This window comes from Prevotella phocaeensis, assembly GCF_900065875.1.
Classification (GTDB): Bacteria; Bacteroidota; Bacteroidia; order Bacteroidales; family Bacteroidaceae; genus Prevotella; species Prevotella phocaeensis.
The window spans coordinates 1-115,343 of sequence record NZ_LT160615.1 but is presented as its reverse complement, the minus strand read 5'-3'; the positions used below and the strand labels follow the sequence as shown (position 1 = coordinate 115,343).

Genomic DNA, 115,343 nt, shown 5'->3' with positions numbered 1-115,343 from the left:
AAAAATGACAGTACCGTCATAGGCAAGAGCGCCCATAACGACGGCCGGAAGAAACGCGTAAACCGCACACCGCACAACCTTACCGCCGCTCCGCCGAGGAAATACAGCGCACAGGGCAGCGAGACAATTCCGACATACCATAACAGACCGTACAACAGAGCCACCGCCACAAGACGCCCGAGCGGCCCAATATGCCCGCAATACGCTATACCATAGTAGACCGTGCTGCACAATAAAAGCGTATGCAGATACCAATACGGTCCCAAAGGATGAAGCAATACTTTATTTATATATAAAGAAAAGGTGAGCGAATCGATATGTTCACGAATGGGCAACACCGCTGCCATCACCGTATAACCGCTCTCCATCACGGCATAGGGAACAAATATCCACAGCATAGTGCGCAGGAACTTGCGCCACGGTTTGCCCACATTGAGCAAATAGCCCGATATAACGAGGAAGCCGGGCATATGAAACGTGTAGACCACTTGCTTGGCATAAGGATAGCTGTCGCCGATGAAAACCAAGTGAAAGGCAATCATCAGCACAATCAGCACACACTTCACGAAGTCTATTTCGGCCACTCTGCCGGTCTTTTCCGCCGTCTGCATCACCATCGCTTCATATAATAAAAACATTTATCCGCCATCGGCAGACTTGGTAACCATATAGGCACTCAACAATACAAGCACCGCTGCCACGGGTTTGTCCCACGTAAGAGCATCCTGACCTACGGCAAAAGCCACCACCGAAGCCACCACCGGTTGCAGATTGGTATATACGCTCACGGTTGTGGCACGCAGGTATTTCATGGCAAAAGGTATGGTGAAATAGCCCAACACCGTAGCAAATACCACGATAAAAGCCATGCCCAACACGCCCGAAAGGCCTTCTGCCCCGTAATTACCCATGTAGAGAGGCTGCAAGGGCAGCTCTTTCCACGCAAAAGGCAGCACAGCCACGGTCGATACGAGGAACACCCATTTCATTTGCGTTACGGCGCTATACTTCTGCGATACCTTGCGCGTGATGATAAGATACACCACCCACGTGAGCAAACTGAGCATGGTGAGTGCAATACCGAGCACATCGTTCCGCCCCGCACCGCCCTGCCAGCTCGCAATAACCATGATTATAGCGCCCGCAACGCCCACAAACACGCCGATTGTCTTCATACGGTTGATACCTTCATTCAAGAAGATAACCGCCATGAGCATGGTGGCTACCGGCGTTAGTGTGGCTATGAGCGAAAAGTAAACGGGCGTGGTATAGGTTAAAGCCCATGCCGTAAGCGTTTGAGAAACTACGAAACCGCACAATCCGCCAGCCATGATAACGAGCAAATCTTTACGCTCTACCCTCTCTCGAGGGCGAAACAGCCCTATCAGCCAGAATATCAATGCCGCCCCGATGCAGCGTGTAGCCATGTAAGCCATAGGCGATACCCACTGATCGAGCAGCATCTTGGTAACCGGTACGCCCAGTCCGAAGATGATGTTTGCCGAGAGTATGGCCGCATGGGCCTGTATCTTATGATTGTGCATGATATAGAAATGAAAAACCGCCTGCAAAGATAGCACTTTATTGCAATACTTGCAAACGTCGTAGGTTTATTGTACATTTCAAACAGATGTACCTGTTAACGGATATACCTATACTGCCTATCGGCGACAGACAATATATATTGCCAAGAAACACCTAACGAACGGCATTCTTACTTCTTGGGTTCGAGGGTGCGGAACACCATGTACAGGCCGTTTCCTCGGAGGGTGAAACTGTCTCCGACGGCCTCGTTAAGTGTTCCTTCCCACCAACTTTCGGGCGTAACAGGTGCCCATTTCAGGCCCGAACCGGCCATCTGTGTACATCCGAAGTTAAAGATACTTACCTGTTGTCGGCAGAACGAGCCGAACGTATGGCTGCCTTCTGCCGTTACAAAGTAACCGTAATCGGTCAAGAGCAGGGGCACAATACCCATGTCGCGATGATAATGCACCATCAGAGAGACGTTGGCCAGCGTGTGATCCTCGCGCTTACCCGTAACGCCAAGGTAGAGTATGCGGCGCATACCCAAGGCATGGCAGTGGCGCGTGGCCTTGGTAAGGTCGTTGTCGCTCTGTTCGCTGACGACATGAAGTATATCTCGGTATTTTATTTTAAGCTCCTGTGGCAGCGAGTCGCCGTCGCCTACGATGGCATGGGGCATGTATCCCTGTTCTATGGCATACGTGGCGGCGCCGTCGCAGCAGCAGATATACGGCGTATGTGCCAGCAATTGCAGGGCAAGAGCATGTTTCGGAAAGTAGCCGTTGCCGAGGATAACGGCGTCGAACGACGCATCGGGCGTAAGCAGAGGATAGTTCATTCAGCGGTTCTCCTTCATCATTTTTCGCCATTTGCAGTAACCCATCACCGCTATTACTACGTAAAGAGCGTAAAGACCGGCCTTGAAAGGGATGCCCTTATAGGCATATAACGCTGCACTTACGGCATCCACCACGATCCAGACAGCCCATTGTTCGAGGTATTTCCGTGCAAGTGCCCACAGTCCGATGAAGCTCAACGCGTTGATAAAGCTATCTGTAACGGGGACATCAGAGTTGGTGAAGTGGATCAGAATTTCGTAAATACCCAACCAAGCAGCCAAGAAAACGAGAACAGAGGGCAGGATAAGACTTCGTTTAAAGTGTGTTATGGGCAGTTGTTCGTTGGCTTTTTGGTTCTTCTTCCGCCCGAATTTCCAGACTGCATAGCCGTAAAGGGCGGCAAAGGTATAGTAAATGGCCATGCCGAAGTCGGCATAGAGCCCCACCGACCAGAACAGATAAATGTCGATGGCAGGCATAACGATACCCACAAGCCATAAGGCTATGTGGGCTTTGTACTCGAGGATAATATAGATAATGCCGAGCACTGTGCTCAACATATCGAGCCAATGCTCGGCAAGAAATGTCTGTATATCGGCCATAGACGATTAAAAGTTAATCGACAGATGCGCCATCAGATGCGTCGGGGCCTGTGCAGAATAGGTGGTCCATGCCCAACCTGCGTTATATGCAACGATCTTATTGCCGTCTTGTTTGAAGTTCATAGAGCAGCTGCCGTTACTCTCATACTCCTCGTTAAACAGGTTGTAAACGGTCAATCCCACCGTTGCGCTCTTGATACCGCGCAGCTTGAAGGTATACGAAAGGTCGAAGTTGCTCACGAAATAGCTATCTATCATGGCGCTGGTCTGGCTGCCATCTTTCTCTGCATAGCTGCGGAAGTTGGAGTTGGTCATATACTGTTCGCCCACAAACTTACTTTGCAGCGATGCCGTGAAGCCCTTGTATTCGTAACTGAACATATTGCCAAGGATGAAATCGGGTGAATATGCAAGGTGCGTAGTGCCCACATTGGCGGTCGATTCGGCCCAAGTAACCGGATCGATTGTCGTTACATCGACGTTCTTTGCACGGTTTTTGCTCCACGTAGCATTGATGTTCCAGTTAAACCCCTTAAAAGGATTGAGACCGGCCGTAAGTTCTACGCCCATCCGGTAGCTATCCTTGATGTTGCGAGATACCATTTCGCCGTTGGCATCCTGCGCGCCTGTCGGCACGAACTGATTATCGTAATCCATGTAATAGAAGTTGGCGCCGGCGCTGAAAATACTGCTTTGGTACTTATAACCAATCTCCAAATCGTTCAGTCTTTCGGCTTTAGGAGCAACAGGCTTGGTTTCTGCCAGCATATTCTCGAAGTCATTGCGTGTCGGTTCCTTATGTGCAATGGCGTAAGAGACATATAGCGTGTGGTTCGGGCTGGCGGTGTAGACCAAACCGAACTTGGGGTTGAAGAAGTTGTACGTGCGATCCAAGTCCAACGGCAGTTGCTTCTTGTTGTCGTCGAACTCCTGAGAAGAGCCTCGGAGCCTATATGTAATACGGCGATATTGCATGTCTGCATAAGCATTAAGGCCGGGCAAGAACTCGTAGTTCACCTTTCCGTAGATGTTGGCATCGGTTTTTCGGGCGTTATTATCATAGTATTTGTGGTTCGGATCGATACTTCCGTTGAAGCTACGCACCCATATCACGTTGCCGAAATGGTCGCCGTCGTACTTGTTCCAACCGCCTCCAAGGATAGCAGACAGCCCTTTACGGGCATCATAACTTACGGATGCGACGGCTCCGTAGAAGTTGTTGCGCATCTGTTTGCGACGGATGAGGTCGCTGTACTTGCCGAGCGTGCTCGATAGCAAATACTTGTAGAGCTTCACATGGCTATCTTCGCTGTCGGCTTTATACTGCTCATAATAGCCGAAACCGTGGGTATAATGTAGCGAGGCATTCAGTTTCCAAGCGTTAGACAGCCGTTGGTTCCATATCAAATAGTAGTGCTGTTGGTGGTAATTGTCGGTCTGGTTGTCGTAGAAGACCGTGTTACCGGCGGCATCCTTATATTTTCCGCTTGGATTATAGCGCCTCCCGTACTTCTTCATGTCGGCTTTAGAAGCATAATCCCATGCATGATAGGTCTTTTCTGTGCCGTTGAAGGTGATGAACTTCACCACGGTATTATCGTTGAAATAGCCTCCTTGCACGAAATAAGAGTTCAAACGTGTCGACGCTCTGTCTATATAACCGTCGCTACCGATATTGGATAGCCGGCCTTGGAAGCCCCAGTGATTGCCCAAGAGGCCCGTTCCGAAGCGGAAAGTTTCTTTGTGCGTGCCGTATGAACCGCCCGAAAGATCGATACTGCCGAAAGGTTTGATGCCGATACTTTCGGTCTGCATGTTGATCGTAGCGCCGAAAGCGCCGGCGCCGTTCGTCGATGTACCTACGCCACGTTGTATCTGTATGCTCTCTACACTGGAAACAAAGTCACCCATGTTTACCCAGAAAACGGCCGAACTCTCCGCATCATTCATCGGAATTCCGTCGGTTGTGATGTTTATACGTGTGGGATCGGTGCCACGGACATGTATTCCAGTGTAGCCAATACCCATACCTGCGTCTGACGAAACGGTAACCGACGGCGTCATTTCCAGCAACTGCGGAACGTCTTTGCCGTGGTTAACGGCCCCGATCTGCCGTTTGTTCAGGTCTGAATAGGCCATCGGCGTCTTTTTGTCGGCCCGTGTAGCCACCACCTGCACGTTCTGTAATTCATACGCCTTTAGCGTATCGATCTTTTCGGTCTTAGGATTGGCCGCGTTAGCCGTTGCAACACACGCAAGTATTGCAATCGTTAATACACTCTTGTTCATAAATACCTTAATTTAAATGAATAAATAAAAGGGGGAAAGGAGCATGAACTTGGGGTTCAATGCTTGAGGTTCGTTTTTCACACACTGTGCGCCTTCCTACGCCGGCATTACCCGGATCAGGTCATAGGGTTTGATCTCAGCCGCGAAATATCGCAGCACCCCTTAACTTACCTTTTGCAAGTCGGGTGCAAAGATAAGGCGTTTTCTTGAAGAAACAAAATAAAACTTAATTTATTTTCTTTGTGTTTTCTTGGGCTCGACGGGGTGGAAATAATCCTTAATTTCATCTTCCATCACCGTTGTATCGGCCTCCTTGGGCTTTCGTCCGGGCATATAGAGCATGATGGTGAACTGGTTATCGGCGCTCAACGGCATAACTGTTCCATCAGGAAACTGGGCATATTTGTAAGTTGCGGGCACTCTGACGATCTTGATACGATGCTTTTCCAAGCATTCCCAAGATACCGCAAAGTAATATATCCCATCATCTTGCGACACATAAAAGGCCTCTTCGTCCTCTGCATTCTGTTTTAAAGCTTTTACTTCGGCATCTGAAATCAGGAAATCTACTGCACATTTACGGTTCGGAACTATGAAAGTGCCTTTACGCTCTTGTACTTTTTGGGCGGAAACTGCTGCGGATATAAACATCATCAGTAGCAAAACGAAGAGACGAAATGCACTCTTGCGGCTACAGTTCAGCATGTTCGACATATCTTTCTCCATCGTCTTTCGATTTTATCACGAAGGTTTCGAAAACAAAGATAAAACATCTTTTTGAAACAACCACGCACTTTCGCGATTATCTTTCGATGAAATTAGAAGAATAAGTAGGTGGTTTATCCGCCTTATACAGTATATGTATCACGGATACACCCTACTTTTATCGCGCATATCCGCCATGTGTAAGTTTTCCGAACAGATAACCTACCGCTTGATTTTGAATGAGTTTTCGATGCTTTGTATCTCGTCTGAAAACAGGCGATCTATCTTCAACCGTTGTTCTACCTGCGAACAACTGTGGATAACCGTGGAATGATCGCGCCCTCCAACGAGCTTGCCGATGCGCGAGGCAGGCATTTTAGTGTACTTCTGTGCAAGATACATCGACACTTGGCGGGCCACTACGAGGTCGTGTTTGCGGCTCCTGCTGTTGACGGCCGTTGCGGATACGTTGAAATGATTGCACACCGAATCGAGAATATCGTCGATAGTAAGGGGCTTGTCGTCTATCTTTACGGCACGTTTAATCACTCTCTCGGCCAAACGCATATCGATGCTGCTGTTGTAAACCACGCTGTATGCCAGCAACGAATTAACCACTCCCTGCAAATCGCGCACGCTCCCATTAGCCGAAGAGGCTATAAATTCAACCACTTCTTTGGGGATATCCAGCCCGTCGCGGTGTATCTTATTATTCAAGATATCGATACATAGCTTTACATTAGGCTGCTCCAATTCGGCAATAAGCCCACAAGAAAAACGGGTAAGCAGTCGGTCGTTCATGCCTTCGAGGTCTACCGGAGGGCGATCACTGGCAAGAATAATACGCTTACCGTTTTTAAATAGATGATTAAAAATATGGAAGAATGTGTTCTGTGTTTTTACTGCAGTAATCCACTCCTGTATATCATCCACGATTAGAACGTCTATCGTTTGGTAGAAGTTGATAAAATCGTTTACGCTGTTTCGCAATGTAGCGTTGCTAAACTGTACTTGAAAGAGCCGCGCACTGACATATAGCACCCGTTTCCGTGGGTAATGTTCGCGGATTTTCATACCTATAGCATTGATAAGATGCGTTTTACCGCAACCAGACGGGCCGTATATGAACATCGGATTGAATTGTGCCGTGTTCGGATGCTCTGCTATAGACAGTCCGATAGACCGCGGAAGTTTGTTACTGTCGCCCTCTATATAGTTTGCAAACGTTTGATGAGGGTTGAGTTGCGAGTCTAATGGCTGCATTTTTACCGCATCCATGAGCGACGGAGATTGGTTTCCTCGGCTGATTGCCTTCGGTTTAGGATCGGTATCTCCCACAACGCCCTCTACAACAGTCGTAATGTTGTGCTCTTTATCGGCCATTATACGGTAACCAAGGTTCACGTTTTTGCTGAATACACGGCCAAGCACTTTCTTCAGTAAGTCTACATAATTCTCTTCCAAATACTCATAAACAAACGTACTCGGTACTTTTACCAGCACTGTTTTCTTCGTTTCGTCGTACGATTCGAATACAATGGGCTTGAACCATGTACTATATTGTTGTTCTGTAACGTTCTCACGAATAAGCGCAAGGGCGTTTTCCCAACAGGAATTAGGGCTTACTTTCATCTATAAAACGACTTTAGATACGTCTTCCGACATATTTTTCATTGTAACGTAAGTGCAAAATTAAAAAAGAATTTTATATAAAACAAATAAACGGATTTATAAATTTTTAATGATAAATGCATAAAGTGCTTATTTTACCGACTTTACATGTTTCTGTCAAACGGTATACAAAAAAGTAGATTTTGTATTTTGTAACATCCTGATATCGAGCTATTTAAAGCACATTTGATAAAGATATGAGAAATAACAGTGAAACATATTGAAACAAGGCGGAAAAGCAAATAAAAATAAAGGCTTCGGACAGTTTGCCCGAAGCCGTGAAACATTAGCGCCACTATTTAGACTAATTTTAATTAAGAGTACCACCTAACGATATTATCCGATAGTTCCATCGAAGATAGATATACGGCCTTTCGCCCTTAGACCTATCGCCTGTAGAAAACAGATATAAGCCCTATCGGGGACGGATTATTTGTCTTTCCTGCCAAAGAGTGAGAAGTGAACATAACGTTTAGGGTGCTGACGCAGGTTAACCATCAGAGAATCGGCATTTCGCATTACCGAATTCATATTGTTATAGAGGCTTGCATCGTTCATCAACAGGCCAAGCGAGCCTTGATTGCTGTTCAGGCGTGCCGTGAGTTCCTTCACGTTGGCGATGGTATGGTTTACCTGTTCCATCGTTCCTGCGACATCTATGGCAGCTAAGTTGGTTGTTAACCGGTCTGTGTTATCGAGTATACCGTTAGCTTTCCTCATCATTACCGGTACATTATGGTTCAGATTGGCCGTCAATATATTCAGTTGTCGTGTGGTAGTGGTAAGGTTCGAGGCTACGGTCTGCACATTATGAAGCGATTGTGCGATAGCCGGATCGGCCAAAAGCATATTGAGACTCGACATTATAGAGTCGAGTTTCGGCAGCATTTTCTCTATTGAAGGCACCATTGACGATAGCTTTCCCAAGGCTCCATTATTGATATTGCCGTTGATGGTCTCACCCGGATTAACCCTCTCTCTCGGGTTATTGGCAAGTAGAAGGTTCACCTTTACGTTACCGAGCATATCGCTAACGATCTCGGCCGAACTGCCCTTGGGTATCCGCATGCCTTTGTCTACGCCGATGATAACCCTTGTATCCTTCTTATGGCTATAGTCGTACTCTATTCCTTTAACCACTCCGACCTGATATCCATCGGCATAAATAGGACTGGACGACGATAAACCGCTGATATCTTTAAAGGCTATGTAATATATATTGTCTTCAGAGAACAAGGTAAGCCCCTTCAGAAAGTTCATACCATAGAAAAGTACGATTATTCCAACGATGGCAACGACGGCTATCTTTATCTCTTTTGTAAACTTCATTGTTATCTATTTTTTATTTAATCTGAATTCCTTGACGGCTTCGTTGATATCTACTCGCCTGCCATCTTTAAAGGCTACGATAAACGCTTGCGGGAACTTGTCGGCAATCTGCTTGCGAAGATTGTTGATTTCGTTATAATCTGTGGAAGCTCCATAGGTATATTTGTACAGGTTGCCCTCCTCGTAACTGTCGTAATCGGTAATGCCTTTTAAATGAGCATCGTCCGGACGAAGCTTACGACTGACGGCAAAAATCTGTATCTTGAATACAGGTACGCTGGCTACAGGCTGCTCAGACGGTGCCTCAACGGGCTGTTCTTCTGTGTTAGGAACAACTTTTTCGGGATCGTTTACCGGTTTGTAAGGTTGCGGAACCACGGTCGGAATATCGACAGGTTCTGCCTTTTCGGCCTTATAGGGCACCACTATCTTGCCGTCGTGCTTGCTCTTATACTGTATAAAAGCATTGTATATGCCCCTTGCAATGGCATCTACCTGACCATTGTTGTTCAGTGTACGTTCTTCATCCGGCGTGGTGATGAAGCCGAGTTCTATCAGACAACTGGGCATAGATGTTTCGCGCAACACGAGGAAACCGGCTTGGTGCACGCCTTTATCGGGCCGATTAGCAGTGCTACACACATTGCTTTGTATCATTTTAGCGAGTTCTATGCTCTTTTCCATGTTCTTCCCTTGGATGAATTCGAACATGATATAGCTCTCGGATGATCGGGGATTGAAGCCTTGATACGTCTGCTGATAGCCTTTCTCCATAGAGATAACGGAGTTTTCGCGCATGGCTACGTCGAGATTATCCTTTGCGCGGTGCATACCCAAGGTATATGTTTCGAAGCCGCGTGCCTGCTTTCCTGCCGGCAGAGCGTTCGTATGAACGGAGATAAAGAGGTCTGCTTTATTGCGATTGGCTATGTTTGCCCGCTCCATCAATGGGATAAACACGTCGTTTTTACGCGTATAAATAACTCTAACATCAGGACAATTCCGCTCTACATATCGTCCGAAAGCCAACGCAACGGTAAGGTTGATTTCTTTCTCCTTGGATATCGCACCCAATGCACCGGCATCATGCCCGCCGTGCCCGGGATCGATAACAAGGGTAAAACGCTTATTTGCAGCCATAGACATAGTTGCAAATACAATAAGAGTTATCAGAGAAATTAACGACTTTCTGCCCATATCGTTACAAAAGTAATTAAATAATGTGAGAAAACCGTTATTATCTAAAGGGTTTTATCATTTATTAAGTGTAATTCTACACCGGCACAATCGCAATCCGCACCCATCGGAGGATTGATTTTGGCAATATCTATGTCTATTTTTTCTATATTGGGGAACTGTCGGAACAGGTGCCTGCCTATTCTATATGCCACGTTTTCGAGCAGTTGAGAGACTTCCGCCATCTCTATTTTGATGATATCGCAAACACAAGCATAACTGATAGTATCGGTAAGCATATCGGATAACATCGCTACACCTATGTTATAAGCGATACAGACATTCACTCTATAGTCGTTGCCTATAACATGTTCTTGCGGCATCACGCCATGATAGGCATGACACCGCAGGTTCCGAACATAAATATAACTTGAATGTACTTTCATTCCACCCTATCCGCAACGCGATGCTCCGCAGTTTTTACAGATTAAACATCCCTCTTGATAGATAAGTGTTTCGTGCCCACAAACCGGACATTTTTGCCCTTTGGCCTCGGTACCGTCTACGATATACTTCTTCAGAGCACGTTCCACGCCGTTCTTCCAAGTATTTATACTCTCGTCTTTCAGTTGGAGCGAGCCCACAAGTTTAATCACATGGTCGATCGGCATACGGTATCTAAGCACGCCGGATATTAGCTTTGCATAGTTCCAATACTCCGGATTGAACTTCTCGCTCAGCCCTTCAACGGTGGTCTTATAGCCTCTTTTATTCTCAAATTGGAAATCATAACGGTGTGTTCCGTCCTCATTAGTCTGCTTAATGATCTTTCCTTTGGTCACAGTCTTGGGCAATACGATGCCTTCTTCATCATCCTGTAAGCCGGTGAATATCTCATAAGGATAGCCATCCAATAGGCCTACGAAAGCAACCCACTTATCTTTGTTGTTCTGGAAACGTACCACATCGCAGGCAAGTTCCTTTGGTCTCACCTCTGTTACTTGCGGATGTTGGCACGGGGGCATACCGAGTTGCTCCATATTATTATCTTTTACCGCCTCTCCATCTTCATTCTTTTTCTTATCTTTCTTCGATACGGAGATCATAACCCCTGCGCGACTTCCGTCTCGATAGATGGTGCAGCCTTTGCATCCGCTCCTCCAAGCCTCCACATACAGGCGGTTCACCAGCGCTTCATCCACTTCATTGGGCAGGTTAACGGTTACGCTGATGGAGTGATCTACCCACTTTTGGATGGCTCCTTGCATGCGAACCTTCATCAACCAGTCCACATCATTTGCCGTAGCTTTATAATATGGCGATTTTGCAACGAGCTCGTCGATCTCTTCTTGAGTATATTTTTTGGTAGAATCGATACCGTTTATCCGCATCCACTCAAGGAACTTCTTGTGATAAACGATGTATTCTTCGAACGAATCTCCTACTTCATCCACGAAATCAACGTGCACATCGGTGTCGTTGGGGTTCACTTTTCTGCGGCGTTTATATACGGGCATGAATACTGGCTCTATGCCGCTTGTGGTCTGTGTCATAAGAGAAGTGGTGCCGGTTGGTGCAATTGTCAGGCACGCAATGTTACGACGTCCGTATTGCACCATATCTCTGTAAAGTTCGGGATCGGCTTCTTTCAAGCGCAGGATAAACGGATTGCGCTCCTCTCGCTTAGCATCGTAAACCTCGAATGCACCGCGTTCTTTCGCCATCGTTACCGAAGAGCGGTAAGCACCCAACGCTAAAGCACGGTGAACACTTACGGAGAAGTCTGTCGCTTCTTGTGTCCCGTAGCGCAATCCCATGGCTGCAAGCATGTCGCCTTCCGCTGTAATGCCCACACCTGTACGCCTTCCAAGCCCACTTTTGTACTTTATCTTCTCCCAGAGATGGTATTCAGCTCCCTTCACTTCATCGCTTTGCGGATCAATAGTTATCTTCTCCATGATCTTGTCTATCTTTTCAAGCTCGAGATCCACGATGTCGTCCATAATTCGCTGTGCTATCTGTACATGCTTCTTAAAGGTATCGAAGTCGAAATAAGCATCCTTTGTAAACGGATTTACCACATAAGAATAGAGGTTGATACACAACAGACGGCAACTGTCGTACGGACATAATGGGATTTCACCACACGGATTGGTGCTTACGGTACGGAAACCAAGGTCGGCATAACAGTCGGGTATGCTCTCCCGAATAATGGTATCCCAAAACAACACCCCGGGTTCGGCGCTCTTCCATGCATTGTGTACGATCTTTTCCCAGAGCTTTTTCGCCGATATACTATTGGTACACTGGGGGTTCTTACTATCTATAGGGAATTGCTGCGTATAAGGTTTGTCGCTTATAGCGGCATTCATAAACTCGTCGTCTATCTTTACAGACACGTTAGCTCCCGTAACTTTCCCCTCTGTCATCTTAGCATCGATGAATAATTCGCTATCCGGATGCTTGATACTTACACTCAACATCAACGCTCCACGGCGACCATCTTGCGCTACTTCGCGTGTGGAATTGCTATATCTCTCCATAAAAGGCACCAATCCGGTACTTGTAAGAGCCGAGTTATTAACAGGTGAGCCTTTCGGACGTATGTGGCTCAGGTCGTGGCCCACGCCCCCACGGCGCTTCATCAGCTGAACTTGCTCTTCATCAATGCGCATAATGGCCCCGTAGGAGTCGGCATCGCCGTCGAGACCTATTACGAAACAGTTACTCAGCGAGGCCACCTGATGATCGTTTCCGATACCTGTCATTGGGCTACCTGCAGGCACTATGTACCGAAAATGGTCTAAAAGTTCGAATATTTCCTTTGCTTTAAGCGGATTGGCATACTTTTTTTCGATCCTTGCAATCTCGTCCGCGATGCGCCAATGCATATCTTCAGGCGACTTCTCGAATATGTTTCCGAAGCTATCTTTCATCGCATATTTGTTCACCCATACACGTGCAGCGAGCTCATCCCCACCAAAGTATTCCAACGAAGCGCCAAACGCCTCCTCAAAAGAGTAAGTTTTCTGATTTTCCATTATACGTATATCTTAAATATTATGTTCTTGTTTTAGTCCAGTGTGTGCAAAACTACTATTTTATTTCCACATATTAAAACTATTTCTCATATATTTTATATAAATAAAATACTAAGAAGTTCGCCAAAACAGGAAACTTTTACTAACTTTGTAAAAATAAAATGATCAAAAAATGAAATCACTATTAAGCAGACGAAGCATCCGTAAATATACTAAAGAGGATGTATCCGATGAACTTCTTCACCAACTCTTGGCCGACTCCGAGCACACTCAAACGATGGGAAACCTGCAACTTTATTCCGTTATCATTACCCGCGACCGTGAAAAGAAACGTCAACTATCGGCGGTACATTTCAATCAACCGATGGTAGAGGGTGCTCCTGTGGTGCTTACTTTCTGTGCAGACTTCCGACGTACTACCCTTTGGGCCGAGAAACGCATGGCAAATCCCGGTTACAGCAACTTCCTTTCATTCGTCAATGCGGCCTCTGATGCACTGCTATACTGCCAAACATTCTGCAACATCGCCGAAGAACAAGGGCTCGGCTTATGCTATCTCGGCACCACGGTTTATATGCCCGAAAAGATTATAGACATACTGAAGTTGCCCAAATTGGTCATGCCGATTGCAACAATTACCTTGGGATGGCCCGACGAAACGCCCGCCCAATCGGATCGGCTGCCGCTAAATGCAATCATACATAATGAAACTTATCACGATTATTCGCCCGAAATGATCGATCGGTTCTACACTCCGAAAGAAGAACTTCCCCAAAACAAGCAATTTGTAGCAATCAACCATAAGGAAACACTCGCACAAGTGTTCACCGATATTCGTTATACCAAGAAAGATAACGAGGCGCTTTCGCAAACTCTGCTTGCCGCTCTTCACCAACAAGGTTTCATGGATTGACGCCTTACACGGCGTTTCTGCAGAAAACAAGCGTGGCGTTCATATTGTATGAACGCCACGCTTATTATATATAATAAGGTGTAATTTTCGGCTAATCTTGAAAATACACCCGCTTTACACGGTTGCTGATACATGTAAGAACCTCGTACGGAATGGTGTCGAGAGCATCGCTCAGCACTGTTACAGGCAGATGGTCGCCGAATATTTCCACACTGTCGCCCTCCTTACAGTCGATACCTGTCACGTCTATCATGGCCACATCCATGCAAATATTGCCTACGTATTCTGCCCTTTTACCGCCCACCAAGCAATAGCATCTCCGGTTTCCGAGCCTGCGGTTCAGCCCGTCTGCGTAGCCTATAGGTATGGCTGCAATCACACTGTCGCGGTCGATAACGCCCTTACGCGAATAACCCACCGTGTCTCCTGCCGGCACGTGGCGCAGCTGAAGGATAGTTGTCTTCAGCGTACATACATTATTTATAATATGGTTGTTGCGCGAATCGATGCCATAAAGCCCCAATCCGAGCCGGCACATATCAAGCTGTCGCTCCGGAAAATGCTCTATGCCGGCAGAATTGTCTATATGTCTAAGTATCTTATGTGGGAATGCAGCCTTCAGTTTACGGCTTCCTTCATCGAACAGGGCGAACTGCCGTGCCGAAAACTCATCGAAACTGTCGCTGTCGGAACCTACGAAATGCGAGAATACAGAACGCGGAATTACGGCATTCTGGTGCTGCATACGGGCGATAAGTCGGCCGATATCTTTATTAGGATCGAAACCTAAGCGATGCATACCCGTATCCAACTTGACATGGACGGGGAAACCGGCGACTCCTTCTTTCTCTGCAGCCTTGATAAGCGCCTCCAACAGCCGGAACGAATATACCTCGGGTTCCAAATCATAGTCGAACATAGTCTTGAAAGCCGTCATTTCCGGGTTCATTATCATGATGTTCGAAGTTATTCCGTTCTTACGTAAAGTAACGCCTTCATCGGCAACTGCTACGGCAAGATAGTCCACTCTGTGGTCTTGCAGCGTCTTTGCTATCTCTACAGCCCCCGCACCATAGCCGTCTGCCTTTATCATACAAACGAGTTTGGTGGTCGGTTTCATGAAACTGCGATAATGGTTTAAGTTGTCTACAACGGCATTTAAGTTCACTTCAAGTATGGTTTCGTGCACCTTTTGGGCCAAAAGCTCGGTCAACAGATCGAACCCAAAGCTGCGAGAGCCTTTCAATAAGATCACTTCATCGCGCAGAGAGCGGAACACTTCGCTGCTTATAAAGCTGTCGACCGACTCGAAGAAGAACTTTTCTCTTACCTTTATCTCGTCCGACTGTGCCGATATTTCGGGGCCGATACCTATGAATTTCTCCACTCCACGGCCTTGTACAAGCGTCGAAACCTCTCTGTACAGCTCACGAGGCGACTCTCCGCTTTGGTAAATATCACTCAATATGAGCGTATGTCGGCGCCCCTTGTGGTCCGGTCTGCGGTTCATAAAGTCGAGAGCTATATCAAGTGATTTCACATCAGAGTTATAAGAATCGTTGATAAGGGTGCACCCGTGCTGACCGGTCTTCACTTCCAAGCGCATCGCTACGGGTTCCAACCGCTGCATTCTGCGGTCTAAATCGTCGGCAGACAGCCCGAGATACAGGCTCACAGCCATGCAGGTAATGGAATTTACAACCGATGCGCTGTCGATAAACGGTATGGAGTACCGCCCTTCTTTACCATTATATACATAGGTAACGGTGGTAGTGTTTTCTTTCTTTTCTATGGCTTTTACGAACAGCGGGGCGTTCCGGTCTTTCTGCGACCAGCCCATACGCCGGCCTTTATAGCCGGATTGCTCCATGCAGCGGGCAATCAGATCATCGTCGGCATTATAGATAACGGCTTCAGAGTCGTGGAATAGCTTGAGTTTTTCGCTGCATTTCTCCTCCATCGAGGCAAAGTTCTCCTGATGGGCGGTACCTATACCGGTAAGAACCCCGATGGTGGGCTGTATGATACTGCGCAGCGAGGCCATCTCGCCGGGCATACTGATGCCGGCTTCGAATACGCCTATCTGCGTCAGTTCGTTCATGAGCCACACCGAGAGGGGCACTCCAATCTGCGAATTATAGCTTCTTGGGCTTCGTGTAACGACCATTTGCGGCGATAGCAGCTGGTAGAGCCACTCTTTCACCATAGTCTTGCCGTTGCTGCCCGTGATGCCCACGACCGGAATATCGAACTCGTCGCGATGGCGTTCGGCCAGCCTTTGCAGTGCACCGAGCGGGTTTACCACTTTCAGGAAGTTGGCATCGGGGTAAAGCGTGTCGTAATTATCGGGCAAATGTTCTACCACAAAATTGAATACACCGCGACGATACAGGTCGCCGATGAAGTGTTGACCATCGTTGCGATCGGTCTTTAAAGCGAAAAACAACGTTTCTTCTGCGAAACAAAGCGAACGACTGTCGGTTAAAAGAAAGCCGATATTGGCATCTCTGTTGCCGTATCGATGCGCTCCGATCAGCGTTGCAACCCTTTCGATAGTATAAGTCATAGCCCTTATTATATTTAATTCTCTTGTCAAGACGGTGCAGCCGGCAGCCACGAAATCCGTATTTCGCGCTGCCTCATAGCCCACCGACCGAGTGCAAAGATACTCCTTTTCCCACTTACGGCAAAGAGATTGAATTATTTTTCGCCTATTATTTTTAGCATATATTATAGGTGCATCGCCGCCATGCAAGCAAGCCATCCCCTTCCCCTGTGCCATTCTCAAGAAAGAAGAGTATGCCACAACGTAAAGACTCGTATGGCCTAAGTATTTTACATAGGCATTTTAAGCATCTTAGATTGCCTGTCTATCCGCCTTACACCATAGGTATATCTTAATTGTCCTTGCGGTCTTTCTCTCTTCTCCTTCACTTTTTAAAATCACAGGTCGAACTTATAACCCACGGTGAACATAAAACCATTGTCCTTAACGTTATCCACTTTCGCGATATTTGTGATGCCCAAATTGTAACGGGCATCAAGAACAACGTTCATATATTCATAAGATATGCCCATCGGAACTGCCAGTTCCACTTTCTTGAAGTTTCCTGTAACATTGGCATCGAATACGCCTTCCCCGCTGAAAGTACGCTTCCCTTTCGCATCTACGGTATATTCTTCCCACTCATGCCTCGACTTTGCATGGAGCGGGAAGCCCACCTGCAGGCCTACATTGACCGAAAGACCTTCGGCAACATACCCATGCAGCATTAACGGAACATTCAAACAGTGCAAGTTCACTACATTCCTACGCACGCCATGAAGCAATTTAGCGTTGTCGTAATATTCTTCATGATCCTTATAACGGCACCCCTGCAGGGAATAGAATACACCTATGGAACCGCCGAGCACATCGGTAAACTGATACATCAGGTCTACTCCGCCGGTAAAACTTCCCTTCATAACGGGTTTATCCTCTATCCCTTGCTCCGACGAACTCGCCACGTAGTAATACGAATTGCCCGATAAAGTGGAAACATTTACGCCGAGACGGGGTATCAGAGAGAACGTTCCGGCGCGGCTCTGTGCAAAACTATCCAAAGAAACCAAATATAATAAGGTTGCAAAAATATACTTTTTCATGTGATACTGTTTTACTTTAAAACGGTTTTTTACGCATTTTATTATAATTCTGCTCATTTTCGAAAAGAGACGTTTATCTTATATGGAAAAAGCGCAACGGACATCAACGTCCACTGCGCTTCATTTCTACATAAACTAAAGTCGAATTGAATGATTATTAATTACTGTTTATGTTCGTCAGAAATAAGTGTCATACTGAATCTTTATATCTTCTTTGTCGATTGTAGAACGAACGGAACCACCTGCTTGAGATAATTTGTACGAGTGCCGTCTACACCTATCAGCCCTTCTACAATCTGTATACCGAGCACTTTCTTGGTAGCATTGTATACGCCATACGATGAGAAGTTGTTAACTGCAAAGGCAACCTGCACCTTATGTTTTTTACCTCCGTAGGTCAAATCGAAACTGGGTGTTACGGGATTAACCAAGAAAGTAACCGGCGAGGTCTTAATGAAACCGATACGACATGTCATGTCTTGGTCTGCTGCCTCCTCCAAAGCCTTCTTCAATTCCGCATCGGTAACGTTGAAAGCCAGTACTTTCGACGGGAATTTAGTAATCGTTAACGTGCTGTCGTTGGTAATAGTCCACTTTACGGCAACCGTATCTGTCATATCTTTAGGGTTCTTTTTGTTCTCGCTTTTATAGATCAGATTACCCTCGTAACTGCCCTTTACCGTAAGCAGGCACTGCGCAATCTCCTCTTTGGTAAGCTGCTTGTAAGAATTATCATCGCTGTTACAAGCCGTAAAAGCCATTGTTACTAAACCTAATAATGCTACTGTAAAAATCTTAAATGTTTTCATTGTCTTTGTTTTTTGAGTTATAACGATTAATTGCTTTTGTCCTATAAATGGGGTATTTCGTAAAACTTGCATCCCTATTATGTTAATAAATCATAATCGAACATAACAACTTTCAAACTTAGGCGATAAACCTTACTTTAAAATATTTTAAGAAAAAAAGGCATATTCTTGATGCAAGTTTTCGTAATATTGTAATTTAAATGGGCAAAGACAACATTTAAACCGAAGAAATTATGAAAAAATTAACGCTATGGACCTTAGCTCTTGCGCTGACAACCGGTGCTTTCGGTCTTCAATCATGCTCCGGCGATGACAACGATTACAGTCGTCTTTACCCCACAGCCCTTGTCACCGTGAAGCCCAACAGCGACAACTCGTCGTTTTACATGCAACTGAACGACTCAACAACACTACTGCCTGCCAATATGAAAGCATCGCCCTTCGGCAAAAAGGAGGTGCGTGCACTGGTAAATTACACTATGGTTGACCGTCCTACAATGCATTCTGGCCGTGCTGTTAATATCAACTGGATAGACAGTATCCTAACTAAACGAATGGCAGTTACACTGGGTGATAAGAATGCAAGTACCTACGGAGTCGATCCGGTGGAGATCGTGAACGATTGGGTGACCATTGCAGAAGACGGATACCTTACACTTCGCTTCCGTACACGTTGGAGCAACGGCAGCCGACACATAGTTAATCTGGTGGCAACCGATAGCAATAAAGAGCCTTACAAGGTTACTTTCTACCACAATGCACAAGGTGATCGCTGGGGAGCTGTAGGAGATGCCATCGTTGCATTCCGTCTCAACGACCTTCCCGATACGCATGGAAAAACGGTAGACCTTACTCTTGAGTGGAATGCATATAGCGGAAAGAAGACGGCAAAGTTCAAATACTGCACACGTAAGGCCACTAATTCATCGGCAAACATTGCTTTCGGCACGCTGATAAAATACGTCAACTAAAAACGGTGAACTTCTTTATCGGAGACAAAGAGAAGAAATTGGTAAAACAACTTCGCCATGGAAACAGCACGGCGATGCACGATTTCTATGCTCTTTATGCCGACTATCTCACCGGAATATGTGCCCGATACGTGGGAAACGGCGACTCTCTGAAAGATGTTCTGCAAGACTGTCTGGTCAATATCATTACTCATGTGGGTGAATTCGAGTATCGTGGCGCCGGTTCCCTGCAGGCATGGGCCACGAAGATCGCCGTAAACCAGTCTTTAAAGTTCCTGAAAGAGCAGAAACACGGTGAGTTCGTCACATTAGAATGGGATGTCCCCGACAGCGAGAAATACAGGGAAGACGAAGAAGAGCCGCCGATCAGCGACATTCCTCCCGACGTTATCCACCGCTTTATTACAGAACTGCCCACAGGATACCGCACGGTTTTCAACCTTTATGTATTCGAAAACAAGAGTCATCAAGAGATTGCAGCTACATTAGGCATCAAGAAAGACAGCTCGGCATCGCAGCTGCATCGGGCGAAGAGCCTGCTTGCAAAGAAAATAGAACAATACAACACCTCAAAACAAAAGGCACGATGAAAGAACAATGGAGAAAAGAAATGCAGCAAAAGCTCGCCGGTTATCGCCAACCGGCGCCCGAGGTGTCGTGGGTAGAAATCGAGAAAGCCGTTGCTAAAAGCAAGAAGTCTGCCACGCAGATACCGCTTGTATGGCGACGTATTGCCGCAGCTGCCATGATTATATTCATCTGCGGGGGCGGCTTCATCGTCTATTATCAACATGCAGACAAGCCGCACACCCCGAATACTGCTTCCCTGAACAGGGGGCAAACCGTCTCTCCTGCAACGCCAACTGCCGTCCCCATCACACCTACACTCGCATCTTCGACCGGTTCTGCAGGCACAGCATCGCCCGCAAGGCATATCGCTACAGGCAACATTACAGTAATATCGGCAACCCAGACAGCCACTACAGAAATACCACATCAGGCAAACAATACCACACAATACACAGATGCAACTGTGCAAGACTCCCCATCTGAGATGCCTGTAACCGTCGTTCCCGCTCCACATAAACAGGAAACAGAGAAGAAAGAGCAGCAACGCAGTCGGCCTCAACGGCAACAATATCCTTCTTACCCCGTACCTATGCCGGAGTACACCCCATCGACAACCGCCGACAACCGACTTATGGCAAGCGCTTTCGTATCGAATGTAGCAACAGCGCAGAACCATTCTGCCAGCAACGTACCAATGCTTGCAGCTGCCGATCCTATAGGTATGCACGGCAAAGATATGGATGGTAAAGGCGCTTATGCCGTTATGAACCGTGAGAATGATATACATACAGAGGTGCATCACCGCCAACCTGTGCGCTTCGGATTGTCATTGAGATATAATATAAACGACAGATGGAGCATCGAAGGAGGCATTTCGTACACCCTTCTTGCCTCGGATATCTCTCGAAAATCCGAGGCCTACGCCTACAAAACCAAACAGAAACTCTCGTACATGGGCATACCTGTCAATGTGAATTACCGCCTATGGGGCAATCGCCGGTTCAACCTGTACGCATCGGGAGGGGGCACTGTCGAGAAAATGGTTAAGGGAAAAGCTACTACCAACACCATTGTAGACGATAAAGTATCGACCACTACCAACGAAGATATAAGCATGAACCGCCTGCAGTTCTCTGCTACGGGGGCGATAGGTGCCGAATTCAAAGTCGATAAACGGTTCAGTATCTTCGCCGAACCGGGCCTTAGTTATTACTTCGACAATAAAAGCAACATGGCTACAATCTATCAAGATAAGCCTCTCAACTTCAACCTGAATATCGGAATTAGACTAAATATTAAATAAAAAAGATATGAATAGGATTAGAACAATCATGATGACAGCGGGTGCGGCATGCCTGCTGTTTCTCGTATTTGCATGTAACACGACAAAAAAATCCACCGCACCGGTGGCCAAGGTTCCCTACACAGTAGCCCATAACTACTTTTTCATTAACGACGAACCGCTACCCACCAACCCGAAGATCACCACGCTGAAAGAATTCGGCCGTATGTTCGGCATGGCCGCACACATGGGCGAAGACGGCATTCCCACACAGGTAAACTTCAAACACCAGTTCGTTATCGCAGTTGTTTCGCCCATCACCAACCGCAATACCGAACTCACACCGTTAGACCTTTCGGCAAATGGCGACACGCTTACGTTTATCTATCACGAGCGGGTGGGCGAAGAAATGACGTCGTCCATGCAGCCTATGCTCCTTATCGTGGTCGGCAAAAAATACGAAAGGGCGCACGTAAAGCTCGTTAAGCAATAACACGAGACGAACAGACGTATCGTCTGTCGCCGTTACGGCATACTTCTACGCCCGACAGGCATACGGCCTACCTCCCACATACAGTACCTATAATGCACAACCCCGCCGCATGTTGCACCCTTGCCATTTATCTCTGTAAGTGCAACCGCGATGGGGTTGTTTCGTTATCAATTAAAGAGAGAGATTCCGGAGCCTACTTTTTCAGCTGCTTCTGCTGTTGTCTTTTCAGGTTTTCTATACTTTTTTTCACCTTTTCCATGTGCATATTCTTGCCATAGTTCCAACCGGAAAGGTCGGTATCGGCCAACATGTCGTCGATAGAACTTAGGTCTATCTCCATCCCATCGTTCATGCTGCCCAGATTGAAATCAAAAGGAGACTTATCGCCCGTCACCGATTTGTAACGTGTAATAATCTCCAAACTCACGTATTTGTTGGGCACGTTTTTAGTTTCTACCTTGAGTATGTACGTTGTTTGTACATCTCCTTCAGAGAAAACCAAGGTGTATTTACGCATATTGCCCATTGTAAAGTCTTTACCTAACTCTCCCATCAGCGATTGAGCCGACTGGTTGAGATAACACTCGTCGGCATTTTCGCTTTCGTCCTTAAAGGCTTTTACGAGCATATTGGCATAGTTGTTCTCTTTACTGATAAACTTAAAACTCTGCGAACGCATATACATTTTCTTCGTCTGGCGGTTCCGTTTTATTACCAATGAGCCTTCAACACCCTTACTTTCGAGCTCTTTCATTATTTTTTCTATACGTTGCTGTGCCGACATGGGCATGGCAAGGGCCGCAGCAAAGAGGATTAATAACAGTTTTTTCATATTGTTGGGATATTGGTTTTATCGTTTACGGCATAGGTGCCGTTGCTCAATTCGCTACAGATGCGCTCCGCACGGTCGGCATCCCGTTGCAGTTCGGGCATTATCTCTCGCAGGTCGGTAATCTTTTTGCCGCCTCTAATAACGTAACTGCCGGCGTATATCTCGTACATTCGTTCATTCTCTATGTGCTGCCTTATGCTTAAACCGGCTCCGAAAAGCAGCAATACCGCCGCTGCAACGCCAATTACTGTAAACAGTCGGCGCCTCAACGGGCGACGTACAGGCAGCGGAGTCTGCATGCCGCCGGCATACCATGCGAACATAGGGCGCAACTTGCGCAGGTCGGCGGGCACACTGTCGCTCCTGAAAAACTCATACAACTCTTGTTCTTCGCCATTCGTGGTGGTTCCATCCATAAAACGTTCCACCAAGAACCTTACTCTATCTATATTCTTTTTATCCATCATTCGAAATATTTTAATATCCTTCGGCGGGCACGCGATAGGTTTTGCCTTACTGCCTCTTCGCTAATGCCCGTTAGTTGGGCTATTGTAGCGGTTCCAAGTCCGTCAGCATGTTTCATTCTCAATATGGTCTGCTGCTTGTCGGGTAGCGATGCAATGAGCTTTTCCACACGCTCTGCCTCTTCTCTTCCTATGAGCTGTTGTTCTGCGGAAGGCTCCGTATCGGGAACAGTCGGCGGCAAATCGAAGTCTGCACGGCGCAAACGGTTCAGACAGATACGGCGCAGCACCACCATCGACAGAGCCCCTACCGACCGATATTCGTCCAGCCGATTGCGCATGGCCCACAGTTTAAATACCGTGTCCTGCACCGCATCTTCCGCTTCGTCGGCATCCTTCAGCAGGATTTCGGCCGATCTGAGCAGCTTAAGCCGCGTCTGTAAGACGAATATCTCGAAGTCTTTTTGCTCCATCATCTACATATAAGACACTCAGAAAGCAACTGTGTGACATTTAAATGAAAGAAAAAACATGTATTTTATGGCCCGCCAATCGTTTCAGAGCTCTGCGGCAACGGCCACAGCCTGCCTGATACGGTCTGCCATTCCTATGCCTCCGCGGATGTTTCCGGCAATCCTAAGTCCGGTGTATTGCCGTTCGATACTGTCGATAGCGGCATATCGCTCGCCTGTATTGCCCTCATATTGCGGGATGGCACGGCGATGACGGAAAATACGCACGGCATCTGCTTTTACCGCATCGGGCAACTTGAGCATACGGTGCAGAGCATCATCGACGATGGCCAGCAATTCTTCGTCGCTTTTATCTACGAAATCGGGGCGACGAACACCGCCCATGAAGAACGAGAATACGGCACCCTGCTCGGGTGCACGGCCCTCGAAACAGGCCGAGGGATAAAGAATGCCGAGCACATTCTGCCGTTCGCACGAGGGTACAAGTCCGCCGAAAGCGTTGTAACCGACGCCTGCAGTATCGGCAACCCCCACCCCCACCTGCACGATGGGGGCATAGTAAAGATTGTTCACAGCCTTCATACGCTCCTTATCTACAAAAGGCAGCAGCGCCGGAAGGCTGTATGCCCCGCACGTAGTTACCACCTTGGCGCAACGTATGCAGCATGCGTTGCCGCCGGCATCGGTATATTCCACCCGCCAACGGCCGCTGTCGGGCACGAGAACAATACCTTTGGCACCGATCGTTATACGGTCTGCACCGATCGCATCGCCCAAAGCGTCCACCAAATTGCCCATTCCGCCATGCGCAGAGAACACCTTTTTCGTAGCCAAACGGTCGCGATCGCTCTTCTGTTCCTTAGCCTTAGCCACGGCACCCCGTATGAAACTGCCGTATGTTTGTTCCAGATTGTACAGCTTGGGCAACGCATAACGGGTGACAAGCCGCATGGGATCGCCCGCATAAACGCCAGACAAGAACGGATCTACGGCATACCTAAGATACGAATATCCCAATCTGCGAACGGTAAGCGCACCTACCGTCTCGTTCGGATCGGCGCCCTTCCTGCGGAAGGGCTCTCCTATAATGCGGATTTTATCATACCATGTGAATAACGGAGTGCGAAATGCAGCCGTTAGACCGGCAGGCAAAGCGTGGAATTGCGTACCTTTCCAGATGAGACGACGCTTGGACGAGTTGCGTGCAAGCTCCAACCGACAGGCTTCCCCCATGTCTGCAAAGAGTTCGGCCACCTCGGGATACGACACTACACCCGTATTCGGACCGCTCTCGAAAGTATATCCGGCTTCATGATAAGTACGAATTTGGCCGCCTATACGGTCTTCACGTTCGAGCACTTCTACATCCCTACCCTTCTTCCGCGCATAGAATGCCACCGTCAGACCGGTGAGTCCGGCCCCGATCACCACAGCTTCACGCTCTCTGAAAGATTGTTTCTCCATCGTTTTCAAATAGGTTTAGAAAATTTCTTTGTAGTGTTTAACATCAACGGATCGAGTATTGCCACCACATTTCTTACAAAAGGAGAGCCTTCGGAAGTCATACTAATAGCGTCAGGCGTATAATCTATAATGCCATCGGCAGCCATCTCGCGCAGACGTTCCTCATCGTAATTCACGGCAGCTTTTACCTCTTTCGCCGTCAGCGACAGCCTTCGGGCTATTTCGCTCCACGAAATATAATAGTTACACATCATGGCTTCGATAACTTCACGCACGATCTGTTGGCGACGGGTGAGGATATATCCGCGACAGACATTCGGTCTGCCGCTCTCGATCTCATCGATATAAGCCGGTATATCCCTGCCGTTTTGCGCATAGGCAGAACCCAATTGACTGATACCCGTTACCCCAAAGGCATATACTTGGCCCGTTGTGCGCTGTGTGCAGTAGCCCTGAAAGTTACGATGCAGGCACTTAGTATCGAGAGCTATACTCAATTCGTCGTCGGGAAGTACGAAGTGATCGAGTCCGATACTGCGATAACCTGCCCCGTGGAGCACTTCTGCCGCCCGCCGATACATCTCCTGTTTGGCATGGCTTGTAGGAAGACCGTACTTCTCTAATATAAGTTGCCGCTTATGAACCCATGGCACGTGCCCGTAACTGAACGTTACAAGGCGCTCAGGTTGCAATTCGGCAGCCCTTTCTATGGCATGTTGGAAATCCAGAGGCGTTTGATATGGTAATCCGAACAGGAAATCAAGGTTGACAGTTGCACCGGATGAGCGCAACAGATGGAGAATTTCCTCAATCGGAAGTAACGACGGACGCCGGTTAACAGCTTTCAGAACGCGCTTATCAAAGTCTTGTATGCCCAGACTATAGCGTGTAAAACCGCACTCGATGAGCTTCTGCCAGTCATAGGCAGTAAGATAACCCGTATGACACTCTATGGCTATTTCCGGCCGATCGATTACCGGAAGCAGCGAGAGCATGTGGTTGTTCAGCTCATGTATATAATGTATGGGTAACGCAGTGGGACTTCCGCCGCCATAGTGTATCTGTGAAATGCTCCTATCCGGCCGTATATGTGCGGCAACAATATCTATCTCTTTGTGTAGAGCTGCCACATATCGCTCCAACATGCCATCTTTACCCATGGAATATGAATTACAACCGCAATAATGGCACAGGTCTGAACAGAACGGGATGTGGAGGTAAAACGACACCAGATTGTTTGCAGCTGCGTTAGATGCGTCTACTGCGGCAAGATAATCGGCAGCAGAAAGGTCGTAGAAGTAGTTGGCCGGCGGATAACTGGTATATCTCGGCACAGGTATGTTGTATTTCTCGATCAGTTCTTTATTCATTTTTCGCCTCCGTTTTCTTGAACATAGCAAGTACATAGACCAAAGACAGTGCTGCTATGGCTACCTCTGCCGCAAACAATCCGTGGTAGCCGATACGGTCGGACAGTGCTCCGGCGACTGCTGCCATCAGCATTCCGCTGGTATGGGTGAGCACTATTTGCACGGTAAAATCTGTTCCTTCGCGCCCCGAACGTACGCAATTCATCGACGAAACATAGACCACAACAGAGGCAAACCCATAGCTTCCCCACAACAGAACGATACCCAAGCAGAGCAAAACGGTATTTACGGGCAGGAAAGACTGGGCAAGAAAGAACACCGTAGTGCAAAGCGTTAGCACGGCAAATAAGATACGCGCCCGATAGATGCCTATTCTACGCACGATAAACCCCGCTCCTAAAGACGACACACATGCCATGCAAGTGCCCAAGATACCACTCATAATTCCGATATCTCTCATTGTATAGCCGTTATCTACAAGATACGGGCGCAGCATCGATAGTATTCCGATAAGGCCGGCATAATATATAAGGAGGAAACCTACCTGCCGCCAGATGCTTCTTCGGGCAAAGAACCACAAGAAATCGGCCGCTCTGGCACGTTCGGTTGCAGTTTTTTCCGCAATCGTAAGCCGCTTGTTGAACAGCAAGGGGATAAGAGCAAGCAGCACGAAAATACACAGACAGGGCAACACAACGCCCCAACCGTAACGGTGGAGCACTATAAGAAGAACACCGCTACCAAGAAGCGTGCCGCCGAAACCACCCATAGACTGCATGCTGTTTACCATGCTTTTATCGCGTTTCGTAAAAGATAATACCGCCAGAGCATCGGTTGCGATGTCTTGTGTGCCCGAAGCAACAAGCGAAAGTATTACCAATGCGATGATCAGATAGATATCGGTGACAATATGAAACATGCCCATAACAAGCAGAATAACGGCATAAGCCAGTTCCGAAGAGATAATGCAACGCTTGTAATGGGCCACGGTAACGCAATTGCGGTCTATCAGCGGCGCCCATAGAAACTTCAATATCCACGGTAGTTTTACCATCTGTAACAGTCCGATGGTAGATAAAGAGAAGTTATTCTCGCGCATGAGCACCTGTAAAGCGGTAGATAAGAAGCTCGAAGGTACCGACTGTGCCACATACAAACAAAAGAAAGTGCCCAAAGTAAGCACTTCGCCGCCATTAGAGCGTACAAGTATTTTCGAAAGACCGTTCATCCGTATCAGAAATTTACTACTACAGACGTTCCGAAATGTGCCGGTCGGCCCAGCTGGACATAGTCGGCCGATGCCTTAAAGCTGTAGGTATTATACTTCGTATCGGTAAGATTTTTGCCCCACACCTCCCATGTAAAAATGCCGCTCGTTGCACTTATCTTAGCATTGAGCAACGTATAAAAGTCTTGTGCCACGGCATTGTCTTCGGCCCAATATATCTTTCCCACGCCCGTAAGGCCTGTACCGAGCATCCATTTGTCGACGATACCGCGAGCAGGCCGCCATGTATAAGCCACGTTCAGTGCCAACGTGTTGCGCGGAACCATCGGCAACTTGTTTCCGGAATAATCTACGGTTGCGCTCTTTCGATATTCAATGAACTTAGAATAGGTATATCCGTAGCTTAAATGGAGTTCTAAACCCGACAGAGGGCGTACCATGAGCGACAATTCAAACCCTTTACTGCTGGAATGCCCCGCGTTATGCAACACATTCCCTATCCCCGGCACGGTTTGGTTAACCTGCTGATGGCGCCAGTCTATATAAAAAAGCGCCGTTTCTGCCGTCAGCGTGCCTCGCAGAAGGTTGAGTTTCGCCCCTACTTCGTAGTTCCAGTTGTATTCGGGCGAGTATGTACGTTCGTCGTCTGTTCGGAACGACTGGTTGAAACCGCCTGCCTTATAGCCGCGGGTAACCGATATGTAATAGAGATTTCGCACTTCTGTAAGGTATTGAAGGCCGAATTTCGGCGTTAGTTGCCTGAAATGAAGGGAGCTCTCGTTACTTTTAACATCCATCCAATTGCCGTTTGTGCTTAGTTGATAGCTGCGCCGAAGATAACGGTGCTTGGCATATTCGTAATCGAAACGCAGCCCTGCCGTTATCGAAAGGCCGCGCCAAATGTTATAAGACGACTGATGATAGAGCGCAAAGGCATAAACGGGTATGCGATAATGCGTAGGAAACGCTTGATCCTTGGCGATATATTGCGTTTCAAGGGTATTGTTAACGTTCTGAAGCATGCCGAATACGCCGAATATCCATTGGTAACGTCTGGTATGATTCGACTTGAATGTGAGCTCTTGACTTACCATATTCTGCCGCAATTCGTTGATGACAAAATACAAATCCTTAGGGGTGAAGTCTTGATCGATGGCCTGATGATCTTTAATGAACTGGTAGGAAGTTTGACTATTGAAGCCGAACGACTGCCCTTCGTACCGCGCATTGAAGCCCGAAGTGGAGATCAGGCGGCGATAAGAGCTATACCTATTATAATTAACGGGCGATGTGGTGCCCGTGGTACGGCTATACGCTCCATACGGATAGCCGCCTTGTTCGGAATAGTCGAGCATGCTGTTAAGGCGGAACGTCCACTGTGCAGACGGTGCCCACACGAAGTTGAGCCGCCCGAAACCGTCGTTCATATCGTCGGCCTTATTGCCTGTGAACAGATTACGAAAGAAACCGTCGTTATGATGATACCCTCCGGCGGCGGAAAATCCCAATCTGTCGAAGAATTTCATATAATGCGAGAACTGTGCAACTACATCGTTCCTGCTGCCGTAACCCGCTTTAAGACGCGTACCTTGGTGATACAACGGCGACAACGTGTGCACGTTGATGATACCGCCGATGGCATTACGCCCGTAAAGCGTACCCTGCGGACCGCGTAAAACGGCCACCGACTCCACATCGAACATATCTATATCGAAGGCAGAATTCTCAAAATGAGGCACGCCATCTACATAGAAGCCCACTGCAGGGCCCTTTGTCTTGGCTCCGATGCCACGTATATAAACGGGAGTGTTCTGTCTTGAGCCGTAATCGGGTATAAAGAAATTGGGCATAACGGCCGTAAGTTCTTTCAAACTCGTTATCTCTTGATTATTCAGAAAGCGTGCATCGGCCGTCGAAACAGACGACGGAGCAAGGTTGCGCCTGTTCTGTTTGAACTCTACAACGGTCACCTCGTCGAGTCCCATAGTCCTGATAGCGGCGGTATCTGCCGTTCCGGCGCCTCCATCGAGTGCGCACGAAGCCAACAGCAAAATAGTACAAAGCATTTTACTTTAAATCTTATTCGTTATTGTTCGGGCACAAAAATACAATAATTCATCGATTTATGAAATCCTATATTATGAGGATATTTCAACCGTTCCACGCATCCGGCGGCGGTATATGGAAAACATACCGGAATAAAATGCCACCTCCTAATGGTCAACCTCCGTGGTTCATCGTGTCAACCTCCGTGGTTCACAGTGTCAACCTCCGTGCTTCACAATGTCAACCTCCGTGCTTCACAGTGTCAACCTCCGTGCTTCACAGTGTCAACCTCCGTGCTTCACAGTGTCAACCTCCGTGCTTCACAGTGTCAACCTCCGTGCTTCTTAGCGTAAAGAGACCGTCTCCTTAGTGTAAAAAGACCATCTCCTTAGCGTAAAGAGACCGTCTCCTTAGCGTAAAGAGACCGTCTCCTTAGCGTAAAGAGATGGTCTCCTTACAACATAAAGACCGTCTTTTAATGGGTTACGGATGTTTTAGAACTTCTGTAAATACGCTGACAGCAACTCTTCTGCCATGCTTTCAGTTGCTATCACATCATAACCTACTGGTACTCAAAAATATACTTATGCCATGATGAGCCGACATGAAAAACAGCATAAGAAAACAATTGAATATATTTATTCATAATAATTTTGCTCCTTGTCGGCATGCTTGCGCTCTAAATGTTCGAGGATGCTCTTGCTTACAAGGATGTTTTATCAATGATAACTTCTGCGTTTTTATATAACAAAGGTATATCGTTATAATGCATGCGAAACTTTGTACCGTGGTTATGGCCCGTACGGGCATCAAAATCAATATATATTTTGCCCTGACGAATGGCATCTATAAATTTACTTTGATTGAATTGCGAAAGTTTTAATACATAATTATAGAGAAAGTAACTTTTGCGCTTACGACCTTCGTACTCTCTTTTTTCGTCTGCACGAACATAAAAGCAATTCATTAATTTTATACCGGCTTTATGAAATAAATCATCAAATCCCCAATAAGGAACGATATCGAAATTATCGGTATGTCCTACACGTTTCTTTACTGTTCGTATCCATTCATTGTGCCGTTCTGCCGTTTTAGTGCTATCGAAAACAATTTCAACCCTTTTTTGTTCATCATTTACATTCACTTTGAAACCGCGATCAATAAAATTCTTAGCGTTAAGTGTTGCTCTAAAAGATTTCTCATCAATAGGATATTTTTTACCTGCCTCAGCAGAAGGCCAGCCATATTTTTGTAACAAGATATTCGGAACAACTTTGAATGCACGCGGTGATGGTTCCATGTGAAATAGCGTCAGCAATGATGAAGTATTCGCTCTCTGTGCTTTCAATTCCCATTCGGCTGCATTTGGAATAGGTAAATTGTTTTCTGGTATGCCAAGCAAATCCTCTAAAACATTCCCTACAGCTCCATCATTATTTCCGCGTTGATTTAATATCCAGCCTTGAGTATATATTTCATTAAACCTGTTAATTAGTTCTTCTTTAGAAATCGATTTCAATACTTTGTTCATTTTTCATGCTTTTAGAAGGTTTATATTTCTTGGCCAATGGTTTTGTAAAAAAGGTAGGCTGATGGAATTTTGCAACTTCCGAATTAATTTTATTCCTCTCAAGCCGTTGCATAGCAACCTCACAATATTTTGGTGATTTTTCTATACCGATAAAATCCCGCCCTAAACCAGCAGCAACAACAGCGGTAGTTCCCGATCCCATAAATGGATCTAAAATTATTTGTGAGGTAGTTGAAGATATGATACGATCGATAAGTTCTACAGGAAACGGAGCCGGATGATCGTTGCGTTGTTCTTGCATAATCTCCCATACATCACCATAATTATTGCTATGAGGAGCTAATTTAAAGTCTTTTTTAGCGATAAAATAGATAACTTCGTATGTTGGAAGAAAATAACCGGCATTAAAATTGATACCTCCTTTACGCTTCCAAATAATAATTTGGCGAAGCGGAACATCATAAACGATGTCGTGACGATCCTGCATAAGTCCGTTCTGTACGCGCCATTTATGGTTATAAAATATGGCTCCGTCGTCTTTGATAACACGAACAAGTTCCAATAATACTTCGTGTTGCCACTTTGCATACTCATCATTCGGCATACAGTCATCATAGCTATCGTATCCCTTTATAAGAGCTGCATTGGACCATTTACCTCCGCGCCCGTCTTTCATCCCATTTCCTGTTGAGTTCTTCAGATTATATGGCGGAGATGTTACAACAAGATCAATGCTGTTGTCGGGAAGTTTTTTCAGAACTTCCATACAATCAGCATTGATAATTTTATTAAGATATTCCTCTAACATTATCTTACATTTACTCTTTGCCGGCACGCTTACGCTCCAAATGGTCAAGGATGATCTTACGCATACGCATGTTCTTCGGCGTTACTTCTACGTATTCATCGCCCTTAATGTATTCGAGACATTCTTCAAGACTCATCACAGTTTTGGGAATAACGCGGGCTTTTTCGTCGGAACCCGATGCCCGCACGTTGGTTAGCTGCTTGGCCTTGGTTACGTTGATCACGAGGTCGTTGTCGTGAACATGCTCTCCTACCACCTGTCCGGCATACACTTCTTCGCCCGGTTCGATAAAGAATTTACCGCGATCCTGCAGTTTATCGATCGAATAAGCGTATGCAGTGCCCGTTTCCAAAGCAATCATAGAACCGTTGGTGCGGCGGGTTATCTCGCCTTTGAACGGCTGATACTCTTTGAAACGATGTGCCATGATAGCTTCGCCCTGCGAGGCTGTGAGCACATTTGTACGCAAACCGATGATGCCGCGCGAGGGTATATCGAACTCAATGTTCACACGTTCGCCTTGACTTTCCATAGAAGTCATCTCGCCTTTACGGCGTGTAACCATGTCGATCATTTTGCTTGAGAACTCTTCGGGCACGTTGATGGTGAGCTCTTCGATAGGTTCGCAGCGCACACCGCCTATCTCTTTGTAGATTACCTGCGGCTGACCTACCTGAAGTTCATAGCCTTCGCGACGCATAGTCTCGATGAGCACCGAGAGATGAAGTACGCCCCGACCACTTACTATCCACTTATCGGTGCTGTCGTCGAAGGCACGTACACGCAATGCAAGGTTCTTTTCGAGTTCTTTTTGCAAGCGTTCGTTGATATGACGGCTTGTACAGAATTTACCTTCCTTACCGAAGAAAGGGCTATCGTTAATAGTGAAAAGCATGCTCATTGTAGGCTCATCGATTGCTATAGGGGGCAACGGTTCGGGATTTTCGTAATCGCAAATGGTATCACCTATCTCGAATTTATCGAGTCCTATTACCGCACAAATGTCCCCGGAGTCCACATGATCGGTTTTCACATGGCCCATACCCTCGAAAGTGTGCAGTTCTTTAATCTTCGTTTTCTCCTGTGAGCCGTCACGGTGGCATATCGTAACGTTCATACCATCGCGCAATGTGCCTCGATGAACGCGACCTACCGCAATTCTACCTGTATAATTAGAGTAGTCGAGCGAGGTGATAAGCATTTGAGGACTGCCCTCTATCTGCTTTGGAGCAGGGATTATTTCGATGATTTTATCGAGAAGATAGTCGATATTGTCGGTAGGTTTCTTCCAATCTTCTGCCATCCATCCATTTTTGGCACTACCATAAACAACGGGAAAGTCGAGCTGTTCTTCCGTTGCATTAAGCGAGAACATCAAGTCGAAGACCATTTCGTAGACTTCTTCGGGCCGGCAATTCGGCTTATCCACCTTGTTTACCACCACAATAGGCTTCAATCCTATCTGTAAGGCTTTCTGTAAAACGAAGCGAGTTTGCGGCATTGGGCCCTCGAAAGCATCCACTAAGAGGATACAACCGTCGGCCATATTGAGCACACGCTCCACTTCACCGCCGAAATCAGAGTGCCCCGGCGTGTCTATAATATTGATCTTCGAGCCTTTCCAATTAATAGAAACGTTCTTGGAAAGAATGGTTATGCCTCGTTCGCGCTCCAAATCGTTGGAGTCTAATACCTGTGCGCTGTTATCCTGTCCTTCGCGGAAGAGCTTTCCGGCGAGCATCATCTTGTCGACTAAAGTAGTTTTACCGTGATCAACGTGTGCAATGATGGCAATGTTTCTGATGTCCTGCATTTGTTTTTACCTATAAATACCTTATGAAATTGCGTGCAAAGTTACAAATAAATATCGTAAACATTTGCCGTTTCAATAAAAAGTTGTACCTTTGCATCCGCATTTTGCAAATTAATAACACTAATTTTAAGTAACGTTCTATGTATTTAGACAAGACAAAGAAAGAAGAGATCTTTGGACAATACGGAAAGTCTAACTCTGATACCGGTTCTGCAGAGAGCCAGATAGCATTGTTTTCATACCGTATTTCCCACCTGACGGAGCACCTTAAAACGCACCGTAAAGATCATACTACCGCCCGGGCATTGACAATGCTGGTAGGAAAACGTCGGGCATTACTTGACTACTTGTACGATCGCGACGTAGAGAGATATCGTGCAATCATAAAAGCTCTCGGGCTTCGCAAGTAGTACTACTTTGTTCAAGGCATGTAAAAAGGTGAGTCGTTACGGCTCGCCTTTTTTGTTATATATACCCTATGAGTTTGCTACACATACATCCCAAGCCGGTCAGACAGGCATTCTACCGACGTCAGAGATATCGTTTTTTCAGAACTGGAAGTAGATGAACGGCTGGATGGTGCTGCTTTTAATCTGGATGACAATATAGATTACGGCTACTATCAGCAGAGCATATACCACTACATTGCAGCGTTTGAGTGCACCGATAATATCTTCTTGCCATCTATCGGGCAAGTAATGACTTACATATCCGAAGAGCATAAGAGCAAATACATATTTATATCCCGCCAATATCTGTACGAAGAGTTCGGGATGGAAAGCCGTAAACACCCTACAGAGCATACTCCATCCAACAGCAAACGTAGAGCTTCGGAAAAATATCCACGTAAAACATACGAAATGGAAAGTAAGCACGACAGCCACAAAACGCCGCCATCCATGGCTCCGATAATGCCGATCTCGGTGCAACACATCTGTTCTGAAAAATTTATGCGCCACCAATGCAAGGCCGTGCATGCCGCCCCAAGCCACGAAGTTGAGACTCGCACCATGCCAAAGTCCGCCAAGAAGCATGGTTACAAACAGATTGAAATACTGGCGTACCTTCCCCCTACGGTTGCCGCCCAGCGATATATAGATATAATCGCGTATCCATGTCGACAACGAAATGTGCCAACGTCGCCAAAAGTCGGTAATGCTCGAACTGTTGTAGGGCGCATTGAAGTTCAACGGGAAGTGGAAACCCAGCAGCAAGGCTATGCCGATAGCCATATCGCTATAGCCGCTGAAATCGCAATAAATCTGCAAAGCGTAGCCGTAGATGCCCAGCAGATTTTCTACACCGCTATAAAGTGTAGGGTTATCAAATATGCGATCTACGAAGTTCAGACTGATATAATCGCTGATAACCGCCTTCTTGAACAGTCCTATCACAATGAAATACACCCCGCGCGCGAACATGTCGTTCGTGATAACAATGGGCTTTCGTATCTGTGGAGCGAAGTCTGCCGCCCTTACAATAGGCCCTGCAACCAGTTGGGGAAAGAAAGAAACATAGAAAGCATAGTCGAGTATCGATGGCAGAGGTTTCAACGAACCGCGGTACACATCGATAGTATAGCTGAGACTCTGAAAGGTAAAGAAACTTATACCTACCGGTAAGAAGATATCCCACGGCTGGAAATTGCTGCCGATCATTTGGGATATCATGCCTGCAAAGAAGTTTGTGTACTTAAAATAGCCGAGCAAGCCGAGATCGATCAGCAGACTAAGCGCAACAAGCCATTGCCCGAGTATTCGATTTTCGCGTTTGCGATAGATAAAACCGGCTATAATATAATCGCTGCACGTTACGATTGCCAGCAACACAAAGTACATACCGCTGCTCTTGTAATAGAAATAATAAGAGAAAGCCGTAACAAACAACAGCCGTGGAGTGAGCTTCTTTTGCAGCAACATGTAGAAAAACGTGAAGAAAAGAAACAATATAAGAAAGGTACCGCTCGAAAATATCATCGGCTCTTTCGGGTTGTACGAGAGTACGGATATCAGTCTTTCTATCATTGTTGCTCTATATTTTTACGACGTTTGTAGTTCTTAAGCCCCGTAACAAACGAGGGAAACACCTTTTTAGCTATCGCTTTCCCGCCTCCGAAGCTCAAATGAGTATAATCTTTATTGGCCATATTGCGATCAACAAGCTGCTTTACGCTTTCTTCGCCGCCCATTGCTTGGAAAAAGTTATAAAAGGCAACATGCGTATCGGCAGCCAATTGTTCTTGCAGAGCTACAAGGTTCTTTACCTCGCGCAGCGTCTTAATACCGTTATCCGAACGCTGATCGCGATCCGGAACGCTCACTATCATGATACTTGCCGTAGGAAAAGCCTCTCTAAAGTGCTGTACCGCTTTCTTCATTTTATTGGTATAGCCCCGCAATACCGAGATGGGATTGCCTTTTATGGCCACGTTGAGCCCGAAATGCAGTATGATCAGGTCGTATGGGCGCATATTACGGAAATCGTGCAGCGTACTCATGGGTATCTTGGCCAGCGAGGTTCCCGACGATCCACGCATACTGAAATTATCTAATATCACACCCGTAGCCGACTCGAGAGCCATACCGAAAAGCGTTGTTCCTGCCCCTACATCTGTAAATCTGTAATCGACAGAGCTCATATTCCCCACGGTTTCAAACATTTGAACATCTGTAGAACCACCATAAACACGCGATATAGGCGTGCCGGATGAGGGAATAGCTTCGATAGACAATGAAGATAAAGTTCGAAAAAAGAGCTTTGACGAAGTCCAACTCTTGGAATGAGGATAGAAGCGCGACGCTTTAGTAAACACATGTGCCCCCTCTGTGGGTACATAATAGCGTTCTGCCAGCCTTTGACGGCTGTTGTCGAAAGGTTTCTTTACCACTGCATACTCGATAATCCCGCTGTATTTCTGCTGTATAGAGCGACGCGAACCGATTATCGGTGTGCCGCAATCTACCCACCCCACGCCATTACCGCCGAATTTCTCTTGAAACATCTCTCTCAGATCCGCCGTAAGAATGTCGCCTTCGATATACGAATCGCCGTAATAGGCAATACGTACCGGCCGTTTAAGCTGCTTCACGCTGTCGAGCATGGCATAGAAATGGCTCATACCTCCGGCCTTTCCGCCCGAATAGTCTACGATAGGTGTCACACCTTTGTCCCATTTTTCAACAAAACGTACATGCTTTCCCGCCGTTGTTACCGCCATCAACGGTTTGGGAGCCTTAGGAATAGGAACGACATCGGTCTCCTTTTCTTCGGGTTCGGGCAACAACAAGCTCAAAATGTTGACATGCCTAAGCTCGGTACCTTCGACCGACAGCGTGGGCAACTGGTGCATCATCAACAACAAAAATACGACAATGCCGATTAAAGAAAACGTCTTTGCGGGCTGATTCATTTAATTATATCACATTTTAAAGCCATATCTCACAACCGTAATCGGGCGCAAAGGTATAAAAATACATGTTAACCTGTTTACAAAAACAAAACTTTTTCAATAAATAGATGCAATACTTAACCCAAACAGGTACCGCATCTAATCATAGCAGATATATGATGTAGCAACGACAGAAATAACCTCTATTCAAGACACTCTTGCAGAGGTATCATCACGAAATCGCGCTCTTGCATCAACGGGTGCGGAATTTTCAGGTCGGGTTCGTTCAGTCTGATATCATCGTACAGCAGAATATCGATGTCTATCACACGATCCTGATACACACTGCCTACAGACTTATGCGTACGACCGAGCTCTTTTTCTATCCGTTGAGACGATACCAAGACCTGTCGCGGACTAAGAACAGTAGAACAACACACGCAGGCATTGATGAAATCATTGGGCGAATTGAAGCCCCACGGCTTAGTTTCATAAAGAGCCGATCGACATTCAACCGTGCCGATCAGTTCCTCTATGCGTTCTATAGCCTGCCGTATGGTTCGCTTGCGGTTACCTATGTTTGCCCCCAAACCAAGATATACCTTGTGCATTTAATCGTCTAAAATAAGCAAGGAATCGCCGAAACAACCGAACTTATAGCCGTTTTCTACAGCCATTTCGTAGGCCTGCATCACCAAATCGTAGCCTCCGAATGCAGCTGTCTGCATCAGCAACGTTGAAAGGGGATGGTAGAAATTGGCAATCATCGTATTGGCAAGCCCGAAATCGTATGGGGGAAAGATGAATTTATTAGTCCATCCGGAGAACTCTTTAAGCATTCCATCGGTACCGACTGCCGTTTCCGTAGCCTTTACCACACTCGTACCCACGGCACAGATGCGGTGGCCGCCTTTCTTAGTAGCATTGACTACCTCACACGCCTCGGCATCGATAATCATTTGTTCGGAGTCCATTTTATGCTTGGTCAGGTCTTCTACCTCTATCTCATGGAAGTTTCCGAGACCGCAATGCAGGGTAATAAAAGCGAAATTGATACCGCGTATCTCCATTCGCTTCATCAGTTCGCGGCTGAAGTGCAAACCTGTAGCAGGAGCAGTTACGGCACCTTCGTGCTTTGCAAAGATGCACTGGAAGTTCTCCAAATCCTCCTTGACGGCATGATGGTTCTCTCTATTGTCGATAATATATCGGGGAAGTGGCGCTTCACCCAATGCAAAGAGCTCGCGCTTGAACTCTTCGTGCGGACAATCGTACAGAAATCGCAGCGTTCTACCACGGCTCGTAGTATTGTCTATGACCTCTGCAACCATGGTACTCGTATCATCGAAAAAAAGTTTATTGCCGATACGTATCTTACGGGCAGGTTCTACAAGCACGTCCCAAAGACGCATTTCCTCATTCAGTTCGCGCAAAAGAAACACTTCTATCTTAGCATCGGTCTTTTCTTTGGTACCGTACAAGCGTGCCGGAAATACCTTCGTATCGTTGAAAATGAACGTGTCGCCTTCGTCGAAAAAGTCCAATATGTTCCGAAAATCAAGGTAATCGCCCTCGATGGGCTTACCTTTTTTATCTTTCTTGAACATCTCTATGGCCTGTGTTTTCTTATGAAGCACCATTAATCGGCTCTCATCACGACGAGTAACCCTAAACGTTTCTTTCGTTCCATCCTCGTTCTTGAACTTACGTTCGAAGCTATGAGGATACAATGCCACCTGCTCTTCGGGCAGTTTAAATTTGAATTGTGATAACTTCATATATTATGTTCTCTTTCTATTTCTTGTTTATCGAGCCATTCATCGAAGCGGTCGTAATCGATACAGTCTTCAACTCGGATGGCTCCTACTCGTGTACGGCGCAGAGAAACGAGGTACGCACCGCTATCGAGTGCCCGTCCCAAGTCCCGCGCAAGCGCCCTTATATAGGTTCCTTTGCCGCAGACAACACGAATGGTCAGCCGCATAGTAGCGGTATCGAAATCGATCAATTCTATTGCATCTATCCTTATGCGTTTCGGTTTCAGTGTTACGTTCTCGCCGGAACGCCTTAATGTATAAGCTCGTTCGCCATCTATCTTGCATGCACTGTACGAAGGCGGAACCTGTTCTATATCTCCGACGAAGCCATCAATAGCTTTCAAGACTGCTTCCCGCGTAATGTGTGCCGTCGGAAAGGACGCATTCTCCTCATGTTCGCAATCATAACTGGCCGTAGTTGCACCAAGTTGCAGCGTTGCCACATATTCCTTGGTATGCGCCTGCAGGCTTTCGATCTGCTTGGTAGCACGCCCTGTGCAAAGTATCAATACCCCCGTGGCCAGCGGATCGAGTGTTCCAGCATGCCCGACCTTTACCTTTGTCCCCCCCATACGTCGGGTGAGCAGGTAACGGATGTGTGCCAAAGCCCCGAAACTTGTTATGCCTAAAGGCTTGTCGATGGCAATAATCTCTCCTTGGAAGAAGTTCATCAGCTTACCATCGATAAGTTATGTCCCAGTAAAAGCCATAAAAGAATGAAGCCGCCCACAATAATTCGGTAGACTCCGAAGGCCTTAAATCCGTATTTGGTAAGGAAAGCAACGAACCATTTCATGGCAAGCAGCGCCACTACGAATGCCACCACGCAGCCCAAGGCGAGCATGGCAAGATTGTCAGGTGTGGCCCATGAGGTATTTGCATCGCTGCCGAAGAACACTTCCCATACATCAAGAGCGGTAGCAGCTGCCATGGTTGGCACGGCAAGAAAGAACGAGAACTCGGCTGCGGCACGCCTTGTAAGCCTCTGAGACATCCCTCCGACGATGGTAGCCATAGAGCGCGACACGCCCGGAATCATGGCAATGCACTGGAAGAGGCCGATATTAAATGCCCTCCTTTCGGTAAGTACCGTTTCTTCTTTGCCCTTATTGAACAGTTTGTCGCAGAATATCATGAAGATACCCCCTACGACTAACATTATTGCAACGACTTCTACGCTTTCCAAAAAGCGGTCGATAAGCCCCGACATCTTACCGACAAAACCGATAACCATGGCCGGTACGAAAGCTACAAGCAGCTTCCAGTAAAAATTCCACTTATGGATAAACGCCTTGAATACCGAACTATTCGGCGGTACAGGCGTATGATCGAGACGGAAAAAGCGCCTCCAATAAAGACACACCACCGAGAGAATGGCGCCAAACTGTATAATAATGGTAAACGCCTTTACAAAAGGCGTGCTTTCTATACCCAGTAATCCTTGGGTAATAATCATGTGTCCCGTCGACGAAACGGGTAAAAACTCGGTCAATCCTTCTACGATTGCCAGAATAATCGTTTGTAATACGGTCATTATATGAAATTAGATGACGTGACAGATGTTTACTGTTTATCTTTCGGTTTACGGATAATGCTGTAAATCATCGATACAAAACCGATGAAACACAGGGCAGGTGCAACCTTTATACGTACAGTACTGAAGATTTCCGGATCGAAAGTAGTCTCCGTAGAACCACTGCCGCTCATCAATATAAAGCCGAGAATGACCACACACATGCCGATTGCCAACATGATAAAGTTGACTTTATCGAATGCTAAATTCCTTTTATCCATATTCAAGTTTATCCGTCTGCCACAGGAGCACAGAGCTCCCGAAGCACTCAGGTTTTCTTACTATTAATTGTTATTCCTTTTATTTCAAAACACATAAGCACTTTCGGCCCACGCTATACAGTCACCTTTACGGCAACAGACCGTCAGATTTTGTAGAGTTTTCCTGCCGTCATCTTCAGGAACTTGTTTACTGAAATGCTGGCACATGTACCGGTTATAACCATTCCAAATACAAATACCGACGCTACAGTGACCGTCAACACCTCCCATGTGGCCACATTGAGGATATCGGGGGTATATCTATAAAGCCCATAGAAGCATCCTGACAGCACTAAAACGGCCAATACGGAAGCTATCAGTCCGAAACACACGGCACGCCTTATAAAAGGACCGCGAATAAACGACCATGATGCCCCCACAAGTTTCATAGTATGTATAGAGAACCTGCGGGCATAAACGCTGAGTCTTATGGTGTTATTAATCAATGTAAACGACACGAAAGTGAGCAATACTGCCAAAATGAGCAGCACGAAACTTACCTTACTCAGGTTTTCATTCACACTATCCATCAGGTCTTGCTGATAAGTAACTTCACCAACCTTGGGATATTTCTTAAGTTCCTTGACAATCCAGCGCAACGAATCGCTGTTGGCATAGTCGGCATTCATACGCAATTCTATAAATCCCAGATAGGGATTGCTGCCGATAAACTCCGAAGGATCGGCACCCATCAGCTTGCTTTGCGTACGAAGAACTTGTTCCTTGCTAAGATACTCTATACTGTTGATATAGGATTTCGTGCGTAATGTCTTGCATATTTGGCGAGCTTCCGGGTTCGTAATATCTTCCTGAAGCACCATGGTTACCAAAAGATTTTCCTTGATCGAGGCAGACAGATTACGTGCAGTAAGCACCGAAAACACTATCATTCCCAATAAAATGAGCACCAATGCAATACTTATACATAGAGTTACGCCCTGCAATCCGTAACGACTGCCGGTTTTCTTTCGCTTCTTTCCCATATCAAAAAGGATATAACAGTCCAATTTTGTTGCAAAGTAACAAAAAAAAATATGACCAAACGACAGTTTAACGTGTATTAACGCGTACGTATTTTAAAAATATTTACCTTTGCATGACTTAACAAACCGAAGGAGAAGCCTTTCATTATGAGTACAAGAATTTACCCCGCACCTATATACGGGCCTGTCAGGAGCCGACGGTTGGGGCTCTCGTTAGGCATTAATCTGCTGCCGGAAGACGGAAAGAGCTGCACTTTCGACTGCATCTACTGCGAATGCGGGTTCAATAAAGACCGCATACCTACACGGAAACGCCCTACAAGAGCAGAGGTATCGAAAGCATTGGAAGCACAACTGAAGAAGATGCACGAGGCCGACGAGCATCCCGATGTGCTGACCTTTGCGGGTAATGGCGAACCTACAAGCCATCCGGAGTTTGCAGAAATCATCGACGACACCGTGAGATTGCGCAACCAATACTGCCCTGAAGCCAAAATATCGGTACTGAGCAATTCTACTTTCATACACAAACAAGCCGTACACAACGCTCTTTTGAAGGTAGACAACAACATTCTAAAGCTCGATACAGTAAATACCGACTACATTAAACTGGTAGACCAGCCGGTAAACAAACACTTCGATGTACAGCAACTCATTGAGGATTTAAAGTCTTTCAACGGCAAATTGATTATACAAACCATGTTCATGAAAGGCATGAGCGGCGTGCATAACGTAGACAACACGGGCGATGAATTCGTACAACCGTGGCTGAAAGCAGTGAGATACATAGCTCCCAAGGAGGTTATGATATACACCATCGACCGCGAAACGCCCGATCACGACCTACAGAAAGCTACTCCCGCGGAACTGAACGCCATCCGCGACCGTGTTAAAGCTATGGGCATTCCCTGCACGGCATCGTATTAAAGAACCTTACCCTGCCCCTCTAAACAGAGGGCAGAAACAGGTTAGGGCGGTTAGATGTATAAGGTAACTTCGTTAGATGTATAATTTAATCAAGATAGCCACACCATCTGTAGCTGATAAACAGACAACCTAAACGGATTACAGGAATTTAGCTTGTTTAAATTCTTATACATATATTCTGAGAAAAAAGCCATTTTAGACTGCTTAAACAAGCTAAGTTTTTACGGTACTGTGTACTTTTCTGCTCTATAATGAAAGGCTGAACAGAGATTTTAAGTTGTGAACAAAAGGAATTGCCCCCTTTTCTGTCTCCCCTTTCCAAAGGGAGAAGCATAAACAAATTGGAATTACGTTTCTTTTAAAAAAGCAGGGCGAGACAGCCATTTTCTACTCCTATCACAATAAAAGAGGGACCGGCCTCACGATCAGTCCCTCTCATAACAGTATAAAACGTAATAGGTATGAATTACATTTTACTGATAATGCCTAATTTTGTGGTTTCTATAAAACTGATAATATTCCTGATTTCCGGCGAATCGGGTACCTGTTCCTTGATTTGGAGCACAGAATCGAACACGCTGTTCTGCCCATGGAATACCAACCGATAGGCATTGGCGATGTGCTTCTGCACCTTTTCGTCGACGCCGTATGCCGTCATCATCGTGGTATTAGGACCGCCATAGCTTACAGGAACACCGCCCGCAACGATATAAGGCGGTACGTCCTTCGAAAATGTCGTGCCTGCCTGTATCATCGAACCGCTCCCCACACGCGTGCGAGCATTGGCGATTACCGACGAACTGAATATCACCCCGTCGCTTATTTCGCAGTCTCCGGCAATCTTAGTTCCATAACCGAACACGCAATGGTTACCCACCTTGGTGTCGTGAGAGATATGAACTCCCTCCATCAACATATTGTCATTGCCCAGTACAGTACGCCCTCCGGCATGCGTGGCACGGTTGATAACGACGTTCTCGCGTATGGTATTGTTGTCTCCAATAACCAGTTCGCTCTCTTCTCCGCGAAAGTTAAAATCCTGAGGAATGGCAGCCAACACCGTACATTGGTGCACCTTGTTACCGTTTCCCATGCGCGTACCGTTCATGATACTCACATACGGGAATATTATACAGTTATCTCCGATAACGACATCATCCTCTATATAGACGAAAGGAAATATCTTACAGTTATCTCCGATCTTGGCCTTGGGGGATACTTCTGCCCTTGCACTTATTTCACTTGCCATATCTTTTCTTGTTAAGTTAAACGTTATGCGCTATTTGGCGCCGCCTCCTAAGGCGTAATACAGATTTACGACAGCCTGCATCTTGCTGAAATCGTCGGATACTTTAGATAGTTCAGTGTTCAATAACGACTGTTGTGCGGAGATTACTTCTAAGTAAGTACTGCCGGCACTGGCCATTAAAGCCTTGGTATCTTCCACGTTTTGCTTGAGTACCTCTATCTGTTTGGCCTCTATCTTACTCTTCTCGTCGGAGGTATTGTATAAAACAAGCGCATTACTAACCTCGCTTCCGGCGGTCAATATAGAGTTCTGCCATGTATTATATGCCTGTTCATACTGCGCTTTAGCTACCTTCAATCCGGCAATGAGCTTACCGTTCTGGAAGATAGGCTGCGTAAGCGAACCCACAGCAGAGAGCAACCATTTGCCCGGGTTGGTAATCATGCCGCCGGCACTATTGGTAAATGCGCCCGATGCACTGAGGTTCAGTGCCGGATAAAAGCGCGACCGAGCGGTTTCTACATTATAGAAACACTGGGCAAGCGACATCTCTGCAGCATGTACATCGGCACGATTGTTGAGCAATTGCACACCTACACCGGTAGAAAGATTGGTAGGTAAAGACTGACTTTCTAACTTCCCGCGCGGGATAGCCTGCACTTGTTGACCTACAAGCAGCGAGAGTGCATTCTCTGTTTCGCGCACCTGACGGTTCAAATCTGCCTTCCTCGTCAGCACGGAATAGTAGTTCGACTCGGCTGCCTGCACCGCTGTAGAACGCACGCCCCTTACCGCTTCTTTCTGTACTTTCATGATCTCCCACGTGTCTTTGGTCAATATTTCCATGTCAGACACCAGCTCCAACTGCCTATCGAGCATCAAAAGCGTGTAGTACATGTTGGCCATATTGGCAATAAGATTGGTCTGTACTGCCACCTGATAGTCGCGCGAGTGAAGCAAAGTCATCTGTGCAGCCCGCTTTTGCGATAGCAGATTGCCGAAGAGGTCTACACTCCAAGAGGCATTGATAGGCAGGCTATAGGTTTTGGTAGCCTTGTTTCCATCCCACGAAGCGATTGTTCCTTGCGGTGAGAAACTGAATGAAGGCAAGAAAGCCAGCTTGGCCGACTTGAGTTGAGCCTCTGCTATCTGCACGTTGAGCGCTGCATTAAGCAGGTTGGTATTATGGTTCAACCCTCGCTCTATAAGTACCTGTAACTGCGGATCGGTAAAAACGCTGCGCCAAGGCAGATTGCCGAAGCTCGCCGTATCTCCGACGGCAAGGGTGTCTGCGGCAGACATAGCATCGCGAACGAGACCGCTTGTCTGTACTTCGGGGCGCTCATATTTTCCGTAAAGGCTCTTGCAGCCGGTAAGAACCAGCACTGCAAGACCTGCTATAATGATATTTAATTTCTTCATTTTATTCTTTTTCTTTACATTGAATGAACTTGCCGTGGGCATATTGTTCTAACTCCGCAGCTACTTCGGGATTGTTTTCATCCTCGAACTTCAACGGTGTTATCCGCTCTTGCAGCCATTGGAATACGGCAAATAGCGACGGTACAACGAAGATTTGTATCAGTGTACCGATGAGCATACCGCCCACTGCAGCGGCTCCAAGCGTCTGGTTACCGTTCTTACCTACACCGGATGCGAACATCAAAGGCAGCAAACCGATAACCATGGCAAGCGATGTCATGAGGATAGGACGCAGACGTGCGGCGGCTCCCAATATGGCACTATAGCGAATGGCCATACCTGTACGTCGCCTCTCAAGGGCAAACTGTACTATCAAGATAGCGTTCTTGGCCAACAGACCGATCAACATAATCAGCGAAATCTGCATGTAGATATCGTTGGAATGGCCGAAGAGCTGCGTGAAGATAAATGCTCCGGCAAGACCGAACGGCAGAGACAGGATGACAGAGAGCGGCAAAATGTAACTCTCATACTGTGCAGATAAGATCAGATAAACGAACACTATACACAGCAAGAAGATAATTGCAGTGGAGTTGCTCGATTCTTGTTCCGACCGCGTAAGGCCCGAATAATCGAGTCCATAACCCTCCGGAAGCATCTGGGCAGCCACTTCTTCCACCGCTTTAATGGCCTGACCGGATGAATATCCGTCGGCTGCAGTAACATTGACATTGATAGATGTAAAGAGGTTAAAGCGGTTGATATTCGACGGACCGTACACTCTTCGCAGGTTAACGTATTCGCTTATGGGAACCATGCCCGATGAAGTGCGCACATAAATATTGGAAAGACCGTCGGGACGCATACGGCTTGCCACATCGCCCTGTACCATTACACGGTACAACTTGCCGTAGGCATTGAAGTTGGAGGCATAAAGTCCACCGTAATAACCTTGCAATGTTGTCAACACAGTAGAAGGACTAATACCGCTTTGCTTACACTTCGACACATCCACATCTACCATATACTGCGGATAGTTCGGGTTGTAAGATGTCATAGCCGTCTGAATTTCCGGACGTTTGTTTAGCTCTGCAAGATATTCTTGGGTAATATTGAAGAACCTATTCAGGTCGCCTCCCGTCTTATCCTGCATAGAGAATGTTACACCGTTGGTAGCACCGAAGCCGGGAATCATAGGTGGTTGGAAGGCTATGATCTGTGCATCTTTGATGGAGGCAGTTTGTTTGTAAATCATACCCAATACGGCCGTGCTCGACTTAGAGTTGATGAAGAAACGCTTGATACCGTCTCCTTCCCACAAACCTGCAAGGTTATGGAAGAATCCACCGGGGCGTTCTTCGAACGGTTTCAGCTTGATAATGAAAGTAGCTTGGTCGGAACCTTGTCCTGCAATGAAGTTGTAACCCACGATTTGCTCACGGGATTGAATAGCAGGATTGCTTGCCAACATCTTATCTACGATATTCGTAATTTCTTGAGTACGTGCCTGACTGGTGGCGGGCGGTGTAGATATGGTGACGAACAGCGTGCCTGTATCCTCGTCGGGCACAAGGCCTGTCTTGGTTGTCTGCATTGTTACCACGAGCACTATGATGCCTATAAGGATAATAACTCCCGTAAGAATGCGGCGATTAATGGATTTCTCTACACCTTTCTTATATTTAGCGACTGTCTTATCGAATACGATATTGAAGCCTGCATGGAACCTGCTGATGAATGTAGACTTATGTTCACCCTCTTCATCTGCATGGGGTTTTAAGAATATGGCACACAATGCGGGTGATAATGTCAATGCGTTGACGGCCGAAATGATGATACTTACTGCCATCGTAACACCGAATTCACGATAGAAAGTACCGCTGGTTCCGCCGATAAACGATACCGGCACGAACACCGCTGCCATTACCAAAGTAATAGAAATGATGGCTCCGGAAATTTCGTTCATAGCATCTATAGACGCCGTTAGTGCACTTTGGTAACCTTGATCGAGTTTGGCATGCACGGCTTCCACCACGACTATGGCATCATCCACCACTATCGCAATTGCCAACAACAATGCCGAAAGTACCAGAAGGTTGATGGAAAATCCGAATACCCACAGGAAGAAGAATGAGCCGATCAATGCTACAGGCACGGCAATCAGCGGAATTAACGTCGATCGCATGTCCTGCAAAAAGATGTAAACCACGAAGAATACCAGCACAAGTGTAATGACAAGCGTCTTGATAACCTCCTCTATAGAAGCATAAAGGAACTCTGTTACATCATAATTGATCTTGTATTCCATCCCGGGAGGGAAACTCTTGGCCTGTTTATCGAGCTCTGCCTTCACATTCTTGGCAATCTCATTGGCGTTAGAACCGGCAATTTGCTGCACCATACCCATCACAGAGGGCTGGTTGTTGTTCTTCATTGAAACGGAATACTGCAATCCTCCCAGCTCAATCTTAGCTACATCCTTTAATTTCAGTGTCTGTCCGTTCGCGTCACTGCTGATGATAATGTTCTCATATTCATCGGCTGTTTTCAAACGACCTTTATAACGCATCACGTATTCATAGGCCATATTGCTCTGTTCACCGAACTTTCCGGGAGCAGCTTCTATATTCTGTTCCGCCAATGCACCCGTCACATCCGAGGGAATCAGGCCATATTGCTTCATCTTATCCGGCTGCAACCATATTCTCATAGAGTAGGTCTTCATACCGGGAGTATTCACATCACCGACTCCATTGATACGTTTAATAGCCGGAATGATATTGATGTTATTGTAATTGGTAAGGAATTCATCGTCGTATTTGCCGTCTTCTGTAGTCAGTGTATACATCAACACTTGGGAAGACTGGCGTTTAGAAACGGTAACGCCCACCCTTGTTACTTCTGCTGGTAGCAATGCCTGCGCCTGACTCACACGGTTTTGAACGTTCACAGCCGCCATATCCGCGTTCGTTCCCTGCTTGAAATAAACGGTAATTGATGCATAACCGTCATTCGTAGTCTGCGAAGTCATGTACGTCATGTTCTCTACACCGTTGATACTTTCCTCCAATGGCGTTACAACAGAGTTCATTACCGTCTGCGCATCGGCACCGGTATAGGTCGTAGAAACCGCAATCGTCGGCGGTGCAATGTCAGGATACTGCGCGATAGGCAGCGATATAAGTCCGATTCCTCCCAATAATACGAAGAATATCGATATTACCGTAGACAGTACCGGACGCTTGATAAAATGTGTAAATGTCATAAGTTATCTGAAATTATTATCCCTATTCGTTTATCTGCACATATATAATTTCCCCGTATGAGGAATTATTTCATGGCATCGATAAACTTACTTGAACTGCTGTTGGCTTCACCTTTCTTCACTGCATCATCTAAATTCTTCTGATACTGCTCCTCTGTAATCGGCTTGATTTCCATTCCATCAGACAGTTTGGTAAGTCCTTTCGTTACTATACGGTCGCCTACGGAAAGACCACTCGTAACAATATAATTCTTTCCATCGTTCTGCGGATCGACTTTAATCTCCGTATATTTCACCTTATTATCTTTACCAACAAGATAAACAAAAACTTTATCCTGCACTTCTGAGGTAGCCTCTTGAGGAATTACGATAGCGTTACTGCTGTTAGATGATACAACGATCTGCCCTGAAGCACCGCTCTTCAGCAGTTTATCGGGATTGGGAAAACGGGCAATCATACTTGCTGCACCTGTTAAAGCATCGATAACACCGCTCATTTTCACCACTTTTCCGGGCTGATTATAAATCGTCCCGTCCGCCAATTGCAGCTTCACAGGCGGGAATTTCGCAATAGCTTCATTAATTCCGCCGGTCATCTTGGTCAGGTTCATGATGTCTTTTTCTGTCATAGAGAAGTAAACTTCTACGGTACTGATATTAGAAACCGTGGTTAAAGGCTGCGTATTCGAAGCACTTACCAAGGCTCCCCGTTTGTAAGGAAGACTACCGATAACGCCGGCAGTAGGACTTTTCACGAAACAATAAGCCAGTGTTTCTTTAGCCGAAGCCAACGAAGCCTGCGCTTGAGCAAGGGCTGCACGAGCCGTTTCATAACTATTTTGAGCCGTTGAAAGTTCATACTGCCCGATAATATTCCTATCAAATAGTTTCTTATTATTATCATACGTCAGCTTCGCAGTATTCAGTTGAGCACGCGAAGTATTTACTGCTGCACGGGCTTGACGCACTGCCGACTGATACGTTTCGTTGTCTATAACGAACAACAACTGGCCTGCCGAAACGGTTTGACCTTCATGTACACACACTTTTGTGATAAATCCGGAGACCTTAGGACGTATCTCCACATCCTGAACACCCTTGACAGCTGCGGGATAGGTGGTTTGCAAATCCGCATTAGAAGAACCGATCGTCCTAACCGGAAACTGATTATCACCCATCTTCATGGAACTCTTTCCACCACACGCCATTAGCGTTGCAGCAACCATAAAGCATAAAACACTCTTAATCTTCATACCTATTTAAATATTATAATTTATATCTCGATACTAAAAACCTGACCACAAGGCAAAACTTCTACACTTAGAAAAGTTTTACGATGCAAAAATAATCATTCCTTAGTAACTATGTTCACAAGTTACATTACTTTTAACAATTATTATAAAGAAACAAATTTAAGCAAAAAAAAGTAAAGACGTTTCTTCTTTTTCTTACATCTATCGGTCCATAAGTCCCATAGATTTTGCTTTCTTACGCAGCAATTCGAGTAACGGTTCCCGCTCATTGGGCACCTTATTATCAAGAACGGCATCCTTAAGACTCTGCTTCAGCGCCCCCACCTCGCGCGAAGGCTGCAGATGAAACATCTCCATAATTTCGTTACCATCGATGCACGGCTGCAACAAACGCTTGTAATCACGCTCTTCCAAGTTCTTCAATTTCTCGCGAACAATACGGAAATTATCCAAAAAACGCTGCTTTCGCTGCGCATTCTTGCTTGTAATATCGGCCTCGCAAAGTAACATCAAATCGTTTACATCGTCGCCTGCATCATTCATCAAACGGCGTACGGCACTGTCGGTTACCTCATCATCTGCAATCGCAATGGGCCTCATGTGCATATCCACCAATTTCTGAACGAACTTCAGTTTGGCATCCATCGGAAACTTTAACCGTCTGAAAATGCCCGGAAGCATCTTTGCACCGATAAAGTTATGGTTATGAAACGTCCATCCCACGGCAGGGTTCCACCGTTTGCTGCGAGGTTTTCCGATGTCATGGAACAAAGCAGCCCACCTCAGCCACAGGTTATCGGTATGCTTGGCGATATTATCGACGACCTCAAGCGTATGATAAAAATTATTCTTATGTGCCTTTCCGTTCCGCGTATCCACCACATCGAGGGCGCAAAGTTCGGGCAGTATGATCTCTAACAAACCCGAACGATAGAGTTCGAAGAACCCTTTACTCGGCACAGGCGTCATCATTATCTTGTGCAGTTCGTCGGCTATGCGCTCCGCACTCACGATCTTTATGCGGTCGGCATTGCGCCTAAGCGCCTCGAAAGTAGCATCTTCGATAAAGAAATTAAGTTGTGCGGCAAACCTTACGCACCTCATCATGCGCAAGGGATCATCTGAAAAGGTGGTATCCGGATCGAGTGGCGTCCGTATAATGCCGTCTTCCATATCTTCAAGCCCACCGAAAGGATCTATCAACTCACCGAAACGTTCTTTATTCAGGCATATTGCTAAAGCATTAATAGTAAAGTCGCGGCGATTTTGGTCATCTTCAAGCGTACCGTTCTCCACTGCCGGCTTGCGCGAATCGTGGCTGTAACTCTCCTTACGTGCCCCCACAAACTCGATTTCCATACTGCCGAACTTCACTTGAGCCGTACCGAAATTACGGAAAACAGAAATATGAGCACGTTTGCCAAGTAGTTTTTTCAGCGCATCGGCTACCTGTATACCGCTTCCCACCACCACTACATCGATATCGTTAGAGGGGCGCTCGAGGAATATGTCTCTCACATAACCGCCCACCACATAGCATTCCATGCCAAGAGAGTCGGCTGCCAAGGAAATTTTATGGAATATGTCTTTATCGAGAATGCGTGCCAAATCGGCATCAGAAAATAGTTTCATTACAAATATTACGCTTTAGCGGTGCAAAGATACGAATATTTTTCGGTTCATAGAACCATTATAGCAGAATTATGCCTGCACGGAAGAATGCAGAAAACCAATACAGGAGTTAAAAATAACTAAATCAAGTAAAACCACAAGAGTATGCATAATTATATCATTAATTTTGCACCTAAACGGTAATGGGATGAAATTTATAATAACTGCTCTACTCATACAATTCATCTGCTTAATCACGCTTTCGGCACAAGTACCACCCGACAGCATCCAAACACCCGATACTCTTCAGCCTATTATACAAGGCACAAGGGGTACACTTGCCACGCCCGATACACTTATCCATGCTTTCCATTCGATACAAACAGTACACCAAACACAACAGCACAGCTTTAAAAGCGACGTATCTCTGACAAGTATCCCGTGGATTACGGCCGGCATCCTACTGCGGAGAGACCGTAAAAACTTCCGTAACCTGCGCAATAAATTCGTTTATGAGTTCCACAACGAGACCGACAACTATAGCCAATACCTGCCGCTCGTGGCAGCTACCGGTCTTAAAGCAGCGGGATACGAGGGCAGAAGCAACTGGCCGCGCTATTTAGTTAGCAGTGCAGCTTCGTACGTTGTGATGGCTGCGCTCGTCAATGGTATAAAATATACCGCCAAGGAGTTACGTCCAGACGACACAAGTCACAATTCGTTTCCGTCAGGGCATACGGCTACGGCATTTGCAGCGGCCACCATCTTTCACAAGGAGTATGGTATGACACGCAGTCCTTGGTTCTCAATCGCGGGATATGCACTGGCCACCGCCACCGGATGCATGCGCGTACTCAACAACCGCCACTGGGTAAGCGATACGTTTGCCGGTGCCGGCATCGGTATATTGTCCACCGAACTGGGTTATTCCATAGGCGATTTGCTGTTCAAAGGCAAAGGTATCATAAAAAACGACCTGTTTTTACAGAACGACCTGACAAGGTACCCCTCGTTTTTCAACATTCAAACAGGCGTAGGACTGGGGCATCAGTCGCTTAAACTACCCGTAAAAGACTTGCAATTGGAAGAATATTACGACGAGTTGCCTGCTCAAGAACTGAAGTTCACGGTATCTACACAAATCGGAGTAGAGGGAGCCTACTTCTTTAACCCTTATATAGGCGTAGGAGGAAGGTTGCGCATAAGTTCAAAACGCGTAAAGAACTGGAAAGAGTTTACGCAAAATCCATTAGGAGACCTTGCCGATTTCAGCCCTACGATAGGGAGATTTATCGAGGAGTACACCCTGAAAGTAAATTCAGACCACCTGTCTGAATTCACCACAGGTGCCGGCCTTTATTTCAGTCTGCCCATATCGTCGCACTGCGCCGTGGGTACTAAGCTACTTATAGGGCGCAGCTATATGCACGGAATCGACATCAACGCGCATGCCAAAGGCGTAAAAATGGACGTAGACATGTCATACGAAAACAACAACGGTAAGAAATTCCTTACTTACGAGGTACGAATGCACCAAGGAAACGACGGTTCTGTAACAACAAACAAATACGATACCTCATGGGAATATCTGAATATGGAGGGCAACAAGTCCACTAATTTCGCCACAGGTGTATCGTTTACCTTCGCTCAAAAGTCGTTTTTCGCATGGAGATTATATCTTGATTACGACTTCTGCAGGCAGAAATATAACATCACCTACGCACCTACGCAGTTTATCAAGGCTGCAGCAGAGAACCTTACCTACGAAGGACAGCCGGCAAATGCCGACAGTTACATACACTCTTACACCAGCCGTCAACGAAAATACATGTCTACATTTTCGTTAGGAGCCGCATTTAGTGTTTCTTTCTGATACTGCAAGCTGGCAAACTCGGCAGAAGCAGGAACAGGAAAAAAGGAAAGAGAGAAAAGAGGAAACCTATCCTTCCCCCTCTACAGAAGGGGATTGGTGATGAATAATGAGGGATTGGTGAAGATCGTCTGGTGGGCGTATCGCAGGAATTAAACCTGCCTGAATTCTCATAAGCACTATCTCTTTCATGCTACACATATAGGAAATTTAGTAAAGCAAGTCTCTATGGTACAATCAGCCCATCTGTCTATCGAACATAGAGAGTATATTTATCGGGTATAGGCAGCACCTCTGTCGGTCACAGATGGCCTAACTAATAAATACGGAGCAAGAACACAGGGAAGAAAAACAAAAGATTTATGATTAATATCCGTTCCGTAGAAACATTCTCTGCCTATACTCTCAAGAAGCTCCAAATGAGGGGAAAAAGACATAATTATCCATTCGAAAAATCTTAGGTGAACTAAATTCTCACGATACGCCCACCAAACGCTCATCCCTAATCGCTCATCTCTCATCCCTATCTCCCTACATAAATTTACACAGTTTTTCACAGAAATATTTTAAGTTTAACCGCCTATCGTTGCATTATACCAAGTTTTTATTCGTAACTTTGCATTGTTATGAGATATATTTGGCTTATCATCATCGCATTAGCCTTTGCTTCGTGCGCTGAAACCGAAGACAATAAGGCTCTTGCCATGCTCTCTAAGATCGAAGAACTATACAATCAGGGAGCATACAGGCAAACTCTTGACTCTATAACATCGCTGCGCGAGAAATATCCCACGGCAATAGAAGCCCGCAAGAAGGCGCTTACCGTATGGCAGAATGCCTCTCTAAAGATGGCACAAAACGATATTGCGCATACCGATTCGGCACTGCAAGCCACTTTGGGATTAATTCCGTTAGAGAAAAACCTATATCGCGCCAACATGCTCCGTGCAAAACGAGACTCGTTGCAAGCCCGTTACGATGCCATGTGCTGTGTGGTAAGAATGATCAAGATGCGCCAAAAGCAGAAATAGCCTTACGCTCCATCCTATAAATTATTTGGCTGTTTCGGCAGAAATCAGTAAATTTGCATCCGATATAAATACGAATCAAGTGAACACGGAAGAACAGTTTAAAAGCGTAATGCACGAGTGTAGGGAACTTTTTGCAAAGAAACTTCACGACTACAGTGCCTCGTGGCGTATCTTGCGCCCATCGTCTCTTACCGATCAACTCTTCATCAAAGCCAAACGAATACGCTCTCTTGAAATCAAAGGCGAGTCTTTAGTGGGCGAAGGTATCAGGCCTGAGTTCATTGCCCTTATCAACTATGGCATCATCGGGCTGATACAATTAGAAAAAGGTTTTGTAGACGAGGTAGACATGCTGCCCGACGACGCTTTGCGGTTGTACGACACACAGGCATCGAAAGCCCTCGAACTGATGCTCAAAAAGAACCACGATTACGACGAAGCATGGCGCTCTATGCGCATTAGCAGCTATACCGACTTCATTCTCACCAAGGTTCAACGGATAAAAGAATTGGAAGATATTCATGGTAAAGCGCTCGTTTCGGAGGGTATCGATGCCAATTATATGGATATCATCAACTATGCTGTGTTCGGTGCCATTAGGCTCTCCGAGTAACAGACTTGCAGATTAAGCGTGGAATTGTTCAAGACGATAGCAGTCAATATGTGCCGATTGGCAGTTGCCCCCGTACTGATATTCTCGGGATTTGTAAAGGCTGTCGATCCGCTTGGCACTCAATATAAGATACAGGACTATTTAGAAGCGCTGTCGATGGGCGGTATTGTACCCGATTGGATAACGCTTGCCACCTCTATCAGCATATCGGCATTGGAGTTCTGTCTCGGCATATTCTTGTTATTTGCCATACGTAGGCGGTTTACATCCAAACTTATCTGCCTGTTTATCGCCGTGATGACGATAATTACAATATGGATATTCATAGCCGATCCGGTAGCCGACTGCGGATGTTTCGGCGATGCGGTAAAGCTATCCAACGGCATGACGCTCGCCAAAAACTTGGTGTTGCTTGCGTGTTCGGCTGTGGTGGCATGGTTTCCGCTCCGTATGAAGCGTGCCATATCTAAATCCAATCAATGGATAGTGATCAACTATACCATCGTGTTTATACTCTTTTCGAGTGCATACAGTCTGTATAAGCTGCCTATGTTCGACTTCCGTCCCTATCATATCGGGAGCGACATACCCAAGAGCATGGAGATACCGAAGGAAGCCCCGCAGCCTGAGTTCGAAACAACATTCATTATGGAGAAGAATGGGGTACGTAAAGAGTTCACACTCGACAATTATCCCGACTCTACATGGACATTCATCGACTCGAAAACCGTACAGACAAAAGCCGGATATGTGCCGCCCATCCATGACTTTTCGATACAAGAAATAGGCGGCAACGATAAAACAAACGAGATATTGGGCCATCGGGGCTATACATTCCTACTGATTTCACCCTATCTTGAGCATGCCGACGACAGTAACTTCGGCGATATAGACCAGATATACGAATATGCACAAGACTTCGGCTATCCGTTTTACTGTCTTACAGCGAGCTCTGAAAAGGCCATTAAGAACTGGCAAGATATAACAGGAGCAGAATATAAGTTCTTCAATACCGATGCAACGACATTGAAGACCATCATCCGAAGCAACCCGGGACTACTGTTATTGAAAGACGGAGTTGTTATCCGTAAATGGAGCCATAACGATTTACCCGATACAGGAACATTGAACAAACCACTTGCAGAAACGAAAATAGGCAAGATGCCCGATGATAGTATTCCGGGTAAAGTGGTCAAAATTTTCCTCTGGTTCATACTGCCGCTCCTGTTACTGACCATTGCCGATCGTCTTTGGGCATGGAGCCGATGGCTCAAGGGCAAAGAACATTCTAACAAAATATATAAACTTATAAAAAACAAAAAGAAGATGAGAAAGAAAATTGTTGCAGGTAATTGGAAGATGAACCTCAATTTACAAGAGGGAGTTGCATTGGCTACCGAGATTAACAATGCATTGAAAGGCGACAAGCCGAACTGCGATGTGGTTATCTGTACCCCGTTTATTCACCTTGCAAGCGTAGCAAATGTGCTCGATCAGAATGTTGTAGCGCTCGGAGCAGAGAACTGTGCCGATAAAGAAAAGGGTGCCTACACGGGAGAGGTGTCTGCAGAAATGGTGAAGAGTACCGGTGCAAAGTACGTTATCCTTGGGCACTCGGAGCGTCGCCAGTATTACAATGAGACGCCGGAAGTCCTTAAAGAGAAGGTATTGCTTGCATTGAAGAACGGTTTAAAGGTTATCTTCTGTATCGGGGAGACACTTGAAGAACGCGAAGCCAATAAACAAAACGAGGTTGTAAAGGCAGAACTCGAAGGCTCTGTATTTAACCTGAGTGCAGAAGAGTTCGAAAATATCGTCATAGCATACGAACCTATCTGGGCTATCGGTACCGGCAAAACCGCAACTTCAGACCAAGCAGAGGAGATACATGCCTTTGTTCGTTCGGCTATTGCAGAAAAATATGGCAAAGAAGTTGCCGAAGAAACGACAATACTCTACGGCGGAAGCTGCAAAGCAAGTAATGCCCCAGAGCTGTTTGCAAAGCCTGATATCGATGGAGGTCTTATCGGTGGTGCCTCTTTAAAGGCTGCCGACTTCAAAGGCATTATCGACGCATGGAAGAAATAACATCGCTATAAGAGTCGAGGTACCTGTCGATATGGCAGGTGGCCTTGCTTCTTTTTATTTATAAATATTGCAAAATGAAGAAATTCGTCACATTATTTATTATTATACTCTGTCCTGCCATCATTGCTAATGCGCAGACTTATCTTGAACATCTGCAAAAGAAAGTTCAAGGACAAGGTACTGTTATCGTAAAACAGAGTAAGGAAATAGACGAATTAGTGAACGGTAAGAACCGAACTGCCGCAGTAAAAGAACCGGCAAATACACAAACAGTAAAGAAAGAACAGAAAGATACTAAAACAATCAATAAGACAACAACGGCTGAACGTACAGCAGAAACAGCCACCGTACGTCAGCAGCAGGAGAACGATTCAGCTAAACGGAAAGACACTACGAAACACGAGGTAATCGATAAAAAGGAAAAGAGTGAAAGTAAAACAGAAACCGACAAATTCGATATACCAACGCTTGATTTGCGTAAAAAGGTACCGCGTAACATCTACAAAGTAACGGGCTATCGCGTACAGGTATTTGCCGGAGGTAACTCGAGAGCCGACAGACAACGCGCTGAAAGTATCCGCAACCAGATAAAAATGAACTTTCCGGAAGAACCGGTATATGTACATTTCTATTCTCCGAGATGGATATGTCGCATAGGAAACTACCGAAGTTTGGAGGAAGCCAATATCGTTTTAAGAAAAATACAATCGATGGGCTACAAACAGGCATGTATAGTAAAAGGGAAAATAACCGTACAATATTAAAGCAGGTAGCTTGAATGATCATGAATTCAGAAACAGATATACGCGAAGGACTCGAAGAACTCGCCGCACATTATAAAGACATATTGTCGCTGCTTGGCGAAAATCCGGACAGAGATGGGTTGCAAAAGACACCTGTACGTATGGCCAAAGCCATGCAGATACTGACCAGAGGCTACGGACAAGATCCGCACAGGGTACTTACAGATGCCCTTTTCGCCGAAACCTACAACCAGATGGTCATTGTAAAAGATATTGATTTCTTTTCTATGTGCGAGCACCATCTTCTGCCTTTCTACGGAAAAGCACACGTAGCATATATTCCTAACGGTTATATAACGGGACTTAGTAAGATTGCACGTGTGGTGGATATCTACAGTCACCGCCTTCAAGTGCAGGAAAGAATGACACAACAGATAAAAGACTGCATACAAGATACGCTGAAACCGCTCGGAGTAATGGTGGTAATCGAGGCAAAACACATGTGTATGCAGATGAGAGGAGTCGAGAAGCAGAATGCCATTACAACGACAAGCGATTTTAGCGGGGCCTTTAACCAAGCCAAAACCCGCGAAGAGTTCATGAACCTGCTGCGGGGAGAAACAAAAAGAATATAAACTAAATAAATAGCTTATTACTACAAACTTTTATAAAATACACGAATATGAAATCTATTTTTGCTAAACTTTTTGTAGGTATCAGCTGCATGATAGCGATAACCTCGTGTCTTGGAAACTCGGACAATTCAGACAATGGCCTAAATGTAGAGAACTTAAGAATTGCACTTCAGAATATGCAAGGTACCTATTCAGGCAAGATGAAGTGGATTTGCGACAAAGATTCCGGTACAGTAAATAACATCAACTGGAAGGTAGACTCCTTGATTACGGTAAAGAATTTTCCGGTATCCATGCTTGCCAAGGGAGCTACATTGATAGCTCCAAGCATCAAAACAGCATTAGAAAACACATCGGTTACAGCTGAAGTGAAGTGCTATATGCAATTCTACGCCTTAAATTCCTCAGTTTACGGCTTTAGAACAGTTAGTCCGGAATTAAAATTCAGCTTCAGCGATGGTGGAAGAACGTACAATGCCGTCGTACAGTTCGCTACACAAATGCTGGCATGCGTATTCTTACCCGCAAATAGACGCATGGGATATTTCTTTACCGCAAATTCTATGACGATAGATAATACAACGACAACTTTCACTCCTGTTTACTTCTATATAGAAAATTAAAGCATGAAACTGATATCGTGGAATGTGAATGGTCTCAGAGCATGTGTGGGCAAAGACTTCGAAACCTCTTTCAAATCGCTCGATGCCGACTTCTTTTGCCTTCAAGAAACCAAGATGCAGGCAGGGCAACTCGACTTGGCGTTCAACGGTTACCAATCATATTGGAACTACGCAGATAAGAAAGGTTACTCGGGTACGGCCATTTTTACAAGGCAAACCCCTCTAAACGTAACTTACGGTATAGGTATCGACGAGCACGATCATGAGGGCAGAGTGATAACACTTGAAACAGAGAACTTCTTTCTTGTAACGGTATATACGCCTAATTCACAGGATGAACTGCGCCGATTAGAGTATCGTATGAGATGGGAAGACGACTTCAAAGCGTATCTTCTGGCATTGGATGCACGTAAACCCGTTATTGTTTGCGGCGATATGAATGTAGCCCACGAGGAGATTGATATTAAAAATCCCAAGACAAACAGGCGCAATGCCGGATTTACAGACGAGGAACGAGAAAAAATGACAGAACTGCTTGCCGGCGGATTTATAGACACTTTCAGAACTCTTTACCCAGAACAAGTTACTTATTCGTGGTGGTCATACAGATTTCGTGCAAGAGAAAGAAACACCGGATGGCGCATAGACTATTTCCTCATATCGGAGAGATTGAAAGAAAGAATTGCCGATGCAAAGATACATACCGACATCTACGGCAGCGATCATTGCCCCATAGAATTGGATTTAAGATAAAAAACAAAAGGTACACTTCATCACGAGGTGTACCTTTTTACGTTAATTTTATGATTTTATGTTTTGTATTTATAAGAGAGATTTCAGTTCTGATATAGGAAGTTTCTGCATATTCCCGTCGGGACTCGTCACTGTATAATACTTATGCTTTGACTCTCCTTTCACAAACTCTACCACAGCGACGCTTCCATCACGCATTTGCATGGTGAAATACCCATCACGTTTTCCATTTACATAATTGCCATGCCATTTCTCTTTACCGTTTGCATAGTAGGTAGTTATCTCACCATCCAAAACAGTATTGGCATCATTGCTCAAATCAATAAAGCTGTAACCGCCCTCAGCCTTTAGTGTTCCATCAAGATAAAAGTCCTGAAACACATCCTGAGTCTTCATTCCATGTGCCGTTCTCATAAGTAAACGATAATAACTTGCATCCGCTCTATTGGCAACATTCAGCATATTACCGTTATAAAAAATAGTGTCTGCAACAACTGTTGCATTCTCAGAAACATGATTGCGACCGAAACTAAAAACGGTCATCATACATACCATTGATAAAAGAATAGCTCTTTTCATACTCTATATTTTTTAGGTTTTTATTCATTTTCTGCCGCAAAAGTAATATATTTAATTGAAACACATACAAAAAATTAACTTTATTTTATCATTATTTTTCATCAAAAATACAACTAAAACATATAGGTACATTAAAAAACCAAAACTAATAAAAACGGGCTCCAAAACTTACAATTTGCAAATACGCATACTTTGTACTGTTTAAAATTTAGCCCTTCAACTTACACTATGACACTTTTATGCACACAACAGGTATTTCCCTTGCACCTATCACACCAACACACTTTCAATTATAATGTAAAATATATTTACCACACTACCATTGTGATGACTTTAAAGAGAATATACTTACAAATCGGACATAATAAGCACACCACAAATCACAAAAAGATAACTAAAACAGCATGAAATGCTATTTAAAGACAAAGGAAAAAATAAAGAGATAAATACATAAAAAAAAGATTGTCATCTGGCTCCTCTGCCTTCCTACAATCTTAAACACACCGGTTGAATGTTCACAGCCCGTCAGTTTACGACTTGAAAACTAATCGGAATATTCATTTCGAACGGCACCGCCATATCGCCTTTTCTCGCCGGTACCCACCGTGGCATTATGCCCAACACGCGCACTGCTTCACGGTCGATGGCAGGAGATACGGGGCGAATAACACGTATATCGCAAATTTGTCCGCGCTCGTCTACAACGAAAGAAAGTAACACACTGCCTTGTATATTATTAAATCTTTCGAAATCGGGATATTTCACATGCAAAGAAAGAAAATGCTGCAAACTATCCATACCGCCTTGAAAGGCCGGCTTCGCATCAACAGTATTCGCGATAACACGCCCATCCAATGTCGTACTATCAGGCCTAAAGACAGAATGCACCACTGGCGTACGATCATTAAACAAACCTGCCGAGCCCTTCGAAAAGAAGCTCTTATTATCCTCTAATCCAATGGCCGAGGAGACCGGAATATGGAAACTTTCCTGCGTAACCACTACTGCATCGACAAGCATCCCCTTGTCATACAAACACGCATTTGTGAGATACATGGCCCCAATATCATCGGGAATATCTGCATTCGTTCCATCGACTACCCTCAAGAAAAACTCCTGTCCTCCTACATCGCCAGACACACGGTTTCCGCGCAATATGTCTTTCATCATCAACACCCTATCATGAATAACATCGTAGGTAAACAAGATGTTTACCGTATCGCTCGGTTGCGACGACAGAGAGGCCGGAGACGAAACATAAGAAAGGCGGTAAGAGATGAACCTCCCCTCGCTATGTGCAATTTGTTTCAAAGAACAGTCTACATAGCAATACTTACGGTCATCGGGAAGCGTATCGAACTTTTGCGTAACAGGCTCCCCGAACCGTTTCTTGAAAGCCGTATAAGCCTGTTTCAGATTATCGGCTTCCACCTGAAAAAGTTTCTTCGAAATAAACTGTTGCAACGGTTTTACAGCCGAATAATCTATAGCTTCCGGCCATTCTATATTTATATCGACAACATTCAACTCGTCTCCAAGATGGTAATACAGGTGCTCTTTCACATATATTGTGCTCCATTTCCGCTCCACCGATGCGCCTGTAGCAGACATACTCGCACAGCACAGCATCACAACCAATAATATCGATAGCTTTCTCATGCCTATTCTTTCGTATTTCTCTTGTCGTCCAAAACCATTTCTCCCGAAAAAGAAATGAAATCGCGTCTATCGGCCTGCACAGATAGTTGCACGTTCCCATTATCGTAAATGTCCATAGTATATCGATAACGGTCTTCCTCATTGGTTACAATAACCACGACTTGTGTAAGATGTTTCTTAGATTTATGTATCGAATAATCAGAAAAAACAGTCTTAAAATGCAAACCTTTCCCTCCTCCATATGGCACATATCCGCGAGCTATCCCAAAGTAAGGCAGATAAGAATAGATAGAATCGCCCGATATACGAACCCCATATCCGTAATCGAGAGCCTTCATCATGCCTCGCTGCGGATACATATATTTAATATCCACGGCATAGCGGCGGGTTTGCAATAATTCTCTCACCTGCCGTGCAGTCCTTATTTGCTGCTCAGCCTTCTGCTGTACAGTTTGTTGCGATACCGTACAACCAGCTAAAACCGCCGAAACAACTGTCAATAATATTATTTTCTTCATACATATCCTCCTATTTTTCTGCTAAGATACGATATTTCCAACATACAAAGAGCATTTTAGCATTTTTTAGTTCTGCATGCTCTTATCGCCCTATACACCCTTACTCCTATCCTTAAAAAGACGGTATATCTGTATTAGACAGTACTTATAATCGTTTTATACTTGCAGTTTATTACCGATACACCACATGCCTATTTCAAACTCGCCCCTCTCTTTTCCAACACATTCGGAATACTTACAAACTCTCCACGCCCGCTGCAGTCTGGACAGAAACGAAAAACCTCTGCCTATTTCCATACGGGAAATACAGGCAGAGGTTGCATTTTATCAAGAAAACCGCTACATTATTTCAACGGAATAATGCGGAATACGAAGTTATAATCCTTATAGTTAACTCGATACTCGGGTAGTGCTTCGGCCTTAGGACTCCAACTGTCTACTCCTCCGACGCCGGTTTGTACCAAATCGAGGCAAAGATTGGTATACTTAGACTTAGGAACTTGCGGCGAATGGCGTTGCTCCTTCTTGTCTCCGCCATCTAAATCAGCAATGGCATAATGCAATGCACCGGCAGAATATGCCCTATCCGACTCTATGCGGAAGCCCTTCTGAGCGCTGTTGGTCTGCTTCCACCAGCGAATATCGCTCTTGGTTCCGCTCTCTTGCGGACGGATATAGGGGTAGAACTGCTCATCGGCAGTCATAGAATAAATACCGATCGACTGTGAATGTTTGCGGTCGGAATAATTTTCTATAGGTCCTCTGCCGTAGAATTCCGAGCGATCTAAATCGTACGGAAGTTCCATCACCACACCATAACGCAGCATATTCGGCACCTTGGCAGCCTTATCTGTCGTCAGTTTCTGCTCTACCTGCATGCTTCCTCCCCTGTCGATAGTGTAAACAAGCGCAAGTGTGGCTTTTACTTCCGGCATCGTGTAAACAGTCGTCACCTGTACGGCATCGCCCTGCTTTCGAGCATCTATGTGCTGCAACTCGAATACAGGGTTCCGCCATACCTTATATTTAAGGTTGAGTTCCGCCCCCATATCGTTGTCTGTTACGGCACGCCAGAAGTTCGGTTTCAGCGTTCCGCCTTCGCCCAATATATGTTGTCCGCCTACTGTATAGTCGGTAAGGCGGCCTGTAGTCTTATTGAAAACAATGTTGCAAAGATCGTTCGACACCGTAATGGCATCTGCATTCTTCTTATTGACAAGCTTCAATTTACTGCCTTGCTCGCCTTTCAAAACCATCGGTTTACCGAACTGATAATCTTTGATCGGCATCTGATTGTACGCAACAGTTTGACCTGACTCCATCAGCGGTTCTGCCGATTTCAGGCAGAATGCCACATTCAGAAGCACTTCTCCCTGATATGAGTCGCCGAGACGATAGCCCAACGCGTATTCTTTGGTCTCATGGGGTGCGATGTCAAGATTGTCTATTTCGCCATTCTGCACTTTCTTGCCGTCTATTGTGATATTCCATACGAGCTTATAATTGCTTAAATCGCGGAAGAAATACTCATTATAGACTTTGATTTTACCCGCATTAAGGTCGACAGGCGTGGCCCAAATATTCTGATAGTAGTATCCTGTTTCATACATGTGCGGGTTAGGTACGCGGTCCGGACTTATGAGTCCGTTGCAGTTGAAGTTGTTGTCGGAAGGATCATAAGTATTGTAATCGCCACCATATTTATATATATTGCGCCCCTGTGCGTCCTTTCCGTGTAGCCCTTGATCTACGAAATCCCAAATAAAACCGCCCTGAAACTTGGGATATTTGCGCACTAAATCCCAATATTCCTTAAAGCCTCCGCCCGAATTACCCATGGCATGAGAATATTCACACTGTATTAAAGGCTTCTGATCTTCGGGGGCTGTCGAAAATGCATAGCGCTCGCATTCATCTTGCGGCAAATACATAGGACAGTAAATATCCGTATTATCGCCTTTTATAGCCCGCTCCCAATGCACCGGCCTGCTATGGTCGCGCTCTTTAACCCATTTGTATGCTGCCGCAAAGTTGGGGCCATCGGCGGTTTCGTTGCCCAAAGACCAATAGATAATACTTGGATGATTGTAGAACGATTCTACGTTATGTTGGTTACGTTCCAATATTTGTTTGGCAAAAAGAGGCGTCTTCGATACCGCTTCATCGCCGTATCCGAAGCCATGACTCTCTTGGTTAGCCTCGGCACATATATAAATTCCGTATTCATCACATAGGTCGTACCACAAAGGATCGTCGGGATAATGGCATGTACGCACGGCATTAATATTGAAACGCTTCATTATCTGAAGGTCTTGCCGCATGCGTTCCGGAGTTACATAATAGCCGAAATCGGGATCCATCTCGTGGCGGTCGGCACCCTTGATATAAATAGGTTGCCCGTTGACAAGCAACTGGGAGCCCTTGATTTCTACCTTTCGGAAACCTACTTTCTGCGGTATTGCGCTTATCTTTTTATTATTTTGCATAACCGTAGCCACAAGAGTATAGAGATAGGGCGTTTCTGCAGTCCACTTCTTTACATTCCGTAACTTGAAATGAATTGCCCCGAAATTATGCTTTTTAAAGTCTACAGTATTCTTGCCTACCACAATTCCTTTGTCATTCAGCAACAGGAACTCTACGATGGGGTGCCCTTTAACGTCGACATTGACAGCAAGCGTGCCATCCGTATAGTTATTCTCTAAGTCGGGAGTAACGCGGATATTGGTAATCTGAGTCGATGCATCGCGGGTAAAAAGATAACATGAACGTCCTACACCGCTCAAACGCCAGAAATCCTGATCCTCGCAATAGCTGCCATCGCACCAGCGAAAGGTTTGGAAAGCTATCAGGTTTTTGCCTTTCTTCAAATATGGAGTAATGTCAAATTCTGCAGCTACCTTCGAATCTTCGGCATATCCTACGAACTTCCCATTCACCCAAAGATATATATTCGATGTAACAGAACCGAAATGAGCGACAACCTGTCGGCCGTTCCAATCGTTAGGAATATCGACAACACGACGGTAGGAACCCACATGATTGTCTTTTATCGGCGCTTCAGGCGGGTTATTCTTGAAATGTCCCCGCCATGCAAAGCCTACATTTACATATACCGGATCGCCATATCCGTTAAGTTCCCATATCCCGGGAACCCTCATTGTGTGCCACGAAGCATCGTTGTACTCCGTTTTGTAGAAATCAGTAGGGCGTTTGTCGGCATCCTCTACCCAATTAAACTTCCATTCTCCATCGAGAGAGAGATAATTGGAAGATGCGGTTTTATCGCCTTTCAATGCTTTTTCTACCGATTCGTAAGTAAAGAAATTAGTATGCATAGGGAAACGATTGACCTCGTTTACCTGCATATCATGCCATTCGGAAAACGTAGGCAATTGCCCGATAACTGCACTTGATGGCAGACTCATGGCTATTAAAGCCGAAGTGATAAGTAGTTTTTTCATATAAAAAAGCAAAACATGGAAATGTAACAGTCTCTATATTATACTCTCATAGGAGACATAACTTTTAGGCCGATACATTTCCGTATTAAACAATAAGCAGATTAGAGAACCTTGTTAGGCTTCAATATATCATTCACTTTCTTGACGAAAGCCTTTTTCAAATTGTATTTGGCCTCAGCCCTAATATCTTCCACCGATGCACCGAACTTTACTACATATATTCCCTTATCGCTGATCCATTGGTCAAGAGCATCGTCAAACGACGCAAGTCCATAGTTTGAAACATCGAAACTCAGCACTTGTTTCTCGCCCGGATTCAACGTTTTAGTCTTGGCAAATGCCTTTAGTTCGTTTGCAGGTTTCTTCAAATTCCCTTTCGGAGCGGAAACATACATTTGCACCACCTCTCTTCCACTCCTATTACCGGTGTTTGAAACCACAAGAGTAGCGCGGAAACCTTCTTTTGTTTTCTTTACAACCGGTTTCGAATAAGAGAAAGATGTATAGCTCAATCCATAACCGAAAGGATAAGATACTTGTTTTTGTGCCGTGTTGAAATAACGGTATCCGACATCGATACCCTCTTCGTGAAGCGATTCACTAAGGTTACAGCCATCTTTCATCGGGAAATTTTTAGTCGATGGATGGTCCTTTACATCCTCTACCCACGTCATAGGTAATTTTCCCGATGGATTTACTTTCCCCGTTAGAACATCGGCAACCGAATATCCACATTCCTCGCCGGGCTGCCATGCAAGAAGTATGGCATCGGGTTCATCTTTCCAGTTGGCAGTCTGAATTACGCTGCCGCTATTGATCACCACGATTACTTTCTTGCCCAAAGCGTGGAACTCACGACAAACATTTTTGAGCATCCTTATTTCTAAATCGGTCAGATTAAATCCATTGTTGCCTGTAACGGGGCGATCGGAGCCTTCTGTTGCCTCACGACCGAGCGTAAATATGGCAATATCGGCTTTATTAGCTTGCGAACGGATGGCATCGTTGCCCAATTCAAATTCGGGATATTGCACACGTCCGGGCTTCCAATCATAGTCATCACCGCGTTCCATGGTATGACGAGCATCTTCAAACCGATGCATTTCCGCATACAGTTCTTGCAAATCTTTGGTACAACTGATACCTGCATCGGCCAAACCATCTACAATATTCACCACATGATCGGGATTAACTGTACCGGAACCCAAACCACACGACATGGAATAATAGGATGCACTACCAAAAAGAGCTGCCGTCTTAACATTGCTACTCAATGGCAATACCCCGTTTTCGTTCTTCAAAAGTACCATTCCTTCGGCACCTCCGATGCGAACGAGGGCAGCATGAGCTTTCAGATTAGGTTTGTTATTAAATTTATACCCATGATATTTGGGTGTTTTAAGGATAAATTCCAAAATGCGTTTTGCATTACGATTAACTTCTTCAATACTTAGTTTCCCGTTTTTTACACCATCGATAATCTGCTGTACTTGCTCCTTATGCCCGGGTTCCATCAGATCATTACCGGCATGAACTTGTGCTACTGTGTTGCGTGGATCTGTCCAATCCGTCATCACCATTCCCTTATATTTCCACTCATCGCGCAGCAACGTAGTCAACAATTCGTAGTTTTCCTGTGTGAAAGGACCGTTCAAACGGTTATAAGACGACATAACCGTCCACGGATTACTCTCTCTGATAGCTATTTCGAAACCCTTTAAATAAATCTCACGCAAGGCTCTTTGCGAAACAATCTCATTGACAGATTGACGAGCATCTTCCTGACTATTTACCACAAAGTGCTTAACACTCGCACCTACACCACTGCTTTGAATACCGTTCACAATGGCCGCTGCGATCTTTCCCGATACAACCGGATCTTCCGAAAGGTATTCGAAATTACGCCCGCACAGGGGATTACGATGGATATTCATACCGGGAGCCAGCAATACATCGCAGCCGAACTCTTTCGTTTCATTACCCATAGCCGCGCCAACCTGCCGTGCAAGGTCTACATCCCACGATGCAGCAAGACAACTACCGACAGGGAATGCCGTAGTATAATAGCTATTACGATCGCCGTCGCGTTTCCAATCAATCCGCAAACCAGCGGGACCATCCGCCAAAATAGCACTCGGAATGCCATATTGCGGAAAACCGGCAACGGCACCGGCAGCACCGTTCACAAGGTTTTGAGATACTCCAACCAGCAACTGGGCTTTCTCTTCAAGCGTCATTGCCTTAAGAATTTGATCTACATTTTTTTCATTCAGTCTAAGTTGTTGTGCACAAATAACATTGGATACCATAAAAAATACGGTTCCTAAAAATAATTTATTCATATTCAAGGTTAAAATTATAATGTTTTACAAAAGTACATCTTTTTATTGAAGTTGGCGTATCAATAACATTTTTTATTATTAACATTGCCAAAGAAGAGTCTAAAGGTTGTTCTGTTCTAAGTTTAGTTTTATTTTATCAGGTTTCCCATTTTAAATAAACAGACTTTATTAAAATATATTGCAGACATAGTTACATTTGCAAGAATATAGCATTCCTTAACATCCCTATTTCACTACATATTTACGACCATCCACAACATAAACACCCCGAGCAGGCCCGCTCAACGAATTTTCTTTCGAAATATTGCTCCGCAATTGTCGTCCATCAACGCTATAAACATTAACGTGTTCAACCCGCCCAACGTTTTCCTGCAACCGTTTTATTCCGGTAATATCCATATTATATTTTACCAGCATGGCATATTCAGAAGCGAAAGTAAACTGGAACATGCAACGTATTTCGGAAATATTTCTCCATTCGCCGCCGATTTCTGCCCCCCATCCGCCAAGTAAATTTACCGGCAACAACCCGTCTTTCAGATAATTATCGAATGCATAGTCGAGATTTGTCTGGAACTCATCGAGCACTTTTTTTGAGTAATCGCCCGAAAAATCGTGCACAGCCTGCTGGCCTCTCATATATACATCGTGGAACCAACAGTCGAAACCGTCCCAATAATAAACCGTCTTTTCATTGTTCGACCTCGTACGATACACATACTCATGATATTGCTTGCCATCGATCGTAACCGTAGAAGCGAATTTGAAATAAGATACCCTCGATAACAATCGGATATCAGAGAGATAAGAAGCATCTCCTGTTACACGATATAAATCGGCACCACCAGAGAGCATCGTGCCCGTATTATACGAAAAAGCTGTCCCCGTGGCACCTCCTACATCCACATGTTTACGGTATTTCTTGTTGCCAACAGTTACGTATTGTATCGTATTATCGGCTCCCAGCATATCTGCATACACACCATTACGCAAGAGTTTGGCTTTCTGCCAAGCATATATCTTCTTGGCAAAATCGAGATAATTATCGCGTTTTAGCGGATATTCGGTCTTTCGTGTACCATTGCCAGTAATAATTCGCTTGACCATCGTAGTGTGTACATCGTTTTTATAGATATCATACAGCCATACGAGCGGAGAAATAAACGGACCGTTACTGCAAGAATGCTTCGAATTATAGGCCGGTCCCCATGTTATTCCGCCATACTCATCGCCATTATCATCAATATAACAGTCCCATCCGTCTATGACATAAGCTGCCAAATTCTCCGCCTCATCAAGATATTTTTTATCTTTAGTGAGATTGTATGTACGAAGCATCTCTCTTATAAGCCATTCCTGATCGTCATACACATTCTCTATACCGGAGACATTTGCACCTCCTATCGAACCACTTCTGTGAACTCCGTAAACACTCCAATTGGCAATACGAGCATAAGAGTGCAAAGAAAAATTGCCTTTATAGTAGCCCAAATTGTCATGCAACTTGCCGAGCAAGGTTACATAACGCTCGTGGTTGTCTGCATAAATATCGGGATAGATGTCTTTCACACTCTCTAAAGCTTCGAGAACCGAATTTACCGACTCGATTACAGCAGTATAAGGCCACACATCCGCCGTACCTTTAGCACGATGATCGGTCACATCATAGACGTCTGCCATCCTCATATCATCACCAGAAAAGAACTTCGAAACGCCTGTATCAAGAAGCTGCATGGCCCTTCTCAAGTTTTGTTCGGCAACGAGCTTATGGTTTTCAGGTGTTTTCAATCTTGTAGCATTCACATTGGCAGTAATACCTACCGCCAATAGAATAAAGAAAAACGCTCTCATTTGTGTTGGATTTCATTTCTTAAAAAATATAATCAAACATCATCTTTGTACTTCATATTTCTCGAAAGATAATGATTAAATTACCATACGGTTTACAAATACCACTAATATCATAATGCCATTATATATCCCGACATTAAAACTTATACAAAAATAAGTGCTAAAAAGGATATACAATGGCATTGTCTTATTTTTCCATCTCTTCTTTGAACATTCTTTGTGATGGCTAAAATAAAGTTATACTTTTACGAAATAATAATGATTATTATAGCTCATTGAACAATATGAAGATTTTATTTTCGCCTATAATAAAGCCTTAAACTTCTCTTCTATCGTAGCCTTAGGTGCTGCACCTACAAATTTATCTACAAGCTGACCGCCTTTGAAAAAGAGAATAGTAGGGATATTGCGAACTCCGAACTGCATGGCAACTTCATCATTCTCCTCTACATCGCACTTTCCTACAACGATCTTACCGTCGTACTCGTTGGCAAGTTCAGAGATAATCGGCCCCACCATCCGGCATGGTCCGCACCATGTCGCCCATAAATCTACTACTAATGGCAGTTCGCCATTCTTATAACTCTCGAAATTCTCGGTTGTAATTGTAACTTCCATCTTATGATTTTTCTTTTATTAAATAATTATTTCGGTAAATCTTATCTTATTTTTAAAGATTATGCTATATTTCAATTTACATGATAGCTCATTTCCGGATTGCTTTCAATATAACTGATAAGGTCGTGTGTTAAGTTGACACTCTTAGCCATCGACCGTAATAAAATGCTATTATTGTGCTCTTTGTCCACAATTTGAATATACAGCTGTGTGGTACCCGGGTTCTGAACGACCATCGTTGCAATATCGTTCACCAGACTTTCATCTACCGCAACATCACTCATTGTAATAGTAAATTTTTCTATCCGCTCTTTCTTTATTGTCTGCATATACTGTATATCAGAAATACGGAAGTCGTAATAATCGCTGTCTCTGTATTTCTGCAGACATTTCGCAGTGATGAATACCGTACATCCTTCTGTGAGCATTCCATTCCATTTTCCCCATTCTTCGCCGAAAAACGCAAGCTCTCCACTGCCTTCATAGTCTTCAATGGTTACAAAACCACAAGGTTTACCTGTTTTAGTAAATTTAGATTTTACACCTGTTACAATTCCCCCGATCGTTATTTCGTCTTTCTTTGCAAGCTCCGCCTTGTCATCCAATTCCGAACAATGAGTATTGCACATCGAATTTAGAATGATACTGAAATCGTCGAGCGGATGCGCCGACAGATAGATACCTACAAGTTCGCGTTCACGGTTAAGTCTCTCAATCGTACTCCATTCTTCGCCTTGTGGTACTGGAGGTGTAGCAATCTCTATCGCATCGGCATCGCCAAAGAGCGAGTTTTGTGCTTCCGTCTGCCCCGCTTGGTACATTTGTCCGTATCTTACTAAGGTATCCAAAAACATATCACCTTTGGTATTTACACCAAAATATTGCTCACGACGCAGGCCAAAGTCATCAAAACCGCCGCTAACAGCCAAACTTTCGAAAGCTTTACGATTTACATAACTAAAATCTACACGCTGGGCAAAATCGAAGACATCTTTATAAATTCCATTCTTTTCTCGTTCTTTTATGATAGCTTCGGCTGCCGCATCGCCCATACCCTTTATTGCCGCCAGCCCGAAACGTATTTCTCCTTTCTTGTTTACACCGAATTCAAGATAACTTTCATTCACATCCGGACCTAAAGTTGCGATGTTCATCGATTTGCATTCATCCATCAATTTAGTAATTTCCTTGATGTCTGATCTTCTTCGTGTCATAATGGCAGCCATATACTCCGCCGGATAATGTGCCTTCATATAGGCCGTTTGATAAGCCACCCACGAATAACAAGTGGCATGCGATTTATTGAATGCATACGATGCAAACTTCTCCCAATCGGTCCAAATCTTTTCAAGTACCTTCGGATCATGCCCTTTCTTTTTCCCGCCCTCGATAAATTTAGGCTTCATAGCATCTACGATCGCTTTCTTTTTCTTTCCCATTGCCTTACGGAGCGCATCACTCTCGCCACGGGTAAAACCGGCCAGTTGCCGCGATAACAACATCACCTGTTCTTGATATACTGTAATGCCGTAGGTATCTTTCAGATACTTTTCCATACATGGAATATCATATTGCACCAACGAAGAATCATGCTTCCTTCTGATAAAGTCAGGAATATAATCCATCGGTCCCGGACGATATAACGCATTCATCGCTATCAAATCTTCAAATACTGTAGGATGAAGTTCACGTAAATGTTTCTGCATGCCGGGCGATTCAAACTGAAACGTGCCGATAGTACGTCCCTCCTGATAAAGCTTATAAGTAAGCTCATCATCCAACGGAATATGGTCCAAATCAACCTCTATACCTAATGATATTTTGACATCTTTTACGGCTTCTTTTAATTCCGACAACGTTTTCAGCCCGAGGAAATCCATCTTAATCAGTCCAGTAGACTCGATTACGTGCCCATCATACTGTGTTACTGGCACTTTCTGATCTTTGAAATCAGGATCATCTGCTGTGGAAACAGGGACCCAATTGCTGATCGGATCTCGACAGATAATAAAACCACAAGCATGTATACCCGTCCCACGAACTGTACCTTCAAGCATCTTTGCGTATTTAATGGTATTACGTTCACGAGAATCGGTAGAGGCTTCAGCCTCTCTTAATTCTGGTGTACAGTGAATGGCATTGGTAAGATTCATCTTCATTCCATCGGGAAGTCTATCCGGAATAGCCTTACATAAAGCATTCGATTTTTCTAAAGGCAATTTCTCCACACGTGCTACATCCTTAATAGAATTCTTCGTGGCCATACTACTATAGGTGATGATATGTGCACAATTCTCATGTCCGTATTTATCCATCACCCACTGGAGTACTCTTCCACGCCCATCATCATCAAAGTCTGTATCAATATCAGGCAACGATATACGGTCAGGATTAAGGAAACGTTCGAATAGCAAATCGTATTTCAAAGGATCGATTTGGGTAATACCCAGGCAATAGGCTACCACAGAACCAGCTGCAGAACCACGCCCTGGGCCTACCATAACTCCCAATTCATTACGCGCGGCATTAATAAAATCCTGCACGATAAGGAAATATCCCGGAAATCCCATCGTCTTCATTACGTGGAGTTCGAACTTTACACGCTCAATAACTTCCTGAGGCATCGGAGAACCATACACCTTTTTTGCACCGTCGTATGCGAGTTTTGCCAGATAATCAGCCTCGAACTTGATCCTGTATATCTTATCATATCCTCCCAAATGTCTGATTCGCAGTTCTCCTTCTTCCGGCGACATCATATTTTCTCCATTCTCATCGGAACAGAATTCTTTATAAAGATCTTCTTTTGTAAACTTCTGGCGCCATAAATCTTCCGTACCAAAATCTTCAGGAATTGGAAAGAATGGCATGATCGGATCGTGCCCAATGCTGTATATTTCTACTTTATCGAGTATCTCAAGTGTATTACTCAACACCTCCGGCATGTCATAGAAAACTTCATTCATCTCGGCACGCGTCTTGAACCATTCTTGCTTGGTATACCTCATTCGGTTCGGATCATCCAAATCGGCCTGTGTAGATATACAGAGTAGATGATCATGTGCTTCCGCCGTCTCTTTATCCTCAAAATGCACATCATTAGTACATATCAGTTTAATACCATACTCCTTGGCAAACTCTATCAACATTTTATTTGCCTTTTCCTGCAAGGGATATGTAGTCCGATTGGCTATCAACGATGGATCTTTTACTTCATGACGCTGCAATTCCAAATAAAAATTTTCACCAAAAACCCGTTTATACCATTCTAAGGACTTACGTGCACCTTCAATATCTCCCTTGAGTATTTTCGATGGAACCTCACCGGCAATACATGCAGAACATACAATCAAATCTTCATGATAGCGCTCCAAATCATCATGGTCGGTACGTGGACGATAATAATAGCCATCCACCCAAGAACGAGAAACGAGTTTAATCAAATTCTTATAGCCGTTATAATTTTTAGCCAATACAATTAGATGATATCCGCTCTTATCACCGCTATCTTTTTCCTTATCCTCCTTATGGCGACGAGCCACATACATCTCGCACCCAAAAATCGGTTTAAAAGGTTCCTTACCCTCGGCTTTCCGCTTCTTATTCACCCCCTCACAATAATCAGAAAACTCCTTGATACCGAACATTGCACCGTGGTCTGTCAAAGCCATACCGCGCATACCGTCGGCAATCGCTTTGTCTACAAGATAAGAAATCTTAGATTGTCCGTCAAGAATAGAATAATATGTGTGGACGTGCAAGTGTACGTAATCTTCCATAACCGTGATAAACTTTGAGCTGTAAAGTTACAGCTTAAAAACGATATAACCAAAAAAATTTGCGAAATAAATAAAAAACGATTACCTTTGCAAACAGTAAAAATCGTTCTGCCTACTATGATAAAAAAGATAAACAAACTAAAGAAAATCAGAATACATCGCGAAGGTACAGATATGATCATCAATAGCTTTATTGTCATAGCTGCCGTTGCGCTGATTCTTTGGCATAGTTTTGACAGCAAAATACCTTTTTGGAGTTTCCTTTTCATCTTCGGATTAATTTATGGTATCATATTGAATTTCTTCAGATGTCCTATCAGATATTTCGCTTCTGAAGACACCAATAAAATCGTAGTAGCCCCTGCCGATGGCAAAATCGTGGTTATCGAAGAGGTTGAAGAGAACGAATATCTTCACGAGAAGCGCCTCATGATATCCATATTCATGAGTCTATTTAACGTACATGCCAATTGGTTTCCCGTAGACGGTAAGGTGAAATTCGTTAAACACTTTAACGGAAACTACTACAAAGCATGGCTCCCCAAAGCAAGTGAAGAAAATGAACATACTGATGTGATGATTACAACACCTGAGGGGGTGGACGTGTTATGCCGGCAGATTGCAGGTGCAGTGGCAAGACGTATCGTTACCTACGCAAAAGAAGGTGAAGAATGCTATATAGACGAGCATCTCGGTTTTATTAAATTCGGTTCTCGTGTCGACGTATTCTTGCCTATTGGTACGGAAGTTTGCGTGAAGATGGGACAAAGCACTACCGGAGATCAAACCGTTATTGCTAAATTAAAATAAACATGGCTAATTTCATTACAAGAAACATTCCCAATACTCTTACGTGCTGCAATCTGATTTCGGGCTGTATCGCTACTTTTTTTGCATTTTCCGGCAATATGGTATGGGCACTGGCATGGATCATTATCGGTGCGATATTCGACTTCTTCGATGGCATGAGCGCCCGTCTGTTCCATGTATCTTCGCCGATAGGGAAAGAACTCGACTCGCTTGCCGACGATATCACTTTCGGCTTTGCTCCTTCTGCTATTATTTTTGTGGAATTAAGTGTAATGGATTATCCGTACTTTATGGAGCCCTTACGTACTTATCTACCCTATTTCGCTTTTGTTATGGCCGCATTTTCGGCACTCAGGCTGGCAAAATTTAATATCGACGAACGCCAAACAACGTCTTTCATTGGGCTGCCTACTCCAGCCAATGCGCTATTTTGGGGCTCATTGCTCATCAGCCGAGCTGCATATTTCGAACATTCTCCTTACATGGTTTTCGTGCTTCTCGCACTTGTATGTCTCAGTTCGTGGCTATTGGTATCAGAGATACCCATGTTCGCTCTAAAATTCAAGCATTGGGGATGGCATGGAAACGAAGTGAAATACGGTTTTATCTTAACTTCAGTCGTCATACTTTTCTTATTTGGAGCGCTCAACGGCTTTTGGTTAGTCATATCTCTGTACTTTGTTATTTCGTGTTATATCGCTCTTAAGACTAAGGACAAGGACGAACAGAAGCCCGACTAATCTTTCGTATATGGCCACTTTTCTCAATTTTATTCTACTTGTTTTTATCGCTATAGTGCTCATTATTGCACTATTTGCATATCGTTTATATAGCCAGATTCATCAGGCTGCCGACAATTTCAGGCGCCAAATGAATAAACACCACCACCACTCATCTCATACGCATAGTGAAGCGGGCGACGAAGAAACTATTATCGACAGACGTACACTGCAGGAAGCCAATAAAAAAATATTCTCCAAAGACGAAGGCGAATACGTGGATTATCAAGAGTAGATCATAAACATCATTGTGTTTTATTGATCTTCTTAATAATATTAATATCTTTTTTATAGCCTCATGTAGTATAAACATGTAGCATAAATAATCGTGTTTTTCATTCGATAACGTAAAAGTAATTTTTATTTTTGAGAGGTACAAGGAATGAAACAAAAGTTGTTAATGAGAGAGAAAAAGACATTTGAAAACCTCCGCCGCTTGTGTCTATATCTTTATTATATTATATAGATGGGAAACGGCGGAGGTTTTGTTGATGTATAGAGAGTTGCTCCGGTGTATTTGGCCGGCTATAGTTTACTTTTTGGAGAAAGAGTAAGGTGCAGAAGCTGCGGATGTGCCCCGCTGTTTGTTGGGCATGTCACCCATTGTATATCTAACGGTTGCACCGTTTAGAAGGTCGGTGTGTGTCAGATAATTCTTGTCGTATACGGTTCCGTTGAGGCTCATAGATTGTATATAACGGTTGGCAGGACTGTTATTATCGGCAATGATCGTTACCGTGTTTCCGTTGTCGAGATGCAAAGTTACCTTGTCGAAATACGGTGTGCCGAGTACATACTCGTTAGAACCCGGACATACCGGATAGAAACTCATGCCTGAGAATACATACCATGCCGAGGTTTGTCCGTTGTCTTCATCGCCGCAATAACCGTCGGGATTGGCATTATAAAGGCGATCCATCACTTCGCGAACCCAATATTGCGTCTTCCAAGGCTGGCCGGAATAATCGTATAGATAGATCATGTGCTGTATAGGTTGGTTGCCGTGTGCATAGTTACCCATGTTCATAATCTGCATTTCGCGTATTTCGTGTATCACGCCACCATAATAACTGTCGTCGAATACGGGCGGCAGGTTGAATACTGAATCGAGCATGGCATTGAACATACTCTTGCCGCCCATCAGGTTTATGAGTCCTTGTGGATCGTGGAACACAGACCAAGTGTAATGCCAGCTGTTGCCTTCGGTAAAAGCATCGCCCCATTTCAGCGGATTGAATGGACTTTGGAACTTGCCGTCTTTGTTTCTGCCCCGCATCAGTTTGGTCTCTTTATCGAACACATTGCGGTAATTCAGCGCGCGTTTCTTAAACGGAGCCAATTCTTTTTCCGACTTTCCGAGGGCTTTTCCCAACTGATAGATGCACCAATCATCGTAAGCATATTCCAAAGTGCGCGCTACATTTTCGTTGATTTTTACATCATAGGGCACGTACCCGAGCTTGTTATAATACTCGTATCCGAGACGTCCGGTAGAGGAAACGGAAGGATGAACAGCATTGGCGCCGTGTTTTACAGCCTCCCACAGCGTCCCGATATCGTAGCCCCGCAAACCTTTCATATAAGCATCGGCCACAACAGATGCCGAGTTATTGCCCACCATGCAGCCACGATGTCCCGGACTGGCCCATTCGGGTAAAAAGCCGCTTTCCTTATAATCGTTTACCAAGCCCTCCTGTATTTTTCGGTTCATCTCAGGATATACTAAGTTCAGCAGCGGGAAGAGACTGCGGAAAGTGTCCCAAAAGCCAGTGTCGGTAAACATATATCCGGGCAATACTTTACCATTGAACGGACTGTAATGTACGATTTTGCCATCGGCATTCTTCTCGTAAAACATACGCGGAAAGAGCACTGAGCGATACAAACAAGAGTAAAACGTGCGCAAATGATCGATGTTTCGGTCTTCTACTTCTATCTTTCCGAGCGTTTTGTTCCATGTTTCGCGCCCATCGGCACATATCCGGTCGAAACTATGTGTGCCCAACTCTTTCAGATTGAGTTCCGCCTGATCGAAGCTGATAAACGAGGATGCGACGCGTGCATGCACCTGCTCGCCGCGCTTGGTTTTAAATCCGATGATGGCACCGGCATGCTTACTTGCCGTTTCAACCTTATTTTCGCTGATTTTGCTTTCTGATACGACAGCATTGTAAACAAAAGGTTTATCGAACTTAATGACAAAGTAGTTTTTAAAATTATCAGGCACACCGCCACTATTCTTCGTAGTATAGCCAATAATCTTGTTTTCAGACGGTATGACTTTTATATAAGAACCGTTATCGAAAGCATCTACCACGACATACGCATTGTCTGTCTGTGGAAAAGTGATGCGGAAGATGGCGGCGCGTTCGGTGGGGGTAATCTCGGTTGTTACGTCATAATCGGCAAGATATACCTTATAATAATAAGGTTTAGCAATCTCTGCTTTGTGAGAGAACCACGAGGCACGCTGGTCTTGGTCGAACACAAGCTTACCCGTAACAGGCATGATTGCGAACTGTCCGTAGTCGTTGATCCACGGACTGGGCTGGTGTGTCTGCTTGAAACCCCGTATCTTGTCGGCCGAATAAACGTATGCCCATCCGTCGCCCATCTTACCTGTTTGGGGCATCCAAAAGTTCATTCCCCATGGCATAGCTATGGCGGGATAGGTGTTTCCGGTAGAAAGAGAGTGCTTAGATTCCGTACCTACCAGCGGATTAACGTAGTCTACCGGTGCCATCTTGCTGTCTGCATTGGCTGCAAGTGCTGCGAATAGCATCAGTGCAGATAAACAAATTTTCGATAAATTCATAAATATAGGTTTAGTTATAATGTTTTCTATGGCGCAAATATACGATATTTTCTTGAAATATATGGTATTTGGTAACGTATAAAAAGTAAGTGGCAAATAATATGTAAGTTCGTGAAAAAGAATACGGAAAATAAAAAGATACATAATTTACCGTCTTATAACGGTACAGACAAATGACCGGAAAAATCTATATATTTGTTTTCTTGGTTATTCAAATCATGAGTTGTTATATCATCGGGATATCATACAACAGTTATCTAACTCTTCTCGGAAATCGAAAACAGTAATGAATGATGCCTTAATTATCAAAAGCTACACTTTATACTCCAACAGAAATATTACAGAATTATTAATAGAGTATTCAAGAAGATTGTAAGAACCACTCGAATTTATACACCTTATGTCGTAAAAATCAATAAGTGGATGCAAGAGTAATAAAATTGTTTACTGAACATATTCAATAGGAAAAGTGCTATTGCAAGCACTCGATATCTTCTGAAAATCGATCATAAACTACACGTAGGATGCCGTTGTAAATACAATAGGATGCCGTTACAAGCCATATACACGGCATACCTATCTTTCTTAGAACATCTGTATATCGCTATAACACAATTCAGAAAAAGATAGTGTAAGTTGAACTGTGTCAAGGTCATTTTTCTTATTATATTAACTTCAGTTTGGAGATACGATTTACAATTGCATTTTCTAACGAGGGCCTTCCGGCTGCAAAGAGCCCCTACTCCCCCAATATTTGGGCGGCATGTTCTTTCACTTTTATCTCTTTAGGCATAAAGATGCGCTCTATTCTACCATCCGTACCGATGATAAACGTGGTACGGAACGTACCGAAATACTTGCGTCCGTACATACTCTTCTCACCCCAAACGCCGAAAGACTCATTAAGTGTTTTCTCCGTATCGGCAATCAGCGGGAACGGAAGTGCATTCTTCTCGATGAATTTCTTATGTGAACGCCCGTCCTGTACGCTTACACCTACCACCTCATAGCCTTCTTTGCGCAATTGGGCATAGTTGTCGCGCAGGTTGCAAGCCTCTGCAGTGCAACCGGATGTACTGTCTTTCGGATAAAAATACAACACCAATTTCTTACCGGCATAATCGCTAAGCCGTATTTCTTTACCGTCTTGATCGATTCCCAGCACTTGAGGGGCCTTGTCTCCTATTTGCATATTCGTTTCGTTTTTAAGATTTGACGCAGACAAAGATACGGCTTTTTTGTAATATATACAAGAAAACACTATTCTAACTAAAGCAAAACAAACATAAAAACACTTTAAACAATCATCCGATATTTGCAAGATATTACCAGTTTATTTACTTTTGAGCCGATGAAAATAATAGGCTTGGTCTTCGTATTTATCGGTTCGACACTGCCGGATGGATGCTTTGCACAGCACAAGCATGTGGTGATAGACTTGGAAACGCGCCGCCCGTTGCGCGATATCCTCGCCTATACCAACACCAATGAGAACACTAAGACCAATTATAAGGGCGAATTTACCATCTTCAAGGCATTCAGAAGGCTCGTCCTCTCCCACCCCAATTACTACACTTTGGAGCTTCCACCGGAGAAAGCACAAGCAGATACCATCTATCTTGTGCCCAAATTCAATAAATTACAAGAAGTTATCATCACAGCAAAGGCGCCGCATGTGGGCATCGATGTCAAGAAGATGGCGCAAGAGGCAGCCGCAGCAGCGCCGGCAACAAGCGGGATAAGTTTCGATTTTTTCAGTATGTTCGACCGTAGCAAGCGCCATGTATCGAAGAAAGAACGCGAAAAAATGAAACGCATCTTGGATAAATACTGATCTCGCATTCCCTTCACATTCATACGAAAACATATCATTTTCAGCCGAAGTTTTACGCATTTTTATTGTTATTCGCATCATATATCCAAGTTAAATCATTATCTTTGCATGTATGAACGCACAGAATACGGATAATATAAAATGGAGTGAAAACGTAATTATTGCCGATGCCGACTACATAGACAACGTGGCTTTCAACCTCATTGTCAATTTCGAACGCATGATAGGACGTCACATACCACAGGCAGACATGGCCCGCTGGATAGATTGCATAAGTCTCGACGGCGGACTGCGCGAAGGTGAACACCAGACACAGGTGGTGCTCATCCACCATAAAAACCGCCGGAAGATGGAAAACTTCGTGCCTTCTGCCTATGAAGAGGAGCTTAACGGAAAGGCTTTCAAGGACAATCTGGGCGAGTTTATCGTGAGTTCGTTTCCGGTAGAAGATATGGTCGGCGCCGACGGTTTCTTCATCGATGTGCTTCGCACCGTATGTGCGCAGGTCGATGTAAAACGCATTATGATTATTCCCGATACCGAAAAGGAGGGCATGCTCGACAGCATACGCAGCACGCTGCACTATCTTGATGACGACAGCAAGCGTATCACCGTGTTTTCCATGCAGCCCCTGCTGGGCGGAAACTATCGTCAGGAAATCCTTGGATACTCGCTGATGAGTGCGTTGGGCATCAGGGCAGACGAGATAAAATAACCCTTGCCAGCCCGTGTAAACAGCATATATAACAACAAAACAATAAACATTCGTATGGGAAGAGTATTGATGATCGGCGCCGGAGGCGTCGCCACGGTGGCTGCATTCAAGATTGCACAGAATGCAGATGTATTTTCTGAGTTCATGATTGCCTCTCGTCGTAAAGAGAAGTGCGATGCTATTGTCAAGGCAATAGGCAATCCTAACATCAAAACAGCACAGGTAGACGCCGACGATGTGGAGCAACTGAAAGCACTGTTCAACGACTATAAACCCGAAATGGTTATCAACTTGGCGCTGCCTTATCAAGACCTGACGATTATGGACACCTGCCTTGCCTGCGGCGTAAACTATCTCGACACGGCCAACTACGAGCCTAAAGACGAGGCACACTTCGAATATTCATGGCAATGGGCTTATAAAGATCGCTTCGAAAAGGCCGGTCTGACCGCCATACTTGGCTGTGGGTTCGATCCGGGAGTTAGTGGTGTCTACACTGCATATGCCGCCAAGCACCACTTCGATGAAATTCAATACCTCGATATTGTAGACTGTAATGCCGGTAACCACCACAAATCGTTCGCTACAAACTTCAATCCGGAGATCAATATTCGCGAAATAACGCAGAAAGGTCTTTACTATAAGGACGGCAAATGGATAGAAACCGAGCCGTTGGAAATACACAAACCGCTGACATACCCCAACATCGGCCCGCGTGAAAGCTACCTCATGCATCACGAGGAGCTCGAAAGTCTCGTAAAAAACTACCCCTCTATCAGGCAAGCACGGTTCTGGATGACCTTCGGACAGGAGTATCTAACCTACTTGCGTGTTATTCAGGGCATCGGTATGGCAAGCATCAAGCCCATCAACTACAACGGCATGGAGATCGTACCCCTACAGTTTCTCAAGGCTGTATTGCCGAATCCGCAGGATTTGGGCGCCAACTACGAAGGCGAGACCAGCATCGGATGCCGCATACGCGGTATGAAAGACGGCAAAGAACAGACTTATTACGTTTACAATAACTGCAAACATCAAGACGCATACAAAGAAACAGGCATGCAAGGTGTAAGCTACACCACGGGCGTACCGGCCATGATCGGCGCAATGATGTTCTTTAAAGGGCTATGGAAGAGGCCGGGCGTATGGAACGTAGAGGATTTCGATCCCGATCCGTTTATGGAACAACTCAACAAACAAGGGTTGCCTTGGCACGAAATATTCAACGGAGACCTCGAATTGTAAGCACAAACAGCGGCACCTAAACGGCAAAACAATCACAATAAACATACACAACGCTATTAAATTATTCACGATATGGCAAAAAAAGAATTAGAAGATAACGCTGCCAACAGCACGCAGGATGGCAAACTGAAAGCACTTCAGGCAGCAATGTCGAAGATTGAAAAGGACTTTGGAAAGGGTTCTATCATGCGTATGGGCGACGAACAGATAGAGAATGTGGAGGTTATTCCTACGGGAAGCATAGGACTCGACGCCGCTCTTGGCGTGGGCGGTTACCCGCGGGGGCGCATCATAGAGATCTATGGTCCTGAGTCTTCCGGTAAAACAACGCTCGCTCTGCACGCCATTGCAGAGGCTCAAAAGGCAGGAGGCATTGCGGCTTTCGTCGATGCGGAGCATGCCTTCGACCGTTTCTATGCGGCAAAACTCGGCGTAGATGTAGACAATCTTTGGATTTCGCAGCCCGACAACGGCGAACAGGCACTCGAAATAGCCGACCAATTGATACGCTCTTCGGCCATAGACATATTGGTTATAGACTCGGTAGCCGCACTCACTCCCAAGAAAGAAATAGAGGGAGACATGGGCGACAGTGCCGTTGGATTGCAAGCACGCCTGATGAGTCAGGCGCTTAGGAAGCTCACCGGCACCATCAGCAAGACCAATACTACGTGCATATTCATTAACCAATTGCGCGAAAAGATAGGCGTTATGTTCGGCAATCCGGAAACAACAACGGGCGGAAACGCACTGAAATTCTATGCTTCAGTGCGCTTGGATATCCGCAAGATCACATCTATAAAAGACGGAGACCAAATCGTTGGCAACCAAGTTCGCGTAAAAGTAGTGAAGAACAAGGTAGCTCCACCGTTCCGAAAGGCCGAGTTTGAAATTCCTTTCGGTGAGGGAATAAGCAAGGTGGGAGAACTTTTAGACCTCGGAGTCGAGTTCAATATCATTCAAAAGAGTGGCAGTTGGTTCTCGTACAACGGCTCTAAACTGGCGCAAGGTCGCGATGCAACAAAGACATTGCTCAAGGATAATCCCGAACTTTGCGAAGAATTGGAAGGCCAGATCAAGCAGGCAATTGCCGATAAAGCCTGATATGTACGAACGACCGATGCCATATATCCTATGACATCGGTCGTCATTGTTTCCACACAAGCTCAAAATAAAGCCGGCATATCGGGTATGAAGCCATACAAGACGTTACGGTCGGGCCCGATTTGCATCATCCGTAAAATAGTAAAACAAACATTTAAAGAACATGAAAACAAATACTTTCCGCCGTTACTCCCGTCGGTTAACGGCAACAGTCGTCCTCTTTCTCGGCATCGCTATGGGAGCCTACGCCCAGAATTATATCTCCGATTACTCGGTAAGAGGCGGTATTGCCTATTATCACGACTATCCCTTGCGCGGTGCAGATGCCCGTACATTCATGATATTAGGTTACGGTTATGCCAAAGACCGATTCAATGTTTACCTCAACGGGCAGGTTTTGGCATACGTAGATCCGGCGTCTTTCCGGCTCAAGATGCCTGCCTATCAGCCTTATCCCGACGATTATCCGCCTTACGACGAGTACTACGGCCCGATAAACTACATTATTACGAGCAACACCGTGATTTTCCGAGGCAAAAAGGTGAAGGGCGCATGGGCCGAAAACTTTAAGGATTTGGGCGACGGATATGCCCGCGACACCTTTCATGCCTACTTCATGGGCGAGCAAATCAACGTTTCTAACTCAGATTCTTTTCAAAATATAGGCGACGGATACGCCAAAGACACTTTCCATGTGTACTATCTCGGCAAGCGAATAGACGGTGCCAGCCCCGATAGCTTTAAGCTCTTAGGCAACGGTTATGCCGAAGATACTTTCCATACTTATGCGTATGGGAAACGTGTAGAGTAACAACATCATTTGTCGACGCATGGTTTCCAATTCGTCTTCCATCATTTCAACTTCTATTTAATCGTTAGACATACGTTTTAGTTGTTCCTTGATACGGTAAAGACGCACCGAAACATTCTTCACGCCGATGCCAACTATAGCGGCTATCTCTTCGCAACTCATGTTTTCGAGCCACAACAGAACGACGGTACGATCGAAAGGTTGCAGCCTTCCGATGCGCTTGTGCAACAGGTCTATCTGTCGGGTATCGGCGGCGTTATCGGCATACAGGTCTACATTCATGTCCAAAGAAACCGGCTGCATGCGCCTTTTCTTACGGTCGGACGAGATACATGTGTTCAAACTAACACGGTAAATCTACGTGCGTACATCGCTTCTGCCGCCGAAAGAGGCAAATCCTTTCCACAGTCTTACCAGCACCTCTTGGAACAAGTCGCTCACTTCGTCACGATTATTCGAGAACATATAACACACTGTATAGATGGTGCTCTTGTGCTGTTTTACCAAAAGAGTAAATCTGTCTTGCGCTTCATTCATTGCCATTCCGTATTATTTTACTCGTTATTCTGCACATTAGACGCAACTGTCTGCAATAAACTACATGGAAATAAGAATATTTTTCAAACCTCCTCCAATCAATGTTCTCCCCCTACAGGGAGGAGGTAGAGGGGGAGCATGCAACCAATTGATTATGAATTTAATATAAATACCTTTCTTACATTACCTATCTAAGGTGCTTAGACGGGTACTCTAACACACTTAAACGGTATATCTATCTCTAACGGATTATACGCCGAAAAGAAATCAACTTCGGTTCTAATCGTACTTCTCCCCTTAAAAAAGAGAGACAAAAAGGGGATGAACCGAGTTGATTTACGGTATATCATCCCCTCCCAGCCTCCCCTTTCCAAAGGGAGGAGTACTATCTTGCAACCTCCTCCAATCCATGTACTCCCCCTATAGGGGGGAGTTAGAGGGGGGCGAGTAAAAAGACAGCCTACTTAGCCGGCATCATGATCACCTCTACACGGTTGTTACTCTTAAGAATTACATCCTTTAAGAAGGCGCTAATGCTTACAGGTGTTACGGCTTCGATGGTTTTCTTGTAGTCGCTGTTCACGTCTACGCCATGCTTGGTCAGCGTACCTAATACCGAAATCCAATAGCTGTTGGTCTTGTTATCCACGTCTGCCTGCTTCAAAAGTATCTGCTTTACCTTATTCAGGTCGTCCGCATTCGGCTGCGAGACGGTCTCTTTCAAGCCTTTCATGAAGTAAGGAATGGCCGTAGATGCCTTGTCCGGATTTAATTTACCTATGCCCTTGATGATGAGGAAAGTCTGTAAACCGTCGTCATCGCACTCGCTTTCGGCCCCTGCATGATATGCCGCCGAGAGCTGTTCGCGGATGGTACGGTTGAAAGTCATATCGAGCAGGCGTGCTGCAACGTCGAGTTTCACAACATTATCGAGCGTGTAAGGCACCGCACCCGACCGCCAAATCTCGTTAGCTTGTGCTTGCGGGTTCTCCATCTTCTTGGTAAACTCATTCTTAACAGTGCCGTTAGCAAAGGTTCTCATTTCTTTTGCCTTCAACATATTCTTGCTTGAGGGCAGCGAGGCAATATACTGTTCGATGAAACCGCGTAGTTTTGCTTCGTCGAAATTGCCCACGAAAGTAAAGGTAAAGTTAGCTGCGTTACCGTAAAGCAGTTTACCTATCTGCAACACACGGTCGTAGTTAACGGCCTTGATGTCGCTCTCGGTGGGCAAACGGAATAGCTTATTGCCCCGATAGAGGGTGCTGTTAACCGAGTCCATATATACAAGATCGGGGTTCAGACCGGCATTTTTCATGCTCAATGCAAACATATCGAGCGTGCTCTTTGCCGCTTTTTCATCTTTTTTCACGGCGGTGAAATCGAGATAAACGAGCTGCATCATGGTCTCGAGGTCTTTGGGTGTGGTCTTTCCGCTAAGCGAATGTGTGGCATTCTTAATACTGAAAGCGGTAGAACACTGTTTGCCTGCGAGCGCTTTCTGCAACTCCGTATTGTTGAAGTTGCCCAGTCCGCTCTGTCCGAGCAGATAATCTGCCACCTGCAGGTTGTTGATATCGGCCTTTCCGAATACCGAGCTACCGCCCTGCGATGTGGCATTCATCAGTATTTCATCGGCGTTGTAATCGGTTTTCTTCATCATTACGGTTGCACCGTTCGACAATGTAAGCCTCTTAAAGCCCAGTTTCGTGTCGGTTGTTTCTTTTACTATCTTGCCTTTCTTGGGCATCTGTGTCATCAAGGGCTCCTGTTTAACGTTGTCGACATAGGCTGTCAGCTGCTCTGTTCGCACGCTGTTGACAGCTTGTTTCAGCTGATCGGCGGTAACGTATTGCTTTCCGTCTTTCTCCTGAAGCATGGCTAACACCACCAAATTGGTATCGTTTTCGCAGAAAAGCTGCGATTTCATGCCGTTAAGAACATCTACCGTCAGCATCGGGACCACCTGATTGAGTATCTGATAGCGGTCTTCGATTGAGGGAATAGGTTCGTTTTCAATGAAATTGTCTACGTATTCTTCGCAATATTCATTGGAAGGAGTCTTGGCACGATTATTATATTTCTTTTCAAGACCGCTCATATAATCGGCTTTGGCACGCTCGAATTCGGTCGCAGTAAAGCCGAAATCATGCGCTCTTTTTAGTTCCCGAAGCACTTCTTTCAGTCCTTCGATGTCCTTACCTTCCTTGGGTACCACCAATACAGACAGTGCATCTTTGGTACGCGAGAACAGATATTCGCCCTCTTCTACCCTGCCTTGCAGGAACGAACAGTCTGTATTTTGCGCCTTTTCGTCCAAACGTGCGTTCAACATGCGCGTTATGATATCTTTAGCAAAGTCTTCTATCAAATACCCCATGTTGTCCTTCTCGGCATCGGGCGTAGCATCGTGCTTCATAAACACTTGGAATATATCCGCTTGCATCTCCTTGTCTTTGCCGATTACATAGATGGCAGCGGCGTTATCGGGCACGGGTTCGGGTATTACCTTGGCCGCATCGGCAGGCACTTTAGTACTTCCGAACAGCTCTTTTATCTTATCTTCCGTGCGTGCAACGTCGATGTCGCCCACGATAATGATGCCTTGATTGTCGGGACGATACCACTTTCGGTAATATGCACGCAAGGTCTCGGGGCTACATCCGTCGATGATACTCATCAAACCTATAGGAAATCGCTCGCCATATTTACTGCCCGGATAGAGTTGGGGCAATACTTTTTCGAGGATTTTCTGTGCACCTATGATACGCATGCGGTATTCATTGTGCACGATATCGCGCTCCTCGTCGATGGCTTTTGCATCGAGTGTGAGCCCGTTAGACCAGTCTTTGAGCACCAAGAGACACGAGTCGAGTGCCGAAATACGCTTGGTAGGCACGTCTGTAATGTAGTAAACGGTCTTATCCATAGCCGTAAAAGCGTTCAGATTTCGGCCGTATTCCACGCCGATGCTCTGCAGATACTCCTGCATGGCATTATCTTTGAAGTGCTCGGAACCGTTAAATGCCATGTGTTCAAGTAGGTGTGCAAGCCCACGTTGGTCATCGTTTTCGTTGATAGATCCCACTTTCTGGGCGATATAAAAGCTGGCCACGTGCTCCGGATAGTCGTTGTGGCGCAGATAATAGGTAAGTCCGTTGTCGAGTTTCCCTATCCTTACGTCCTTATCCACCGGTATCGGCGGCATTTGTTGTGCCTGAGCACTTGCCGTAACAAGCAGCAGCAACGCTGCAAAAAATTGTTTTAATCTCATGTTGTTTGTATTAATTTAGTTTACGTTCATACTATTTATTCATATTGAGCCATGCCTGTGTCACCTCCGCCATGTCGATATCGAGCAGACGCATCTGCCTGAAAACATCGGGAAGCGTGGTTTCCATGAACTCTTTCTTGCGCGAAGAGAGTATCTGTTCGCGCGCTTTGGGGGCTACGAAATAGCCCAGTCCGCGCTTATTATATATAATCTGTTCGCGTGCAAGCAGCTCATAAGCCTTGACAGCCGTATTGGTATTCACCTCGAGCATTACCGAATATTCCCTCACACTGGGTATTCTGTCATCGGCTTTATAGGTGCCTTCCAATATTTCATCGCACAGTCGATCGGCCATCTGCACGTAAATAGCTTTATCGTTGCTGAAATTCATAAGACCGATTTTATCTCTTTATTATTTTTACTTTATTCATCTCTAACTGTCGGCGGCAGAACTTACGGTAGGAAAGCCACCCGAACAGCACGCACGAAACGCCGCCTATGACACCCATAACCAACACAAGCCATTGCAAGAAGGTACTTATAAAATCGGCAAGTGCCGCATCTTCCTTATCTACAGCGTCCATAAAGCCGCTTATGATCATGAAGATACCGACGCCAAAATTAAATACGACGAAGAAACCCAGCAGCCATAGCAGCGTAAAGAGCCACGCATTGCGGCGATAACAGGTACCTCCGAAGATGCCGAACATCAATACACCGAAGTTTGCCAGCAGGGAATAGCCGCTTAGTCCTACTATCTTATCGAGATGAATGGACTTCAAGACCGTATTGGTATCGATATTCCATAAGACAGAAGCAGCCTGCGCGTCGAACAACCAAGTAACCAGCACGCACAAGGCGATACCTGCATAATAGGCAAATACAGAGAGTACCACGGCCACAAGCAATACATAGAACACGCGGGCGAGCCACTTTTCGAAATTGGTTGCTGGCATCGTCAGGTATTCTATATCGCCATACCTGTGTTCCATGTTTACAAAAACGCGGGTAACCACAACGAATGATGCAATATAAACCACATAGCTTGCGTAACTCGATACCATAATGGCCCTATTCTGCAGCGTTGTCAGCGAAAATATCTTAGACATGTCTTTTCCGTCTCCGAATAATCCGCTCATGACGCACATGCCCAACAGGAAGACGATACCGGTCATCGCGAGCACTAACAGCATAATGCTACGCCTGTGAAGCAGCAGATCATTCTTCAACAACAGGCCTATTTTCTTGTAACTGACAGTATGTTTCATAACGCCTCCTCCTCGTTTTTAATTAATCCTTTGGTTACTGCATTGAAGAAAAGCTCTATGTTTACCGGCGTTTCTTCCATCTCCTTGCTGCGCTTCACAATAGTCGCATTGCCCTGAAGCGACGGCTGCGAATAAATTACATCGGCGGTCATTTCGGCTTGCGAGCGGTACTCGAACGCATATCGGCGACCTATCTGCTCGATCGAAACATCCAACATAGCGTGGTCGGAGCCTATGATCAGCACATGATCGAGCAGCGAATCGACGTCGTGCACCTGATGTGTAGAGATGATAACAGCCTGCTCTTCGGTTACCAAACCGGCCACCAACTTGCGGAATTGGGCCTTCGACGGGATATCCAAGCCATTGGTAGGCTCGTCTAACAATAGATATTTCACGCCTAAAGCGAGCGCAAAGCTGATCAATACCTTCTTTTTCTGGCCCAAAGAGAGACTTTTAAGTGCCACGTTGTCTTCAACTTCGAACGCCCGGAGGCACTCATCGAAGACCTCTCTGCGGAACTTAGGATAGAAAGGCGTGCGCATTTCGAGAAACGTCTCTATGGAAACGGCGGGCAATTCGAACTCGTCGGGCAGGATGAACATGTCGCCCAACGTTTCCGGCTGACGCTTACGTACCTCACGATCATCGGCATTAACGGTACCTTCCTGTGGAAATATCAGTCCTGCAAGCAGATAGAGCAGCGTTGATTTACCCACTCCGTTCTTGCCGAGCAGCCCATATATGCGTCCCTCTTCGATCTCCAAATTCAGATGGTCGAACAGATTACCGGTCATATCCTTGTAACCGAACGACATGTTTTCTACTTTTATCATAGCTTTTTCTTATTATATAAAGGTATTAAATTCGGGTGCTAAACCGCTTGGAGCTTACGACCTGCAAACGTATGAATACCGATGAAGTTTCGAAATTACCACATATAGGCCTGCTCACAGGCCTGTTTTCCTACGTTCCACTTCAAGGCTTCCTTAGACGCCGGACGCCTCCGGTCGTCGTAAGTGAAGCCATACTGAAGTTTCTGAGAGAGAAATATTATTTTTTTACCGGCCACCTCCACACAACAGATATTACTCTTATCGCTATCGGCATTATAACAAAACCTGCCTGCGGCAGTTGTAGACAAGTCCAAATACATAGCAGAAACTGATGTGGAGGTTATGACCGTTTCCATAATTGAGGATCTTTGAAGTTGTTATTTTAATGCTTATTTTACCTTATTCAAGTGTACTACTATAATAGTACACTGCAAATATAATACATAGAAAACATATCTACCAAACATTTTCCTAACTTTTTTCACCGGCAACTCTATATTTAACATTCGTTTACAATACAGAATGAATACGTTAAGCGGTATAACCGGCAAGGACAGACGCCTCATCTAAGTCCGTTAGAACGCCCGTTTAAGGTTCTTAGATAGGCAATGTAAGAAAGGCATTTATAATATATTCGTAATCAATTGGTCGCACGGCCCCCCTCTACTTCCCCCCCTGTAGGGGGAGAATACGGATTGGAGGAGGTTGCTATACCTTCCATCTATCCCATTTCCGCAAGGCACCCCCCTCCTTCGGAGGGGCTGGGGGAGGCCGTAATATCCCTGTTATATCCCACTTCCGCAAGGCACCCCCCTCCTTCGGAGGGGCCGGGGGAGGTCCCACCCCCCGCAACCCATAGGGATTTCTATACACATTTATAGGGGAAATCCCATGCAGACAAAGACTTTTCTACGTATCTTCGCAATAGAAAAACTTAAAAGATACGATGATGAAAACAAGGATTTTTACTTTCTTTATAGGCCTGACGATTGCCTTATCTTTCTCTTCTTGCGGAACTTCCGGCATGATGTCGGGCAAGACTCTCGACAGAATAGAACTGGGACAAACCAAGGATGAAGTGCGTGCCATTATGAAAGGATCGCCCGATAACAAGCGTTTTACGGAAACAACCGAACAATGGGAATACAAAAGATACGTAAACTTGGAATACAAAATCATCCTGATAGACTTCTATCAAGGCAGGGTTGTGAGCTTCAACATGCTCGACGACCGCCTGTTGCCGCCGCCTCCGTCAATAACAATCGGCGCAGGTTACTCAAACTAACGGTCAGGTTACCTGCACTTTAAGCCAGTTGCCGCGGAACAATCTGTACAAAAATAGGCAACCGCGCAAGGTAAGTTCTGCCGCCATAGCGAGCCATACGCCCTTTAGACCATAGCGGGGAGCGAGTGCGGCAGCCATTGTAAGGCGCACAAGCCACATGGAACCGAGATTTATCAACGCGGGTTTCAGCGTATCGCCGGCACCTACACAAACGCTGTAGGCAACGATTGAGGCAGCAAAGAAAGGCTCGGCAAAGGCTTCGATGCGCAAACTTTGCACGCCGAGCGTACGTATTTCTTCTACCGGAGTAAGCACTCCGATCATTTCGGGGGCAAAGATATACATGATAAATCCCATTACAGCCATCACAGCCATACCGAGGAACACCGTCATACGGGCAAAACTCCGGCAGAGGTCGTACCTGCCGGCACCGCAACTTTGCCCTACCAGCGTGGTTGCAGCATCGCCAATACCATAGCCGGGCATATAACAAAGGCTCTCGGCTGTAATTGCAAACGTATTCGCGGCTATGGCGTAGTTGCCCAATGGGGCCACAATAATGGTGCTGACTATCTGTGCTCCACTCATCAGCATAGACTGCAAAGCCATGGGGGTACCTATCTTAACGGCGTTGCGCACATAGTCCCACACCCATCGGAAGCGTTCCCTGTCGAGCCGAAGGGCAAGTATCTTGCTCTTACACATGGCAAACCACGCCAAAAGCAATGCTGTAAAAATGTATGAAAGGGCCGTGCCGAGAGCAGCGCCTATTACTCTCAAATCGGCTCCGGGCATCGTAAAAGAGAAGCCGAGGAGCGTTATCTCGCGCGTAGGGAATATCAACAGGAAGTTAAAAACGACATCCAGCACGCACATAAGTACGCTCACGACGCTCGGAATGCGCATGTTACCGGTGCTTTTCAGCATAGATGCCGACAGATTTTCTATCTGCAAAAACGGCATGGTAAGGGCTACGATGAGGAAATAATGTGATGCATCGCGGGCTATATCGGGTCCTCCGCCGAGCCAGAAAGGCAATGAACGGTGAATGAGTATGCCGATGAGGGCCACAACAAGGCTCAACAACAGGGAACAAACAATGCCATGACGGAACACCTGTCGCGCTTTATCGAAGTTATTTGCACCGACAAAGTGTGCTACCTGCACAGAAAAGCCCATCGAGGTAGCCATTGTAATGCTTCCGAGCAGCCATGAAGAAGACTCGACCAAGCCGATCGATGCCGATGCCTGTGCCCCCAAAGAGCCTACCATCGATGCATCGATGAAGAACATCAGCACACTTGTGACCTGTGCCAACATCGAAGGAATACTTAATCCGATAATAAGATTAAGTTTCTCTGTACCCGTCATGGACTTTCCATCGCGGATCTGTGCCAATAATCTATCGCTGCTTTTACTCGAAAACATATATTACGTTAATGGTGCAAAGTTACTGTTTTAAATTCATATAGTGTGTATACCGATTACTTTTTAGTAGCCTTCATGCCCTATTTTATAACCTATAAGAAACAAAAAAGCGGTTCCAAATCAATTGGAATCGCCACTGAATATAATCTTTCTATACCTTTTCTCTAAAAAAGCGGGGCGAACATGAACGCTCTTGCCTGTCTCCCGCCCACATTGCCAGTGCAGCTGATGCTGCAACATGGCTTTTCATCATACCTAAACCTAAAAACCTTTACCTTTAGAACTTGATTTTATCTCTCACCTATTGAACATTCTCTGTCGGTGTCTGTCGTCCTTATTACAATCTTTTCGTTTACCTTAAACCAACACCTTTATTCCTTATCCTGATCTTTTTGCCTTACTAATACCTTCAACACCCGACTATAACTCTCTTTATTTCTCTCAAACGTCTGTCTGTTATCCTAATCTTTCTGCCTTACTAATACCTTTTGTGTTATCTCTCAAATTTTTCTTTTTCCTTAAGTTCTAATATCTATCGGTGTTGTCTTTTATCTTTTCGACGATGCAAAGATACACCTGTTTGCGGACACACACAAGAATTTCGACGGAAAATATATATTATATTCTTGTTTTTTGATATAAATCAACATTATTGTGCCCGCACACAAGATAAACAAAAATACGCATCATGCAGAGTATATTCTCGTACATGATGCGTTTACACCTTATTATATATGTACTATCGCGCTTGCCCGTCTCGCTTATTCCTCAACCCATAGATTGTTCGCCTTGGCACTTACTTCCGGTACATCTACTCCCGCGCGGTAGAAACTGACGAGTGCCATGTCGAAAATAAGCGTGGAATAAGCCGGTACAGTGCCCGAAGTTCTGGTTTGATAACCCAACTGATAAGGGATATAAACCTCCCATCGGTCGCCTATCTTCATATTCTGAAGCGCTGTAGAAAACCCATCGACCACGCCTCTTACGGCCAATGTCACCGACATAGCCGTCTGCGGATTGTAAGTGCCGGTATATGTTTGGTCGAAAACATATCCGTTTGCGTAACTCGCAGAGGGTACTAATCTTCCGCGGTAGTTCACTTTTACAGAATCGGAATATAGAGGACTCCCCGATGTACTTGTACTCTCATTGAGCACATGGACAATGATATGATCGGTAGAAGATGCCTTAAAGTTGGTATTATCCTCCGGTGTAGACCAATTGCGTATAATCTTCCAGCTCGTATCTCCCGCCGCTATCTTCTGTTGAGTAGCGGTATAGAGCTTTTGGAAATACGCTTCGTTGACGTTTTGCCAGTCGGCAAACTCCTCTACTTTGTTATCGTTTTCGCTGCAAGATACCATCGATAACGCGATTACAAACAGCAACGACGCATGTAATATGACCTTATTTTTCATTTATTGTAGTTTCTTCAAAAGACTTGTAATGCTCACTCTATCCTCGATAATGCCACGAAGTTGCGAAATATCTACACGCTCCTGCTCCATTGAATCGCGAAAACGCAGCGTTACCTTATTGTCGTTCAACGTGTCATGATCCACTGTAACGCAGAAAGGCGTGCCGATTGCATCTTGTCGGCGATACCGCTTCCCGATGGAATCCTTCTCTTCATAATGCGTATTGAAATGAAATTTCAGCTCGTCTACTATCTCGCGAGCCTTTTCGGGCAGCCCATCTTTCTTCACAAGCGGCAGCACTGCGCACTTTACAGGCGCCAAGGCCTCGGGTAATTTCAGTACCACACGCGGCTCACCATTATCGAGCGTCTCCTCCGTAAAGGCATGGCACATCACACTGAGGAACATTCTATCCACCCCGATCGACGTTTCTATATCGTACGGAGTATAGCTTTCGTTGGTTTCGGGATCGAAATATTTGATTTGTCTCCCACTGAATTTCTCGTGTTGCGATAGGTCAAAGTCCGTTCGGGAGTGTATTCCTTCCACCTCTTTGAAGCCGAAAGGCATCTTAAACTCTATGTCTGTAGCTGCATTGGCATAGTGGGCCAGCTTCTCATGATCATGGAAACGGTAGTTATCAGCACCGAAACCGAGCGCCTGATGCCACTTCATACGCGTTTCTTTCCACGTCTCGAACCACTTCATCTCGGTGCCCGGCTTTACAAAGAACTGCATCTCCATCTGTTCGAACTCACGCATACGGAAGATAAACTGGCGGGCTACGATCTCATTTCGGAATGCTTTCCCGATCTGTGCGATACCGAACGGCAACTTCATGCGACCGGTCTTCTGCACGTTGAGATAGTTTACGAATATACCTTGTGCCGTCTCCGGGCGCAAATAAATCCTATTCGTACTCTCAGAAGTGGAGCCCATTTCAGTCGAAAACATAAGGTTGAACTGGCGTACATCCGTCCAATTCTTCGTACCGGAGATAGGATCGACGATGCTTTCATCGAGGATAATCTGCTTCAGTTCCTCCAAATCCGGCCCCTGCATGGCCTTAGTATAACGCTCATGCAGTGCATCGCGCTTCTGCTGATGCTCTATCACACGCGGATTGGTAGCACGGAATTTAGCCTCATCGAATGCCTCTCCGAAGCGTTTGCGTGCCTTCGACACCTCTTTTTCTATCTTTTCTTCGTATTTACCTATCTGATCTTCTATCAGATTATCGGCACGATAACGCTTCTTGGAGTCGCGATTATCGATCAAGGGATCATTAAAAGCATCGACATGACCAGAAGCTTTCCAAATCATTGGGTGCATGAAGATGGCCGAATCGATACCTACAATGTTCTCATGCAGCAATACCATGCTCTTCCACCAATACTCTTTTATATTATTTTTCAGCTCCACGCCGTTCTGTCCATAATCATAAACGGCGGCCAAACCGTCATATACGTCGCTACTTGGGAAGACAAACCCGTACTCTTTGCAGTGGGAAACGATCTTCTTAAAAACATCTTCTTGTGCCATGTCTATAACATTATTAATCTATTTACCGCGCAAAGGTACAGATATTTTTCGACAGACCGTTAATAACAAATGCAAAAACTTTATAAATAAAAGAAGACTACATGATACGAAAAAACAAAATAAATTATTTATTTGTACCTTTACACACAAAAATCAATAACACATGCAAATATTACTCGCTTGTGCCAAGGACATGAAACCCGTGAGCCACGCTACTCCTACGGTAAAAACAGTACCGCTATTTCAACAGGAAGCCGAAGCCAACGCCTTGGAAATGATGAAATACAGTGCTGAAGAACTTGCAGAAATGATGAAGATCAACCGTAAGATTGGGGCACTCAACAAAATGAGATACACCACTTTTTTGGAGCCGGAACCTAAACTTGCTGCCATACTCTCCTACACCGGCATTGCCTACAAGCACCTGCGGGCGGAGGATTTCAGCGCAGCCGACTTCGCCTTTGCGCAGGAGCATCTGTGGATTACATCGTTCCTGTACGGACTGCTGCGACCACTCGACTGTATTAAAAACTATCGATTGGAGGGATACATAAGGCTCCCAAAGCACCAAGACCAGCGTATGTTCGATTACTGGAAGCCACTTTTGACCAATATTCTTATCGACTCCGTAAAACAGGACGACGGCATACTGCTGAACTTAGCCAGCGAAGAAATGAAAGGTTTGTTCGATTGGCGCCATATAAGGCGCGAAATAAGGGTGATAGAAGTCGATTTCATGGTACTGAAAGGCGATGCACTGAAGACAGTCGTGGTGTATGCCAAGATGTGTCGTGGCGCCATGACGCGCTATGTTATAAAAAATAAATTGCAAGACATCGAAAGTATCAAGACTTTCGAGTACGAAGGTTTCTGCTATAATCCCATTGAAAGCACGGTAAACAATCTTGTTTTCTCCGTCGGATGAATACCCATACGAAGGATAAATATAAGATTGTAATCCTTAGACGTACTATCTGAGTTTGTTATATTACCCATCTAACAACCTTAGATAGGCGATGTATAAAAGATGTTTATAATGTATTCGTAATCAATAGATTGTAAGGTCCTTCTCTAACTTCCCCAAATAGGGGGAGAATACGGCTGGAAATAAGCTGCAAAATGGCAGCCTGCCCGCCCCTCCCCTATTCCGCACATCTCGTTTTTATCTCTTTTTATTTGCTTATTCCAACGTTTTATGTTAATTTTGCGACTATTGCATAAGTCACAAAAGACAAATCCGTATAACATGGACGACGAAATAAAAGACAACGAAATTATAGAAAACGACAACGAGGAGTTGCAAACAGACAGCCATTCCGACTATAAACCTGCCGACAGGTTCGATGCCTCGGCCGTACATCATTTAAGCGGAATGTATAAAAACTGGTTCCTCGACTACGCTTCATACGTAATCCTCGAGCGTGCGGTGCCGCATATAGAAGACGGACTTAAACCGGTTCAGCGACGTATATTGCACTCCATGAAGCGTATGGACGACGGACGCTACAACAAGGTGGCCAACATCGTGGGGCATACCATGCAATTTCATCCCCACGGAGACGCTTCTATCGGCGACGCACTGGTGCAGATGGGCCAGAAGGACTTGCTTGTAGACACACAGGGCAACTGGGGAAACATCTTGACAGGTGATCGTGCAGCCGCTCCCCGATATATAGAAGCCCGCTTGTCTAAGTTTGCATTAGACGTGGTTTTCAATCCGAAGACCACAGAATGGCAACTTAGTTACGACGGGCGCAACAAAGAACCCATCACGTTGCCCGTCAAATTCCCCTTACTCCTTGCACAGGGGGCAGAAGGTATTGCCGTAGGACTGACCTCGAAGATACTTCCGCACAACTTGAATGATATTTGCGATGCGGCTATCAGCTATCTGAAAGGCGAAGACTTCCGTATTTATCCCGACTTTCCCACGGGAGGCAGCATCGATGTAAGCAAATACAACGACGGACAGCGAGGCGGAACACTGAAAGTACGCGCCAAGATCGAGAAGCTCGACAACAAGACGCTCGTGATTAAGGAGATACCGTTCAGCAAGACAACTACGACACTCATCGACTCTATTCTGAAAGCCATAGACAAGGGAAAGATAAAAGCACGCAAGGTAGACGACAATACGGCGGCCGAAGTTGAGATACAAGTGCACCTTGCACCGGGTGTCTCGTCGGACAAGACAATAGATGCGCTTTACGCATTCTCCGATTGCGAAATCAACATATCGCCGAACTGCTGCGTTATAGAAGACAACAAGCCCTGCTTCCTCACCGTGAGCGACGTGCTGCGCCATAGTGTCGACAGCACGATGGGCCTGCTCCGTAAGGAACTGCTCATCCGTATGAAGGAACTGAACGAACAGCTTTTCTTCGCTTCTTTGGAAAAAATCTTCATTGAAGAGCGCATTTATAAGGATAAGAAGTTCGAGGAAGCCAAGAATATGGATGCTGCCGTTGCACATATCGACAGCCGGCTGGAACCGTTCAAGCCTACTTTTATTCGTGAAATCACGCGCGATGATATCCTCAGATTGATGGAAATCAAAATGCAGCGTATTCTTAAATTTAACAAAGACAAAGCCGACGAGCTCATTGCAAAGATACTTGCCGAGATTAAAGATATCAAACACGATCTCGACCACATGACTGAAGTAACGATAAGTTGGTTCCAGTTCATCAAAGACAAATATGGCAAAGACCATCCGAGGCTCACGGAAATTAAAAATTTCGATACAATCGAGGCGACAAAAGTGGTGGAAGCCAACGAAAAACTGTACATCAACCGTGCCGAGGGCTTCGTGGGAACTGGTTTAAAGAAAGACGAATATATCTGTAACTGCTCTGATATCGACGATATTATTATCTTCTACCGCGATGGCAAGTACAAGATTATCCGCGTGGCCGACAAGATTTTCGTAGGTAAGAACGTTATCCATGTACAGGTTTTCAAGAAGAACGACCGCCGAACTATATATAATGTAGTCTACAGAGACGGCAAACAGGGCTACTATTTCATCAAGCGCTTCAACGTAACCAGCATGACGCGCGATAAAGAATACGACCTTACGCAGGGTACACCGGGCTCTAAAGTGATGTATTTCACGGCAAATCCGAACGGAGAGGCCGAAGTTATCAAGATTACGCTCGATCCCGATCCGAAAAAGAAGAAACAGAATATATTCTTGGAGAAAGACTTTTCGGAAATCATCATCAAGGGACGTGCCTCGAAAGGTAATTTGCTAACCAAGAGAAATATTCATCGCATTGGCTTGAAGAGCCACGGGCATAGTACATTGGGAGGGCGAAAAGTGTGGTTCGATCCCGATGTCAACCGCATCAACTATGAAGATCATGGGCGCTTCCTTGGTGAGTTCAACGATGAAGACTCTATTCTCGTAGTGCTTGATAACGGCGATTTCTACATTACTAACTTCGATGCGAATAACCATTACGAGAATAATATCAAGGTTATCGAAAAATGGGATCCGGATAAGGTATGGAGTGCTGTGCTGTTCGATGCCGACAACAACAACTATCCTTATATTAAGCGTTTCTGCATGGAGGCCATTAAAAAGCATCAAAACTACATTGGCGAGAATGCCGAAAGCAAACTCTTGTTGCTTACAGACACCGTTTATCCACGCATAGAAGTTACATTCGGCGGCAACGATGCGGCACGGCAACCTATGGAGATAGATGTTGAACAGTTTGTAGGCATAAAAGGCTTCAAGGCCAAGGGCAAACGTATTACAACATGGGAAGTAGACAAAATTACGGAATTAGAGCCTATCCGCCTCCCTGAACCGGAAACAGACGACGACAATTCGAATGAAACGAACGCATCGGAAGAAAATCTCGATCCCGATGCAGGCAAGAGTCAACAACAAGTAATTGACGAAATAACAGGACAACTGAGCTTGTTCTCAGAAGACGATAATGTGCAGGAAAGTTAACATTACCCTCCTTAATCTGCTGTTCCCCGTGGTTGTGGCGGCACAATACGATACAATTCGCAGCGACAAAACCATCACCAATATGAAGATGATAGGTATCAGTACCGCAAACATCCTTGACACCTATCTCTCTCGGGAGAATTATCGCGGGCCGGAAATCAGCTATCTGTCGCACACTACCCGCGAGCGTGACGACAGCAGAATATCACGACAAATCGTACACCAAGGCAGTTTTGCTTGGCTCGATAACCGTGCCGGAAACGGCAGAGAGCTTTTTGGTATGTACACATTCCAATACGCATGGCATTACAACTGGCTCTTGCTGGAAAATAAGCTACAACTAAGGGCAGGAGGCATGATAGATACCGGCGTCGGCTTTCTCTACAATACGCGCAACTCCAATAATCCGGCACAGGCAAAAGCACAATTTGGCATTGCCGCATCGGCTTCTGCCAACTATAAATTCAGAATACGCCGCGGTTATCACAATGTGAGGTGCGAAATATGTTTTCCTCTTGCAGGCATTATGTTTTCCCCCAATTACGGACAGTCATACTACGAGATTTTCTCACAGGGCAACTACGACCATAATATCGTGCCTACATATTTGGGCAACACGCCCTCTCTGCGCCAGATGCTTACCTTCGATTTCAATTTACTCCATACTACTGTCTGCGTCGGATACCTCGGAGATTACCGACAGGCAAAGGTAAACGAATTGAAATATCATCACTATACGCACGCTCTGATGATAGGCATCGTGAAGAAATTCCAACTGATAAAAATACATCCATGAGAAGACTGCCTCTGTTTATCTATGCCCTTATAGTCATGTTCGCACTGACCAGCTGCATCGGCGAAGAAGAATATACCGACAATCCGCAAGGAAATTTCGAAGCATTATGGCACATCATCGATGAACATTATTGCTTTTTCAACTATAAGAATATCGACTGGAATGAGATACACACCCGCTATGCCAAACAAATGAACGGCAGCATGACCGAACGGCAGCAGTTTGAAGTGCTGACGAATATGCTTTCAGAGCTGAAAGACGGACATGTAAATCTCTATACAACTTTCGATTTAGGACGTTATTGGAGCTGGCGGGAGAAATTTCCGAACAACTTCAGCGACACACTGACAAGGAAATATTTAGGAACCGACTATCACATTGCCTCGGGAATTCAGTATCGTATTCTCGACGACAACATCGGATATCTCCGCTGCAGTTCTTTTGCAAACGGTATCGGTACAGGGAGTCTCGACGACATATTACTCTATCTGGCACCATGCAACGGGCTCATTATCGATATACGCAGCAATTCAGGAGGACAACTTACAAGCGCTGAAACGCTTGCATCGCGATTTACCAACAATAGAATATTGGTCGGTTACATACAGCATAAAATCGGAAAGGGACACAACGACTTTTCATCGATGAAAGAGCAATGGCTCAAGCCCGGTAACGGCCTGCGCTGGCAAAAACGAGCAGTAGTACTGACCAACCGATCGGTGTACAGCGCTGCCAACGAATTTGTAAAATACATGAAACAGTGCCCGTTCGTAACCGTGGTTGGCGATAAAACCGGCGGCGGAGCAGGACTACCTTTCTCGAGCGAATTGCCAAACGGATGGAGCGTACGCTTCTCGGCATGCCCCATGTACGACAAGAATAAAGAAAGTAGCGAGTTTGGAATAGAGCCCCATCATAACGTATCGCTCACAGCAGACGACTTCATAAAAGGCAAAGACACTATCATCGAATACGCAAGGGCCCTCCTATCGTGCAAATAACCCGGATTATAATCCGGCGATAGATAATAATTCGAAATATTCTTGGCAAATCCTATAAAAATAACTACCTTTGCAGTCACATCGCGCTTGTGGCGGAATTGGTAGACGCGCCAGACTTAGGATCTGGTGTTTTGCGACGTGTAGGTTCGAGTCCTATCAGGCGCACAGGAATAAAAACTAAATAGTTAATTTACAACTATTTAGTTTTTTGTATCTTGCTCTTGGTATGGATATTGGCATTCCATTTATCCACTAATCACTTTAGAATAAAATAAAGAGGAAACGCCATCTTGGCAATCACACCCTTCGCTGTAGCAAATGAGATATAAAGGGAAAGGAGTAAAAACCGTCAATCTATAGTAGAAATTCCGAATTATATATTCTAATAAATTCAGAGAAAGGCACTCGTTCGATATTTACTGTCATGTCATCGGCTTTCATACCATTATAAATAATTTGTAATCAATAACTTTTCCATTTTATGATACTATGAAAGAAAAAATAACAAAGGCATAGGAGTATACACAATAAAGTAGATATTTTACATTGCTCTTATTATTCAGCACCGATATATATCATTGATAAGAATAAATTTAGCGCATAAAATTTATACCAAAAATAATTTTATCATCTCTTTTATAATCCTTCATGAGGTTCTTGATCTGTATTTTGATCATTGTAATAATGAGAGCCTGTTCAGAATTACCTTTGATTAACGCTATGTATGTAACAGTTATATAATCTGTTGGATCTCCTGCAAATCCTTGATATTTTTCAGGTTTTCAATAATTATTCTTACTTCGTCACGATCGTGTACCTTTACTTCGATGACACCGTCGAAAATACCTTGATCACTTGAGATCGTTATCTTTTGGATGTTGATATTGAGCTTCCCTGAAATAATTTCAGCTACATCTTGCAGCATTCCCTTACGATCGATACCTTGTATTTCGATTGTTGCATTGAAATATAATTGTTTGTGCATGTCCCATTTAGCATCGAGAATACGGTTACCAAAACTTGATTTCAGTTTACTTGCCACGGGACAAGCACGTTTATGAATTTCTATTTGGTTCTTGTTGTCTATGTAACCTAAAGTATCATCGCCGGGTATCGGATGGCAGCAATTAGGGAAAATGAAAGTATCAATATTATCTTCAGAAATGATAACCGGCTTCTTTTTGTTAAAGTCTTTACCTACAACAAAGAGCCTTTTTCCTTCTTCTTGCTTTTTTTCGGTTTTCTTATCATGCCCGAGGAAAGGTACATAACGACGCCATCCACCTGTCATCGCTTCTTTCTTTACCTTGCCAAGTAACTCATCACGATCTTTTTCTCCTAAAACAATTGCCCTCTCACCAAGTGCAAGGAATAGGCTTTCGTGCTTCTGAATATCGTGAAAAGCACAAAGCTTATCGATAATGGATATGGTTAGCTCCATTTCATTATCTTTCAGCCATTCTGATAATATATTTTCACCTTTCTTTTGTATTTCTCGGTTATCTCTCCTTAGTATAGCTTGTATCTTGGCTTTGGCTTTGGCCGTAGAGACAAAGTTAATCCATGAAGCCTGTACGTGTTGCGACTTACTTGTAAGAATTTCCACCTGATCTCCGCTCTGAAGTTTATGACTCAGCGGTACAAGCTTATGGTTTACCTTAGCACCAATACAATGGCTACCAAGAAACGTATGTATTTGGAAAGCGAAATCCAATGCTGTACATCCTGCAGGCATGGTTTTGATTTCTCCTTTCGGTGTGAAAACGAATATCTCGGAAGCGAAGAGGTTCAATTTGATAGCATCGAGAAAATCCATAGCATCGGGCTGAGGATCATCCAAAATCTCTTTAATGGTACGTAACCAGTCATTCAGTTCACCTTCGTCTTCGGTAATTTCCCCACCTTCTTTATATTTCCAATGAGCAGCAAACCCTTGTTCGGCAATTTCATTCATACGATCGCTTCGAATCTGAACTTCAATCCATTGTCCTTGATTACTCATCAGTGTAACGTGCAAAGCCTGATAACCATTGGCTTTTGGATGATTGAGCCAGTCTCGCAAGCGATCGGGATGCGATTTATATATCTTGCTGATAGCTACATATATCTGAAAGCATTCGTTGATTTCTTCTTCACGAACTTTAGGTGTGAAGATAATTCTCACAGCAAGAATATCATAGATTTCATCAAATGTTACATGCTTAGTCTGCATCTTATTCCATATGGAATAAGGACTTTTCACACGCGCTTTGATTTCATATTCTATACCCATCTTGTCGAGGGCTTCTCGGATAGGAGCGGTAAATTGAAGAAAGAGCTTATCACGCTCTTCTTTTGTAAACGAAAGTTTATTAGTGATATTCTCGTATTCTTGCGGATGTTCGAACTTAAAGCTCAGGTTCTCAAGTTCTGTCTTGATCTTATTCAATCCAAGCCGATTGGCCAATGGAGCATAAATATATATTGTTTCGCCTGCAATCTTATATTGTTTATTTGCAGGTTGACTATCCAAAGTTCGCATATTGTGCAGACGATCGCATATTTTAATAAGGATAACTCGGATATCATCACTCATCGTAAGGAGCAACTTCTTAAAGTTTTCTGCCTGTGCCGAAGCTTTATCACCAAAAATACCTCCCGATATTTTAGTTAATCCATCAACTATTTGTGCAATTTTAGGACCAAAAATATTCTCTATATCTTCAACTGTATAATCTGTGTCTTCTACTACATCGTGTAGCAGTGCCGAACAGATACTTGTGGAACCGAGTCCCATCTCCTCACAGGCAATCTGTGCTACGGCAATAGGATGCATAATATAGGGCTCTCCCGACAATCTCCGTACTCCCTTGTGTGCCTGTTTAGCGAAATGAAAAGCTTTGGTAATAATATCTACCTTTTTACGATGGCGTGAAGCAAGGTACGTATCCAGCAAATGTTGGAACGCATCATTGATCTTTTTATCCTCAGCAGTTTCTCTTTCCTTTTCTTTCTGCATCATGTCTTCCATGCCAACGCTCCTTTTCTTTGATGTTATTTCACCTTTATCTTCTTCCCCGCACGAATGTTCGAACCGCTAATACCATTCAATTTTCTCAGCTTTTTCACCGTTGTATGGTTGCGCGCTGCTATTTCAGATAACGTATCTCCTTCACGTATAGTTATACTCTTACCGCCTTTAGCATTCCTACTGCTCTTACTATGCTTGTTGCTCTTTCGATTTTTTTTCGTACTCTTCCCTCTGTTATACGAAGAACGAACATATGTATAGGCAGGAACTTCATCATTTACTTCTACTTCTGTACGCTTAGTTTGCAAATTGTCCGGTTTGTAAGCATAGATAGAATCCTCCATATCAATGAATGAATTGATCATCATAGATGGCAATCTCAACGAAGAAGGCTTAGCATTTCCATTCACTACATTATGCCGATATTGCGGATTCAAATCTTGTAATTGGTCTGCATTAATACCGAGAACATGGGCAATCTGATCAAAATATAGATCACGATTCACCACTACAGTATCGGTTTTTACTGGTAATTCGGTTACCATCGGACATATATTATGATCACAATAATAATTCATAATATAGTTGGCAGCAATAAATGCCGGTACATACCCACGTGTCTCTTTAGGTAAATAAGGATATATCTGCCAATAATCAGTCTCACCCTTAGCCCGGTGTATGGCCTTGTTTATTTTATCAGGGCCACAATTGTAAGCGGCAATCACAAGATTCCAGTCACCGAATATCTTATAGAGATCACTCAAATAATGTGCTGCAGCATAAGAAGATTTTACAGGATCGCGACGTTCGTCTACCAAAGAATTAACATCCAAACCGTATCTCTTACCTGTTGTGAGCATAAACTGCCATAGGCCGGTAGCACCTACACGCGACACAGCCTTTGGATTCAATCCCGATTCAATGACAGGAAGATATTTAAGTTCCAAAGGCAATCCATAACTTTCAAGCGCCTGTTCGAAAATGGGTATATAAAAGTTAGTGGTTCCAAGCATAATACTAACAGAGCGACGCAATCTTCCGCTATATCGATCAATAAACTTCTGTACTACATCGTTATACGGCATTTCGATAATGGTCGGTAGCTTTCGGAGACGTTCTTTATACACCTCTTTAGCATATACCGGATTAATATCTGGCATATTACAATTACTGTCGGGCTTTAGATAAGTCCGTGTATTATATAAATGCAACAGACTATCTACCGAAGATGTCATTGCTTCCGGTAGATCAATAACCTCTTTCTGTCCATGCTGATTAGTAACAGTTATTTCTGTTTCATCATTGTCAATTTGTGCCTGTATGTTTCCGACGCCGAGTAAAAATAATGTTACTATCAGTAATTTTATTCTTTTCATTCTAATATCTTGTATTCTATATTTTTAGAAACTTATACTGCATTGCAGTCCCAACCCTGCAGAATTGAACGGATTTCGTTCGGTATTGTTGTTAATAATAGTAGGTGATACCCGAAGTGTAAGATTATCGGATATGTCAAATTCAGAAAGCGATGCATCTACATAAGCATCGATAACCGATAAGACATACACACCGATCATGGTAAATATACTTAGATCGCGCCAACGGCGATAACGGTCTTTGCGTTTTCTGAATAATTCTTTATATCTTTCTATATTTTCCGGTGTGATTTTATTTCCAAGATGTAGAAACTGATCGTAACTATGCGTTTGAGAATCATTATCTACCAAGTCCATATATGCCTGCGAATAATCATGATACATCTGATTGTTCCATCGCATAGCGTAAACACATCCCACGAAGCCCCCGTACACGATCGGCAATTTCCAATATTTACGGTTGTATATCTGTCCTGCACCGGGTAGTACAAGTGCCAACCATAGTGCACGTTTCGGTATAGGACGCCATGTATTCCAATCACGCTTGTGTTTCTTGACAATACTATCCGTACCGATCAACTGCAAACTATCCTCCGGCATTGGCATCTTTCCGATATTAATATCTGTTTTTTTGCTGTTGGTATTCATCTGCATAGTATCGCTCTGTGCCGACACATTCGATACAGTAAGCCACGATAGAACACTTATAAGCGAACAGATAAATATGTGTTTTATACAAACCGTATTCAAATCTTTCTTTTATTTCAGTTTATCGAAGATGTGCATGATACGTTCCAAATCCTCTTCATTAGCAAATGGTATACTTATTTTACCTTTTCCTTTGGACGAACAGGTTAGCTGTACTTTGACATTGAGAAATTGAGAAAGTTGTTTCTTCAGCACAATAAATTCTTCGGGCATCTTCGTCTTAGCTACGATCTTCTTGTTTCCGGCCTGAATATCTTCACCACTCTTCAACTGTTTTACAATTTCCTCGACCTTACGTACAGAGAAACCATTCTTCTGAACTTCATTAAAGACTTTTATTTGTTGCGACGGACTATCCAATGAGAGCAATGCTCTGGCGTGGCCCATATCTATTTCTTTTTTCTGTAAAGCCATTTGCACCTGTGCCGGCAGTCTCAGCAGTCTCAGGTAGTTAGCTATAGCAGTACGGCTTTTTCCAACACGTTCCGACACTTTCTCCTGTGTCATGCCTGTATCTTCCATTAAGTGTTCGTAAGCCAAGGCTATTTCTATGGCATTCAAGTCTTCACGTTGGATGTTCTCCACCAATGCCATTTCCATCACACTTTCATCATCAATAGTACGTATGTAGGCAGGGATAGCTTTCAGTCCGGCCAATTGCGAAGCACGCCAACGACGTTCGCCGGCAATGATCTGAAAACGATTACCTGCTACTTGGCGCAATGTAATAGGCTGTATGATACCGATTTCGCGAATGCTCATGGCCAATTCTCTCAATGCTTCTTCATCGAACTCACGCCGAGGTTGGTTCGGATTTGCCTCTATTTCGTCTATAGCAATCTCATTGATAGTAGAACTGCCTTGTGTACGTACTCCTTCTGTAGAGATTAGTGCATCAAGTCCGCGACCGAGCGCATTGTTTTTTGTAGAAGAACTATATTTCTTATGTACTGCCATTTTGTGTTTATGATAATGAATGGTATGTATAGTTTCTTACAGACCGACCTTGATCAGCGGTCTTTATTAATAATTTCTTTTGCTAAAGCCAAGTGATTTTTGGCACCGGCCGAATCGGTATCGTATAGAATTACAGGCAATCCGTGGCTCTGACTCTCGCTCAATTTCACATTACGCTGAATAACTGTCTTGAAAACCAGTTCCTGAAAATGGCGCTTTACCTCATCGTAAATTTGATTGGCAAGGCGCAGACGACTATCATACATAGTCAATAGAAAACCTTCTATTTCGAGTTTAGGGTTCAAACGGCTCTTGATAATCTTCACAGTATTGAGCAGTTTACTAATTCCTTCAAGTGCAAAATACTCGCATTGCACAGGGATAATGACGGAATCGGCGGCTGTTAACGAGTTTACTGTAATCAATCCGAGGGACGGACTGCAATCAATCAGGATATAATCATATTCGCCTCTGATCGGATCGAGTAGCTTTTTGACTACTTTTTCGCGGCTTTCCAAATTAAGCATCTCTATTTCAGCTCCCACAAGATCTATATGACTCGGAATTATATCCAGCCCGTTGATATCGGTAGTGTAGATGGCATCTCTCACATCGGCATGGTCTATGATACACTCGTAGAGCGAGCAATCCACCTCTTTAATATTAACACCCAAGCCACTCGATGCGTTTGCCTGCGGATCAGCGTCTACTACGAGCACTGATTTCTCTAAAGTAGCAAGCGAGGCGGCCAAGTTGATTGTAGTAGTGGTTTTGCCTACCCCTCCTTTTTGGTTTGCTAATGCGATTATTTTTCCCATTTTATCAGACTTTCAAACTATACTTAGTGTGCAAAGTTACATATTTTATGCGAGAATGTCGTAAATTAAACCTTTTTTCGTACTTTTGCAACAAAAATAATACAAACAATGTTTCACGCATGGGAAGTGTTTTTCTCTGTTAAAGATAGACATTTTAACGGAGTTTATTGGACCATTCTTTAAAATTACGGATCATGACTCAGAACAAGCCTTTTATACTTATTTCGAACGATGACGGCTACCATTCCCCCGGTATTCGTACACTTGTGGATATGGTTAGCGGAATAGGTGATGTGTTGGTATGTGCTCCGGAGTCTGCACGTTCGGGTTATTCGTGCGCTTTCTCGGCTGCCTCGCCCCTACGGCTTAAGCGCAGACGCAACATAGGTGCTGCCGATGTGTGGTCGTGCAGCGGAACACCGGTAGACTGCGTAAAGCTGGCACTCGATCAGTTTTGCCAACAACGTAAACCTGCCTTGATACTCGGAGGTATCAACCACGGCGACAATTCATCGGTAAATACCCATTATTCGGGCACTATGGGCGTAGCCATGGAGGGATGTATGAAACATATCCCATCAATAGCTTTTTCCTCTTGCTATTGCAATGAAGACGCCAATCTCGAACCTCTGCGCCCTTTTGTAAAAATGATTGTACTGCGCGTACTCGACGAAGGTCTGCCCAAAGGTGTTTGTCTGAATGTGAATTTCCCCGCACGTGAGCGGTTCGAGGGCATTAGAGTGTGCCGTATGGCGTTCGGAAGCTGGATCAATGAAGTAGTAACGGCACATCATCCTCACGGCTACGACTATTACTGGATGGTTGGAGAGTACCATAATGACGAGCCGCAAGCCACAGACACCGACCGCACAGCACTCAACCAAGGTTACGTGGCCATCACCCCTACAAGAATGGACGTTACGGCATACGATTACATGGAACACGCCAAAGCCGTATTTAATGCTGAGAAATTGTAATCGGATGAATAATAAAAAGGAACTCGGGCTTTATGAAATATTATCTTATTGCGGGCGAAGCGAGCGGCGATTTACATGCCTCGCACCTCATGCACTCGCTCAAGAAGATTGACAGTCGTGCCGAATTCCGCTTCTTCGGCGGTGATTTAATGGCTGCAGAGGGCGGAACGCGCGTGAAACATTATAAGGAACTCGCCTATATGGGGTTCGTTCCCGTGCTGTTGCACCTGCGCACAATTTTCAAAAACATGGCAATGTGCAAGCACGACATTACCGTCTGGCAGCCCGATGTCGTGATTTTGGTAGACTATCCGGGCTTCAATCTCAACATAGCCAAGTATCTTCATGCCCGTACTTCCATCCCCGTGTACTATTACATATCGCCTAAAATCTGGGCATGGAAAGAGTATCGCATCAAAAGTATCAAGAGAGACGTGAACGAACTTTTCTCCATATTACCGTTCGAAGTGGCGTTTTACGAGCAGAAACATCGTTTCCCCATACATTATGTGGGCAATCCTACAGCAGACGAGGTGCGGAGGTTTCGCTCCGGATACCATGAGACACAGGCCGATTTCGCCAAACGAATGAACGAAATCAATGCCATATCTTCGGTAAAGGCAGTGCCTATCGACGCCAAACCTATCATTGCACTGCTTGCCGGCAGTCGTAAACAGGAAATAAAAGATAACCTTCCAGCCATGATAGTGGCTGCCCGCAGATACGGCGACTATCAGATGGTACTTGCCGGTGCGCCTTCCATCGACGACGGTTATTACGCACGATTTATAGAGGGCACGGAAGTGAGATTGGTGAGAAACGAAACTTACGCTCTTCTCTCGCACGCCACGGCGGCACTGGTAACGAGCGGAACGGCAACACTCGAGACGGCCATGTTCGACGTTCCTCAGGTGGTGTGCTACGAAACACCCGTACCACATCTCATCCGCTTCGCATTCAACCACATCATCAAGGTAAAATATATATCGCTCGTCAATCTGATAGCCGACCGAGAGATTGTACCCGAGTTGCTTGCCGACCGTTTTTCTGAAACGAACATTGCATCAGAACTCGGCAAGATACTGCCGGGTAGCGTGGATAGAGACCACATGTTGCAGGCTTATCAAGAGGTATACCGCCGACTCGGAGATGAAGTGGCACCCGATAACGCCGCCCGCATCATGGTTAGCTTACTTAAAGAAAACTACAACGGATATAGTGATTAACGTAAAAACATCTTCTCTATAAATACTATACGTTTTTATTATTTTTCCTATCATGCTGTCATAATAAAAATAAATTATTGATCACAAGTAGTTTACAACCATATAAAAGCTGAAAGAATAACAATAATATCTCGCACAGACATAACTTCTTTTATTCTTATACCTATTTTTCAATTGGCATACACATGGCTTTCACTAATATCCATAGCACCAGAAACTTAAGCGGATTAGTAGACGGAGCCATCGTTTCTTTTAGAAGCATTCTCACAGTCACAAATACCTCCGTGGTTCATCGTGTCAACCTCCGTGGTTCATCGCGTCAACCTCCGTGGTTCATCGTGTAAACTTCCGTGGTTCATCGTGTCAACCTTCGTGGTTCACGATGTCAACCTCCGTGGTTCATCGCGTCAACCTCCGTGGTTCATCGTGTCAACCTCCGTGGTTCATCGTGTCAACCACTCGTATTCAGACAATAAGTATAGATAGATTGTATATAAAAAAGCGTCCGCACGGGGGTTATCCCGCACGGACGCAAAACTCAAAAAAGGCGGCCACCTACTCTCCCGCATTCAAGCGCAGTACCATCGGCGCAGGCGGGCTTAACTGCTCTGTTCGGAATGGAAAGAGGTGGAACACCGCCGCAATAACCACCTAAAAGGCATCTCGTCCCACACAAAAAAAAGGACGATATGGGTGATATATCGAAAAAGCAAAGACTGTCAGCAGAGGGAAAGCAAAGAAGCTTCCCGAAGTCACGCATGAAAAACAAATAACAGATCAAAGCATGAGGTCATGCGAAAAAAACGGTTCGGGCTATTAGTAGTGCTCGGCTTTGACGTCGCCGTCTTTACACCTGCACCCTATCAACGTCCTCGTCTGGGACGACCCTGAAAAAGGAGTTCTAATCTTGAGGAGGGCTTCGCACTTAGATGCTTTCAGCGCTTATCCCGACCGGACGCAGCTACCCGGCGGTGCACCTGGCGGCACAACCGGCAGACCGGAGGTCCGTCCGTCACGGTCCTCTCGTACTAGTGACGGATCCACGCAAAACTCCTGCGCCCACGATAGATAGAGACCGAACTGTCTCACGACGTTCTGAACCCAGCTCGCGTGCCACTTTAATGGGCGAACAGCCCAACCCTTGGGACCTTCTCCAGCCCCAGGATGTGACGAGCCGACATCGAGGTGCCAAACCACCCCGTCGATATGAGCTCTTGGGGGGGATCAGCCTGTTATCCCCGGAGTACCTTTTATCCTTTGAGCGATGCAGTTTCCATACACGTGCACCGGATCACTATGCCCCAGTTTCCTGCCTGATCGGCATGTCTGCCTCCCAGTCAAGCGCCCTTATGCCATTGCACTCTAAGTAGGCCGGTTACCAAACGGCCTGAGGGCACCTTTGGAAGCCTCCGTTACGCTTTTGGAGGCGACCACCCCAGTCAAACTACCCACCAAACAGTGTCCGCGCTAAAAGCGCGTTAGACCTCAGACAGCCAAAGGGCCGTATTTCAAGGAGGGCTCCACAAACGCTGGCGCGCCTGATTCAAAGCCTCCGGCCTATCCTACACATCGGATGACCAAGGTCAATGCTAAGCTGTAGTAAAGGTTCACGGGGTCTTTTCGTCCCATCGCGGGTAATCGGCATCTTCACCGATACTACAATTTCACTGAGATCATGGTTGAGACAGTGTCCGGATCATTACACCATTCGTGCAGGTCGGAACTTACCCGACAAGGAATTTCGCTACCTTAGGACCGTTATAGTTACGGCCGCCGTTTACCGGGGCTTCAATTCAAACCTTCCTCTTACGAGTGAGCTCTCCTCTTAACCTTCCGGCACCGGGCAGGTGTCAGGCTGTATACATCATCTTACGAGTTGGCACAGCCCTGTGTTTTTGTTAAACAGTTGCCTGGACCTATTCTCTGCGCCTCACATATGAACGTGAGGACCCCTTATCCCGAAGTTACGGAGTCAATTTGCCTAGTTCCTTAACCATGAATCTCTCAACGCCTTAGTATATTCTACCCGACTACGTGTGTCCGTTTGCGGTACGGGTACCTTCAGGAGAAAGCTTAGCGGATTTTCTCGGGAGTATGATTACCGGCACTATTGCCAAGCCACAAGGGGAATGGCATACTTTCGGAGGTCGGCTCTCGGGGTGGATTTGCCTGCCCCGATCAACACCTACGTCCTTCAACGGAGAATTCCGTTTCTCCGCGGCCGTGTCACTGCTCCGTCTCCACGTCGCACCTAAAGGTAGTAACGGAATTTTAACCGTTTCTGCCATCGCCATCGCCATTCGGCTGAGACTTAGGACCCGACTTACCCCGGGATGACCAGCATTGCCCGGGAAACCTTAGTCTTTCGGCGGAGGGGAATCTTACCCCTCTTATCGTTACTTATACCTACATTTGCTTTTCCATAAGCTCCAGCAGAAATCGTCTTGCTGCATTCTACGCCGATGGAATGCTCCCCTACCGATACTTTTAATTTTCATTGCTATCCCGCGTCTTCGGTGTCTGCCTTATACCCGATTATTATCCACGCCCAGACCCTCGACTAGTGAGCTGTTACGCACTCTTTGAATGAATGGCTGCTTCCAAGCCAACATCCTAGCTGTCACGGGGACCGGACTTCGTTAGACTAACTCAGGCAGAACTCGGGGACCTTAGACGGCGGTCCGGATTCTTCTCCTCTCGGGCACGGACCTTAGCACCCGCACCCTTACTGCACAGCTGCAGCGCATGAGCATTCGGAGTTCATCAGGACTTGATAGGCGGTGAAGCCCTCGCGTCCTATCGGTCGCTCTACCTCTCATGCGGAACACTGCACGCGGCACCTAAATGCCTTTCGGGGAGTACGAGCTATCTCCAAGTTTGATTGGCCTTTCACTCCTACACTCACCTCATCCAGAAGCTTTTCAACGCTTATTGGTGCGGGCCTCCATTCCGTGTTACCGGAACTTCACCCTGGACAAGTGTAGATCACTTGGTTTCGCGTCTACCACCAACGACTAATACGCACAGAGTGCGTCCTGTCCCGCAAAGGGGACTATATCGCCCTATTAAGGCTCGCTTTCACTACGGCTGCAGGCCTCAGGGCCCTTAACCTTGCCGGTGACGGTAACTCGTAGGTTCATTATGCAAAAGGCACGCCGTCACATCTTACGATGCTCCGACCGCTTGTAGGCGTATGGTTTCAGGAACTATTTCAACCTTCTAATGGAAGTGCTTTTCACCTTTCCCTCACGGTACTGGTTCACTATCAGTCTCACGGGAGTATTTAGCCTTGCCGGATGGGCCCGGCGGATTCGCGCAGGATTACTCGTGTCCCGCGGTACTCAGGATGACGCTATGTCTTATCATGCTTCGAATACGGGGCTATCACCCTCTATGGCACCTCTTTCCAGAGGATTCTTCTCACAATCAAAAGTACAATGTCGCGCTCCTACAACCCCATCTGCGCGTTGCCACGCAGGTGGTTTGGGCTATTCCCCGGTCGCTCGCCACTACTGGGGGAATCATTATTTTATTTTATTTTCCTCGAGGTACTAAGATGTTTCAGTTCCCTCGGTTCGCCTCGTTAATCAAACTTAACGATGACCGTCCTTCTGACGGCCGGGTTGTCCCATTCGGAAATCCGCGGATCAAAGAGCATTTGCATCTACCCGCGGCTTATCGCAGCTTATCACGTCCTTCGTCGCCTCCGTGAGCATAGGCATCCGCCATACGCCCTTATCTCGTTTCTTACGATAAATCCCATAATTCATATAAAAACACAATGCACATAAACTGAAATGCACAGTCCAAAGACTCTACAATACAAAAAAGAACATTATAATAATATATATAAGAAAAGGGATACGCTCATACTTTCAGCTGTCTTGTTGGCATGCCGACAAAATAATAAAAATATTAAACATCCGCGGCATGCAAGTTTCTCATCGAAACTGTTTCTACTTTACAGTCTTGCTTGTTTCAATATGTCAAAGAACGTA

The 115,343-nt window shown here is 45.1% G+C and carries 91 protein-coding genes, 1 tRNA gene, 2 rRNA genes, 1 pseudogene and 1 riboswitch (1 of these 96 running past the window's edge); of the genes and pseudogenes, 32 read left to right on the top strand and 63 right to left on the bottom strand.

Features of this window, described 5'->3' with window-relative positions:
- The 11 genes from BN3912_RS00470 to BN3912_RS00420 form a co-directional block, all read right to left on the bottom strand.
- Positions 1 to 638, bottom strand: partial view of an acyltransferase family protein gene (locus BN3912_RS00470; RefSeq protein ID WP_023984836.1) — the 5' portion only. 346 nt of this gene lie to the left of the window's left edge; the window shows 638 of its 984 coding nt (coding positions 1-638); its start codon is at positions 636 to 638; its stop codon lies off the left edge, out of view.
- The gene (locus tag BN3912_RS00465; RefSeq protein ID WP_195906758.1) at positions 639 to 1,544 is read right to left on the bottom strand and encodes a DMT family transporter; all 906 of its coding nucleotides are present in this window, start codon (positions 1,542 to 1,544) and stop codon (positions 639 to 641) included.
- A gap of 170 nt (positions 1,545 to 1,714) precedes the next feature.
- Positions 1,715 to 2,365: a thiamine diphosphokinase gene (locus BN3912_RS00460; protein ID WP_023984834.1), complete on the bottom strand. Its 651-nt coding sequence runs from the start codon at positions 2,363 to 2,365 to the stop codon at positions 1,715 to 1,717.
- On the bottom strand, positions 2,366 to 2,968 hold the full coding sequence (gene pnuC, locus BN3912_RS00455; RefSeq protein ID WP_023984833.1) for a nicotinamide riboside transporter PnuC: 603 nt from the start codon (positions 2,966 to 2,968) through the stop codon (positions 2,366 to 2,368).
- Positions 2,969 to 2,974: 6 nt separating this feature from the next.
- Positions 2,975 to 5,257 carry a TonB-dependent receptor gene (locus BN3912_RS00450; protein ID WP_023984832.1) on the bottom strand — a complete coding sequence of 761 codons (2,283 nt, stop codon included), beginning with the start codon at positions 5,255 to 5,257 and terminating at the stop codon, positions 2,975 to 2,977.
- Positions 5,258 to 5,332: 75 nt separating this feature from the next.
- Positions 5,333 to 5,430, bottom strand: a riboswitch (TPP riboswitch).
- Between the two features lie 58 nt (positions 5,431 to 5,488).
- On the bottom strand, positions 5,489 to 5,983 hold the full coding sequence (locus BN3912_RS00445; RefSeq protein WP_023984831.1) for a hypothetical protein: 495 nt from the start codon (positions 5,981 to 5,983) through the stop codon (positions 5,489 to 5,491).
- A 201-nt stretch (positions 5,984 to 6,184) separates the two neighbouring features.
- Positions 6,185 to 7,594 carry a chromosomal replication initiator protein DnaA gene (gene dnaA / locus BN3912_RS00440; protein ID WP_004368506.1) on the bottom strand — a complete coding sequence of 470 codons (1,410 nt, stop codon included), beginning with the start codon at positions 7,592 to 7,594 and terminating at the stop codon, positions 6,185 to 6,187.
- A 468-nt stretch (positions 7,595 to 8,062) separates the two neighbouring features.
- The gene (locus tag BN3912_RS00435) at positions 8,063 to 8,962 is read right to left on the bottom strand and encodes an MlaD family protein (RefSeq protein WP_004368505.1); all 900 of its coding nucleotides are present in this window, start codon (positions 8,960 to 8,962) and stop codon (positions 8,063 to 8,065) included.
- Between the two features lie 6 nt (positions 8,963 to 8,968).
- Positions 8,969 to 10,102 (bottom strand): N-acetylmuramoyl-L-alanine amidase family protein, encoded by a 1,134-nt coding sequence (locus BN3912_RS00430; RefSeq protein WP_317038896.1) that lies wholly within the window; start codon positions 10,100 to 10,102, stop codon positions 8,969 to 8,971.
- 101 nt (positions 10,103 to 10,203) lie between these two features.
- Entirely contained in the window at positions 10,204 to 10,584 is a 381-nt protein-coding gene (gene folB, locus BN3912_RS00425; protein ID WP_004368503.1) for a dihydroneopterin aldolase, read from the bottom strand.
- A gap of 6 nt (positions 10,585 to 10,590) precedes the next feature.
- On the bottom strand, positions 10,591 to 13,179 hold the full coding sequence (locus tag BN3912_RS00420; RefSeq protein WP_023984829.1) for an adenosylcobalamin-dependent ribonucleoside-diphosphate reductase: 2,589 nt from the start codon (positions 13,177 to 13,179) through the stop codon (positions 10,591 to 10,593).
- 172 nt (positions 13,180 to 13,351) lie between these two features.
- On the opposite strand from BN3912_RS00420, the gene BN3912_RS00415 reads away from it, so the two are divergent.
- Entirely contained in the window at positions 13,352 to 14,092 is a 741-nt protein-coding gene (locus BN3912_RS00415; protein WP_023984828.1) for a nitroreductase family protein, read from the top strand.
- Positions 14,093 to 14,183: 91 nt separating this feature from the next.
- Here the strand turns inward: BN3912_RS00415 and BN3912_RS00410 are convergent, their stop codons facing one another.
- The 3 genes from BN3912_RS00410 to BN3912_RS00400 all read right to left on the bottom strand — a co-directional run bounded on the left by BN3912_RS00410 (position 14,184) and on the right by BN3912_RS00400 (position 18,546).
- Complete coding sequence (locus BN3912_RS00410) at positions 14,184 to 16,658, bottom strand: bifunctional UDP-N-acetylmuramoyl-tripeptide:D-alanyl-D-alanine ligase/alanine racemase (protein ID WP_023984827.1); 2,475 nt, start codon at positions 16,656 to 16,658, stop codon at positions 14,184 to 14,186.
- Between the two features lie 377 nt (positions 16,659 to 17,035).
- The gene (locus BN3912_RS00405) at positions 17,036 to 17,737 is read right to left on the bottom strand and encodes a porin family protein (RefSeq protein WP_230204597.1); all 702 of its coding nucleotides are present in this window, start codon (positions 17,735 to 17,737) and stop codon (positions 17,036 to 17,038) included.
- A gap of 203 nt (positions 17,738 to 17,940) precedes the next feature.
- Positions 17,941 to 18,546, bottom strand: a complete 606-nt coding sequence (locus tag BN3912_RS00400) for a DUF4840 domain-containing protein (protein WP_023984825.1) — start codon at positions 18,544 to 18,546, stop codon at positions 17,941 to 17,943.
- Positions 18,547 to 18,779: 233 nt separating this feature from the next.
- Between BN3912_RS00400 and BN3912_RS00395 the strand changes: the two genes are divergently transcribed.
- Genes BN3912_RS00395 through BN3912_RS00380 form a run of 4 tightly spaced genes read left to right on the top strand, consistent with a single transcriptional unit; the run spans position 18,780 to position 21,862 of the window.
- Positions 18,780 to 19,517, top strand: a complete 738-nt coding sequence (locus tag BN3912_RS00395; RefSeq protein WP_023984824.1) for a NigD1/NigD2 family lipoprotein — start codon at positions 18,780 to 18,782, stop codon at positions 19,515 to 19,517.
- Positions 19,518 to 19,522: 5 nt separating this feature from the next.
- The gene (locus tag BN3912_RS00390; RefSeq protein ID WP_023984823.1) at positions 19,523 to 20,107 is read left to right on the top strand and encodes an RNA polymerase sigma factor; all 585 of its coding nucleotides are present in this window, start codon (positions 19,523 to 19,525) and stop codon (positions 20,105 to 20,107) included.
- The gene (locus BN3912_RS00385; RefSeq protein WP_023984822.1) at positions 20,104 to 21,390 is read left to right on the top strand and encodes a porin family protein; all 1,287 of its coding nucleotides are present in this window, start codon (positions 20,104 to 20,106) and stop codon (positions 21,388 to 21,390) included. Before BN3912_RS00390 ends, BN3912_RS00385 begins: the two co-directional genes overlap by 4 nt.
- 7 nt (positions 21,391 to 21,397) lie before the next feature.
- Complete coding sequence (locus BN3912_RS00380) at positions 21,398 to 21,862, top strand: hypothetical protein (protein ID WP_023984821.1); 465 nt, start codon at positions 21,398 to 21,400, stop codon at positions 21,860 to 21,862.
- Between the two features lie 193 nt (positions 21,863 to 22,055).
- Here BN3912_RS00380 and BN3912_RS00375 read toward each other — a convergent pair whose 3' ends face one another.
- From BN3912_RS00375 to typA, 10 genes are all read right to left on the bottom strand, one after another.
- A complete protein-coding gene (locus tag BN3912_RS00375; RefSeq protein ID WP_023984820.1) occupies positions 22,056 to 22,694 on the bottom strand; it encodes a DUF5024 domain-containing protein in 639 nt (212 codons plus the stop codon).
- Entirely contained in the window at positions 22,691 to 23,161 is a 471-nt protein-coding gene (locus tag BN3912_RS00370; protein WP_036859874.1) for a hypothetical protein, read from the bottom strand. The genes BN3912_RS00375 and BN3912_RS00370 overlap by 4 nt, the downstream gene beginning before the upstream one ends.
- Positions 23,158 to 23,634 (bottom strand): RNA polymerase sigma factor, encoded by a 477-nt coding sequence (locus BN3912_RS00365; protein WP_023984818.1) that lies wholly within the window; start codon positions 23,632 to 23,634, stop codon positions 23,158 to 23,160. Before BN3912_RS00365 ends, BN3912_RS00370 begins: the two co-directional genes overlap by 4 nt.
- Positions 23,635 to 23,715: 81 nt before the next feature.
- Positions 23,716 to 25,095: a protoporphyrinogen oxidase gene (hemG, locus tag BN3912_RS00360; RefSeq protein WP_023984817.1), complete on the bottom strand. Its 1,380-nt coding sequence runs from the start codon at positions 25,093 to 25,095 to the stop codon at positions 23,716 to 23,718.
- Between the two features lie 5 nt (positions 25,096 to 25,100).
- Entirely contained in the window at positions 25,101 to 26,465 is a 1,365-nt protein-coding gene (hemN, locus tag BN3912_RS00355) for an oxygen-independent coproporphyrinogen III oxidase (protein WP_023984816.1), read from the bottom strand.
- Entirely contained in the window at positions 26,458 to 27,693 is a 1,236-nt protein-coding gene (locus BN3912_RS00350) for an MFS transporter (protein ID WP_023984815.1), read from the bottom strand. Before BN3912_RS00350 ends, hemN begins: the two co-directional genes overlap by 8 nt.
- 5 nt (positions 27,694 to 27,698) lie before the next feature.
- The gene (locus tag BN3912_RS00345) at positions 27,699 to 29,759 is read right to left on the bottom strand and encodes a TonB-dependent receptor (protein WP_023984814.1); all 2,061 of its coding nucleotides are present in this window, start codon (positions 29,757 to 29,759) and stop codon (positions 27,699 to 27,701) included.
- Positions 29,760 to 30,442: 683 nt separating this feature from the next.
- Positions 30,443 to 31,270 carry an MvaI/BcnI family restriction endonuclease gene (locus BN3912_RS00340; RefSeq protein ID WP_023984812.1) on the bottom strand — a complete coding sequence of 276 codons (828 nt, stop codon included), beginning with the start codon at positions 31,268 to 31,270 and terminating at the stop codon, positions 30,443 to 30,445.
- Positions 31,242 to 32,036: a DNA-methyltransferase gene (locus tag BN3912_RS00335; protein WP_230204596.1), complete on the bottom strand. Its 795-nt coding sequence runs from the start codon at positions 32,034 to 32,036 to the stop codon at positions 31,242 to 31,244. The genes BN3912_RS00340 and BN3912_RS00335 overlap by 29 nt, the downstream gene beginning before the upstream one ends.
- Positions 32,037 to 32,088: 52 nt before the next feature.
- On the bottom strand, positions 32,089 to 33,891 hold the full coding sequence (gene typA, locus BN3912_RS00330) for a translational GTPase TypA (protein ID WP_023984810.1): 1,803 nt from the start codon (positions 33,889 to 33,891) through the stop codon (positions 32,089 to 32,091).
- Positions 33,892 to 34,031: 140 nt separating this feature from the next.
- Between typA and rpsO the strand changes: the two genes are divergently transcribed.
- A complete protein-coding gene (rpsO, locus tag BN3912_RS00325) occupies positions 34,032 to 34,301 on the top strand; it encodes a 30S ribosomal protein S15 (RefSeq protein ID WP_004368483.1) in 270 nt (89 codons plus the stop codon).
- 138 nt (positions 34,302 to 34,439) lie between these two features.
- On the opposite strand, the gene BN3912_RS00320 is transcribed toward rpsO, so the two are convergent.
- From BN3912_RS00320 to BN3912_RS00285, 8 genes are all read right to left on the bottom strand, one after another.
- Positions 34,440 to 35,915, bottom strand: a complete 1,476-nt coding sequence (locus BN3912_RS00320; protein ID WP_023984809.1) for an MBOAT family O-acyltransferase — start codon at positions 35,913 to 35,915, stop codon at positions 34,440 to 34,442.
- Complete coding sequence (locus BN3912_RS00315; RefSeq protein ID WP_064972239.1) at positions 35,912 to 37,300, bottom strand: SGNH/GDSL hydrolase family protein; 1,389 nt, start codon at positions 37,298 to 37,300, stop codon at positions 35,912 to 35,914. Before BN3912_RS00315 ends, BN3912_RS00320 begins: the two co-directional genes overlap by 4 nt.
- A 182-nt stretch (positions 37,301 to 37,482) precedes the next feature.
- A complete protein-coding gene (gene folK / locus BN3912_RS00310; RefSeq protein WP_004368480.1) occupies positions 37,483 to 37,890 on the bottom strand; it encodes a 2-amino-4-hydroxy-6-hydroxymethyldihydropteridine diphosphokinase in 408 nt (135 codons plus the stop codon).
- Entirely contained in the window at positions 37,891 to 39,057 is a 1,167-nt protein-coding gene (gene queA, locus BN3912_RS00305; RefSeq protein ID WP_023984807.1) for a tRNA preQ1(34) S-adenosylmethionine ribosyltransferase-isomerase QueA, read from the bottom strand.
- On the bottom strand, positions 39,054 to 39,767 hold the full coding sequence (gene truB / locus BN3912_RS00300) for a tRNA pseudouridine(55) synthase TruB (RefSeq protein WP_023984806.1): 714 nt from the start codon (positions 39,765 to 39,767) through the stop codon (positions 39,054 to 39,056). Before truB ends, queA begins: the two co-directional genes overlap by 4 nt.
- Positions 39,767 to 40,630: an undecaprenyl-diphosphate phosphatase gene (locus tag BN3912_RS00295; RefSeq protein ID WP_023984805.1), complete on the bottom strand. Its 864-nt coding sequence runs from the start codon at positions 40,628 to 40,630 to the stop codon at positions 39,767 to 39,769. Before BN3912_RS00295 ends, truB begins: the two co-directional genes overlap by 1 nt.
- Positions 40,631 to 40,659: 29 nt before the next feature.
- Positions 40,660 to 40,890: a DUF3098 domain-containing protein gene (locus BN3912_RS00290; RefSeq protein ID WP_004368476.1), complete on the bottom strand. Its 231-nt coding sequence runs from the start codon at positions 40,888 to 40,890 to the stop codon at positions 40,660 to 40,662.
- A 143-nt stretch (positions 40,891 to 41,033) separates the two neighbouring features.
- The gene (locus tag BN3912_RS00285) at positions 41,034 to 41,912 is read right to left on the bottom strand and encodes a cell division protein FtsX (protein WP_023984804.1); all 879 of its coding nucleotides are present in this window, start codon (positions 41,910 to 41,912) and stop codon (positions 41,034 to 41,036) included.
- Between the two features lie 147 nt (positions 41,913 to 42,059).
- On the opposite strand from BN3912_RS00285, the gene BN3912_RS00280 reads away from it, so the two are divergent.
- Positions 42,060 to 42,839 (top strand): radical SAM protein, encoded by a 780-nt coding sequence (locus BN3912_RS00280; protein ID WP_023984803.1) that lies wholly within the window; start codon positions 42,060 to 42,062, stop codon positions 42,837 to 42,839.
- Positions 42,840 to 43,305: 466 nt separating this feature from the next.
- Here the strand turns inward: BN3912_RS00280 and lpxA are convergent, their stop codons facing one another.
- The 5 genes from lpxA to BN3912_RS00255 form a co-directional block, all read right to left on the bottom strand.
- Positions 43,306 to 44,088 carry an acyl-ACP--UDP-N-acetylglucosamine O-acyltransferase gene (gene lpxA, locus BN3912_RS00275; RefSeq protein ID WP_004368472.1) on the bottom strand — a complete coding sequence of 261 codons (783 nt, stop codon included), beginning with the start codon at positions 44,086 to 44,088 and terminating at the stop codon, positions 43,306 to 43,308.
- A gap of 30 nt (positions 44,089 to 44,118) precedes the next feature.
- On the bottom strand, positions 44,119 to 45,510 hold the full coding sequence (locus tag BN3912_RS00270; RefSeq protein ID WP_023984802.1) for an efflux transporter outer membrane subunit: 1,392 nt from the start codon (positions 45,508 to 45,510) through the stop codon (positions 44,119 to 44,121).
- 1 nt (position 45,511) lies between these two features.
- Positions 45,512 to 48,775, bottom strand: coding sequence for an efflux RND transporter permease subunit (locus tag BN3912_RS00265; RefSeq protein WP_004368468.1), 3,264 nt, complete (start codon positions 48,773 to 48,775; stop codon positions 45,512 to 45,514).
- 65 nt (positions 48,776 to 48,840) lie between these two features.
- A complete protein-coding gene (locus BN3912_RS00260) occupies positions 48,841 to 50,028 on the bottom strand; it encodes an efflux RND transporter periplasmic adaptor subunit (protein WP_023984801.1) in 1,188 nt (395 codons plus the stop codon).
- Between the two features lie 201 nt (positions 50,029 to 50,229).
- On the bottom strand, positions 50,230 to 51,660 hold the full coding sequence (locus BN3912_RS00255; protein ID WP_023984800.1) for a CCA tRNA nucleotidyltransferase: 1,431 nt from the start codon (positions 51,658 to 51,660) through the stop codon (positions 50,230 to 50,232).
- A gap of 187 nt (positions 51,661 to 51,847) precedes the next feature.
- On the opposite strand from BN3912_RS00255, the gene BN3912_RS00250 reads away from it, so the two are divergent.
- The 8 genes from BN3912_RS00250 (at position 51,848) to BN3912_RS00215 (ending at position 59,995) form a co-directional block, all read left to right on the top strand.
- Positions 51,848 to 53,512, top strand: coding sequence for a phosphatase PAP2 family protein (locus BN3912_RS00250; protein WP_023984799.1), 1,665 nt, complete (start codon positions 51,848 to 51,850; stop codon positions 53,510 to 53,512).
- Between the two features lie 623 nt (positions 53,513 to 54,135).
- Entirely contained in the window at positions 54,136 to 54,540 is a 405-nt protein-coding gene (locus BN3912_RS00245; RefSeq protein ID WP_004368461.1) for a hypothetical protein, read from the top strand.
- Between the two features lie 109 nt (positions 54,541 to 54,649).
- Positions 54,650 to 55,153, top strand: a complete 504-nt coding sequence (locus BN3912_RS00240) for a DUF1599 domain-containing protein (RefSeq protein WP_023984798.1) — start codon at positions 54,650 to 54,652, stop codon at positions 55,151 to 55,153.
- Positions 55,154 to 55,171: 18 nt separating this feature from the next.
- Entirely contained in the window at positions 55,172 to 57,241 is a 2,070-nt protein-coding gene (locus BN3912_RS00235) for a BT_3928 family protein (RefSeq protein WP_445468269.1), read from the top strand.
- Positions 57,242 to 57,315: 74 nt separating this feature from the next.
- The gene (locus tag BN3912_RS00230; RefSeq protein WP_023984796.1) at positions 57,316 to 58,005 is read left to right on the top strand and encodes an SPOR domain-containing protein; all 690 of its coding nucleotides are present in this window, start codon (positions 57,316 to 57,318) and stop codon (positions 58,003 to 58,005) included.
- A gap of 20 nt (positions 58,006 to 58,025) precedes the next feature.
- Positions 58,026 to 58,619, top strand: a complete 594-nt coding sequence (folE, locus tag BN3912_RS00225) for a GTP cyclohydrolase I FolE (protein ID WP_036859907.1) — start codon at positions 58,026 to 58,028, stop codon at positions 58,617 to 58,619.
- A 47-nt stretch (positions 58,620 to 58,666) separates the two neighbouring features.
- Positions 58,667 to 59,242 carry a DUF4840 domain-containing protein gene (locus BN3912_RS00220; protein WP_023984794.1) on the top strand — a complete coding sequence of 192 codons (576 nt, stop codon included), beginning with the start codon at positions 58,667 to 58,669 and terminating at the stop codon, positions 59,240 to 59,242.
- Positions 59,243 to 59,245: 3 nt separating this feature from the next.
- Complete coding sequence (locus BN3912_RS00215) at positions 59,246 to 59,995, top strand: exodeoxyribonuclease III (RefSeq protein ID WP_023984793.1); 750 nt, start codon at positions 59,246 to 59,248, stop codon at positions 59,993 to 59,995.
- Between the two features lie 69 nt (positions 59,996 to 60,064).
- On the opposite strand, the gene BN3912_RS00210 is transcribed toward BN3912_RS00215, so the two are convergent.
- The 8 genes from BN3912_RS00210 to dnaE form a co-directional block, all read right to left on the bottom strand.
- Positions 60,065 to 60,574: a toxin-antitoxin system YwqK family antitoxin gene (locus BN3912_RS00210; protein ID WP_004368449.1), complete on the bottom strand. Its 510-nt coding sequence runs from the start codon at positions 60,572 to 60,574 to the stop codon at positions 60,065 to 60,067.
- A gap of 525 nt (positions 60,575 to 61,099) precedes the next feature.
- Entirely contained in the window at positions 61,100 to 62,233 is a 1,134-nt protein-coding gene (locus tag BN3912_RS00205) for an energy transducer TonB (protein ID WP_016665527.1), read from the bottom strand.
- Positions 62,234 to 62,235: 2 nt separating this feature from the next.
- Positions 62,236 to 62,751, bottom strand: coding sequence for a DUF4251 domain-containing protein (locus tag BN3912_RS00200; RefSeq protein WP_004368447.1), 516 nt, complete (start codon positions 62,749 to 62,751; stop codon positions 62,236 to 62,238).
- Positions 62,752 to 63,095: 344 nt separating this feature from the next.
- Positions 63,096 to 66,215 (bottom strand): glycoside hydrolase family 2 TIM barrel-domain containing protein, encoded by a 3,120-nt coding sequence (locus tag BN3912_RS00195; RefSeq protein WP_036859870.1) that lies wholly within the window; start codon positions 66,213 to 66,215, stop codon positions 63,096 to 63,098.
- A 101-nt stretch (positions 66,216 to 66,316) separates the two neighbouring features.
- The gene (locus BN3912_RS00190; protein ID WP_023984792.1) at positions 66,317 to 68,557 is read right to left on the bottom strand and encodes a beta-glucosidase; all 2,241 of its coding nucleotides are present in this window, start codon (positions 68,555 to 68,557) and stop codon (positions 66,317 to 66,319) included.
- Positions 68,558 to 68,782: 225 nt separating this feature from the next.
- Positions 68,783 to 70,408, bottom strand: a complete 1,626-nt coding sequence (locus tag BN3912_RS00185) for a glycoside hydrolase family 76 protein (RefSeq protein WP_023984791.1) — start codon at positions 70,406 to 70,408, stop codon at positions 68,783 to 68,785.
- Between the two features lie 303 nt (positions 70,409 to 70,711).
- Positions 70,712 to 71,026: a thioredoxin gene (trxA, locus tag BN3912_RS00180; RefSeq protein WP_004368443.1), complete on the bottom strand. Its 315-nt coding sequence runs from the start codon at positions 71,024 to 71,026 to the stop codon at positions 70,712 to 70,714.
- A gap of 71 nt (positions 71,027 to 71,097) precedes the next feature.
- Complete coding sequence (gene dnaE, locus BN3912_RS00175) at positions 71,098 to 74,805, bottom strand: DNA polymerase III subunit alpha (RefSeq protein ID WP_023984790.1); 3,708 nt, start codon at positions 74,803 to 74,805, stop codon at positions 71,098 to 71,100.
- Positions 74,806 to 74,922: 117 nt separating this feature from the next.
- Here dnaE and BN3912_RS00170 point away from each other — a divergent pair, with 117 nt between their 5' ends.
- Genes BN3912_RS00170 through BN3912_RS00160 form a run of 3 tightly spaced genes read left to right on the top strand, consistent with a single transcriptional unit; the run spans position 74,923 to position 76,629 of the window.
- Positions 74,923 to 75,615: a phosphatidylserine decarboxylase family protein gene (locus BN3912_RS00170; protein ID WP_036859867.1), complete on the top strand. Its 693-nt coding sequence runs from the start codon at positions 74,923 to 74,925 to the stop codon at positions 75,613 to 75,615.
- A 2-nt stretch (positions 75,616 to 75,617) separates the two neighbouring features.
- A complete protein-coding gene (gene pssA, locus BN3912_RS00165) occupies positions 75,618 to 76,355 on the top strand; it encodes a CDP-diacylglycerol--serine O-phosphatidyltransferase (protein ID WP_023984788.1) in 738 nt (245 codons plus the stop codon).
- Positions 76,356 to 76,365: 10 nt separating this feature from the next.
- Positions 76,366 to 76,629 (top strand): DUF4834 family protein, encoded by a 264-nt coding sequence (locus BN3912_RS00160; protein WP_023984787.1) that lies wholly within the window; start codon positions 76,366 to 76,368, stop codon positions 76,627 to 76,629.
- A gap of 297 nt (positions 76,630 to 76,926) precedes the next feature.
- Here the strand turns inward: BN3912_RS00160 and BN3912_RS00155 are convergent, their stop codons facing one another.
- Both BN3912_RS00155 and bcp read right to left on the bottom strand, forming a co-directional pair.
- Positions 76,927 to 79,209, bottom strand: a complete 2,283-nt coding sequence (locus BN3912_RS00155; RefSeq protein ID WP_036859905.1) for a GH92 family glycosyl hydrolase — start codon at positions 79,207 to 79,209, stop codon at positions 76,927 to 76,929.
- Between the two features lie 739 nt (positions 79,210 to 79,948).
- On the bottom strand, positions 79,949 to 80,401 hold the full coding sequence (gene bcp / locus BN3912_RS00150; RefSeq protein ID WP_023984784.1) for a thioredoxin-dependent thiol peroxidase: 453 nt from the start codon (positions 80,399 to 80,401) through the stop codon (positions 79,949 to 79,951).
- Between the two features lie 159 nt (positions 80,402 to 80,560).
- Between bcp and BN3912_RS00145 the strand changes: the two genes are divergently transcribed.
- The 5 genes from BN3912_RS00145 to BN3912_RS00125 all read left to right on the top strand — a co-directional run bounded on the left by BN3912_RS00145 (position 80,561) and on the right by BN3912_RS00125 (position 84,921).
- A complete protein-coding gene (locus tag BN3912_RS00145; protein ID WP_004368380.1) occupies positions 80,561 to 81,043 on the top strand; it encodes a hypothetical protein in 483 nt (160 codons plus the stop codon).
- 112 nt (positions 81,044 to 81,155) lie between these two features.
- On the top strand, positions 81,156 to 81,758 hold the full coding sequence (locus BN3912_RS00140) for a DUF6621 family protein (RefSeq protein ID WP_004368379.1): 603 nt from the start codon (positions 81,156 to 81,158) through the stop codon (positions 81,756 to 81,758).
- 54 nt (positions 81,759 to 81,812) lie between these two features.
- Positions 81,813 to 83,006, top strand: a complete 1,194-nt coding sequence (locus BN3912_RS00135; protein WP_023984783.1) for a saccharopine dehydrogenase family protein — start codon at positions 81,813 to 81,815, stop codon at positions 83,004 to 83,006.
- A gap of 72 nt (positions 83,007 to 83,078) precedes the next feature.
- Positions 83,079 to 84,110, top strand: coding sequence for a recombinase RecA (gene recA / locus BN3912_RS00130; protein WP_023984782.1), 1,032 nt, complete (start codon positions 83,079 to 83,081; stop codon positions 84,108 to 84,110).
- 163 nt (positions 84,111 to 84,273) lie between these two features.
- Positions 84,274 to 84,921: a DKNYY domain-containing protein gene (locus tag BN3912_RS00125; protein ID WP_023984781.1), complete on the top strand. Its 648-nt coding sequence runs from the start codon at positions 84,274 to 84,276 to the stop codon at positions 84,919 to 84,921.
- A gap of 57 nt (positions 84,922 to 84,978) precedes the next feature.
- Here BN3912_RS00125 and BN3912_RS00120 read toward each other — a convergent pair.
- From BN3912_RS00120 to BN3912_RS00095, 6 genes and pseudogenes are all read right to left on the bottom strand, one after another.
- Positions 84,979 to 85,464, bottom strand: a pseudogene (locus BN3912_RS00120) (RNA polymerase sigma factor).
- A 454-nt stretch (positions 85,465 to 85,918) separates the two neighbouring features.
- Positions 85,919 to 88,732 (bottom strand): M16 family metallopeptidase, encoded by a 2,814-nt coding sequence (locus tag BN3912_RS00115; RefSeq protein ID WP_004368372.1) that lies wholly within the window; start codon positions 88,730 to 88,732, stop codon positions 85,919 to 85,921.
- 31 nt (positions 88,733 to 88,763) lie between these two features.
- Positions 88,764 to 89,123: a GntR family transcriptional regulator gene (locus BN3912_RS00110; RefSeq protein WP_023984778.1), complete on the bottom strand. Its 360-nt coding sequence runs from the start codon at positions 89,121 to 89,123 to the stop codon at positions 88,764 to 88,766.
- Positions 89,124 to 89,133: 10 nt separating this feature from the next.
- Complete coding sequence (locus BN3912_RS00105) at positions 89,134 to 90,000, bottom strand: hypothetical protein (protein WP_023984777.1); 867 nt, start codon at positions 89,998 to 90,000, stop codon at positions 89,134 to 89,136.
- Positions 89,997 to 90,836: an ABC transporter ATP-binding protein gene (locus BN3912_RS00100; protein WP_023984776.1), complete on the bottom strand. Its 840-nt coding sequence runs from the start codon at positions 90,834 to 90,836 to the stop codon at positions 89,997 to 89,999. Before BN3912_RS00100 ends, BN3912_RS00105 begins: the two co-directional genes overlap by 4 nt.
- Positions 90,837 to 90,931: 95 nt before the next feature.
- Positions 90,932 to 91,192, bottom strand: coding sequence for a DUF3836 domain-containing protein (locus tag BN3912_RS00095; protein ID WP_023984775.1), 261 nt, complete (start codon positions 91,190 to 91,192; stop codon positions 90,932 to 90,934).
- Between the two features lie 590 nt (positions 91,193 to 91,782).
- Between BN3912_RS00095 and BN3912_RS00090 the strand changes: the two genes are divergently transcribed.
- The gene (locus BN3912_RS00090; protein WP_023984774.1) at positions 91,783 to 92,121 is read left to right on the top strand and encodes a hypothetical protein; all 339 of its coding nucleotides are present in this window, start codon (positions 91,783 to 91,785) and stop codon (positions 92,119 to 92,121) included.
- A gap of 3 nt (positions 92,122 to 92,124) precedes the next feature.
- Here BN3912_RS00090 and BN3912_RS00085 read toward each other — a convergent pair whose 3' ends face one another.
- The 3 genes from BN3912_RS00085 to BN3912_RS00075 form a co-directional block, all read right to left on the bottom strand.
- Positions 92,125 to 93,549, bottom strand: coding sequence for an MATE family efflux transporter (locus tag BN3912_RS00085; protein ID WP_004368366.1), 1,425 nt, complete (start codon positions 93,547 to 93,549; stop codon positions 92,125 to 92,127).
- Positions 93,550 to 94,310: 761 nt separating this feature from the next.
- The gene (locus BN3912_RS00080) at positions 94,311 to 94,970 is read right to left on the bottom strand and encodes a BamJ family beta-barrel-assembly machinery protein (RefSeq protein ID WP_036859864.1); all 660 of its coding nucleotides are present in this window, start codon (positions 94,968 to 94,970) and stop codon (positions 94,311 to 94,313) included.
- Positions 94,971 to 96,512 (bottom strand): glycine--tRNA ligase, encoded by a 1,542-nt coding sequence (locus BN3912_RS00075; protein WP_023984771.1) that lies wholly within the window; start codon positions 96,510 to 96,512, stop codon positions 94,971 to 94,973.
- A 163-nt stretch (positions 96,513 to 96,675) separates the two neighbouring features.
- On the opposite strand from BN3912_RS00075, the gene BN3912_RS00070 reads away from it, so the two are divergent.
- From BN3912_RS00070 to BN3912_RS00050, 5 genes are all read left to right on the top strand, one after another.
- Positions 96,676 to 97,437, top strand: a complete 762-nt coding sequence (locus BN3912_RS00070; protein WP_023984770.1) for a YaaA family protein — start codon at positions 96,676 to 96,678, stop codon at positions 97,435 to 97,437.
- Between the two features lie 321 nt (positions 97,438 to 97,758).
- Complete coding sequence (locus BN3912_RS00065) at positions 97,759 to 100,476, top strand: DNA gyrase/topoisomerase IV subunit A (protein ID WP_023984769.1); 2,718 nt, start codon at positions 97,759 to 97,761, stop codon at positions 100,474 to 100,476.
- The gene (locus tag BN3912_RS00060) at positions 100,460 to 101,272 is read left to right on the top strand and encodes a DUF3316 domain-containing protein (RefSeq protein ID WP_023984768.1); all 813 of its coding nucleotides are present in this window, start codon (positions 100,460 to 100,462) and stop codon (positions 101,270 to 101,272) included. The genes BN3912_RS00065 and BN3912_RS00060 overlap by 17 nt, the downstream gene beginning before the upstream one ends.
- Positions 101,269 to 102,273 carry a S41 family peptidase gene (locus BN3912_RS00055; protein ID WP_023984767.1) on the top strand — a complete coding sequence of 335 codons (1,005 nt, stop codon included), beginning with the start codon at positions 101,269 to 101,271 and terminating at the stop codon, positions 102,271 to 102,273. Before BN3912_RS00060 ends, BN3912_RS00055 begins: the two co-directional genes overlap by 4 nt.
- 83 nt (positions 102,274 to 102,356) lie before the next feature.
- Positions 102,357 to 102,438, top strand: a tRNA-Leu gene (locus BN3912_RS00050).
- A 568-nt stretch (positions 102,439 to 103,006) separates the two neighbouring features.
- Here BN3912_RS00050 and BN3912_RS00045 read toward each other — a convergent pair.
- Genes BN3912_RS00045 through BN3912_RS00025 form a run of 5 tightly spaced genes read right to left on the bottom strand, consistent with a single transcriptional unit; the run spans position 103,007 to position 109,142 of the window.
- On the bottom strand, positions 103,007 to 105,283 hold the full coding sequence (locus tag BN3912_RS00045; protein WP_023984766.1) for a RelA/SpoT family protein: 2,277 nt from the start codon (positions 105,281 to 105,283) through the stop codon (positions 103,007 to 103,009).
- Between the two features lie 23 nt (positions 105,284 to 105,306).
- Entirely contained in the window at positions 105,307 to 106,659 is a 1,353-nt protein-coding gene (locus tag BN3912_RS00040; RefSeq protein WP_023984765.1) for a lytic transglycosylase domain-containing protein, read from the bottom strand.
- Positions 106,660 to 106,683: 24 nt separating this feature from the next.
- Positions 106,684 to 107,409: a DUF5683 domain-containing protein gene (locus BN3912_RS00035; RefSeq protein WP_023984764.1), complete on the bottom strand. Its 726-nt coding sequence runs from the start codon at positions 107,407 to 107,409 to the stop codon at positions 106,684 to 106,686.
- A gap of 9 nt (positions 107,410 to 107,418) precedes the next feature.
- On the bottom strand, positions 107,419 to 108,324 hold the full coding sequence (locus BN3912_RS00030) for a ParB/RepB/Spo0J family partition protein (RefSeq protein WP_023984763.1): 906 nt from the start codon (positions 108,322 to 108,324) through the stop codon (positions 107,419 to 107,421).
- A gap of 53 nt (positions 108,325 to 108,377) precedes the next feature.
- Positions 108,378 to 109,142, bottom strand: coding sequence for a ParA family protein (locus BN3912_RS00025; RefSeq protein ID WP_004368332.1), 765 nt, complete (start codon positions 109,140 to 109,142; stop codon positions 108,378 to 108,380).
- Positions 109,143 to 109,336: 194 nt separating this feature from the next.
- Between BN3912_RS00025 and surE the strand changes: the two genes are divergently transcribed.
- The 3 genes from surE to BN3912_RS12130 all read left to right on the top strand — a co-directional run bounded on the left by surE (position 109,337) and on the right by BN3912_RS12130 (position 111,689).
- On the top strand, positions 109,337 to 110,119 hold the full coding sequence (gene surE / locus BN3912_RS00020; protein WP_023984762.1) for a 5'/3'-nucleotidase SurE: 783 nt from the start codon (positions 109,337 to 109,339) through the stop codon (positions 110,117 to 110,119).
- A 32-nt stretch (positions 110,120 to 110,151) separates the two neighbouring features.
- Positions 110,152 to 111,345, top strand: a complete 1,194-nt coding sequence (gene lpxB, locus BN3912_RS00015; RefSeq protein WP_023984761.1) for a lipid-A-disaccharide synthase — start codon at positions 110,152 to 110,154, stop codon at positions 111,343 to 111,345.
- 185 nt (positions 111,346 to 111,530) lie between these two features.
- Positions 111,531 to 111,689 (top strand): hypothetical protein, encoded by a 159-nt coding sequence (locus BN3912_RS12130; RefSeq protein ID WP_154665137.1) that lies wholly within the window; start codon positions 111,531 to 111,533, stop codon positions 111,687 to 111,689.
- 198 nt (positions 111,690 to 111,887) lie between these two features.
- On the opposite strand, the gene rrf is transcribed toward BN3912_RS12130, so the two are convergent.
- Both rrf and BN3912_RS00005 read right to left on the bottom strand, forming a co-directional pair.
- Positions 111,888 to 112,000 (bottom strand): 5S ribosomal RNA (rrf, locus tag BN3912_RS00010).
- A gap of 141 nt (positions 112,001 to 112,141) precedes the next feature.
- Positions 112,142 to 115,094 (bottom strand): 23S ribosomal RNA (locus tag BN3912_RS00005).
- Positions 115,095 to 115,343 lie beyond the last annotated feature (249 nt).

Coding starts and splice junctions, on each gene's coding strand:
- typA (WP_023984810.1), bottom strand. CDS start 33,891: ATGCAGGACATCAGAAACATTGCCATCATTGCACACGTTGATCACGGT.
- folE (WP_036859907.1), top strand. CDS start 58,026: ATGAATTCAGAAACAGATATACGCGAAGGACTCGAAGAACTCGCCGCA.
- BN3912_RS00250 (WP_023984799.1), top strand. CDS start 51,848: ATGAAATTTATAATAACTGCTCTACTCATACAATTCATCTGCTTAATC.
- BN3912_RS00445 (WP_023984831.1), bottom strand. CDS start 5,983: ATGGAGAAAGATATGTCGAACATGCTGAACTGTAGCCGCAAGAGTGCA.
- BN3912_RS00430 (WP_317038896.1), bottom strand. CDS start 10,102: ATGGCTGCAAATAAGCGTTTTACCCTTGTTATCGATCCCGGGCACGGC.
- BN3912_RS00115 (WP_004368372.1), bottom strand. CDS start 88,732: ATGAGATTAAAACAATTTTTTGCAGCGTTGCTGCTGCTTGTTACGGCA.
- recA (WP_023984782.1), top strand. CDS start 83,079: ATGGCAAAAAAAGAATTAGAAGATAACGCTGCCAACAGCACGCAGGAT.
- BN3912_RS12130 (WP_154665137.1), top strand. CDS start 111,531: ATGGCTTTCACTAATATCCATAGCACCAGAAACTTAAGCGGATTAGTA.
- BN3912_RS00145 (WP_004368380.1), top strand. CDS start 80,561: ATGAAAATAATAGGCTTGGTCTTCGTATTTATCGGTTCGACACTGCCG.
- BN3912_RS00295 (WP_023984805.1), bottom strand. CDS start 40,630: ATGACCGTATTACAAACGATTATTCTGGCAATCGTAGAAGGATTGACC.
- queA (WP_023984807.1), bottom strand. CDS start 39,057: ATGAAGTTATCACAATTCAAATTTAAACTGCCCGAAGAGCAGGTGGCA.
- dnaA (WP_004368506.1), bottom strand. CDS start 7,594: ATGAAAGTAAGCCCTAATTCCTGTTGGGAAAACGCCCTTGCGCTTATT.
- BN3912_RS00385 (WP_023984822.1), top strand. CDS start 20,104: ATGAAAGAACAATGGAGAAAAGAAATGCAGCAAAAGCTCGCCGGTTAT.
- BN3912_RS00365 (WP_023984818.1), bottom strand. CDS start 23,634: ATGATGGAGCAAAAAGACTTCGAGATATTCGTCTTACAGACGCGGCTT.
- BN3912_RS00415 (WP_023984828.1), top strand. CDS start 13,352: ATGAAATCACTATTAAGCAGACGAAGCATCCGTAAATATACTAAAGAG.
- BN3912_RS00245 (WP_004368461.1), top strand. CDS start 54,136: ATGAGATATATTTGGCTTATCATCATCGCATTAGCCTTTGCTTCGTGC.
- truB (WP_023984806.1), bottom strand. CDS start 39,767: ATGAACTTCTTCCAAGGAGAGATTATTGCCATCGACAAGCCTTTAGGC.
- BN3912_RS00265 (WP_004368468.1), bottom strand. CDS start 48,775: ATGACATTTACACATTTTATCAAGCGTCCGGTACTGTCTACGGTAATA.
- BN3912_RS00185 (WP_023984791.1), bottom strand. CDS start 70,408: ATGAGAGCGTTTTTCTTTATTCTATTGGCGGTAGGTATTACTGCCAAT.
- BN3912_RS00380 (WP_023984821.1), top strand. CDS start 21,398: ATGAATAGGATTAGAACAATCATGATGACAGCGGGTGCGGCATGCCTG.
- BN3912_RS00370 (WP_036859874.1), bottom strand. CDS start 23,161: ATGATGGATAAAAAGAATATAGATAGAGTAAGGTTCTTGGTGGAACGT.
- BN3912_RS00195 (WP_036859870.1), bottom strand. CDS start 66,215: ATGAAAAAACTACTTATCACTTCGGCTTTAATAGCCATGAGTCTGCCA.
- hemG (WP_023984817.1), bottom strand. CDS start 25,095: ATGGAGAAACAATCTTTCAGAGAGCGTGAAGCTGTGGTGATCGGGGCC.
- trxA (WP_004368443.1), bottom strand. CDS start 71,026: ATGGAAGTTACAATTACAACCGAGAATTTCGAGAGTTATAAGAATGGC.
- BN3912_RS00030 (WP_023984763.1), bottom strand. CDS start 108,324: ATGGCAGTACATAAGAAATATAGTTCTTCTACAAAAAACAATGCGCTC.
- BN3912_RS00410 (WP_023984827.1), bottom strand. CDS start 16,658: ATGACTTATACTATCGAAAGGGTTGCAACGCTGATCGGAGCGCATCGA.
- BN3912_RS00220 (WP_023984794.1), top strand. CDS start 58,667: ATGAAATCTATTTTTGCTAAACTTTTTGTAGGTATCAGCTGCATGATA.
- BN3912_RS00205 (WP_016665527.1), bottom strand. CDS start 62,233: ATGAGAAAGCTATCGATATTATTGGTTGTGATGCTGTGCTGTGCGAGT.
- BN3912_RS00230 (WP_023984796.1), top strand. CDS start 57,316: ATGAAGAAATTCGTCACATTATTTATTATTATACTCTGTCCTGCCATC.
- BN3912_RS00170 (WP_036859867.1), top strand. CDS start 74,923: ATGATAAAAAAGATAAACAAACTAAAGAAAATCAGAATACATCGCGAA.
- BN3912_RS00335 (WP_230204596.1), bottom strand. CDS start 32,036: ATGGAAGTTCTGAAAAAACTTCCCGACAACAGCATTGATCTTGTTGTA.
- BN3912_RS00110 (WP_023984778.1), bottom strand. CDS start 89,123: ATGAATTTCAGCAACGATAAAGCTATTTACGTGCAGATGGCCGATCGA.
- BN3912_RS00340 (WP_023984812.1), bottom strand. CDS start 31,270: ATGAACAAAGTATTGAAATCGATTTCTAAAGAAGAACTAATTAACAGG.
- BN3912_RS00045 (WP_023984766.1), bottom strand. CDS start 105,283: ATGGAAGACATGATGCAGAAAGAAAAGGAAAGAGAAACTGCTGAGGAT.
- BN3912_RS00420 (WP_023984829.1), bottom strand. CDS start 13,179: ATGGAAAATCAGAAAACTTACTCTTTTGAGGAGGCGTTTGGCGCTTCG.
- hemN (WP_023984816.1), bottom strand. CDS start 26,465: ATGAATAAAGAACTGATCGAGAAATACAACATACCTGTGCCGAGATAT.
- pssA (WP_023984788.1), top strand. CDS start 75,618: ATGGCTAATTTCATTACAAGAAACATTCCCAATACTCTTACGTGCTGC.
- folK (WP_004368480.1), bottom strand. CDS start 37,890: ATGCACAAGGTATATCTTGGTTTGGGGGCAAACATAGGTAACCGCAAG.
- BN3912_RS00065 (WP_023984769.1), top strand. CDS start 97,759: ATGGACGACGAAATAAAAGACAACGAAATTATAGAAAACGACAACGAG.
- BN3912_RS00400 (WP_023984825.1), bottom strand. CDS start 18,546: ATGAAAACATTTAAGATTTTTACAGTAGCATTATTAGGTTTAGTAACA.
- BN3912_RS00405 (WP_230204597.1), bottom strand. CDS start 17,737: ATGAAAAAGTATATTTTTGCAACCTTATTATATTTGGTTTCTTTGGAT.
- BN3912_RS00070 (WP_023984770.1), top strand. CDS start 96,676: ATGCAAATATTACTCGCTTGTGCCAAGGACATGAAACCCGTGAGCCAC.
- dnaE (WP_023984790.1), bottom strand. CDS start 74,805: ATGGAAGATTACGTACACTTGCACGTCCACACATATTATTCTATTCTT.
- BN3912_RS00240 (WP_023984798.1), top strand. CDS start 54,650: ATGCACGAGTGTAGGGAACTTTTTGCAAAGAAACTTCACGACTACAGT.
- BN3912_RS00060 (WP_023984768.1), top strand. CDS start 100,460: ATGTGCAGGAAAGTTAACATTACCCTCCTTAATCTGCTGTTCCCCGTG.
- BN3912_RS00075 (WP_023984771.1), bottom strand. CDS start 96,512: ATGGCACAAGAAGATGTTTTTAAGAAGATCGTTTCCCACTGCAAAGAG.
- BN3912_RS00435 (WP_004368505.1), bottom strand. CDS start 8,962: ATGAAGTTTACAAAAGAGATAAAGATAGCCGTCGTTGCCATCGTTGGA.
- BN3912_RS00465 (WP_195906758.1), bottom strand. CDS start 1,544: ATGCACAATCATAAGATACAGGCCCATGCGGCCATACTCTCGGCAAAC.
- folB (WP_004368503.1), bottom strand. CDS start 10,584: ATGAAAGTACATTCAAGTTATATTTATGTTCGGAACCTGCGGTGTCAT.
- BN3912_RS00140 (WP_004368379.1), top strand. CDS start 81,156: ATGAACGCACAGAATACGGATAATATAAAATGGAGTGAAAACGTAATT.
- BN3912_RS00190 (WP_023984792.1), bottom strand. CDS start 68,557: ATGAATAAATTATTTTTAGGAACCGTATTTTTTATGGTATCCAATGTT.
- BN3912_RS00025 (WP_004368332.1), bottom strand. CDS start 109,142: ATGGGAAAAATAATCGCATTAGCAAACCAAAAAGGAGGGGTAGGCAAA.
- BN3912_RS00055 (WP_023984767.1), top strand. CDS start 101,269: ATGAGAAGACTGCCTCTGTTTATCTATGCCCTTATAGTCATGTTCGCA.
- BN3912_RS00350 (WP_023984815.1), bottom strand. CDS start 27,693: ATGAACGGTCTTTCGAAAATACTTGTACGCTCTAATGGCGGCGAAGTG.
- BN3912_RS00080 (WP_036859864.1), bottom strand. CDS start 94,970: ATGAAAAATAAGGTCATATTACATGCGTCGTTGCTGTTTGTAATCGCG.
- BN3912_RS00460 (WP_023984834.1), bottom strand. CDS start 2,365: ATGAACTATCCTCTGCTTACGCCCGATGCGTCGTTCGACGCCGTTATC.
- BN3912_RS00160 (WP_023984787.1), top strand. CDS start 76,366: ATGGCCACTTTTCTCAATTTTATTCTACTTGTTTTTATCGCTATAGTG.
- BN3912_RS00255 (WP_023984800.1), bottom strand. CDS start 51,660: ATGAAACTATTTTCTGATGCCGATTTGGCACGCATTCTCGATAAAGAC.
- BN3912_RS00290 (WP_004368476.1), bottom strand. CDS start 40,890: ATGGATAAAAGGAATTTAGCATTCGATAAAGTCAACTTTATCATGTTG.
- lpxA (WP_004368472.1), bottom strand. CDS start 44,088: ATGGCAAGTGAAATAAGTGCAAGGGCAGAAGTATCCCCCAAGGCCAAG.
- BN3912_RS00105 (WP_023984777.1), bottom strand. CDS start 90,000: ATGAAACATACTGTCAGTTACAAGAAAATAGGCCTGTTGTTGAAGAAT.
- BN3912_RS00450 (WP_023984832.1), bottom strand. CDS start 5,257: ATGAACAAGAGTGTATTAACGATTGCAATACTTGCGTGTGTTGCAACG.
- BN3912_RS00095 (WP_023984775.1), bottom strand. CDS start 91,192: ATGGAAACGGTCATAACCTCCACATCAGTTTCTGCTATGTATTTGGAC.
- pnuC (WP_023984833.1), bottom strand. CDS start 2,968: ATGGCCGATATACAGACATTTCTTGCCGAGCATTGGCTCGATATGTTG.
- BN3912_RS00100 (WP_023984776.1), bottom strand. CDS start 90,836: ATGATAAAAGTAGAAAACATGTCGTTCGGTTACAAGGATATGACCGGT.
- BN3912_RS00260 (WP_023984801.1), bottom strand. CDS start 50,028: ATGAAGATTAAGAGTGTTTTATGCTTTATGGTTGCTGCAACGCTAATG.
- BN3912_RS00090 (WP_023984774.1), top strand. CDS start 91,783: ATGATGAAAACAAGGATTTTTACTTTCTTTATAGGCCTGACGATTGCC.
- BN3912_RS00270 (WP_023984802.1), bottom strand. CDS start 45,510: ATGAAGAAATTAAATATCATTATAGCAGGTCTTGCAGTGCTGGTTCTT.
- BN3912_RS00285 (WP_023984804.1), bottom strand. CDS start 41,912: ATGGGAAAGAAGCGAAAGAAAACCGGCAGTCGTTACGGATTGCAGGGC.
- BN3912_RS00085 (WP_004368366.1), bottom strand. CDS start 93,549: ATGTTTTCGAGTAAAAGCAGCGATAGATTATTGGCACAGATCCGCGAT.
- lpxB (WP_023984761.1), top strand. CDS start 110,152: ATGAAATATTATCTTATTGCGGGCGAAGCGAGCGGCGATTTACATGCC.
- BN3912_RS00215 (WP_023984793.1), top strand. CDS start 59,246: ATGAAACTGATATCGTGGAATGTGAATGGTCTCAGAGCATGTGTGGGC.
- BN3912_RS00345 (WP_023984814.1), bottom strand. CDS start 29,759: ATGCTTTGTACTATTTTGCTGTTGGCTTCGTGCGCACTCGATGGAGGC.
- BN3912_RS00200 (WP_004368447.1), bottom strand. CDS start 62,751: ATGAAGAAAATAATATTATTGACAGTTGTTTCGGCGGTTTTAGCTGGT.
- bcp (WP_023984784.1), bottom strand. CDS start 80,401: ATGCAAATAGGAGACAAGGCCCCTCAAGTGCTGGGAATCGATCAAGAC.
- BN3912_RS00210 (WP_004368449.1), bottom strand. CDS start 60,574: ATGAAAAGAGCTATTCTTTTATCAATGGTATGTATGATGACCGTTTTT.
- surE (WP_023984762.1), top strand. CDS start 109,337: ATGACTCAGAACAAGCCTTTTATACTTATTTCGAACGATGACGGCTAC.
- BN3912_RS00280 (WP_023984803.1), top strand. CDS start 42,060: ATGAGTACAAGAATTTACCCCGCACCTATATACGGGCCTGTCAGGAGC.
- BN3912_RS00040 (WP_023984765.1), bottom strand. CDS start 106,659: ATGAAAAGAATAAAATTACTGATAGTAACATTATTTTTACTCGGCGTC.
- BN3912_RS00375 (WP_023984820.1), bottom strand. CDS start 22,694: ATGAAAAAACTGTTATTAATCCTCTTTGCTGCGGCCCTTGCCATGCCC.
- BN3912_RS00315 (WP_064972239.1), bottom strand. CDS start 37,300: ATGAATCAGCCCGCAAAGACGTTTTCTTTAATCGGCATTGTCGTATTT.
- BN3912_RS00320 (WP_023984809.1), bottom strand. CDS start 35,915: ATGATAGAAAGACTGATATCCGTACTCTCGTACAACCCGAAAGAGCCG.
- BN3912_RS00135 (WP_023984783.1), top strand. CDS start 81,813: ATGGGAAGAGTATTGATGATCGGCGCCGGAGGCGTCGCCACGGTGGCT.
- BN3912_RS00155 (WP_036859905.1), bottom strand. CDS start 79,209: ATGAATTTATCGAAAATTTGTTTATCTGCACTGATGCTATTCGCAGCA.
- BN3912_RS00395 (WP_023984824.1), top strand. CDS start 18,780: ATGAAAAAATTAACGCTATGGACCTTAGCTCTTGCGCTGACAACCGGT.
- BN3912_RS00125 (WP_023984781.1), top strand. CDS start 84,274: ATGAAAACAAATACTTTCCGCCGTTACTCCCGTCGGTTAACGGCAACA.
- rpsO (WP_004368483.1), top strand. CDS start 34,032: ATGTATTTAGACAAGACAAAGAAAGAAGAGATCTTTGGACAATACGGA.